The organism is Roseateles sp. P5_D6, assembly GCF_054049415.1.
Genome location: NZ_JBFUMK010000001.1, coordinates 227,301 through 341,410, shown reverse-complemented (window position 1 = coordinate 341,410; position 114,110 = coordinate 227,301). Strand labels below are relative to the sequence as shown.

The window sequence follows — 114,110 nt, the reverse complement described above, 5'->3', positions numbered from 1 at the left end:
GGCCCATGCACGCCAGGGAATGTTGGCGGGCGGGGCCAGCGCGGCCAGGGCCGGGGCAGCCGTGCTCATGCTCGCGTTGATGAGCAGCTCGGCCGTGTAGACGCGGCCCAACTCCTCGGCGCCGGCGTGGATGTGGATGAGCGCTTGAGCGGGCCTCGGCGCCTGCAGCAGCGTGTAGCCACCGGTCGTCATCTCGCCCAGGCGCGGGCCGATGGCGAGGATGAGGTCGGCCTCCTTCACGCGCGCGGCCAGCCTGGCATTGATGCCGATGCCCACGTCACCGGCATACAGCGGGTGGCGATTGTCGAACAGGTCCTGGAAGCGGAATGCGCAGCCCACCGGCAAGCCCCACGCCTCGGCAAAGGCCTGCAGCGCGGCGGTGGACTCAGGCGTCCAGCCGCCGCCGCCGGCGATAACGAAAGGCTTCCTGGCCGCTGCCAGGCGCTCGCACAGCTCGGCCAGGGCGGCCGGCGTCGGCGCGGCTTCAGCGGGGCGCACGGGCGGCAGTACGGGCGCCGTGATGGGTTGGGTGAGCATGTCCTCGGGCAACACCAGCACGACCGGGCCGGGGCGACCCTGCATGGCGGTGTGAAAGGCACGGGCCACGTACTCGGGCAGGCGCTCGGCGTCGTGCACCTCGCCCACCCACTTGGCCATGCCCAGGGTGCCGGGGCCGAACATCTGCCGGTAGTCGACCTCCTGGAAGGCCTCGCGGTCGCGCTGGTCGCTGGCGACCTGGCCGATGAAGAGGATCATCGGCGTCGAATCCTGGAAGGCCGTGTGCAGGCCGATGCTGGCGTTCGTCGCGCCCGGCCCGCGGGTCACGAAACAGATGCCGGGCCGGCCGGTCAACTTGCCCTGCGCCTCAGCCATGAAGGCCGCGCCGCCCTCCTGGCGGCAGGCGATGAAGCGGATCTTGTCGGCGTACTCGTGGAAGCCATCGAGCACGGCGAGGTAGGACTCGCCAGGAACGCCGAAGGCCGTGTCGACGCCCTGGGCAATCAGTGCCTCGACCAGCTTGTGGCCGGCCAGACGGGGGGTGGTAGCTTGTCTAGTCATGTTGAGACTTTAGCTGGCGGCTGCTCCACTTCAGCGGCTCCCGTTGACTGCCCGTTCTATGGCCCGCTCCCTCAGCGTGTCGTCACGCGTCAGGTCCAACGCCTTGTGAAGCGACGACGGTCCGCTGCTGGATTCGGCCGGCTTGCTGACCGGCGTGGCCGGCAGCACGTTGACGGGCGCTGCTGTCACGGCCAGCTCCTGGTGGCCGGGCGGGCACTCGACATTCGTATACGAAACCTGCTGGCCTTTGACACATTTGCGCAAGCCTGCCGGCCGGGACCTGGCCGACGTGGAGGTAGCGGCATCGGCCGCCGGGCGGGCGGCGACCAACGGCTCGCCGAGGCTCGGTGCCGATGTGCTTGACGCGCGCGCTGCCCCCAGCCATGCCTGAAGCTGTTCCTGCTTCTGCCAGACCAGGCCGAGTGCGGCAAGAAGAATCGTCGCAATCGCAAGGCTACGCAGTGACATGGCAGAACCGGGAAAACGTGGTGGCGACCACTTTACCGGCGAGGCGAACGTCACATCGGGCACGTCCTACCTGAGTTCCCCGCTGAAGGAGCCCGTCAGGGCGCCAGCGTGCGCACGAGACGCACCAGCTGCTTCTCGCGCTTGGGACTGCTGCGCACCGCGCCGCCAGGCTGCTCCACCACCCAACCCGTCTGAGGGGACAGCCGGTCGACCTGCCGCTCGGTCGTGCCGCGCTGCACGTTGGCGTAGCTGTAGGTGTTCACGGCTTCGCTCTCGATGCGCACGGTACTGGTCCAGTACCAGCCACTGGGCGCATCGGGCATGAGCACGGCGGCTTGCTGCTTGCCGCCGATGTGTTCGGGCAGGCGCTTGAACTCCTGCGCGCGGGGCACGCGCCAGAGCCGGCCTTCGGCCTCGCTGCGTGTGCGGGCCGACACCAGCGCCTCGGCATGGGTGAAGAGCTTGATCTCGCCGTCGCAGCGTCGACCATCCCAGTGCCTGCCCTCCACGCAGCGTGACCACGCCAGCCCGGCGGCAGCGTCGATCAGCTCTTGGCCATCGGCACTGGGCGTGAGCTTGGGAGCGGCGTCCTCCGCCATCACGGCGCAAGGCATGGCCAGAGCAAGAGCCAAGGCGGCAATCACGCAGGTTCGCATACGGTCTCCATCATCGTCCGGCCGCCTGCACCAGCGCGGCGGCCTCGGTCGGGCTCACGGCCCCCTCGCCCGCCAGCTCGACGACAACGAGATAGCCCGCCAGGTCATTGCGCGGGCTGGCGGCCGCATAGGTCTGCGCCAGCGTCAGCTGCCGGCTGGCAAGAAGGCGGCCGGTGGCGGGGTCCCAGTCTTCGTTGGAGATCATGCAGCCCTGCTGCGGCGTACCGGGAAAGTAGCTCGTGCCGGCGTAGTAGGCCGGATTGAGGGTCGTGCCGTGGATGAGCAGCTCGTCGCGCCCGGCGCGGCCGGCCAGCCAGGCTTCCTTGATGCCGGAATAGGCGCGCCAACTCGGCGGCAGGAAGCTCTCGTAGGCGGCCTCGCTCCATTCGATGGAGGGGTCAGCGTGCTCGAACTCGGCCACCGTCGCCTCGATGGGCAGCTTGCTGTGCAGATAGGGCGTGGGGCCGATGTTGGGGTTGGTGGCCGTGCCGGCGCCAACGAGGGTGAAGAGACCTTGCGGCGTGTTGCCATTCGTGATGGTGCCGGGCAGGCCGCTGCGCGAGAGCGCGAGCTGGGGCTGGGCGAAGAGCCGGCCGCTCGCATCACGCACGAAGCGGCCATCGGCAGCGCGCACCAGCACGAGGCCCATGTCGGCACGGCCACGGCGTTGCAGGCTGTAGATGACGGGCAGGCCCGGGCGCAGCGGCGCGGCGAGCAGGTCGGCCAGCGGCGGCTGGGCCATGCGCACCGGGGCCACGTCGTCCATCAACGCCACCAGGCGCGGGTCGTCGCGCCACTGCGGGAACTGGCGCGGCACGAGGTCGCGGATGAATTCCGCGTAGCCGGGGTTCATCGCTTTCAGCGTGTAGGCCGCGATGGCAAAAGGCTTGCTCGCCGTCAGCTGGGTCAGCAGCGGCTGCAACGCGGCCTGCACTGCAGCTTCGTTCGGGGCCGCGTACAGAGCACGCGCCGCGGTCAGCAGCGCACGCTGGTAGTCCACGTCCCGGCTGGCCAGAGTCGGCAGGGCCTGCAGCAGCAGCGGCCGGGCGGCGTCGATCTCCAGGTTGTACTGCGCCACCAGGTCAAACAGCTTGGGCAGCGCCGCGTCGCGCTCGGGGCCGGGCGGCAGGGCGATGCGGGCACGGATGTCGGCCAGGGCCGCCTCGCGCTGAGCACGTTCGCCCGCCGTCGACATGGCGGGCCAGCTGAAATCGGCCGGGCGCAACGCCAGCAGTTCTGCGGCGCTGTAGCGCTTCTCGGCGGTTGGCTGGGGCTTCAGGGGCGCACAGGCAGCAAGGGCGAGCGCGAGCAGGGTGAGGAGGAGACGGGCGATCATGTCGGCAAACCAATTTGCGGGCTGCTGTCGAAATCGCGCGGCCCGCTTCGTCATAGTGTCAGGCAAGCGCCTCTCACCACCCTTCACAGGAGATTCCCATGAACCGACTGACCCTGCTCCCCGTCTTGTTCGCCGCCACGCTGGCCCAGGCCGCGCCTGCCACCTATGTGGTCGACCCGGCGCACACCTACCCCAGCTTCGAGGCCGACCACATGGGTATGTCCTTCTGGCGCGGCAAGCTGACGAAGAACTCGGGCACCATCGTCTTCGACAAGGCCAATGGCAGCGGCAGCATCGACGTGCAGATGGACCTGGCCAGCATCGACTTCGGTCTGGAAGCCATGAACGGCTGGGCCAAGGGCAAGGATTTCTTCAACCTGGAGAAGAGCCCGGCCAGCGCCAGCTTCAAGGGCCGCTTCGAGGGCGCGACAGGCGGCGTGCCGACCCGGCTCGTTGGCGAGCTGACATTGAACGGCAAGACCAAGCCGATGACGCTGGCCATCCACCAGCTCAAGTGCATGCCCCACCCGATGTTCAAGCGGGACTGGTGTGGTGCCGACGCCTCGGGCTCGTTCAACCGCGAAGACTTCGGCCTCACCGCGGGCAAGGACTGGGGCTTCAAGATGGATGTGAACCTGCGCATCCAGGTCGAGGCCGTCGTCAAGGAGTGATGAAGCCCCTCGCCTGGTCTCGCCCCACTGAACGCGGGCGAGTCCAGTCGGTCCCCCGCGGGGACGCCGATGCTTGCGGCATTGAGCCGCAAGCACATCGCTTTACGCGGGCCGGCTAGGGAGCGGCCCGGCGCTCGGTCCGCATGAAAACGAAAAACCGGCCCCTGGAGGCCGGTTTGCATTGGACGCGCTGGCTTACTTCACACCCATCTCGTCGAGCAGCCGCGTCGTCTTGTCGACCGTGCTCATCTGCCACAGCATGTAGCGGGCATCCAGCGAGATGCTGCGGACCATCTTGGGGTCGAAGCTCCAGTCCGAGATCACCGCGTCCAGCGTGCCGTCGAACAGCAGGCCCACCAGCTCGGCGTTCTTGTTCAGCACCGGGCTGCCGGAGTTGCCACCGGTCGTGTCCAGCGTGGACAGGAAGTTCACGGGCACCGAGTCCAGGCCCTTCACGTAGTACTTGCCGAAGTTGCGCGCCTTGATGGCGGCGAGCTGCTCGGCGGGCGCGTTGAACTCGCCGCCGGCCTCGTCGGGGCCCTTGTGCTTGGCGACGATGCCGCGCAGTGTCGTGAACGGCGTCCAGGTGCTGCCGTCGGTGCCGGGGTTGCGGCCCTCGACCTTGCCGTAGCTGATGCGCAGCGTGCTGTTGGCATCGGCGTAGACGGCCTCGCCGCGGCTGGCGTGGTAGTCGATCATGGCCTGCTGCACGCCGGCATAGGCCTTCTGCAGCCTGCCGCCCAGCTCCTTGTCGCGGTTCTCGAGGCGGCGGTCATCGTCGTACAGCGCCACGGCGGCCTTGATGAAGGCGTCGTCGCTGGCCTTGAAGGCCGCCACGTCCTTGTCCAGCCAGGCCATGCGCACAGCGGTGTCGGAGAGCTTGCTGCCCGCGTAGAGCTTGTCCAGCTGGGCGCGGATGCTGGCTTCGTCCTGGCCGGCCTTGAGGCCGTATGCATCCACCCAGGCCGGGTTCAGCGTGTTGGCCGGCTGGGCCAGATACTGGGCCAGGAAGTGCGAGGCCAGGCGCTTGTCGGTCTGCTCGTCGTAGCGGCGGTCCAGCGTCTGCTGGGCGGCGCGCAGGCGCGGCAGATCGCGCTCTTGGTAGCCGGACTTGCGCTCGGCATCGGGCTTGGCGCGCTCCTGCGCCACGAGGTAGAGCTGGCGGGCCGAAGTCAGCAGGGCGGGCGTCATGAAATTGGCCAGCAGCTCGGCGCGCGTGATGGCCTCGCGCTCGGCCAGCAGGCTTTGCGCCGCGGCGACATCGGCGCCATAGCGGGCCTTGCGTTCTGGCGAGCCGTTGACCCAGGCCTTGAGCTTGTCGAACTCGGCCTTCTTGCGGGCCAGGATGTCGCTGCCGTCGTAGCTCTGCTGCTGGCCCTGCAGGTTCTTGTAGTAGTTCTGCAGGCCCTGCATGCGCGAGGCCATCTTGATCTCGCCATCACGGCGGCCGGCGGTCTCGGCCTTGATGAGGTCGATGGCCTCACCCATCACGCGGGTCTGCGTCGGCTGCTGCCAACCGAAGGCGAAGTCGACCTCGGTGGGCAGGCGGTGGCGGTCGGTGCGGCCCGGGTAGCCGGCCACCATGACGAAGTCGCCGGCGTTCAGGGGGCTGCTCGCCATCTTCAGGTGATGCTTGGGCAGATAGGGCTTGTTGTCCTTGCTGAACTCGGCCGGCTTGCCGTCCGGGCCGACATAGGCGCGGTAGAAGCTGTAGTCGCCGGTGTGGCGCGGCCAGACCCAGTTGTCGGCGTCACCGCCGAACAGGCCCACGCCGGTGGCCGGCGCGTGCACGAGCCGCACATCGCGGATCTCAAGCTGCTTGATCAGCTGGTACTGCAGGCCGCCGAAGAAGGCGTAGACGTTGCAGCGGTGGCCCTTGTCGGCCTCACAGGCGGCCACGAGGCTCTTCTCGGTCGCCTCGATGGCGTCGGTGCGGGCCTTGCCGGTCAGGGCGCGGGTCTTGTCGTTGAGGATCTCGGCGCTGACATCCTTCAGGTCCACGGTCACCCACATGCGGCTGCCGGGCGCGGCGGGCAGTTCATCGGCCAGCGTGGCGGCGTAGAAGCCGTTCTTCAGCAGGTCGCGGTCGGGCTTGGAGTTGTACTGGATGCTGCCGTAGGCGCAGTGGTGGTTGGTCACCGCCAGGCCCTGGGGCGACACGAAGCTGGCCGTGCAGCCACCCAGCGACACCACGGCACCCATCGGAAAGTCGGTCAGATCCTTGAGCTTGGCCGGGTCCATGGCCAAACCGCCAGCCTTCAGGCTCTTGGCGATCTGCGGCAGTTGCTTGGGCATCCACATGCCTTCGTCGGCATGGGCGGTGGCTGCGGCCAGGGCCGCGAGGGCCAGCAGCGAAAGGGAGTGACGTGTCATGGAGCGGTTCGGCAAAAAGACGAAACCGCGAGGGTAACTCGGGGGCGGCAAATCCCCGGGGTGAGGAAAGGCAGGCTTCGGCTGGCGGGAAGCCCCGCGATCAGGGGACGGTCAGCCCCTCAATGCGTCATACCGATCCATTCGCCGGCGGATTGATAAGCCTCGAACAGATCCAACGCCAGCTCGCGCAGGCCGGGGTGGTCGCTGGCGTGGCCGTCGGCCAGGCGCTCGTAGGCGTACTGGCGGTCGTAGAGCATGCGCGTCGGGTTGATGGCCAGGCCGGCATCGTTCATCAGCTGACCAAAGCGCAGCAGGTCGCGGCTGTTGACCGGACCGCTGGTGGCGCCCGCCACCGTCAGGCCGAGAGCGCGGATGTCGCCGAGATTGACGCCCTGCGCGATCTTCAGGCCGCTCCAGGCATGACCCGGGTCGCCCAGGCCGCGGGGTTCGTCGGCGGGGATGGGGATCAGGTGCAGCGGGATGAGCATGACGGGCCTCGGACAGCTTGGCTGTGATGGCTGCCATCGTGCCGGGGCCTCGGCAAAACAAAGACCGGATAAAGCCCGAAAAGACCGGGCTTGTCCGCGCTGATGCCGCTCAAGTGAACTGCAGGTCGAGATCGCCGTGCGCGTAGATGATGACGCCCGTGTCAGTCTCGGTGATGCGGTGGCCGGTGCCCGCGGGGGCCAGTTGGTAGTCGCCTTGCTGCAGCAGGACGTCATCGAGGAAGAGCTCGCCCTGCACCATCAGGCATTCCTCGTCATGGCCGTGGCTGTGCACGGGCACGCTGGCGCCGGGGTCGGCACGGTAGAGCAGCGCGGCCTGGCCGCCGCCCGCCCACAGCACGCGCCGGCGGATGCCGGGCGCGAACTCGGGCCAGCCGGCCTCGGCGTCGCGCACCAGCGTGCGCTCGCTGGCGTGGCCCTCGGCCTCGCGCACGAAGACATGGGCGCCATCGCGGGTGGCGAGCTGCGGCGTATTGCCGGCGGGCAGCAGCAGGAAGTCGCGCAGCCCCAGAAGCTCGCCATCCACATCGACGCTGCCGCGCACGACGAGGAATTCGCGTGCGCCGGCAGCGGCCAGGTCCAGGCGGGCGCCGGGCTGCAGCTCGATGACGCGGGCCGCACGCGGTTCGCCCGGGCGCAACGCCTGGCCCTCGGGGGCACGGTAGAGCCAGCGTTGATGGACGCCGTCGGCCAGCGCCTCGGGCTCGGTGCGGCGACGGCGCACGGTGACCATGCCGCGCTCGGCGTCGAGCGATTGCTGCAGGCGGCCGCTCAGGCGTTCACCGAGGCGGCCGGGCGACGCGGGGGCCGCCCAGGCGCTTGCAAAGGGTTCACTGAGCAACGGCGTCATGTCGTCACCCGCATCGGATTCGGGGCTGGATTCGGGGGCGGATTTGGAGGTAGGGGGCAGCGTCGTCATGGCGTCCTCCCTTCAGGCCGGCAGCGCATGCGCGCCAGTGTCGCCCAAGGCCTCGCGCAGTGTGATCAAGGCGCGGCGGATCTGGGATTTGACGGTACCCAGCGGCAGGCTGGTCTGGCTGGCGATCTCCTCATGCGACAGGCCATTGAAGAAGGCCAGCGCGACGAGCTGGCGCGGCTGGGGCTTGAGCAGCAGCAGGGCGCGATGCAGTTCGGCATGGCCCTGGGCCACGGACAGCAGCTCGTCGCCCGATTCGGCGGCCGGTGCTGACAAAGGGACGCTCTCTTCGTCCAGTTCCTCATGCTGGAAGCGCGCCTCGCGGCGGATGGCGTCAATGGCGCGCGAGCGAGCCATGCCCAACAGCCAGGTCAGCGGCCGGCCGCGCTCGGGGTCAAAACGCGGCGCCTGACGCCAGACCTGGAAAAACACCTCCTCGGCCACTTCTTCAGCCAGCTGGCTGCGGCGTACCAGCCGCAGCACCAGACCGTAGACGCGCGACAGCGTCGCTTCATACAGGGCCAGCAACGCGCGCTCGTCGTGGTCGACGATGCCCTCGATCCAGGCGGCAAGCTGGGCGTCGTCCAGCGAAGGGCAGCCGGGCTTGGCGGCGGCCGCCTCGGTGGCGCAGGGCTCGTCCAGCTCTGCGTCATGCAGCTCGACGTCGTCGAACAGCAGCGCAGGATTGGGTGGCTCGTCGACAGCTTCGGTGGAGTGTGGCAGGGTCATGTGATGTCCTCAAACCAACAGTTGGTCCGCATGCGGCTCGGCGCCGCGCAGAAAGATGGTGGCACCCGTCTCGGTGCTGATGCTGGCGTGCAGGCTGCCCGCGCGGGCCAGGTGGTAGCCCCCGGGGCCAACCTCGATCTGGCTGCCGACCTTGAGCGTGCCTTCCAGCACCAGGCATTCCTCATCCACCGGGTGGCGGTGGGCTTCGAGATGGGCGCCGGGCGCCAAGCGCAGCAGATAGCTCAGAATGCCCTCGTTCTCATGCAAGACCTTGATCTGCACGCCGTCGCCGAAAGGCTGCCAGCCGGCCGCGCCCGCGGGCACGGTCAGGTGGCTGTCGTCGGTGTCGGCCACGCGCTCCAGCAAGCGCCGGCGGATGGCGCGGGCCTGGGCTGGGGTGGCGGCGGTCGAGGTCATGTAAGGCTGATACGCAGCGGTAAGAATTCCGGATGCAGCGTAAACCTAGGCATCTACCCTGGGTAGCCTGGCGTATCCCCTTTGCATGCCTCAAGTCGCCTTTTTTGACCTCGTCAGCCACTGGCGCCTGGATGCGCCGGTCCCCCGTGTCTGGCAGGCCATCACCCAGACCGAGCACTGGCCGCTGTGGTGGCCGGGGGTCGTCGCCGTGAAACGCCTCGTCGACGGCGACGCCCAGGGCGTGGGCCGCCAGCAGCAGCTCACCTTCCGCACCGGCCTGGGCTACCGGCTGCACCTGGTGCTGGAGGTGACGGAAGTGCTGCGCGAAGAGCGCCTGCGCGCCCGGGCGGGCGGCACGCTGGCGGGGGAAGGCATCTGGCTGATGAAGCAAGCCCTGCCGGAGGCGGGCGGGCATACCGACGTCACCTTCGTCTGGCGCGTCACCCTGCCGCCAGGCATCCTGCGCTGGCTGGCGCCGGTGCTGGCGCCCTTGTTTCGCTGGAATCACAAGCGGGTGATGCGGGCGGGTCGGATCGGGTTGGTCCAATATCTGGCGGTGATAGGTGGGTGAGCCTTTGCGGGCCGAGTGCCGGGCCGCTCCCAAGCCGGCCCGCCTTGGCGATGTGCTTGTGGCTCAATGCCGCAAGCATCGCCGTCCCCTTGGGGGATCGGCTGGGTTCGCCCGCGTTCAGCGGCGCGAGACCGGACGAGGGGCTGTCAAGTTCATGCCTTGGGCAACGTCACCCCCACCTGCCCCTGGTACTTGCCGCCGCGGTCCTTGTAGCTGACCTCGCAGACCTCGTCGCTCTCGAAGAACAGCACCTGGGCGCAGCCCTCGCCAGCGTAGATCTTGGCCGGCAGCGGTGTGGTGTTGCTGAACTCCAGCGTCACATAGCCTTCCCACTCGGGCTCGAAGGGCGTCACGTTGACGATGATGCCGCAGCGGGCATAGGTGCTCTTGCCCAGGCACACCGTCAGCACATTGCGCGGGATGCGGAAGTACTCCATCGTGCGCGCCAGCGCGAAGCTGTTGGGCGGGATGATGCAGACGTCCTTGTTGATGTCGACGAAGCTGTTCTCGTCGAAGTTCTTCGGGTCCACCACCGTCGAGTGGATGTTGGTGAAGACCTTGAACTCGGGCGCGCAGCGGATGTCGTAGCCGTAGCTGCTGGTGCCGTAGCTGATGATCTTGCGGCCGTCCTGCTCGCGCACCTGGCCGGGCTCGAAGGGCTCGATCATGCCGTGCTCCTGGCACATGCGGCGGATCCATTTGTCGCTCTTGATGCTCATCTCTTTTCCTCTTATCGGGGGAGAACCCCGTCGAAATACATGCCGCCATCCAGATCCAGGATGAAGCCTTTGACCGCTGCGCGCTCGGGCACGGCCAAGCGCCCGTGGGCGATGGGTGTCCAGGGCAGCTCCGTCATCGCGATGCGCTGGGCCTTGGCGTAGATGGCCTTGCGGTCTTCCTGCTTCAACGCTTGCCTGGCTTCGGCCAGCAGCTTGTCGTAGGTCGGGTTGCACCAGAAGCTGCCGCTGGCCGAGCCGCAGGCGAGCTGGCCGGCCGTGTTGGCGGGCTCTGGGTCGCCATTCCAGCCGCTGAGCGCAGCGTCATGCTCGCCGGCATCGATGCGGCGCAGGTATTCGCCCCACTCATAGGTGACGATGCGTGCGTTGACGCCGACCTTGGCCCAGTCGGATTGGATCATCTGCGCCATGCGCTGGCCGTTGGGGTTGTAGGGGCGCACCACCGGCATGGCCCACAGCGTGATGTCCAGTGGCAGCACGCCGGCCTTCTGCAACATGGCACGGGCCTTGGCCGGGTCGTAGGGCACGGGCTTGAGCGTGGCGTCATGGGCCCAGTTGGCGGCCGGGATGACGCTGCTGGCCAGCACGCCGGCGTCGCCGTAGACGGTGCGGACGATGGCCGCCTTGTCGATGGCCATGTCCAGGGCCTGGCGCACCTCGACCTTGGACAGGGCCGGGCGCTTGGTGTTGTAGGCCAGGATGCCGATGTTCATGCCGGCCGCTGTCGCCAGTTTGATGGCGGGGTCCTTCTTCAACTCGTCCAGCTCGGCCGGGCCGACCGGGTAGGCAATGTCGCATTCGTCGCGCTTGAGGCGCTGGGCGCGCACGCTGGCATCGGTCGTGATCGCAAAGACGAGCTGGTCGGCGCGCGGCCTCTCGTCCTTGCGCCACCACGTCTGGTGCTTCACGTAGCGGATGACACTGTCGGCGCGAAAGCTCTTGAACTGGAAGGGGCCGGTGCCGACGGGCATCTGCGTGATGCGCTGCGGCGTGCCGGCCTTGAGCAGCTGGGCACCCAGCTCGGCCGACTGGATCATCGTGAAGGCGAAGCTCAGCGCCGACAGGAAGGACGCGTCGCGCTCGGCCAGCGTGATGCGCACCTGGTGGTCGCCCAGCTTCTCAACCTTGGCGATGAGCTTCTCCCAGCCGAAGGACGCCACATAGGGCGACACGCTCGGAAAGGCCTTGGCAAACGCGCTGTCACGGCTGAGCAGGCGGCCGAACGTGAAGATCACGTCGTCGGCATTGAACTCGCGCGTCGGCTTGAAGCCTTCGGCGGTATGCCAGGTCACGCCGCGGCGCAACTCGAAGGTGTAGGCCAGGCCATCGGGGCTGATGCTCCAGCTCGTTGCCAGGCCAGGAATCAATTGATCCGTGCCGCGCTTGACCTCGATGAGGTTGCTGAAGATGGGCATGTGGGCGACATGGTCGATGCCGCTGTCGGTCATCGCCGGGTCGAAGGTCTTGGGGCTGCCGGCGGCGCAGAAGCGCAGCGTCGTGTCGGCCTGTGCGATCAGCGGCAGGGCCAGCAGCAGTGCGGCCAATCGCTTCAATTCCGGCTTCACTTGATGATCTCCGCCGAGGGCACGAAGGGCAGGATGCCCATGGATTGGTAGAGGGCCGAGGGCGACAGCGCTTGCTCGCCCTTGATGACCAGCGCAATGCGCCGGATGGCGCGGATGTCGGCCACCGGGTCGCCGTCGATCAGCACGAGGTCGGCGCGCTTGCCGCGCTCGATGCTGCCAATCTCGCTCAGGCGGTCGCTGTATTTGGCACCGTTCCAGGTCGCGATCTTCAGCGCCTGCGCGGCGGGGATGCCGGCCTGCACGTAGAGCTCCAGCTCACGCTGCAGTGCAAAGCCGGGCGTCGCGTCGGTGCCTGCCACCAGCGGGATGCCGGCCGCGTGCATGCGGCGCAGCAGGTCCATCATGACCTTCCAGCTCGCGCCCCAGCGCCGGGCCTTGGTGTCGTCCATGTCGACTTCGGCCGACAGATAGCTGCGCTGCAGCACAGCCGGCCAGTTCGCGGACACCATCGCATAGCTGGGATTGGGCTGCCCCTGGCGCTGCGTGTACTGGGCCTCGAAGGCCGTCATCGTCGCATCGACGACCGTGCCCTTCTTCTTCAGCAGGGCCAGGAAGTCCTGCGTGCGGCGGTCATTGAGCTTGAGGTCGGCCGCCTTGTCGCCGGGCAGGTTGAAACGCAGCAGGGTGCGCGTGTCGTCGCCCTTGCTGACCAGGAAGTTCAGCGTGACCTGGTTGATGTGGTGCAGCTCGTCGTAGCCCGCCTCGACCGCCTGGCGCGCCGTCATGAAGGCCGGCACATGGCCGCCGGTGCGCAGGCCCAGCGAGCGCGCATGCGTCACCATGGGCTTGACCCACTCGGGGCGGATGGAGTTGTAGAGCTTGAGCTGGCGGTAGCCGTGGGCGGCGTACCAGTCGATGGCGGCCAGGGCCTCGTCCAGGTTGTCTGCCACGAAGTCGGACTGCGAAGAGAACGGGCTCTTGCCCTCGATGAAGCCATTGGCCGCGATGCGCGGGCCGAGCACCTCGCCGCGCTCGATGCGGCCTTTCAGTTCGGCCAGGTCGGCATTGCTGTTGCCGACATCGCGCACGGCCGTCACGCCCGCGGCCAGGTTCAGCAGCAGCGCACTGGCGTCCAGGTGGGCGTGCATGTCGATGAAGCCGGGCAGCAGCGTGCGGCCCTTGCCGCTGATGCGCTGGGCCGGCTCGGCGTTCTTCAGGCTGCCGGGCTTGGCTATTGCCGCGATGCGCCCCTCAAGCAGGTAGACATCGGACGGCCCGCGCAGCGCGGCGGCCTGCGAGTCGAACCAGCGCACGCCTTCGATGACGGTCAGGCCGGGCAGCGGCTTGGGCAGGGTCTTGGCCAGGCGCTCCAGCCGCGCCAGCTGCGCAGCCTTCTGCACGTCGGACAGCCGGTCCATCTCGGCCTCGAAGCCCTGCAGCAGCGTGCCGCCCCAGCCCGGCGAGACCTGGGCGAACAGCGCCTGGTTGTCCTCGCGCAGCCAGAGGTAGCTGGGATCGAGGTCCAGGCCGTCGATGGCGTACAGGCCAACCTCGAAGCTGGCACCGGCCGGCTTGAGCGTCTGCACGCGCTCGATGCTGATCTGGCCCACCGGCAACGCGGCCGCGCGGTGGTCGGAGCGCTGCAGCAGGGTGCGCGCCAGGCGGCCGGCCCAGGCCGGGCTGGCCTGCACGGGCAGATAGACGAGATCGCGGCCCACGCCGGGCTTGTCGCCGCGGTCCACGGGCGAGCGCCAGCTGGCACGGCCGTCCTTGAGCTCGAAGCTTTCGTCGATGCGCGCGCCGTAGGTTGAGACGCCCTCGGTGTGGTAGGCCGCCCAAGTGCCGTCTGCGGCCAGTTCCAGCACCTCCTTCTGGTCGGGCCCGCGGCCGTTGTTGCGGTAGCTGTAGTCGGTCTCGAGGCGGGTGGCCGTTTCGGTGACCTTGAGGTGACCGCAGGCGGTCTTGGCACACACCACGGTGTAGGTCTGGGCCTGGACAGCGCCGGCAACACACAGCGCGAACAGCAAGGGCAGCAGCTTCATGAGGCGGTTTCTGTCTTAGGTGGCGCGGACTTTACTGAGCGAGGCGACACCCTTGTTTGCGAGCATGTCCGCGCGCTCGTTGCCGGGGTCGCCCGCATGGCCCTTGACCCAGCGCCAGTCGACCGTGTGTAACTTGCGCAGCGCGTCCAGCCGCTGCCAGAGGTCGGCGTTCTTGACCGGCTTGCCGTCGGCCGTCTTCCAGCCACGGCGCTGCCAGTTGACGATCCATTCGGTGATGCCCTTGCGCACGTATTCGCTGTCCAGGTAGACGACGACGTCGCAGCTGCGCTTGAGCGAGGCCAGGGCCTCGATGGGCGCGGTCAGCTCCATGCGGTTGTTGGTCGTCTCGCGCTCGCCACCGAAGAGTTCCTTGTCGTGGCCGCCGCTGCTCAGCCAGGCACCCCAGCCGCCAGGGCCGGGGTTGCCCTTGCAGGCGCCGTCGGTGTAGATGGTGACCTGCGGGCGCTTGATAAGGGTGGTGGGCTTGGGGGTCGGTTCGGTCATTCTTTTTTGTGGTGGTTGTTCAGCGCAACGGCGGGCGCCTTTTTTGCCGCTGCACGCGAGTTCTTGGCCAGGCCGATCATGCGCATGCCGTGCACGCGCTTGACCGCCTGGATGAAATAGACCGCACCCAGCACCGGCCACCAGCGCGAGCCGATGCCGTCGACCCAGCGCCAGCGCTGCAGCCACGCCTCGGAGCGCAGCGGTGGCCGATAGATGCCGAAGCGCGCCGCCTCGACGTCAAAGCTGAGCAGCTTGAGCCAGTCGCGCAGCCGCCAGTAGCCGATGAAGTCGCCATCACGGGGCAGATAGGGCTCGCCGCGGCGCTTGAGGCGGCCGAGATTCTGGCGCAGCCCCCACAGGCTGGCCGGGTTCAAGCCGAATACGATGAGCCGCCCCTCGGGCCGCAGCACGCGCTCGACTTCGCGCAACAAGGCGTGGGCGTCTGGCGCCAGCTCCAGCGCGTGCGGCAGCAGCACGAGGTCGAGGCTGGCGCTTTCGAAAGGTAGCGCGTCAAAATCGCAAAGCAGGTCACGACCGGCCAGCCAGCGGTGGGGCATGCGGTTGGTCTGCAGACCGTTCAGTTCGGGCAGGCCGAGTTGTAAGGCGTGAAACCCGAACAAATCGGTCACGGCTGCGTCGACCTGGGCCTGCTCCCAGGCAAGCAGATGGTGCCCGGGCGGGGTTTGCAGCCAGGCTGTCAAATCTATACTCGGCGCTTTATCTGTCATGGGTTGGCGCCATTGACGCTCAGTTTGACGCTCACGCCGCTTCCTGCATTCGACGACAACTACCTCTGGCTGCTGGACAACGGCCGCGAGGCCCTCGTCGTCGACCCCGGCGACGCCGCGCCGGTGGCTGCGGCGCTGGATGCCCGGGGCCTGACGCTGGCGGGCATTCTATTGACCCACCACCATGGCGATCACGTCGGTGGCGTCGACGCACTGCGGCCGCGCCTGCAAGGCCCCATCTACGGCCCCGTCCACGAGGAGCTGCCTGAACCAGTACAGCGCCTGCATGGCGGCGATGCGGTCGAGTTGCTCGGCCTCAAGTTCGCCGTCATGGACGTGCCCGGCCACACCGCGGGTCACATCGCCTACTTTGCTGCTGACGTCCCTGGCAGCGACCCCCTGCTCTTCTGCGGCGACACCCTCTTCAGCGCCGGCTGTGGCCGCCTCTTCGAAGGCACGCCGGCGCAGATGCATGCCTCGCTGCAATCCCTGGCCGCGCTGCCGTCCGAGACCCAGGTCTGTTGCGCCCATGAATACACCCTGTCCAACCTGCGCTTTGCGCGCGAGGTGGACCCGGCCAACGCGGCGCTGGCGACCTATGCCGCCTGGTGCCAGGCCGAACGCACCGCCGGCCGGCCCACGCTGCCCGGCCGCATCGGCAACGAGGTGCGCATCAACCCTTTCCTGCGTTGTACCGAAGCCGCTCTGCGTGAGGCCGCTCGCCGCCACGCCCCCCTCAAACTCCCGGCCGCGCCCAGCCCGGTCGATGTGTTCGCCACCCTGCGCGAATGGAAGAACGGATTCCGATGACCCTGATTCACCGACTCTCTCCCAAGGCGCTCGCGCGCCTTTCTCCGATCCTTTTGGCTGCCCTGCTTGCCGCCTGCGCCACCACCGCTCCGGTCGATCCCGCCAGCCTCGACACCCCGCCTACCCCACTCCCCGTTGCCGCTGAACCTGCCCCCGCGCCGCTGACGCTCGCGGCACCCGCGCCGGTGCGCGCCATCGCGGCCGAGCTGCTCGAGGACAACCTGCGCCCCGGCGAGAAGGTCGACCTCGACGCGCCGGATGTGAACGCCGACCTCTGGGCCCGCGTGCGCAAGGGCTTCCAGCTGCAGGACCTGGACGACGACTGGGTGCGCAAGGCCGAGGCCTGGTACACCGCGCGCCCCGACTACGTCGAGCGCATGACGACGCGCGGCAGCCGCTACCTCTTCCACATCCTGGACGAAGTCGAGAAGCGCGGCATGCCTGCCGAGCTGGCCCTGCTGCCCTTCGTGGAGAGCGCCTTCGTCACGCACGCCGTGTCGACGGCCAAGGCTACCGGCATGTGGCAGTTCATGCCCGCCACCGGGCGCGACTTCGATCTCAAGCAGAACATCTTCCGCGACGACCGACGCGACGTGCTTGCGTCCACGCGCGCGGCGCTGGACTACCTCGGCCGCCTGCACAAGCAGTTCGGTGACTGGCATCTGGCGCTGGCCGCCTACAACTGGGGCCAGGGCAATGTGCAGAAGGCGGTGGCGCGCAATCAAAAGCTCGGCCTGCCGACCGACTACGCCAGCCTGAAGATGCCCGACGAGACGCGCTACTACGTGCCCAAGCTGCAGGCGGTGAAGAACATCGTCTTCGCACCCGATCGCTATGCGCTGACGCTGCCGGTGGTGGCCAACCACCCGTATTTCCTGAGCGTGAAGATCGAGCGCGACATCGACGTGGCCCTGGCCGCCCAGCTTGCCGGCATCACACTGGAAACCTTCCAGCAGTTCAACCCGCAGATGAACAAGCCGGTCATCCTGGCCGCCGCCACGCCCCAGGTGCTGCTGCCTTATGACCAGGCCAGTGCCTTCGCCGAGAACCTGGCCCGCCACAGCGGCCCGCTCGCGAGCTGGACGGCCTGGGTCGTGCCCAAGACCATGAGCCCGGGCGAGGCCGCCAAGCGTGCCGGCACCAGCGAAGCGCTGCTGCGCGACATCAACAAGATCCCGCCCAAGATGCTCGTGAAGGCCGGTTCCACGCTGCTGGTGCCGCGCGGCGAGCACATCGTCGCCGACGTGTCCGAGCGCCTGGCCGACACCGCCGCGCTCAACCTCGCGCCCGACGCGCCGCCGCTGCGCCGCGTGACGCACAAGGCCGGCAAGGCTGACACCGTGGCCACCATCGCCGCCCGCTACAAGGTGCGCAGCGAGCAGGTGGCGCAGTGGAACAAGCTGGTCGCCAACGGCCGCCTCAAGCCGGGCCAGGCCGTCGTCGTCTACACCGCCTATTCGCCGGCCAAGGCAGCCGTGGCCAAGGCCACGCCCGCCAAGGTCGTGAAGGTGGCCGCCAAGGCGCAGCCCAAGGGCAAGGGCGGCAAGGGCCGCACCGTCGTGGCCGCGGCCACGCCTTGAGCCTTATTTCAGCGAACGAGGAACAGTGCGACGCAGGCCGCCAGGCCTGCAGCCCACACCAGTGAGCGCAGCGAGGCGCGGTCCGCCACATAGACGCCAATGAAGGCCAGGCGCGCAGCGACGAATCCCACGGCCAGCGCATCCACGCTGCCCTGCGCGGCCTGGTGCTGATGGGCGACAAAGAGGCCGGCGACGAAGATGGGCAGGGCCTCCCAGCTGTTGGCTTGGGCCGCGTTGGCCCGCGCCTGCCAGCCGTCGAGCTTGGCCAGCCATTCGCGCGGCTGGTTGTTGTCGAAACCGCCATCACGCCTGCGCTTGCCGAAGCCCTTGGACTTGGCCAGGAATGTGCAGCCCAGGGGCAGCAGGCAGGCGACGAGCAGGCAGAGTTGGGCAATCGTCATCCGGGCTTCCTCAGCGTCGATCAGTCAAGGCATGAGCGATGGTGCCCAGGTCCACATATTCGAGCTCACTGCCCACCGGCACGCCGCGCGCAAGCCGCGTCGATTTGATGCTCCGCGCCCGCAGCGCTTCGGCCAGCACATGGGCCGTGGCCTCGCCCTCGGCGGTGAAGCTGGTGGCGAGGATGACTTCCTCGACACCTTCCTCGCTCGCCCGCGCCAGCAATTCGGCCGCGCCGATCTGGCGTGTGCCCACACCATCGAGCGGCGACAGCCGCCCCAGCAGCACGAAGTAGTAGCCGCGATAGGACGCGGTGCGCTCCAGCGCGGCCTGGTCGGCCGGCGTCTCGACGACGCACAGCAGCCGCGCGTCGCGGTCGGCGTCCGCGCAGACGCTGCAGATCGGCGTTTCGCTGAAGGTATGGCAGCGCTCGCAATGCTTGATGTGCTCGCCCGCCGCCGTCAGCGCATCAGCCAGACGCGGCATGGCCAGCCGGTCATGCTGCAGCAGGTGGTAGGCCATGCGCTGGGCCGACTTCTGGCCCACGCCAGGCAGGCGCTTGAGCGCCTCAACAAGCGTATCCAGTGCGTTCAAATCGAAGCCACGTTGTCAGTAAACGATCGCAGCCGCAGGCGCGATCTCATCAAGCGGCAGCCGTGGAACTGGCTTTGCCAGGCCACTGGCTGCGCCCCCTTGAGGGGGAGGCGCGAAGCGCCTCGGGGGTGGGCCATCAAAACGGGAACTTCATGCCGGGGGGCATCGGCATGCCTTGCGTCAGCTTGCCCATCTTCTCGGAGCTGGTCGCCTCGGCGCGGCGGGCTGCGTCGTTGAAGGCGGCGGCGACGAGGTCTTCCAGCATGTCCTTGTCATCGGCCAGCAGGCTGGGGTCGATGGTCACGCGGCGAACCTCGTGCTTGCAGGTCATCAGCACCTTCACGAGCCCGGCGCCACTCTGGCCCTCGACCTCGATGTTGGCGAGTTCGTCCTGCGCCTTCTTCAGGTTGTCTTGCATCGCCTGGGCTTGCTTCATCAAGCCGGCGAGTTGGCCTTTCATCATGATCGTGTCCTTGTCTATGGAGTGAGAGTCAGCGGCTGCACGGAGCCCGGCAGGATGCGCGCCGACGGGAATTGGGAAAGCAGTGTGCGCGTCATCGGATGCTGGGCAGCCAGATCCTCGGCCGCGCGCTGCTGGGCCTCGGCGCGGGCGACCGTGCGCAGGGCAATGGAGTCTTCGGCCACGCCGGCCTCGATGTCGAGCCTGGCCTCGAGGGCCGACTCGAGCTTGGCAATCAGGGCCGGCGCGCGCAGGGATTCACGCTCGACGCGCAGCGTCCAGACCTCGCGGCCATCGACACTCGCGCAGCCCAGCGCCTGAGCCTGGCGAGCCAGCTCGCCCGTCATGCCGACGAGGTTGAGGGCCGCGATGCGCTCGGCCCATTGCGCGCCTTCGGGTGTCTCGCGCAGTTCGGAGCGGCGCGGCGCCTCGGGCTCGCGGGCAGCGGCGGTCGACACGGGCGCGTCATCGGCTTCCATCCACGGCGGCGGCGCATCGTCGGGCGGCGGGCCATCCATGTCGTCATCGGCCTGCGCCTCGACTTCGACCGGGCGCGGGCGCAGTCGGTCGCTGAGCCTGGGGGCTGCCGGCTCGGCCACCACGGGCGCCGCGACCACCGGGACCGGCGCGACAACCTTGGGCACCGCCACCGGCGCCGGTGGCGCCACCTTGGGCAGCGGCACGGCGACAACCGCCTTGGCCACTGCCGCCGGCCTCACCAGGGCCGCGGCCTTGATGGGCTTGGGGCTCGTGCCGGCCGGCCGGAAGGCCAGCATGCGCAGCAGCACCATCAACAAACCCGCATATTCGTCTGGCGCCAGATGCAGCTCGGCGCGGCCATGCAGGGCCATGCTGTACATCAGCTGGATCTCGTCGGCCGGCAAGGCAGCAGCCAGGCGGCGGATCTCGGCGGTTTCGGTGTCGGCATCGTCCAGCGCCATCGGCGCGGCCTGGGCCAGGGCCATCTGCTGCAGCAGCGTGGCCAGGTCCTCCAGCGTGCCGGCGGCCGACAGGCCCGCGCCACGCAGCGCATCGGCCTGGGCCACGACGGCCTCACCGCTCGCCGCGGCCAGCGCATCCACGATGGCGACGACATGGCCGCGGTCGACGCTGCCCAGCATCTGGCGCACGCCGGCTTCAGTCAGCGACCCCGCGCCGAAAGCGATGGCCTGGTCGGTCAACGACAGCCCGTCGCGCATCGAGCCGCGAGCCGCACGCGACAGCAGGCGCAGCGCGCCCGGTTCGGCCGGTACGCTCTCCGCGCCCAGCACATTGCCCAGGTGCATCTGCACGTCCGCCGCCGCCATGGGCCGCAAGTTGAACTGCAGGCAGCGCGACAGCACGGTGACCGGCACCTTCTGCGGATCGGTCGTCGCCAGCACGAACTTCAAGTAGTCGGGCGGCTCCTCCAGCGTCTTCAGCATCGCGTTGAAGGCAGTGTTCGAGAGCATGTGCACTTCGTCGATCATGTAGACCTTGAAGCGCCCGACGACCGGCTTGTAGACGGCCTGGTCGAGCAGCTGCGAGATCTCCTCGACACCGCGGTTGGAGGCCGCGTCCAGCTCGACGTAGTCGACGAAGCGACCCGAATCGATATCCCGGCAGGCATGGCAGACGCCGCAGGGCTGGGCCGTGATGCCGCCTGTGCCGTCCGGCCCGGTGCAATTGAGGCTCTTGGCGAGGATGCGCGACACCGTCGTCTTGCCGACGCCGCGGGTGCCGGTGAACAGATAGGCGTGGTGCAGGCGCCCCTGCGTCAAGGCATTGGCGAGGGCCTGCACGACGTGCTCCTGCCCGACGAGCTGCTCGAAACTCTGCGGACGGTATTTGCGGGCCAGGACCTGATAACTCATGACGGTCATTCTATGAGTGGCCCTCCGTCGATAATTGCGGGATGACCTCCCCCGCAGCACCCCTCACCTACGACCAGGCCGGCGTCAACTACGACCTGATCGACCCGCTGAAGATCACAGCCCAGCGCGCCGCCGCCGCCACGGCCTCCCACCTGGCCGGCCATGGCTTCACCGAGGTCAAGGCCTCGCGTGGCGAGTCGGCCTATGTCGTCGACGTGGGGCCCTTCTATTTGGCCTCCATCGTCGAATGCCTGGGCACCAAGACCCTGGTGGCCGACGAGATGGCCAAGCTGACGGGCAAGAGTTTCTTCGCCGGCATCGCCCAGGACACCATCGCGATGGCCGTCAACGACCTGATCACCGTCGGCGCCACGCCGCTGGTCGTGCAGGCCTACTGGGCGGCCGGCGGCAGCGACTGGTTCGGCGACGCCCAGCGCGCCCAGGCCCTGGTGGCCGGCTGGAAGGCCGCCTGCGACACCTGCCAGGTCGCCTGGGGTGGCGGCGAGACGCCGGCCCTGGCCGGCATCGTCGAGGACGGCCGCATCGACCTGGCCGCCTCCTGCACCGGCCTCATCAACCCCAAGGAGCGCCTGTCGGTCGGCGACAAGCTGGGCGCCGGCGATGCCATCGTGCTGCTGGCCTCCAGCGGCATCCATGCCAATGGCCTGAGCCTGGCGCGCAAGCTGGCCGAGCGCCTGCCCCAGGGCTATCTGACCGAGATCGAGCCGGGCGTCAGCTACGGCGAGGCCCTGCTGGCGCCGACGGCCCTGTATTCGCCCGTCACCGAAGCGCTGTGGAAGGCCGGCATCGCGCCGCACTACTGCGCCAACATCACCGGCCACGGCTGGCGCAAGCTGCTGCGCCACCCGAGCCAGTTGACCTACCGCATCCACACCGTGCCGCCCAAGACGACGGTGCTGGACTTCATCCAGAAGCAGGCCGGGCAGGACGACCGCGAGGCCTATTCGACGCTGAACATGGGCGCGGGCTTCGCCATCTTCGTCAAGGCCGAGGACGCCGAGCGCACTGCGCAGGTGGCGCGCGACTGCGGCATTGAGGCCTGGGTGGCCGGCACGGTGGAAGCGGGCGAGAAGCAACTGCTGATCGAGCCGCTGGACATCCGCTTCAGCGAAGACGACCTACACCTGCGCTGATATGTGGTGTGACGCTCCACGGGCCGAGCGCTGGGCCGCTCCCGAGCCGGCCCGCCATGGCGATGTGCTTGCGGCTCGATGCCGCAAGCATCGCCGTCCCCTCGGGGGACCGACCGGGGTCGCCCGCGTTCAGCGCGGCGAGACCGGGCGAGGGGCTCCATGAGTTGGTATTACACGCAGATGATTCAGTGGCATGTGCTGCTGGCCTGGTGCAGCGTGGGCCTGTTCTTCGTGCGCGGCCTGCTGGTCCAGTTCGGCAACCCACAGCTGCAGGGTTTCGCCAAGGACGCCCGCCTGCTGGTGCTCGTCTTCGGCGTGAATGCCTGCCTCATCGTCACGGGCCTGAGCCTGTGGGGTTCCATCGGCTACCACCCCATCCGCGACTGGTGGCTGGGCGCGAAGCTCATCGCGCTCGTGGGCTACATGATCTGCGGCCACTGGGCCATGAGCCAGGCGCGCCTGCATCTGTTGGGCTATCTCACCGCACTGGCCCTGCTGACCCTCGCGATGGACCTTTCGATCAACCGGCAATTTCTCCCCGGTTAGAATCTCGCTCGACGGGCCTCCCCGCATGGAAGCGCGCCCAACCGGGTCAGGTGGGGAACCAAGCAGCCCTAAGCGTTGCAACCAGTGCCGGGGGTAAGGCTCGTCACCCTCCCCCAGTCTTCATTGCGTTCCGATCAACCCGGCGATCAACCCGGATTTTTTGGGGTTTCGACGGTCAGCGTCGTCATCTGGCCGCCGGCCTCCACGCTGCCCACAACCTGGCCTTCGCGCACGCGGCGTTCGCACATCTCGCGATCTTCCATCGTGGGCTGAGCCTGGCAGCGTTTGAGCGCATTCGCCGCCCACTGCTCAGGACGGTCGCCTGGCGAGATCAGCTTGCCCTGGCGCGCCTGGGCATAGGCCGCGCCGGCCTCGCGCAGGCAGACGTCACGCGGCTGGTTGGTCTGGCCGGTCATGCAGTTGGCCCGTTCGCGCTCGTACTGCAGGCGCTGAGGGTCGACGTTCTTGGCCCGGGGCGCTGCCTGGGCGATGCCGCCAATGGCCATGAGGCCGGCGGCCAGCCAGGCGGTGGCCAGGCGACATCGTGAGCTGTGGTACTGGGTCATCTCAATCTCCTGTGATGCGTGATGACAGCGATGTGGCGCAATGTGGCGATCAGCCACGCGCGCGGACCGGCTGGTTATCGTTAGAGATGTAAACCTCGACGCGGCGGTTCATTGCGCGGTCGGACGTGCTTGAGTTGCTGGCCACCGGGTAGGCCTCGCCATAGCCGCGGGTCGCGACACGGGTCGGGTCGACACCCTGGGCGCGCAGCGCTTCGGCCACGGCCTGCGAGCGGCGCTGCGACAGCGTCAGGTTGGCCGAGTCGCTGCCGACGCTGTCGGTGAAGCCCTCGATCAGCACGCGGCGGTCGGGATGCTGGGTCAGGTAGTGGGCCAGCTTGGCGATGGACGTCTGCGCGGCAGGCTTGATCTCGGCGCGACCGAATTCGAACAGCACGTCGCCCAGCGTGACCAGCATGCCGCGGTCGGTCTGGCGGGCCTGCAGATCGGCCAGCTCCTGCGCGAGTGCGGCAGCCTGGGCCTGGGCCTGGGCGGCGTCCACGTTGGCGGCGGCCGCCTGCTGGCGAGCGGCGTTGGCGTCGGCATTGGCATTGGCGGCTGCGATCTGAGCGTTGGCGGCCTGGTTCTGGGCAACGTTGGCGCGGTTGGCATTGGCGTCGGCGCGGGCGCGTTCGCGGTCGGCCTCGGCGGACTTGATGGCCTCTTCTTCCGTGGCAGCGCGGCCGATGGCCATCGCCGTGCGTGCCTGGGTCGATGCGACATAGGCCGCGGAGTCGATGTCAGCGGGCGACTCGCGCTTGGCACTCAGCTCTTCGGCTCGGCGCAGCGAATCAGCGGCCTTCTTGGCGTCCAGCGAGGCGTACTTCAGCACGGCCGGGTCAGCCTCGGCGCTGCGCACATTGGAGCGAGCCTGTTGCAGGGCGGGCGTGACGGTGGGGGCGCTGGCACAGCCCGCGAACAGGGCGGTTGCAGCGGCCAGGGCGGTCAGTGTCGAAACAAATCGGGTAGGGGAAGTCATGGCAATCCTTTCAATGAATCAGGAACGGTTCAGCTGCGCCCGCAACTGCTGGATGCTTTCGCGCACCTCTGCCAGCGCGCGGCTGGAGCGGGCGGTGCGGGCAGTCGCCTGGGCCAGGGCCGCATCGGCCGCGGCTTCATCGGCCAGATGGCGGGCCGCCACATAGTCCTTGCGGGCCATGGCGACGTTGGCACGGGCCAACTTGTCGCGGGCCGTGGACAGCTCCGCGGGTGCTTCGGCGGCATTGCCGCTGGCCTGGTCGACAGCGGAATTGGCCACCGCCATCTGCTCCTTCGGGGCGTCGCCCGTCGTGGCACATGCGGCCAGTGCGGCAGCGGCAAGCACCGCCAACACGACCCCTCGGCCATTCATCGAATGGTGATTCATACGAACTCCTGTTGTTTGACATACCCGGCGTTCGAGCATCGCCACCCGCCGGTTCGGGTTCTCTCAGGATGCCTAACGAGTATTCGCGACGGAGGGCCCGGCCCCAGTCGGAGGGCCGGTGCGGCACCGGTCAGCGTGGGGCCTCAAGCGGTGTGGGATTTGCCCTACAGCGGCGTTAGGGCCGCACGCGCCTCAGCCAGTGGCTTGGCGGAAGGCCATCACGGCCTGGTTGCGCAGGGTGCGCAGCAAGGAGAGTTCCTTCTCGCCCAGTTGCACGGCGCCGGCCAGAGCGTGGTCGGCGTAGATGAGCCCCAGGGGCGAACCCTTCAGCATGAGCGGCAGCAGCAGGAAGCTCTGCGCCTGCAATTCGCCACGGAACCAGCTCGGCAGCCGCGGGGCGATGTTGGCGGCACGCGCATCCTGGATCAGCGTGTCGGCGCCCTTCAGGCAGACGGCGGCGAACAGGTCCAGCGGCTGGGCCGTCAGGTCGATGCGCAGCAGCGGCGCAAGGCGCTCCACATCGGCTCCCACACCGAGCCGCCCGGTGAGGGCCTGGCCGCGCGCATCGCGCAGGCAGAACAGGACACGTCGAAAGCCCAGCGCGCGATAGATGGTCTCCAGGATCATGCGCAGCACGGCATTGAGCTGGAATTGCTCGACCATGGCGTCGGTGATGTCCTGCACGCCGGCGGCCAACAACTGCGTGGCCTGATCGGCGGGCGAAACCGCGCGCTGGTCCTGGGTGCGCTCCAGCACCTGGGTGGGCGCGAGTTCGTGCGCTGTCAGCGAGTCGTGCGCCGAGGGCGTCAACGGCGCGAGCAAGCGCTGCGCACGCGAGTCCTTGGGCAGGTGCAGCTCCAGCGCCTCGGTCATCTGCGCGAGGTGCTGGCGCGCCGTGTCCGCGGCCTTCTCGAAGGTTTCTGCGCTGAGCCCCAGGGCGCGCGAATGGCGCTGGGCCATGGCACGCAGCTTGGCGTGCGCCTGCTCGGGCGGCGTGTTCAGGATCAGGTCGGCCATGTCGTTGCTGGCGCGGGCCAGCCAGCGCTGGCGCTCGGTACCGTCTTCCAGCAGGCGCTGCGGCGCCTCGCCCACCGGGCGGCGCATGGCGCGCTGCAGGCTGTCGGGCAGGCCCCATTGCCGGGCCACGCCCAGGCCCAGGGCCTCGTAGCTCATGCCCAGCACCTGAGCCGACGCGGCGGCCTCGCTGATGGCGGGCTGGCCGTCCTCAGTCGGGCTGACAAGGCGGCGCACGGCGTCGGCCTCTTCGGGAAAATAGAACTCGGTCAGCGAGCGGCCGAGGTGATGGAACATCGCGCCGAGAAAGGCCTCCTCGGCCTCACGCGGGTTGGGGCAGAGTTCGCGCGCCAGCGACGCCGCCATCAGCGAGCGCAGATAGTCCTCGCGCAGCCGCTTGGCGTGGCCCTTGTTCTCCATGCGCTCCAGCAGCACCAGGCTCAGCGCCAGGTTGCGGATGCCGGCAAAGCCGATCAGGGCCACCGCGCGCGACACCGTGCTGATGCCGCCACCACCGGCGTGCCGGTACTGGGCCGTGTTGACCAGGCGCAGCAGCTTTTGCGTCAGCGCCACGTCCTTCAGGATCTCGTTGGACAGGCTGGCCAGGCTTTCGTTCTCGGACTGCGTCAGGCGCTGGATGCGTTGAATGGCGTCGGACAGCGCCGGGAAATCGCTCTTGTGGCGCATGCGGCGCAGCAGAAAGTCCAGCACCGGCGCGTCCTGGGCCTCGGCGTCGGGCTCGGCGACAGGGCGCAGCCAGGCGGCCAGTGCGTCGCGCAGCAGGGCCGCACTCGGCCAGCGCGCCGATGGCTCGCGCGCCAGGCCGCGCTGAACGATGGCGCGCAAGGCGTCATCCACGCTGCTGTCCAGGCCCGAGGGCAGCATGAGGTCGGTGGTCTGCACGCGCTGGATGGTGCGCCAGGGATCGGGGTCGTGGTTGAGGCGCTGGCCGCTCAGCATCTCGGCCAGCATGATGGCCGCAGCGAACACGTCCATCTGCGGATGCGGTGGCGCACCGCGCGCGGCCTCGGGTGAGATATAGCCCGGCGTACCGACGATGCGTGACGGTGCGTTGGTGTCGGTCGAAACCCGCGCCGCGATGCCGAAGTCCATCACGCGCGGCCGCCCGCGAGCGTCGAGCAGGATGTTGCTGGGCTTGAGGTCGCGGTGCACGAGGCCGGCGGCGTGCGCTGCGGTGAGGCCGTCCAGGATGCCCAGCATGAGGGTGACGGCCTCGGCCGCCGTCGGGCGGGGGCCGGCGCGCAGGCGCTGGCTGAGCGTGCCGCCGGACACGTATTCGAAGACGAGATAGGAACGCCCACCCTGGGCGTCGGCCTCGAAGACCGGCACGATGTTCGGGTGGGTCAGCCGGCTGACGGCGCGGGCCTCGTGCAGCCACTCGTCGAGGGTGCCGGGCTCGCTGGAATCGGCAAATTGGGCCTTCAGCAGCTTGACGGCGACCTCGCGGTCCAGCAACGGGTCGTGGGCCAGCCAGACCGTGGCCTGCGCGCCCTCGCCCAGGCGCTGCAGCAGACGGAAGCGACCGAGTTGGGGGGGCAGGTCGTCGTCGGCCATGAATCCAGCTCAGGAGCCGCCGCGGGCGGACAGACGTTCGCGCAGCGAGGACGACGGCGCGCCATCGTCGGCCGGCGCGGTCGCAGGCGGCTTGTGCGCGCCCGGGTTCAAGGCTTCCATGACCTCGCGCAGGCCGACACCCAGCGCCTTGGCATAGCGCCGCGTCGCGGCTTCCAGCGCCGGGCGGCGGCGCGCCTCGGGCAGGCCGAGGGCGTCGATCAGTTCGTTGGCAAAGCTGCAGGTCAGGCGGATGGCATCGGCATCGCTGCGCGCCGGATGCACGGCGCCGTCCAGCGGCTGGCGGCGGATCATCTGCAGCAACTCGTCACCCAGGCCCCAGTGCCGCGCCACCGCGGCGCCCATGGCGTCCAGGTCGCAGCCCAGCACGGCGTAGGCCGCCGCCTGCTCGCTCATCGCGGGCGGGTTGGGCTGCTCTTCGGTGGGCTCGGGCGGCACCATCAGCTGGCGGATCTGCTGGGCGTCATCCGGGAAGTGGTATTGCAGCAGCAGGCGGCCCAGGTTCTGCATGACCGTGATCAGGTGCACGACTTCACCGTCATAGCCCGCCGGGCGCAGCGCCTGCGCGACCTGGGCAGCCTTGGTGACGCGGGCCATCAGCTGGCGCAGCATCTCGGCAGCCATCGGCGCCAGCGGCCCCGGCCAGGGCTTGAGCGCGTTGGCCGCGAGCTGCACGCCGTCCAGGCCCAGCATCTGGATGGCGCGCTGCATGTTCAGCACCGTTTCGCCGTGGTGGCCGCTCTGCCTGAGCGCGTTGTTCACGCGGCGCACCAGCTCCAGGCTCAGGGCCATGTCCTTCAGCACGAATTCGGACAGCGCACTGGCATGCTGAGACTCCAGGCCTGAACCGCCCGTGAAGCGGTGCAAGCCGGTCATCGTCGTCGGCAGGTGGCCGATGCGCTGCAGCTTGTCCATCAGCAATGCGACGGGGCCGCCGCTGTCGTGCGCCGCCGACGTGCGCCAGCCGTCCAGTGCACGCCAGAAGCTGCGCGCAAGGTGGTAGCGCTGGCGCAACTGGCGCTCGGTCGCCCGGTTGCAGATGGCGCGCAGCGGGTCGGCGATAGGGTGAGGCGTCTCCCAGCCCAGGCGCACCATTTCACGCCCGAGGGGCTGCATCTGCTGCACGACGTGCTGCAGGTCGTTCTCCTCCAGCACGGGCTTGCCGCTGAGGATGCGGTTGAGCAGCAGACCGACACAGAGCACGTCCTCCTCGGCCGACTCGCGCACCGCACGGCGCGTCACGGCGTTGAAATCCACCGTGGCCGGGAAGACCTCCTGCGCGACTTCCAGGCCAATGAGGCGCACCTTGTCGCCGGCGTCGATGACGAGGCTGGCGGTCTGGATGTCGCGGTGGGCGTGGCCGGCCTCATGGGCGAAGGCCAGGCCTTCGAGCAACTGGGCAATCCAGCCGGCCGCGTCGATGGGCAGGGGCGCGTTCTGGCGCGCGAGGCGCTCGTCCAGCGTCTCGCCCAGGGCGCGGTCGTAGGCCACATAAGGCCAGTTCTCGATCTGGCCGATCTCGAACGGACGTGCCAGGTTGGGGTGCTGCACCCGCTCGGCACCTTGGGCCATGCGCAGCCAATGCTCCAGCGCGGCCGCGCTGTTGGGCTTGTCACGCGGCATGCAGAGCATCAGCTCCTGGCCGTGGCGGGGGTCGAAGACGCCCCAGATCAGGCTGCGGGCGCTCTTGGACAGCAACGCGCGCAGCTCAAAGCGGCCAAAGCTCTTCGGCGGTGGGGCGGCGGGGCTGGAACTGGAATCAGGCACGGCAGACGTGGGCGGGGTGTAACAGATGGTGTTCCTGCATTGGACTCCAGGCCAGGAGGGTCCAGCTTGCAGGCAAGCGTCGAAATGCGACGGAATTCCCTGGCAGTCCAGGTCTTGCGTGCATCAGCTCACATCTTGGCCCGGATCGTGTCCGTTTTACACCGGCATTGCGCCTGATGCGTAGGCCGTCGCCGCAATCCGGCTTCAGGCTGTGAGCTGACTCCAGACTTTGTGGCTGTGACATAACTTGCCTGCGGCAAGTGAGTCTGCGCCGCAAGGTTCGATCTCAGCCTGTCAGCTGAGACCAAACCTTGTCCAGCCTCTTCACGCTGACGGGTTGCGGTGTGCGCAGTTCCTGCGCGAACAGGCTCACCCGCAGTTCCTCCAGTTGCCAGCGGAAGTCGTCGAGCCTCGCGTCGCGAACACCCTTCAGCTCTGCCATGCGGCGCGTGTAGCGCTGCTCCAGCGGCTTGACCTCGCTCATCAGTTTGGCGTCGCGGTCCGGGTCGGCGCGCAGCTTGTCCAAGCGCGCGGTGATGGCCTTCAGGTAGCGCGGCAGGTGCTGCAGCTGGGCCCAGGGCGTGTCCAGCGCAAAGCGCTTGGGCACCAGGCGCTGCAACTGCGCAGTGATGTCATCGCCGACATCCTTGGCTGGCCGAGAGTCTTTCAGTTTGCGACTCGCATTGGCCAGCTCCTGCAGCACGGCATGCGCAGCGCGGGCCACTTCCTGCGCAATGAGATTCAGGCGGCTGCGGCCTTCTTCAATGCGCTTCTTGAAGCTGATCGGATCGGTCGGCAGAGGGTCGGCCAGGAAGGCGCGGTCCAGGGCCACGCCGATGATCTGGTCACGCAGGTCCTCGGCCGTACCCAGGCCCATGTAGAGCACGGACATGCGTTGCAGGTCGGGAATGTTCTTTTCCAGGAACTTCAAAGGTTCCTTGAGCTGCAGTGCGATCAGCCGGCGCAGGCCGGCGCGGTGCTTCGCGGCAGCGACCTCGGGTTCGTCGAAGACCTCGATCTCGACGTGGGCGCCCTTGTCGATCAGCGCCGGGAAGCCGATCAGCGTCTGGCCACCCTTGCGGACTTCAAGCAGCTCGGGCAGCTCGCCGAAAGTCCAGTCCGTATAGGCCTGAGCGGCATCGCGCACGGGTGCCGCGGGCTTGACGATCTCGGCGCGGATGCCGCGTTCGGGTTGCGGCTTCGGAGCAGGTTCCGCGGCGGGTAGCTTCAATGCCGCCAGCGCCTGGAAGGCCGACCTCGCCTGCCCGCCCAGCTCCGCCTTTAGCGCCGCCAGTTGGCGGCCCTGACCGAGCTGGCGGCCATGCTCGTCGACGACGCGGAAGTTCATGAACAGGTGGGGTGCCAATTGCTCCAGCTTGAAGTCGTTGCGCTGCACGGCGATCTGGCTGCGGTCCTTCACGGCCCTGAGCAGCGTGTCCACCAGTCCACCCTGGCAGAACGGCTGCAGCTCGATGAACTCGGCGACGAAATCCGGCAGCGGCGTCAGCCGCGCGCGCGGTTTCTGGTGCAGGCTCTTCAGCAGCGCCGTCACCTTTTGCGCCAGCATGCCCGGCACCAGCCATTCGGCGCGTTCCTCGCTGACCTGGTTGAGCGCAAAGATGGGCACGGTCACCGTCAGGCCATCGCGGGCGTCGCCGGGCTGGTGCAGATAGGTCGCCGCGCAGTCCACGCCGCCCAGGCGGATGACCTTGGGGAAGGCCTCGCTCGTGACACCCGCCGCCTCGTGGCGCATCAGCTCGTCCTGGCTGAGCTGCAGCAGCTTGTCGTCGCTCTTGCTGGCCTCGCGCCACCACTTCAGCAGCGTCGCGCCGGAGAACACGTTCGCCGGCAGCTTGTCGTCGTAGAAGGCGTAGATCAGCTCGTCGTCGACCAGCACGTCCTGGCGGCGCGACTTGTGCTCCAGCGCCTCGACCTTGGCAATCTGGCGTCGGTTGTGGGCCAGGAAGGGCAGCTGCCGCACGAGGTCATCCGGCAGGTCGTCATTGACCAGGCCCTCGCGGATGAAGATCTCGCGCGCCGCCTTCGGGTCCACGCGGCCGAAGTTCACGCGCTTGTTGCTGTACAGCACGATGCCGTAGAGCGTCGCGCGCTCGAGCGCCACGACCTCGGCAGCCTTCTTCTCCCAGTGCGGCTCCAGCAGCTGGGTCTTGATCAGATGGCCGGCGATGGGCGGCAGCCACTGTGGCTCGATGTTGGCGATGCCGCGGCCGTACAGGCGCGAGGTGTCGACCAGCTCGGCGGCCACGATCCAGCGGCCCGGCTTCTTGCTCAGGTGGGCGCCAGGGTGGCGGTAGAACTTGATGCCGCGCGCGCCGAGATACCAGTCCTCGTCGTCGCTTTTCTGGCCGATGTTGCCGAGCAGCCCGGCCAGCATGGACAGGTGCAGCTGCTCGTAGGTGGCGGGGCTCTGGTTCAGCCGCCAGCCGTGCTCGGCAATGACGGTGTGGAGCTGCGAGTAGACGTCGCGCCACTCGCGCACGCGGCGCGGCGAGATGAAGTTCTCGCGCAGCAGCTGCTCATGGCGGCGGTTGCTGAGCTTGTGCTCGGTGCCGCCACCCTTCGATTCCTCCAGCCACTTCCACAACTTCAGATAGCCACTGAACTCGCTCTTTTCGTCGTCGAACTTCTTGTGCTTTTCGTCCGCGGCCTGGGCGGCTTCCATCGGCCGGTCGCGCACGTCCTGGCCGCTGAGCGCCGACGCGATGACCAGCACCTCGGACAGCGCCTCGCGGTTCTTGGCCTCCAGGATCATGCGGCCCACGCGCGGGTCCAGCGGCAGGCGCGACAGTTCCTTGCCCAGCGGTGTCAGCTCGTTGTTGTCGTCGGTGGCGCCCAGCTCCGCCAGCAGCTGATAGCCGTCGGCAATCGCCTTAGGGCGCGGCGGCTCCAGGAAGGGGAAGCGCTCGACCTCGCCCAGGTGCAGCGCCTTCATGCGCAGAATGACGCCGGCCAGGCTGCTGCGCAGGATCTCGGGGTCGGTGAACTTGGGCCGCTCGTTGAATTCCTTCTCGCTGTACAGGCGAATGCAGATGCCGTTGGACACGCGGCCGCAGCGGCCCGCGCGCTGATTCGAAGCCGCCTGACTGACCGGCTCGATCAGCAACTGCTCGACCTTGTTGCGGTAGCTGTAGCGCTTCACCCGCGCCAGGCCAGGGTCGATGACGTAGCGGATGCCCGGCACTGTGAGCGAGGTTTCGGCCACATTGGTGGCCAGCACGATGCGGCGCTGGCCATGCGGCTCGAAGACCTTGTCCTGCTCGGCCTGCGACAGCCGCGCGAACAGCGGCAGCACCTCCACCCCCGGCGGGTGGTGCTTGCGCAGCGCCTCGGCCGCCTCGCGGATCTCGCGCTCGCCGGGCAGGAAGACCAGCACGTCGCCGCCGCCCTCGCGCCACAGTTCGTCCACCGCGTCGGTGATCGCGTTGTTCAGGTCGTACTCGCGGCTTTCCTCGAAGGGCCGGTAGCGCTGCTCGACCGGGAATAGTCGCCCCGACACCGTCAGCACCGGCGCGGGACCTTTGCTCGACTCGAAATGCCGCGCAAACCGGTCCGCGTCAATGGTGGCCGACGTGACGACGATCTTCAGGTCGGGCCGGCGCGGCAATAGCTCACGCAGATAGCCGAGCAGGAAGTCGATGTTGAGGCTGCGCTCGTGGGCCTCGTCGATGATGAGGGTGTCGTAGGCGCGCAGCAGCGGGTCGCTCTGCGTCTCGGCCAGCAGGATGCCGTCCGTCATCAGCTTGACCGATGCGGTCTTGGTGAGGCGGTCCTGGAAGCGGACCTTGTAGCCCACCACGTCGCCCAGCGGCGTCTTCAGCTCCTCGGCGATGCGCTTGGCGACGCTGCTGGCGGCAATGCGCCGCGGCTGGGTGTGGCCGATCAGGCCGCCGCCGTTGATGCGCCCACGCCCCATCGCCAGCGCGATCTTGGGCAGCTGGGTGGTCTTGCCGGAGCCGGTCTCGCCACAGACGATGACGACCTGGTGCTCGGCCATCGCCGCGGCGATCTCATCGCGCCGCGCGGAGACCGGCAGGGATTCAGGGAATGAAATGGAGAGAGCCGGCTTCACGGGCCGGCTCTCGGGATTCGGAGCTGTCATTGCGGCGGGATTGTCCCGCAAGCGCTTTATTCGCTGCGCGGGAAGTAGCTGATGACCTGGATCACGGCGCCCTGCGGGTCTTGCAACACGGCCATGCGGCCGATCGTCGGAATGTCGAAGGGGCCGGCGCAGACCGTACCGCCGAGGCTTTTGGCCTTCTCGACGGTCGCGTCGCAGGACTCGACCGTGACATAGGCACCCCACATGGCCGGGCCGGGTGCCGGCGGCGTCATGACGCCACCGACAGCGACGTCACCGACCTTGATGACGTGGTAATCGCCCTGGCCCATGTTCATCGTGTCAAAGGTCCAGCCAAACAGGCTGCCGTAGTACTCGCAGGCGGCCTTGGGGTTGGGCGTGCCCAACTCATTCCAGCTGAAGGCGCCGGGGGTCATGTAGACGTCTTGATAGTCCTTCATCGCGGTCTCCGGGTGGTGGGGCGGCCATCGTCGGAGCCGAACATGACAGCGTCAAGTGACCCGCGTCACGGGCGACAATTCGGCCCATGACCGGTCTTGTCTTTCCCCACACCTTCGTGCCCTGGTTCCGCGCCGTGGCGCCGTATATCCATGCCTACCGCGGCGAGACCTTCGTCGTCGGCATGCCGGGCGAGCTGATCGCGGCAGGCAAGCTCAATGCCTTCGTGCAGGACCTGGCCATCCTGCATGCCATGGGCATCAAGATCGTCCTGGTGCACGGCTTTCGGCCCCAGGTCAACGAGCAACTCGCTGCCAAGGGCCAGACGCCCCGCTTCAGCCATGGCCGCCGCATCACCGACGCCGTGGCCCTGGATTGCGCCCAGGAGGCCGCCGGCCAGCTGCGTTTCGAGATCGAGGCGGCCTTCAGCCAGGGCTTGCCCAACACGCCGATGGCCAATGCGACGGTGCGCGTCGTCTCCGGCAATTTCCTGACCGCCCGGCCGGTCGGCATCGTCGACGGCGTGGACTTCCAGCATTCAGGCCTGGTGCGCAAGGTCGACGCCGCAGCCATCCAGCGCGCCATGGACATTGGCGCCATCGTGCTGCTGTCGCCCTTCGGCTTCTCGCCCACGGGCGAGGCTTTCAATCTGTCGATGGAGGACGTGGCCACGTCCACAGCCATCGCGCTACAGGCCGACAAGCTGCTGTTCGTCTGCGAGGTCGACGGCGTGCCCGAGAACCCGGACGACCCGGACAGCCCCATCGATACCGAGCTGGCCGTGGCCGACGCCGACCGCATGCTGGCCAAGGCCGGCCCGGCGCCCCAGCCGACCGATGTCGCCTTCTACCTGCGCCATTGCGCCGAGGCCTGCCGTGCCGGCGTCGAGCGCTCGCACATCATCCCGTTCGCGGTGGATGGCGCGCTGCTGCAGGAGGTCTACACCCATGACGGCATCGGCACCATGGTCGTCGACGAGAAGCTGGAGAGCTTGCGCGAGGCCAGCGCCGACGACGTGGCCGGCATCATCCAGCTCATCGAGCCCTTCGAGCGCGACGGCACCCTCGTCAAGCGCAGCCGGACCGAGATCGAGCGCGACGCCGAGCTCTACACCGTCATCGAGCACGACGGCGTCATCTTCGGCTGCGCCGCCCTTTACCCCTATGTCGAGGCGCGCACCGCCGAGATGGCCGCACTGACCGTCTCCGCCGAAGTACAAGGTCAGGGCGACGGCGACCGCCTGTTGAAAAGAATCGAGCAGCGCGCCAAGGCCCAGGGCCTGGACAGCATCTTCGTGCTGACGACGCGCACCATGCATTGGTTCATCAAGCGCGGTTTCCAGCAGGTGGACCCGGAATGGCTGCCCGAAGAGCGCAAGCGCAAATACAACTGGGACCGGCGCTCGCTGGTGCTGGTCAAACGATTCAACTAAGCCCCGCCGGGTTCGCCCAAACGGCCGCCGCGCTAAAGTGCCGGCCGTTTCTCATTTCTCGTGTTTGTAGGAGTCCGCCATGCCCCGCACCGTTCAATGTGCCTATCTGAAGAAGGAAGCCGAAGGGCTGGACTTCCCGCCCTACCCGGCTCATACCGAACTCGGCAAGAAGGTGTGGGAAAGCGTCAGCAAGGAAGCTTGGGCGGCCTGGATGAAGCATCAGACCATGCTAGTCAATGAAAACCGCCTCAACCTCGCCGACCAGCGTGCCCGCCAATACCTGATGCGCCAAGCTGAACAGTTTTTCTTCGGCACAGGTGCCGAAGCGGTGGCGGGCTATGTACCGCCATCGGCCTGAGCGCAGCTCAGGTGAAAAACTGTGGGGGATGCTCATCTGCGCGCAGCGCAGGTGATGCAGCCACCAACAATTTCTTTGGTACCGGTGCGGAACAAGTGGCCGGCTACGTGCCGCCGGCCAACGAATAAGCGCAAATCACCGCATATGTGCAGGGCCGGGACGCAAGTCGCCGGCCTTTTCTCTTTCAGTTTTGCAAGGCTGCCGTCGCAGCAGAACGCCGGCCGGCCCCGCCAAATCGGCAAATAGCCCGAACCAGCAAGAAACTCGTCGCAACCGACCAACGAAAACTCTTGCATTTATGCTGCCCGTCGGGATTTAATTCGCCTACGGAGATACTCGCGGTCAATCGGCCCCAAGGCTCCGGGGCCGCGGCGGTCAATGTCGCGAGTCTCCCCGCTCAAATCGCAAGAGGAATAGCAGCATGTCCACTCTGAAAGAACTCCTGGCCCAGCGCGAGGCACTTGATCAACAGATCAGCCAAACCAAGGACCGCGAACGCAGCGAAGCGGTGGCCAAGGTGAAATCCCTGATGAGCGAATATGGCCTGACGGTGGCCGACCTCAGCACGCGCACGCCCAAGCCGGCCAAGGTGTCCAAGGTGGCCGCCAAGTATCGCAACCAGGCCACCGGTGAAACCTGGAGTGGCCGGGGCCTGCAGCCCAAATGGCTCAAGGCTGCCGTTGCAGGCGGTGCCAAGCTGACCGATTTCTCCGTCTGACCGGCAATTCCTGCAGGCCAATTGCCCGGCATACGCCGGCGATTTGACTGCGGGGTTTGAACAGATTCCCGCTGCCGGCGCCCGCTGGCGCGACCGACCAGGGCCATCCATCTACGGGATGGCCCTTTTCCTTTTTGGTGCAGGTCCCGCCTAAACTGCGCCATGCCTTTCGTCACGCTGCCAGCGACCCTGTGCCTGGGGTTTTCCCAGGGATCGTCGCGCTATGGCGGCGACGAGATTGCGGCGATGCCGGATTTTTGCCACCCATTCACCTGGCCAGCGCCCTGCGTGCGCGCGCTGACCCAGGTATCGGCCTGAGGCCCCGGCCATGGATCTGCATTCCGGCCACCCGGAATCCGACGAACACGCCCCAGACCTGAGCGTCCAGGCGCCGCCCTCCACGACCCTGCCACCTGGCCCGCGCCGCATCCATGACCGCCGCCGCGGCTGGCGCCGTCTGCGCCGCGTCGGCCTGGCCGCGCTGGCCGGCCTGGGGGGCGGCCTGGTTACCGCCTGGGGGCTCGCCGCCGATGCACTGCCGCCTCTGCTGCGCATTCCCCAGCCCGCTGCGGCCATGCCAGCGCAGGACCTGCTGGTGCCCATGCTGCTGGCGGCTCTGGGCCTGCTGACGCTATGGCGGCTGAGCGCCTGGGTGCTGCCGCTGGTCATGGCGGGCTTGCTGCTGGGCGCCGGGCTGCCCTTGCTGGCGCGCTCGCCCGCGGATCCGGCAGCAGCACTGGACCTGCTGATCTCGGCACCCGTGCTCACGGCGCTGGCCCTGCCCCTGCTCGCGATCGCTTTGAATCGCACGCTGATGCGCCGGCTGCGCCTGACGGGCCGGCTCACTGGTCGCCGCGAAGTCCTTCTTTTCGGCCTGCTGGGTGGACTGGCCGCACCGGTACTGGCTGGCCTGTTCGCACTGGCAGCCTCGATGGCCGCGGGACTGACCCGAAGCGGCGCGCTTGGTGGCGCGCTGGAACTCGCGGCCGCCTGGGGCTTTGGGCTGCTCTGCGCCGGTACCTGCCTGCAGGCCAGCACCCAACGCCCGCGCCGCGGCGGCCGCTGGGCCGCCCGCATGCTGGCCACAGCGGCCGTTCTTGCCCAGGCGGCCCTGATCTGGCTGCCGGAGGCCGGCGCCGCGCTGCTGTTGCCACATCTGCTCCTCTGTCTGCATGCCCTGCAAGCCTCGCCTCGCGCCAATGCCATGCTGGGTGCCGGCCTGCTGGGTCTGTGGGCACTCAGCGCGCCGCCGGCCCTGCTCTCCTATGCCTTGGGCGCTGGCTTCGCCTTGCTGCCACTGGTCCTTATCGCGCTGAGCCACCACCAGTTGCGCGACCGGGACGGCTGGCGCAGCGCCCTGGATGCCCAGGGCCTGGCCCTGGCCGAGTGGCGCCTGCCCGAGGGTCGCCGCCATGCGTCGGCGCGCTGGCAGGCCCTGACGACGCCCGTCGACGGCACCGCAGCCGGCACTGCGCCGCTGGACTGGGTACGCCTGGCTCACCCGCGCGACCGCGAACCGGTGCGCCGTGCGCTGCGCGAGCTGCTGGCCGACCCGCAGCTCAACCAACTGGGTGTGTCGCTGCGGCTGGCGGCCGACGGCGGCGACTGGCGCTGGCATGAGCTGCAGGCCCATGTCCCGCTGCGCGACCGCCAGGGCCGCGCGCGTGGTCTCATCGCAACGCTGGCGGATGTCAGCTGGCGCCACACGGCCGAGGAACGCGAGCGCATGTCGGCCACCCTCTTCCAGCAGGCCAGCGAGGGTCTGGCTGTCATCGACACGCAGTGGCGCGTCGTCGAGGTCAACTCAGCCTATTGCGACATCCTGCATGCACCGCGCGAGGCTCTCGTCGGCCGGCCGGCCACACCGCTGAGCATCGCCAATCTGCAGCGCAGTGGCCACGAGACCGCCGAGCTGCAGACAGCGCTGAATGATGGCCTGTCATGGAGCGGCCAGTTGCAGGCCGAGCTTGAGGACGGCGGCCGACACGTCTTCTCGGCCAAACTCAGCCCCGTGCCGGAGCCCGACGGCGTCAGCCCGAGGTGGCGGCTACTCAGCCTGACCGACCTCGGCGAGAGCCTGCGCCAGCAGGACCTGCTGCGCCGCAGCCTGCGCTTTGACGTCGCCACCGGCCTGCCCAACCGCGACGAGTTCATGCGGCGGCTGCAGCTGGCCCTGGTCGCGGCCAACCGCGACGGCTTCAGGCTCGTTGTCGGCCTCATCGACCTCGACGACTTCGCCCGCGTCAATGCGGAGCACGGCCAGCTTGTCGCGGATTCCGTGCTGCTTCAACTCAGCGGCCGATTGCAAGCCACATTGCGCGGCTCGCGTGGCGCCGCGCCAGATACCGCCGACCAGCTGGCCCGGCTGCATGGCGACGAGTTCGCCGTGCTGATGCGCGTGCAGACGCCCGAAGAGGCCCAGCGCGCCGCCGACCGCCTACTGGCGGTGCTGTCCACGCCGGTCGCCATCCGCGAGAACCGTGTCGGCAACGGCCTGGCCATTGAAATCGGCGCCAGCATGGGCGCCACCCTCTATCCCCAGGACGACGCCGACCCGGAAACGCTGCTGCGCCACGCCGGCCACGCCCTCTACCGCGCCAAGCATGCAGGCCGCGGCGGCATCCAGTTCCATGACCCGACGCTGGACCAGCGCGATGAGGCCGGCATGATTGCCGTCGCGCGACTCCAACGCGCCCTGGACAGCAATGAACTGCTGCTGCACTACCAGCCGCAGATCGATCTGCGCAGCGGCCAGGTCATGGGTGTGGAAGCCCTGCTGCGCTGGCAGCACCCCGAGCGCGGCCTGCTCGCACCGGCGCATTTCCTGCCGCTGGTCGAGGCGACCGGCCTGGCCGTGCAGATCGGCGACTGGGTCATCGAGCAGGCCCTGGCGCAGGCGATGGCCTGGCTGCGCGCCGGTGTCAACGATGGTAAGGGTCTGCCGGTCAGCGTCAACGTCGGCGCCCGGCAGCTGCGCCGCCACGACTTCCCGCAGCGCCTGCAGGAACTCATCCAGCGCCAGTCGCCTGAGGTCGCCCATCTGCTGCACCTGGACGTGCTGGAGTCCGACGCACTGGTCGAGACGGTCGCCACCCAAGCCCTCATCCAGCGCTGCCTGAGCCTGGGCATTGGCATCGCGCTGGACGACTTCGGCGCCGGCTACTCGCGGCTCAGTTCACTCAAGCGCCTGCCTGTGGACACCCTCAAACTCGACCGTAGCTATGTGCAGGGCATGCTGGGCGATGCCCAGGACCTGTCGCTCGTCGAGAGCGTCATCGGCCTGGCGCGCAATATCGGTTGTGCCGTGCTGGCCAAGGGTGTCGAGAGCCGCGCCCATGCGCGCGAGCTGTTGCGCCTGGGCTGCCGCCTCGGCCAGGGCAACGGCATTGCCGCAGCCATGCCCGCTTCGGCGCTGCCCGTCTGGATGCAAACTTTCGGCAACAGCGACTGGATTGCGCAGCTGCGCAGCCCGTCCCAGGCCAATCTCTAAAATCAACGGGTGATCCCGCCCGGCTTTATTCAGGACCTGCTCTCCCGCGTCGACATCGTCGACGTGGTGGGCCGCCATGTCGAGCTGAAAAAGGCTGGCATCAACCACAAGGGCCTGTGCCCCTTCCATGGGGAAAAGTCGCCGAGCTTCATCGTCAGCCCGAGCCGCCAGACCTACCACTGCTTCGGCTGCGGCGTGCACGGCAATGCCATCGGCTTCCTGATGGAACACACCGCCGCGACCTTTGTCGAAGCGGTGGAGGACCTGGCCCAGCAGGTCGGCATGCAGGTGCCGCAGGACGAACGCAGCCCCGAACAGCGCGAGCGCGCCAAAGCCGACAAAGCCAGGCAGCAGAGCCTGACCGATGTGCTGGCCCGCGCGGCGGAGTTCTACAAGGCCCAGTTGCGCCAGGCGCCCCGGGCCGTCCAGTACCTGAAGGGCCGCGGCCTGACCGGCCAGATCGCGGCCCGTTTCGGCCTTGGCTATGCGCCCGAAGGCTGGCGGTCGCTGGCCAGCGGCTTCCCCTCGTACGACGATCCGCAACTCGTCGAATCCGGCCTGGTGATTTCGCCCGACGTCGAGCCCGGCGAGGATGCCAAGCGCTACGACCGCTTCCGCGACCGCATCATGTTTCCCATCCGCAACGTGCAAGGCGAGGTCATCGGCTTCGGCGGCCGTGTGCTGGACAAGGGCGAGCCCAAATACCTGAACTCGCCCGAGACGCCCGTCTTCATCAAGGGCCGCGAACTCTACGGCCTCTACGAAGGCCGCCAGGCAATGCGCCAGCGCGGCCATGCCCTGGTCGTGGAAGGCTATATGGATGTCGTCGCCCTCGCTCAATACGGCATCGGCAATGCCGTTGCAACGCTGGGCACGGCTTGCACGGCCGAGCATGTGCACAAGCTCTTCCGGCATACGGACATGGTCGTTTTCAGCTTTGACGGCGACGCCGCTGGCCGCCGCGCTGCCGGCCGGGCGCTTGAAGCCGCCCTGCCCCACGCGACCGAAACCCACGCCGTCAAATTCCTGTTCCTGCCCACCGAGCACGACCCGGACTCCTATGTCCGCGAGCTGGGCGCGGAGGCTTTCGAACGCTGCATCGAGGGTGCCGTACCGCTGTCGCGCCAGCTCATCACGGTCGCCGCCGAGGGCTGCGACCTCGGCACACCCGAAGGCCGCGCCCGCATGTTGAACCAGGCCAAGCCCCTCTGGGCCTTGCTGCCGGAAGGCCTGTTGCGCCGCCAACTGCTCGGCGAACTCGCCCGCCAGGGGCAGCTGCCCGAGGCCGAGCTGCAAGCGCTGTGGCTGGGCGCACCCGCACCTGCCGCGGGTGCCACCAAGGAGACGGCGGCACCCGCCGAAAAGCCGCGTTGGCAGCCCAAAGGTGAATGGAAGCCGAAGGGGGAATGGAAAGGCAAAGGCGACTGGAAGTCGCGCCGCGATGCCGAGCCTCGCCCCGCCGGTCCGCGGGTTACGCCGGCGACCGCCGCCGACCACGCCACCCGACTCTTGCTGCAGCACAGCGAGCTCTGGGACAGCCTGCCCGACGAGGACCGCGTCCTGCTGCACGACCTGCCCGGCGGCCATGGCGAACTCGTCCATTGGCTGGAGCGCCACCTGACCCACCACGGCTCCAGTCCCTGGGCCGTCGTCCAGGCTGGCCTGGCGGCAGAGGGCCATGCCGAGGCCGTGCATCGCCTGGTGCGTAGCGTGCAGGAACTGGGCATCGAGGAGTCCGACCCGGCTGGCGACCTCGCCAGCGCGATCACCGCGCTGCGGTCCCGAGCCCCTGCCGCATTGCCCGGCGGCAGCGGCGCCACCGACGAGGAACGGCGCCTGGCGCTGGAGGCGTTGGCCCGGTTGCGCGAGCGCCATGGCGTGCAAAGCTAGGGTTTACCTGTCACAGTTTTGCAATTCAGCCGCAAATGGCTGATAATCTTGCGTTTTCCGCGCGCGTCAACAAGAGTGACGGCAGAGAGATGCCGGCCCCGGCCACCCAGCGACACTGGGTAACCCATCAGGGTTTTAATGGCCAAAACATCCGCCAGCTCTGCATACCAAACGATCACGCCAGCTTGTTCGCGCCACGCCAGGGTCCCTCGATCACTCGCTGATTGATACCTTGACGACGAAAGCCACCGCCCCCTGCCTCGCCGGCTTGACGCCGAGCCCGGGTTGGCCGCGGTGGCTGCCGCATTTCTGAATTGACCGCGCAAATACGAAGGACCTGCATGACCGCCAAGAAGACCGCGCCCAAGGCCAGCCCCGCTCCTGCCGAAGAACTCAAGAAGAAGACGGCCGTGAAGGCCGCAGCCGAGGCGCCCGCCAAAACCGCAAAGGCGGCTGCGGCGAAGCCGGCCGCGAAGACGGCCAAGGCCGCCGTGGCCGAAGAGGACAAGCCCAAGCGCGGCCGCAAGCCCAAGGCGGCCACCGAGACCAAGAAGGCCGGCGGCAAGAAGGAAGCCGAGGAAGAAGAGGACTTCTCCGACATCGATGCCGAGATCGAGGGCGAAGAGCCGGAAGCCGAAGAGACGGTCGCGGTCGAAGAGGAAACGGTCAAGGCCAAGCCCCTGCGCATGAAGGTCAGCCGCGCCAAGGAGCGCGCGCTGATGCGTGAATTCGGCCTGGAAGAGACCGCGCTGACGGAAGAAGAAGCCGTCAAGCGCCGCTCCGAGCTGAAGACCCTCATCAAGATGGGCAAGACGCGGGGTTTCCTGACGCACCAGGAAATCAACGATCACTTGCCCGAGAAGCTGGTCAGCGAGGAAATCCTCGAGGCCATCATCTCCATGCTCAACGACATGGGCATCGCGGTCTACGAGCAGGCGCCCGACGCCGCCACGCTGCTGATCCAGGGCAACACCACCGCCACCTCGACCGAAGAGGAAGCCGAAGAAGCCGCCGAAGCCGCGCTGTCGACGGTGGACTCCGAATTCGGCCGCACGACCGACCCGGTGCGCATGTACATGCGCGAGATGGGTACGGTCGAGCTGCTGACCCGTGAAGGCGAAATCGAGATCGCCAAGCGCATCGAAGGCGGCCTGCAGGCCATGATGCTGGCGATCTCGGCCTCGCCGACGACCATCGCCCACATCCTCGAGTTCGCCACCAAGATCCGCGCCGGCGAGATGCAGATCTCCGACGTCGTCGACGGCTTCGTGGCCGAAGACGAGGCCGACGACTACGTGGCCGAAGAAGACTTCGACGAGTTCGACGAGGAAGACGACGATGACGGCAACGGCGGCTCCAAGGCCCTGACCAAGAAGCTCGAAGAGCTGAAGAACGCCGCCCTGGTCAAGCTCGACTCGATGTCCGCTGCCTTCGACAAGATGCGCAAGGCGTTCGAGAAAGACGGCTACAAGTCGATCCCGTACAACAAGGCCCAGCAAGCCATCAGCCAGGAGCTGATGACCATCCGCTTCACGGTCAAGACGATCGAGAAGCTGTGCGACATCCTGCGCAGCCAGGTCGACGACGTGCGCCGCTATGAACGCGAGCTGCGCAAGATCGTGGTGGACAAGTGCGGCATGCCGCAAGAGCACTTCATCAAGACCTTCCCGCCCAACGCACTGAACCTGAAGTGGGCCGAGAAGGAAGTCGCCGCCGGCAAGCCGTACAGCATCATCCTGAGCCGCAACCTGCCGCCGGTGCAGGAGCTGCAGCAGAAGTTGACGGACATCCAGGCCAAGGCCGTGGTGCCGCTGGACGACCTCAAGGACATCAACAAGAAGATGAACGAGGGCGAGAAGGCTTCTCGTGACGCGAAGAAGGAAATGATCGAGGCCAATCTGCGCCTCGTGATCTCCATCGCCAAGAAGTACACCAACCGCGGCCTGCAGTTCCTGGACCTGATCCAGGAAGGCAATATCGGCCTGATGAAGGCGGTGGACAAGTTCGAATACCGCCGCGGCTACAAGTTCTCGACGTACGCGACGTGGTGGATCCGCCAGGCCATCACGCGCTCCATCGCCGACCAGGCCCGCACCATCCGCATCCCGGTTCACATGATCGAGACGATCAACAAGATGAACCGCATCTCGCGCCAGCACTTGCAGGAGTTCGGCTACGAGCCGGACGCCCCGACGCTGGCCGAGAAGATGGAGATCCCGGAAGACAAGATCCGCAAGATCATGAAGATCGCCAAGGAGCCGATCTCCATGGAAACGCCGATCGGCGACGACGACGACAGCCACCTGGGCGATTTCATCGAGGACACCAACAACACGGCGCCCATCGAAGCGGCCATGCAGGCCGGCCTGCGCGACGTGGTGAAGGACATCCTCGACTCGCTGACCCCGCGCGAAGCCAAGGTGCTGCGCATGCGCTTCGGCATCGAGATGCAGAGCGACCACACGCTGGAAGAAGTCGGCAAGCAGTTCGACGTCACGCGTGAGCGCATCCGCCAGATCGAGGCCAAGGCGATTCGCAAGCTGAAGCACCCAAGCCGCAGCGACAAGTTGCGTACCTACCTCGACAACCTCTAATCGCTGTATTCGCAACAAAGGCCGGCCTGTCCGGCCTTTCTTACGTCGATAAACTGCCCCCATGACCGCGATCCGCGAGCGCACCGTCCTTTTTGCCGACCTGCGCGGCAGCACCGGGCTGTACGAGGCCCTCGGGAATGCCGAAGCCAGTGGCATGGTCACCCAGACAGTCGGCCAGATCAGCGAAGCCGTGCTGGAAAGCGGCGGCCAGCTGATCAAGACCCTGGGCGATGGCCTGATGGCCGCCTTCGATACGCCGCGCGATGGCGTGCGTGCCGCCCAGCGCATGCAGGAAATGCTCGAACGCACCGTGCAACGCGCGCGCCGCCAGAGCAACCCGCCCATGCTGGCCATGCGGCTGCAAGTGGCGCTGGCGCGTGGCGAGGTCGTCGAGCTCAATGGCGACTGCTTCGGTGACGCCGTCAACGTCGCCGCCCGCCTCATCGACCATGCCGGCGACGGCGAGATCCTCATCACCGCCGAAGTGCTGACGGGCCTGCACCATGCGTCCAAGGGGCGCTTTCGCAGCCTGGACCGCATCTCGGTGCGCGGCCGCGTCGAGCCTGTACACGTCTACCGCATGGACGCCGCGCCCTTGGTCAGTGCCGACGACACCGCCACCCAGTTCGGCGAGCCGATGCGCTCGACCGAGCCGGACGGCATGCGCCTGATCTGGCAGGACCTGGACCGCGTCTTCGACATCGGCGCCATGCCCATCGTGCTGGGCCGCAGCGTGCAGGCCACCTATTGCATCACCGACGCCCGCGTGTCGCGCTCACATGCCCGTATCGACTGGCAGGGCAGCAGCTTTGAGCTGACCGACCTGTCCTATAACGGCACCTACGTGCGCTTCGGTGATTCGGGCGAGCTGCTGAGCCTCAAGCGCGGCAGCTGCACCCTGCACGGCAGCGGCGTCATCGGCCTGGGCGGCATGCCCACGGACGAGCAGTCGCCCATCGTGCGCTTCGAGGTGCTGCACTTCTACGACACCGAGCCCCAGCCCTTCGGCGGCCCTCGCTCCAGGCGCTGACTCATGGCCTTTCTTCCCGAACCGCCGCAGCGCCACGGCGTCGCGCCCGCTGGCCCGGATGTGGCCGTGCTGCTGTGCAATCTCGGCACACCCGACGCGCCCGATGCCCCTGCCCTGCGCCGCTACCTCGCCCAGTTCCTGGCCGACCCGCGCGTTGTCGAGATCCCCAGGCTGATCTGGCTGGCCATCCTGCACGGCATCATCCTGCGCGTGCGGCCGGCCAAGTCAGCCGCCAAGTACGCAACGGTATGGACGCCCGAGGGCTCGCCGCTCAAGGTCTGGACAACAAAGCAGGCCAAGCTGCTGCAAGGCGCATTGGGCGGCCGCGCGCGCGTCGCTTTCGCGATGCGTTATGGCCAGCCTGCCATTGCCGCCACGCTCGACGCCCTCAAGCGCGAAGGCGTGCGCCGCGTGTTGGTGCTGCCCGCCTACCCGCAGTACTCGGGCGCGACCACCGCCAGCGTCATCGACGACGTCGCCCGCTGGGCGCTGCGGACCCGTCACCTGCCCGAGCTGCGCTTCATCAACCGCTATCACGATGAGCTGGGCTACATCGCCGCCCTGGCCCAGACCGTGCGCGAGCACTGGCAGCGCGAGGGCCGTGGCGACAAGCTGGTCATGAGCTTTCACGGCATGCCTGAACGCACCCTGCACCTGGGCGATCCCTACCACTGCGAATGCCTGAAGACGGGTCGCCTGCTGGCTGAAGCCTTGAGCCTGAAAGACGGCGAATGGCAAGTCACGTTCCAGAGTCGCTTCGGCAAAGCCAAGTGGCTGGAGCCCTACACGGAGCCCACGCTTGTCAAGCTGGCCAAGGGCGGGCTCAAGGCGGTTGACGTCATCTGCCCCGGCTTTGCGGTCGACTGCCTGGAGACGCTGGAAGAGATAGCCCAGGAGGCACGCACCGCCTTCCTCGCCGCGGGCGGCCAGCGCTTTGCCTACATCCCCTGCCTGAACGACCATCCGGCCGGCATCAAGGCACTTGCCAAGGTGACCGAGCGTCATCTGCAGGGCTGGTTCACCGAAGCGCCGCATCCCGACACGCTCGCCCTGCAACGCCAACGAGCCCTGGCTGCCGGAGCCAAGCAGTGAGCGAGGCGCCCAGCTCGATGCGCCTGGACAAATGGCTCTGGGCCGCGCGTTTCTACAAGACCCGCGCCCTGGCCGTTGACGAGATCAACCTCGGCCGCGTGCGCGTGGGCGGCCAGCCGGTCAAGCCGGCGCGGGACGTCAAGGTTGGCGACCTGCTCAGCATCCGCATCGGCACGCTGAGCCGCGAGGTCGAAGTCCTCGGCCTGTCCAACCTGCGTGGCCCGGCGCCGCAAGCCCAGGCCCTGTACGCCGAAACCCAGGCCAGCATCACCGCCCGGGAGGCGGCCGCCGAGGCGCGCCGCCTGGCGCCGGAACCGGCCGACACGATCATGCAAGGTCGTCCGACAAAGCAGGACCGGCGCCGCTTGGCAGACTGGGACCGATGGTCCGTCTCGCTGGATGATGAAGATCCGGGTTGACCCGGATAATCCGTTTTGAATCTCCCCTCTTGAAACCAGGGCATCGCGCCCCATGTCGACGCGATCCCCTCCTTTTCTGCCATGACGACCGAAAACCCCCTGCCCGAAGACGCAGCCGGCGCCGCCGAGCCCACGGCCGCCGAGCTGAACCCCGAAATCAAAATTGCCGAGCTGGAAGGGCGCCTCGCCGAAATGAGCGACGCTTATCTGCGTGCCAAGGCCGAGACCGAGAACGCCCGCCGCCGCGCGGATGAGGATGTGGCCAAGGCCCGCAAGTTCGCCGTCGAAGCCTTCGCCGAGGCCATGCTGCCGGTGATGGACAGCCTGGAGGCGGCCATCGCCACGCCCAGCGCCAGCGTCGACACGGTGCTGGAAGGCGTGCACGCCACGCGACGCCAGCTGTCCAGCGCGCTGGAGCGCAACAAGGTCGTGGAGATCAACCCCGGCCAGGGCGCCAAGTTCGACCCCCACCAGCACCAGGCTATCTCCGTAGTGCCGGCACCGACCCAGGACGCCAACACGGTCGTCGCGGTGCTGCAGAAGGGCTTCCTGATCGCCGACCGCGTGCTGCGGCCGGCCTTGGTGACCGTGTCGGCGCCTCGCTAAGGACCTGGGGACAGACCTTGGCGCGAAGCGACATGCTCTGTCCCCACTAATTCACAGCCTGCCGCCCTTGAAGGACGGCGAGTTATCCACAAATCGAATACATCCAACAAATCTTCAGGAGTTCCAAATGGGAAAGATCATCGGCATTGACCTGGGCACCACGAATTCGTGCGTGGCCGTCATGGAAGGCAACACCACGCGCGTCATCGAGAACGCCGAAGGCGCCCGCACCACGCCGTCCATCATTGCCTACCAGGAAGACGGCGAGATCCTCGTCGGCGCCTCCGCCAAGCGTCAGTCGGTCACCAACCCGAAGAACACGCTGTATGCCGTCAAGCGCCTGATCGGCCGCAAGTTCGCCGAGAAGGAAGTGCAGAAGGACATCGACCTGATGCCCTACACCATCGCCGCCGCCGACAACGGCGACGCCTGGGTGGAAGTGCGCGGCAAGAAGTTCGCGCCTCCCCAGGTCTCGGCCGAAGTGCTGCGCAAGATGAAGAAGACGGCCGAGGACTACCTCGGCGAGGAAGTGACCGAAGCCGTCATCACGGTGCCGGCCTACTTCAATGACGCCCAGCGCCAAGCCACCAAGGACGCCGGCCGCATCGCCGGCCTGGACGTCAAGCGCATCATCAACGAGCCCACCGCCGCGGCCCTGGCCTTCGGCCTGGACAAGCACGGCAAGGGCGACCGCAAGATCGCCGTCTATGACCTCGGCGGCGGCACCTTCGACGTGTCCATCATCGAGATCGCCGACGTCGATGGCGAGATGCAGTTCGAAGTGCTGTCGACCAACGGCGACACCTTCCTGGGCGGCGAGGACTTCGACCAGCGCATCATCGATTTCATCGTCACCGAGTTCAAGAAGGAACAAGGCGTCGACCTGACCAAGGACGTGCTGGCCCTGCAGCGCCTGAAGGAAGCCGCCGAGAAGGCCAAGATCGAGCTGTCCAACTCGTCGCAGACCGACGTCAACCTGCCCTACATCACGGCAGATGCGACCGGTCCGAAGCACCTGAACGTCAAGCTGACCCGCGCCAAGCTGGAGTCGCTGGTGGACGAGCTGATCGAACGCACGATTGCGCCTTGCCGCACCGCGGTGAAGGACGCTGGCGTTGCGCTGACCGACATCGACGACGTCATCCTCGTCGGCGGCATGACCCGCATGCCCAAGGTGCAGGACAAGGTCAAGGAGTTCTTCGGCAAGGAACCGCGCCGTGACGTGAACCCCGACGAGGCCGTGGCCGTCGGTGCCGCCATCCAGGGCCAGGTCCTGGGCGGCGAGCGCAAGGACGTGCTGCTGCTGGACGTCACCCCGCTTAGCCTGGGCATCGAGACCCTGGGCGGCGTGATGACGAAGATGATCAAGAAGAACACGACCATCCCGACCAAGTTCGCGCAGACCTTCTCCACCGCCGACGACAACCAGCCAGCCGTGACCATCAAGGTCTACCAGGGCGAGCGTGAACTGGCGCAAGGCAACAAGAGCCTGGGCGAGTTCAACCTGGAAGGCATCCCGCCGTCGCCGCGCGGCACGCCGCAGATCGAGGTCAGCTTCGACATCGACGCCAACGGCATCCTGCACGTCGGCGCCAAGGACAAGGGCACCGGCAAGGAAAACAAGATCACCATCAAGGCGAACTCGGGCCTGAGCGAGGCCGAGATCGAGAAGATGGTGAAGGATGCCGAAGCCAACGCGGCCGAGGACAAGAAGAAGGTCGAACTCGTGCAGGCCCGCAACCAGGCCGACGGCATGGTGCACAGCGTGCGCAAGTCGGTCACCGAGCATGGCGACAAGCTCGAAGCGGCCGAGAAGGAAGCGATCGAAGCCGCGGCGAAGGACCTGGAAGAAGCCATCAAGGGCGACGACCAGGCCGACATCGAGGCCAAGACCGAGAAGCTGATGACGGCCAGCCAGAAGCTGGGCGAAAAGATCTACGCTGACCAACAAGGCGCGCAGGCCGCTGCGGCAGCGGCCACAGGCGCCGGTGGTGCTGAACAGCCCCAGGCCGCACCGCAAGGTGAAGCCAAGCGCCCGGCCGACGACAACGTCGTGGACGCCGAGTTCAAGGAAGTCAAGGACAGCAAGTAAGTCCCGCATGACCCCTGGCCCGGGACCGCGACAAGCGTGCCCGGGCCTTTGCCCTTGAAAGAAGACGATGGCGTCCAAGCGCGATTACTACGAAATCCTCGGCGTCGCCAAAAACGCGACCGAGGAAGACATCAAGAAGGCCTACCGCAAGCTGGCCATGAAGCACCACCCCGACCGCAACCAGGGCGACGGGGCGAAGAAGTCCGAGGAAAGCTTCAAGGAGGCCAAGGAGGCCTACGAGATGCTGTCCGACGCGCAAAAGCGCGCGGCCTATGACCAGTACGGCCATGCCGGCGTCGACCCCAACATGGGCGCCGGCCGCGGCGGCCCGGGCGCGGAAGGCTTTGGCGGCTTTGCCGAGGCCTTCGGCGACATCTTTGGCGACATCTTTGGCGGCCAAGGCGGCCAGCGCCGTGGTGCGGGCGGCGGCCAGCAGGTCTACCGCGGCAGTGACCTCAGCTACGCGATGGAGATCACGCTCGAGGAAGCCGCCCGCGGCAAGGAAACGCAGATCCGCATTCCCAGTTGGGAAGGCTGCGAGACCTGTGGCGGCACCGGCGCCAAGCCTGGCACCAGCGCCAAGACCTGCGGGTCATGTCAGGGCTCGGGCACGGTGCACATGCGCCAAGGCTTCTTCAGCATCCAGCAGACCTGCCCGCACTGCCACGGCAGCGGCAAGATCATTCCCGACCCCTGCACCACCTGCAACGGCCAGGGCAAGGTCAAGAAGCAGAAGACGCTGGAAGTGAAGATCCCAGCCGGCATCAACGAGGGCATGCGCATCCGCTCGGCGGGCAATGGCGAGCCGGGCGTGAATGGCGGCCCCAGCGGCGACCTCTACATCGAGATCCGCATCAAGCAGCACGAGATCTTCGAGCGCGATGGCGATGACCTGCATTGCACGATGCCGGTGTCCATGATCACCGCCGCCCTGGGCGGCAACATCGAAGTCCCCACGCTCGGCGGCAAGGCGGAGATCGAACTGCCCGAAGGCACCCAGCACGGCAAGACCTTCCGGCTGCGTGGCAAGGGTATCAAGGGCGTGCGTTCGAGCTATCCGGGCGACCTGTACTGCCACATCGCCATCGAGACGCCGGTCAAGCTGACCGAGCATCAGAAGAAGCTGCTCAAGGAGCTCGATGAGTCGCTGAAGAAAGGGGGCGAGCGCCACTCGCCCAACGCCAAGAGCTGGACGGATCGGGTCAAGGACCTGTTCAAGTAAGCGAGCACCAAACCGGTCAGAGCCGCGGCTTCCGCAAGGAGCCGCGGCTTTTTTACGCCTGTCACGCGCAGCCCGCCTGCGTCGTAAATCACGCCGCGCACCAAAAGAGCGAGTAAACGAGATCTCCCGACTTGACTCATAAACCCTAAAGTCCGTCGACTGTCACCCCAATGACTCATAAGTGACTTCTTCTGCGCGTCTCCCGATCAAAATCCACGGCCCGGCGCCGGGGCGGGAGGCCGCATGTTCCTGATGGACCAGACCATCCAGACGGCGTCGGCGTTGATCATCGACAGCAACGCCAACTCACGCAGCCTGATGTCGGCGCAGTTGCGCGACCTGGGTGTCGGCACCGTGCGCCAGACGCCACGCGTGAAGGATGCGCGGGTGATGCTGGAGCATCAGACGTTTGACATCGTGCTGTGCGACTACCACTTCGACAGCAGCGACACCTCGGGCCAGGACCTGCTCGACGAACTCCGTCGTGAAGGCCTGCTGCCCTATTCCACGGTCTTCGTCATGGTGACGAGCGAGGCCACGTACGCCAAGGTGGCCGAGGCCGCTGAAGCCGCGCTCGACGCCTACCTCATCAAGCCCTACACCAGCGCCAACCTCGCCGAGCGCCTGGCCAGTGCGCGCCACCGCAAGCGCGTGCTCAAGGGCATCTTCGAGGCCATCGAGAACCAGGACTTCGAGACCGCTGCCAACCTCTGCCTGGCGCGCTTCGATGCCAAGGACAAGTACTGGCTCTATGCCGCGCGCATCGGTGCCGAGTTGCTGCTGCGGCTGAAGCGCTTCGACGACGCGCGCACGCTGTACGAGGCCATCATCGCTGCCAAGACCGTGCCCTGGGCGCGACTGGGCGTGGCGCGTACCGAGGTGGCCAGCGGCAATTTGCAGGCCGCGCGCCGCACGCTGGAAAACCTCACCGGCGACCTGCCCGACTACGCCGACTCGCATGACCTGATGGGCCATGTGCAGATGGAACAGGGCGACCTCGCCCAGGCACTCAAGACCTATCAGACCGCCGCGACGCTGACGCCCGGCTGCCTGCTGCGCCTGCAGCGCTGCGGCTCACTGGGTTTTTACGCCGGCCAGCGCGCCGAGGCGCTGAAGATGCTGGAGCGCGCCATGTCCCAGGGCCTGCGCTCCAAGCTCTTCGACATGCTCAGCCTCGTGCTGATCGGCCTGATGCGCTTTGACGCGAAGGACCACAAGGGCTTCAAGTACACCCACGACGCGCTGGCCGCCGCGCTGGAACGCGCGCCGGGCTCCATCCGGCTGCAGCGCTTTGACCTGGTCTTGCGCGGCCTGGCCTTCCTGCTGGAGCGCCGTGTCGGCCAGGCCCTGGTCATGGCACGCGAGGTCACCGAGCATGCCCAGAGCGGCAACTTCGACCTCGAGGCGGCCTCGCTGCTGACGGCGCTGTGGATACGCTTGTCCAGCCAGGAGGTCGAGCTTGAAGAGATGATGCCCATTCTGCGCGGCCTGGGCACGCGCTACTGCTCGGCCAAGGCCAGCACCGAGATCCTCGTGTCCATGTCCGAAGGCCACCAGGGCGCGGCCGAGCAGTTCCGCGATTGTCACCAGCAGATCTTCAATGTCGCCGAGACGGCCATGCGCCACTCGCTGCGCGGCAGTGCCAAGGTGGCCGTCGAGCTGCTGATCCAGCAGGGCGAGGCCACGCGCAACGCCAAGCTCATCGACATGGCCGGCCTGGTGCTGAAACGCCATGCCGAGAAGATCGAAGGCGCTTCAAGCCTTGCCGAACAGATCGACGACCTGCACGGGCGCTATGTGAAGCCCATGGGCGGCGGGCCAGGCAAGGCGCGGGCCGCGGGCGGCGTCACGCTGCGCGCGGCGACGGCCGAAATCGCCGCTTGAGCTGACCCGGCGCTGTCGGCCACGTATCACCCGAGACGCCAGCCCGCGCGGGGCCGCGAGAATGCGTCGCCGCCTCTTTCCGCCTCTTTCCGCCTCCTGATGCCTTTGCTCAAGCGCCTGCTGGCCTGGTTCCAGCCCGACACCTCGCGTCCCCTCACCCAGGCCTGGCTGGCCGCCCTGTGGATGGGGTTGCTGGCCAATTGGCCGCTGTGGCAGCAACTGCACGGCATGGCCGATGTGCGCCCCTTCTTCATCCTTGCCTTTGCCGGCATGGTCACCGCCGCGACCGGCGCGCTGCTGAGCCTGCTGGCCTGGCCGCGCTTCATCAAGGGCCTGCTCGTCGTGCTGCTGCTGAGCGCCGGCGCGCTGGCCCACTTCATCGGCAGCTACGGCATCGTCTTCGACCCCACCATGGTCACGAACATGGTGCAGACCGACGTGCGCGAAACGCGCGACCTGCTGAGCTGGCGGCTGCTCGTCAGCATCGGACTGCTGGGCGCCCTGCCCGCCTGGTGGTTGCTGCGCCGGCCCACCGCGCCGCGGCAGGCCCTGCCAAAGCGCCTGGGCGGCAACGTCGTCGCCTTTGGCCTCGGCCTCGTCGCGATGGTGCTGCTGGCGTTGAGCGTGTTTGCCGATCTGTCATCGACGATGCGCAACTACAAGACCATCCGCTACATGGTCACGCCGCTGAACGCGGTCTATTCGATCAGCAGTGCCGCGCTGCGCCGCCAGGCCGCACCCAGCGGCCCGCCCGCCGTCATCGGCGTCGACGCCCGGCTGCTGCCGCGCGCGGAAGGGGCCAGGCCGCCGTTGCTGCTGTTCGTCGTCGGCGAGACGGCGCGCTCCATGAACTTCAGCCTGAACGGCTACGCACGGCAAACGAACCCGGAGCTGGCCAAGCTGCCAAGCTCAAATCTGATCAGCCTGCGCCAGGTCACCTCCTGTGGCACCGCCACGGCGGCCTCCCTGCCCTGCATGTTTTCGCCGCTGGGCCGCGAGGCTTTTGGCGACGTGAAGGGTACGCAGGAAAACCTGCTCGACGTGCTGCAACGCGCCGGCCTGGCCGTGCTGTGGCTGGACAACCAGAGCGGCTGCAAAGGCCTTTGCGACCGCGTGCCCAACAGCTCAACAGCCAAGCTGCCTGAAGGCGCGGCTCCGCTGCCGGCGGGCCTGTGCGATGGCGAAGAATGCTTCGACGAAGCTTTGCTGCATGAGTTGGACAAACGCATCGCGGCGCTGGATCCGGCGCGTGTGAAGCGTGGCCTCGTCCTCGTCATGCACCAGATGGGCAGTCACGGCCCGGCCTACTTCAAGCGCTCACCGCCCGACCTCAAGCCCTTCCAGCCCGAGTGCAAGAGCAACGCGCTGCAGCAGTGCCCGCGCGAGCAGGTCGTCAATGGCTATGACAACACCCTGGTGACGACCGACCGGCTGCTGGCGCGCAGCATCGCCTGGCTGCAGGCGCAACAAGCCTTCGATGTGGGCATGCTCTACGTCTCTGACCACGGCGAGTCGCTGGGCGAGAACGGCCTCTATCTGCACGGCATGCCCTATGCCATGGCGCCGGCCGAGCAAACGCATGTGCCCATGGTGCTGTGGGTGCCCGAGGGTGGAGGGCTGGCTGCGTCGCTGAAGCCCGGCTGCCTGCAAGGCCTGCGCGACAAGCCCGCCTCGCACGACAACCTCTTCCACACCGCGATGGGTTGGGTGGGCGCTCGGTCGGACGTCTACAAGGCCGATTGGGATTTGCTCGCCGGCTGCCGGCGCTAGAACAGGCTCCCCTGCGCTGACGGTTTGCGTGGCGGTGTGAACAGCGCCAGTTGCACCGGCCGCCGCTTGTTGCGCAGGCCCAGCTTGTGGACGGCCCGCTGGAAGCGCGCCTGCAGCAGCTGAGCCCACACGCCTTCGCCGGTAAAGCGCGTGCCGAAGCGAGCGTCGTTGTCTTTGCCGCCGCGCATGTCGCGGATGCGCGCCATGACACGCTCGGCGCGGTCGGGGAAGTGGCGCTGCAGCCAGTCCTGAAACAGCGGATTCACCTCCCAGGGCAGGCGCACCGGGATGCTGAACGCCGAACTCGCCCCGGCCGCAGCAGCGGCTTCGAGGATGCGTTCCAGCTCGGGCTCGTTGATGAAGGGAATGATGGGCGACACGCTGACGCCCACGGGCACGCCAGCCTCGGCCAGTGCCTGGATGGTGCGCAGCCGCCGCGCGGGTGCCGCAGCGCGTGGCTCGAGGATGCGGGCGAGGTCGTTGTCCAGCGTCGTCACCGACAGATAGACCGACACCAGGCCCTGGGCGGCCATCGGCGCGATCAGGTCCAGGTCGCGCTCGATGCCGCTGCTCTTGGTGACGACCGAGAACGGGTGGCTGCACTCCGCCAGCACCTCGACGATGCGGCGCGTGATGCCCAGCTTGCGTTCAACCGGTTGGTAAGCATCGGTGGCCGTGCCCAGCACCAGCGACTTGGGCACGTACTTGGCACCGGCCAGCGTTTCACGCAGACGCTCGGCCGCATTGACCTTGGCCACGATGCGGGTCTCGAAGTCCAGCCCCGGCGACAGATTCAGATAGCTGTGCGTGGGCCGCGCAAAGCAGTAGATGCAGCCGTGCTCGCAGCCTCGATACGGGTTGATGGAGTAGTCGAAGGAGATGTCGGGCGACTGGTTGCTGGTGACGATCTTCTTGGCGTGCTCTTCGATGATCTGCGTGGCCACCGGCACATGCTCTTCGCCGGCCTCCTGGTCCAGCGAACCCCAGCCGTCGTCGTACTGCTCACGCTCGCGCTGCTCGAAGCGATGGGGCATGGCGGTGGCCGTGCCACGGCCCTTGATGGAGTCGATCGGGACGAGGGCCGGCTGGGCGGCGGCAATGCGGGTGGGAGCAGGCGACATACTGTAAATATATACAGTATTTTGACGATATTCCAGGCAAACCCCGCGCCTCCTCGGGATGGTGGCGTGACACGCCTTGCGTAGAGTCCGCCCGATGCCCCATCCACTTGCGCGGCCCTGGCCGCTGTTGCTTCTTGCCCTGGCCGCGACCTGCGGCGCCGCCTCACCCCTGCCGACCCCGGGGCACTACCGCATCGATGGCGAAGCCACCATGCGCAGCGGCAGCGGCCCCCTGTTGGTCGAACGCGTCGAGCGCTGGGACGGCAGCAACGGCAACCGCTTCATCACCACGCGGGCCGACGGCCGCTCCCACCAACAGACCTATGCCGGCACCGAGCCGGTGACCTGGTGCGTGCCGGCTGCCTCGGTGCCGCCCAACCAGTTGCCCGACCGCTGCAAGACACGCTGGTGGCCGGCACAGGGCGGCACCCTGCTGCAGGCCGAGTGCCAGGCCGGCCGGCTGCAGGAGCAATGGAAGCAGCTCGACGCCAAGACCTGGGAGCGGCAGATGCGCCTCACGCTCGCGCCGGGAGGCGGTGGCAGCGACCCCGCGGCTGCTCTGGCCATGGTCGAGCGGGGCCTGTCGCCAGCCGAGGCCGCCAAAGCCCGCGCGGCGATCGCGGCCCTGCCCTCGGCCCAGGGCCGGGCCGCCGCGATGGCGCCGGTCTACGAAAAGATCGAGGCCACCATCCGCAACGGCAAGCCGGAGGAAGCAGCCGCCGCGCGCCAGCAACTGGCCGCCCTGCAAGCCGCCCAAGGCGGCAGTGGCGTGACGTGGACGACGACGCTGACCGAGCGCTGGACACTCACCGGCGATCACTGCAAGCCGGGCTCCTGAAACGCAGCCGCGACCGCGAGAACGCGGCCGAGATAATCCGCCCGCTTTCCCCTTGGCGACTTTTGCCCTTTTGGCAGGTGCCCTCGTCCGCCCAATGCCTCTCGAAGCGATTCCCGGCACCCCCGCCCGACTGCGCGATCAGCGCGACTACATGCGCCTGCTGGGGGCCCGCGTGACCGGCGGCGCAGCCAACCAGATGCTGATGGTGGCCCTGGGCTGGCAGATGTACGACCTCACCTCCAGCGCCTGGGACCTGGGCCTGGTCGGCCTCGCGCAATTCCTGCCTGCCCTGCTGCTCACCTTGCCGGCCGGCCATGTCGTGGATCAGCACGACCGGCGCCTGCTGCTGGCCGCCAGCCTGGGCCTGCAACTCGTTGCCGCGGCCTGCCTGGCGCTGTCCAGCGCCAGTGGCTGGGTGGGGCCGAACATGATCCTGATGCTGTCCGTGCTGCTGGGCTGCGCCCGCGCACTGCAGATGCCATCGCAGCAGGCCCTGATGCCGACGCTTGTGCCCCCCATGCTGCTGCCCCGTGCCGTGGCGGCGGCCAGCTCGTCGATGCAGGTGGCCATCATTGCGGGCCCGGCCCTGGGCGGCGTGCTCTATGCGCTCGGGCCCTGGGCGACGGGTGCTGCCGCGCGCGGCGATGCGGCGCATTGGGGCGCGGCCATCGTCTACGGCGTCTCGCTGCTGTTGCTCGCCGCGGCGATAGCCAGCGTGTTGACGATCCGCCATCGCGCTGCGCCGTTGCGCCGTGCGGCCCCCGACCTGGCGCAGCTGACGGCCGGCATCCGTTTCATCTGGCAGAGGCCCGTCTTGCTCGGTGCAATCTCGCTGGACCTGTTCGCCGTGCTGCTCGGCGGTGCCACGGCCCTGCTGCCCATCTTCGCGCGCGACATCCTGCACACCGGCCCCGAGGGGCTGGGCCTGCTGCGCTCGGCCCCGGCCCTGGGCGCCGTCGTCGTCGGCGTCTGGCTGGCCCGCCACCCCATCGCACACCGCGCCGGCCACTGGCTGCTCGGCGCCGTGGCGGTGTTCGGCTTGACGATGATCGCGTTTGCGCTGACGACCTCCTTCCTGGTCGCCTTCGCCGTGCTGGCCGTCAGCGGTGCGGCCGACATGTTCAGCGTCGTCATCCGCCAGTCCCTGGTGCAGCTCGAGACGCCGGACGAGATGCGCGGCCGCGTCGGCGCCGTGAATTCGGTCTTCATCGGCGCGAGCAACCAGTTGGGCGAGTTCGAGTCCGGCGCAACGGCGGCCCTGCTTGGCCCGGTCGGCTCAGTGCTGCTCGGCGGCATCGGCACGGTGGCCATCGTCGCGCTTTGGTTCAAGGTCTTCCCGGCGCTGGCACGGCGAGACAGCCTGCAACCCGAGTCGCGCGAAACGTTGGTGCGTTGATCGCGCCGACTACGCGTAGGCCACGACCTACATCTCCACGCGGCCTCGGCGAGATGGCTGGCCCACGCGCCGGCGACTAGATTTGAACGGTCGGAAGCCAGGAGCTGTAGCCTCAACAGGCCGCTCAACAGGCCAACGGCGGAACGCTCGACGCCTCGCGTCGAGCGTTCTCTTTTTGCCCAACGCTTCGGAACGCCGCCAGGCACACGGCTTGCCCATCGCCCATCACATGAGCAGCGTCCGCATCCAACCCTTCAATCCCGACAAGATGAGGAGGTGAACATGGACGTCTCGGGGCTTTTCGCCATCCACGTGTCGCCACTGGAGCTGATGCTGCGGGGCACGCTGATGTACTGGTTCCTGCTGCTGATCTTTCGCTTCGTGCTGCGGCGCGACCCCGGCTCCTTCGGCGTCGCCGACGTCCTGATGGTGGTCGTGATCGCAGATGCCTCGCAGAACGCCATGTCGGGCAGCTACGACACAGTGGCCGAGGGCTGGATCCTGGTCGCTACGCTGGTGTTCTGGAACTATGCGCTGGACTGGGCCAGTTGCCGCTGGCCCCTCGTGCACAAGCTCACCGAGCCTGCGCCACTGCAGCTCGTCAAGGCGGGGCGCGTGCTGGGCCGCAATCTGCGCAAGGAGTTCCTGACGCGCGAGGATCTGGAGGCCCAATTGCGCCAGGCTGGCGTCGAGGACGTCGGCGCGGTGCGGGCGGCCTACCTGGAGGGCGACGGCAAGTTGTCGGTACTGCGATACGACGAGAAGAAGCCTGCCCGCCGGGACAAGGACGAAGGGCCGCCCGGCACATGACGTCGGACGAGACACGGGCACACTGCCTGCCCCTGGACCGCCCTCAACACGGAAGGACGAACTTGAAAGTCGATGACGAAGGCCTGCAGCGCAGCGAGGAGCGTTTTCGCCTGCTGGTGGACAGCGTGCGCGACTATGCGATCTTCATGCTGGATCCCGCCGGCCATGTGCTGACCTGGAACGCCGGCGCCGAACGCTTCAAGGGATACAAGGCGGACGAGATCATCGGCAGCCATTTCTCGCGGTTCTACCCGCCGGAGGCGCTGGCCCGGCAGCTGCCTGCTCATGAACTCGAGATGGCCGCGCGCGAAGGCGCCTTCGAGGACGAGGGTTGGCGCGTGCGCAAGGACGGCTCGCTGTTCTGGGCCAATGTCGTCATCACGGCGATGCGCGACCCGACGGGACGGTTGGTGGGTTTCGCCAAGGTCACGCGTGACCTGACGCAAAGGCGCAACCACGAGGAGGCGCTCAAGCGCAGCGAGGAGCGTTTCCGGCTGTTGGTCGAGGGCGTGGCCGACTACGCCATCTTCATGCTGGACGTGAATGGCCGCGTGGCGTCCTGGAACGAAGGCGCGCAGCGCATCAAGGGCTATGCCGCCGAGGACATCCTGGGCGAGCATTTCTCCATCTTCTACCCGCCCGAAGTGCGCGCAAGCGGTTGGCCCGAATACGAGCTGCAGCAGGCCCAGGAGATCGGGCGTTTCGTCGACACGGGCTGGCGGCTTCGCAAGGACGGCACGAGCTTCTGGGCCCAGGTGAGCATCACGGCGCTGCGGGACGAGACCGGGCAGTTGATCGGCTACGCCAAGCTGACGCGCGACCTGACGGCCAGCATGCGCATCGAGGCCATGGAAATCGCCAACCGCGAACACGAGGAAATCCTGGACGCCGAGCGCAATGCGCGCATTGCCGCCCAGCGCGCCACGCGCATCAAGGACGAGTTCCTCGCCACGCTGTCGCACGAACTGCGCACGCCGCTGACGGCCATCCTCGGCTGGACCCAGGTGCTGCTGCGGGCCAAGCCGGGCGATGAGCGCGTCAATCTGCAGCGCGCCATCGAGGTCATCGATCGCAATGCGCGTGCCCAGGTGCAGCTCATCGACGACCTGCTGGACCTGAACCGCATCATGACCGGCAAGCTGAGGCTGGACCTGCAGCAACTGAGCATGGCCAACGTCATCCAGGCGGCCGTCGAAACCGTCACTCCGTCAGCATCGGCCAAGGGGGTGGAGCTGCAATCCCTGCTGGATACCGGCCCGGCCATGGTCAACGGTGACAGCGGACGGTTGCAGCAGGTGGTGTGGAACCTGCTGAACAACGCCATCAAGTTCACGCCCGCGGGCGGCCGGGTGCAGGTGCTGCTGCAGCGCGTCAACTCCCAGGTGGAATTCAGTGTCAGCGACACCGGCATCGGCATCCCGGCCGCCTTCCTGCCTCAGGTGTTCGATCGCTTCACACAACAGGACGGTTCCACCTCGCGGGCCCACGGCGGCCTGGGCCTGGGCCTGGCGATCTGCAAGCAGCTCATCGAACTGCACGGGGGCAACATCCGCGCCGAGAGCGCCGGCGAGGGCCGGGGCGCGAGCTTCTTCGTCAGGCTGCCGCTGTCCGCCCTTCAGGCGGCCGGAGAGCGTGACGAGGATCCCGCCTCTGCCGATGCACGGGCCAGCGAGAACCTCGCCCTCCCCAAGCTGGACGGCGTGCACATCTTCGTGCTGGACGACGAGCAGGACACACGCAGCCTGCTGTGCCGCATCCTGGAGGACCAGGGGGCCCGGGTGGTGGCCTTTGCCTCGGCGCAGGAGTTGCTCAAGGCCGTCCAGCTGTCACGGCCGACCGTCATCGTCAGCGATGTGGGCATGCCCGGCGTGGACGGCTATCAGATGATCCGTACCTTGCGGGCGACCGAGACGCGGAACTCCCGCATCCCCGCCTTGGCCCTCACGGCCTTCGCCCGGGCCGAGGACCGCAAGCGCTCGCTGCTGGCCGGCTTCCAGGCCCATCTGGCCAAGCCGTTCGACGTGGCCGAGCTCATCCTGCTGGTGGCCAATCTGGCCGAGAAATAGCGCGCGCCTCAGTACTCGTCACGCTCCACACCCACATACCCAGGTGCGAGGTTCTCAAACTTGGTGTGCATCCGCTGGAACATCAGCTTGACTGTCCCGACCGGGCCGTTACGCTGTTTCGCAATGATGATCTCGGCGACACCCGGCTCCTTGCACTCGTCCTTGGTGTAGTACTCGTCGCGGTAGATGAACATGATGATGTCAGCGTCCTGCTCGATGGCGCCGGACTCACGCAGGTCGGACATCATCGGCCGCTTGTCGGGCCGCTGCTCCACCGAGCGGTTCAGCTGCGACAGGGCGATGACGGGGCACTTCAGCTCCTTGGCCAGGGCCTTCAGGCCGCGCGAGATCTCGCCCAGCACCGTCGCGCGGTTTTCCTCGCTGCCGCCGCCGTTGCCGCTCATCAGCTGCAGGTAGTCGATGACGATCAGGCCGAGCTGGCCGCAGATGCGCGCCTGGCGGCGTGCACGGGCGCGCACCTCACTGGGCGACAGGCCGGGGCTCTCGTCGATGAAGATGCTGGCCTTGCCGAGCTTGTCGACGGCCTCCGACAGGCGCCCCCATTCGTCGTCCTTCAGCTGGCCGGTGCGCAGATGGCTCTGGTCGATGCGGCCGATCGAACCGACCATACGCAACGCGAGCTGTGCGGCACCCATTTCCATCGAGTAGATGACGACGGGCAGGCCTTCGTTGATGGCGACGTTCTCGGCGATGTTGACCGCGAACGCGGTCTTGCCCATGGACGGGCGCGCGGCGAGCACGATGAGGTCGCCGCCCTGCAGGCCGGCGGTCTGGCGGTCCAGGTCGTAGAAGCCGGTGCGCACGCCGGTCACGTCCTGGGCGCCGCTCTCTGCCAGCTCGTTGACGCGGTCGATCAGCTGCACGACGAGCTGATCCATGCTCTGGAAACCCTGGCGGCTGCGCGAGCCCTCCTCGCCGATGCGGAAGATCTTGCCTTCGGCTTCGTCGAGGATCTGCGTGACGGCACGGCCCTGCGGATTCATCGCGGCGGTCGCGATCTCGTCGCTGGTGGCCACCAATTTGCGCAGGATGGCCCGCTCGCGAACGATCTCAGCATAACGGCGCAGGTTGGCGGCACTTGGCACGCTCTGAGCCAGCGCGTTCAAATAGGCCAGGCCGCCGCATTCCTCGGCGCGCCCCACCGAGGTCAGTTCGTCAAAGACGGTGACGACGTCGGCCGGCTTGCCCGCGTTGATCAGCTTGCCGACCGCTGCGTATACATGCTTGTGCTCGAAGCGATAGAAGTCGGTCTCGGTCAGCAGGTCGGCCGCCTTGTCCCAGGCCGAGTTGTCGATCAGCAGGCCACCGAGCACGCTCTGCTCGGCCTCGACCGAATGCGGTGGCACGCGCAGGCGTGCGACCTCGTCGTCATACGGCGCGGCGGAAGAAGAAGCAGGAAAGATCGCGGACATGCCTGTGGATAAAGCTGTGAACGAACTGGGAGCAGACGGTGGACGAAGCGGGAAAACTCGTCCCAGAAAAACCAAAGGCCGAAACCCTGTGGGGCCTCGGCCTTCTTCAATGTTGCGGCGTCAGACGCCGCAGCGCAAGGGCGCTTACTCCGACGTTACTCGGCTTCAGCAACCACCTGGACGGTGATCTCGACCACGACGTCGGTGTGAGCCGCGACCTGGACCGGGAACTCGCCGACGGTCTTCAGCGGACCGTTGGGCAGGCGCACCTGCGACTTGGCGATGGCGCTGCCAGACTTGGTCAGCGCTTCGGCCACGTCGGCGTTGGTCACCGAGCCGAACAGGCGGCCGTCAACGCCCGCCTTCTGGGCGATGCGCACGGTCTTGCCGGCGATGGCTTCACCCAGTTTCTGGGCTTCGGCCAGCTTGGCGGCGGCGGCCTTTTCGAGTTCCGCACGGCGGACTTCGAATTCCTTGATCGCGGACTCGGTGGCGCGGCGCGCCTGCTTGGTCGGGATCAGGAAGTTGCGGGCATAACCATCCTTGACCTTGACGACGTCGCCGAGGTTGCCGAGGTTGGACACTTTTTCGAGCAGGATCACTTGCATGTCGTCAGCTCCTTAGACCTTGTGCTGGTCGCTGTACGGCAGCAGGGCCAGGAAGCGCGCGCGCTTGATGGACACCGTCAGCTGACGCTGGAAGAAGGCGCGCGTACCGGTCAGGCGAGCGGGCGTGATCTTGCCGTTTTCGGAGATGAAATCGCGCAGCGTGTCGATGTCCTTGTAGTCGATCTGCTCGACACCGGCGACGGTGAAGCGGCAGAAACGCTTGCGACGGAACAGCAACGATTGTTGGTTGCGCTTGGGCTTCTTGTCTTTGGAGAAGCGACCTTTACCACGTGGCGGGGGCATAGAGGACCTCTGTTAAATCTATCCGGATTCAATCAATTCCGGGTTCTAGGAAGCAGCGGGTTCGATCTCGGTGACGTGGGCGATAAAGCCCCGGCCGTTGCGCTGGTGGGTCAGGAAACCGCGGAAGACCGCGATGCCACCGACTCCCAGCGCCTGCAACTGCTTGGCCACCTCGCCCACCGCAACCGCTTTGATCTCCAGCGAGATCTTGCGCGGCTTGCCGGCTTCGATGACTTCGGACTCGGCCTTGAGGCTTGCGTCCAGGGCCATCAGCCCGGCGGGTGTGTAGCGAACTTGTCCGAGTTGCTGGATCTGCGCCTGGAGGTGAAGCTGGTTCACGCCAGGGGCACGCTGCTCGAAAAACCTGGTTCTTTAGCGATGACCTGTGCTCAGGCCGCTTCTTGCGGTTGCGGCGCCTTGCGGGCTTCTTCGCGCTCGACGGCCTTCATCATGACCGAGGGGGTCGCGATGGCCTTGTCCTGAACCACGGTGAGGTGGCGCAACACGGCGTCGTTGAAGCGGAAGCCAGTCTCGAGCTCAGCCAGGACTTCCTTGCTGCACTCGATGTTCAGGCACAAGTAATGGGCCTTGGCGAGCTTCTGGATCAGGTAAGCCATCTGGCGACGGCCCCAGTCCTCAACTCGGTGCACGACACCACCACCGGTGGTGATCAGGCCCTTGTAGCGCTCCAGCATGGCCGGAACTTGTTCGCTTTGATCCGGATGGATCAGCAGAACGATTTCGTAGTGACGCATATTTACTCCTTGTGGATTCCAGCCCGACAGGGTTGCCGGTCTGAGGAAGCCGCGCCACGGCGTCTACACGCGGTACGGCAAGGGGGAACCAAGGATTCTAGCCCGGAAGGGGTGAATGACCAAATCGCCGCCCCTTCACTCTCGTTGATCAGGCCACCGGCCGACTGCGCAGCTTGTCGACGAAATCACGATCGCGCTGGCTGGGCGCGGCTGTCAGCAGGCTGACGAGGGCCAGGACCAGCGCACCGGCGGGCACGCCGAAGAGGCCGGCCGAGGCCGGCTGGATGCCCCAGATCAATGTCGCCGGGCCGGGCAGGCCGATCAGAGCCCGCGCGCCGGGGTGGGCGATGACGAGATAGATCAGGCAGACGACGAGGCCGGTCAACATGCCCACCAGGGCGCCAGCGCGGTTGGCGCGACGCCAGAACACGCCGGCGACCAGGGCCGGGAAAAAGGTCGAGCCGGCGATGGAGAAAGCGGCCGTGACGACGGCCAGGATGTCCGCCGGCCGGCTGGATGCCACCGCCGCCGCCGCCAGCGCCGCCGCCAGCAGCAGCGCCTTGGACAAGGTGACCCGCCGTGTGCGCGAGGCCTCTGGGTTGATGGCCTTGTAGTAAAGGTCGTGGGACAGCGCGCTGGAGATGGCCAGCAGCAGGCCGTCTGCGGTGGATAGCGCCGCCGCCAGCCCACCGGCTGCCACCATGCCCGAGATGACATAGGGCAGGCCGCCCAGCTCGGGCATGACCAGCATGACGAGATCGGGGTGCAGGCGCAGTTCGCCCAGCTGCAGGCGGCCGTCACCGTTCAGGTCCACGGCCGACAGCAGGGTAGGGTCGACGCGCTGCCATTGGCGTATCCAGGCAGGCAGCTGGTCGAAGGACGTACCCACCAGGCTGTTGAAGACCTCGGTCTTGACCATGACGGCCAGGGCCGGCGCCGTCAGATAGAGCAGGCAGATGAAGACCAGGGACCAGGCCACCGACTGGCGCGCCGTCGCGACGGAGCTGGTCGTGTAGTAGCGCGTCAGCAGATGCGGCAGGCCGGCCGTACCGACCATCAGGCAAAAGGCCAGGGCGATGAAGTTGCGGCGTGCCGCGCTGGCCTGCTCGCGCTCGGGCGGGCTGCCGTCGGGGTTGCCTGCAAAGGGCTGCATATGGGGCACGAGGCCGGACAGCGGCTGGGCGAGCTGAGCCTCCCCCGCCTGCTCGCGCCGCCAGCGCTCCTCGGCCTCGGGGGCTGTGCGCGGCAGCGCGGCGCGCTGCTTCTCGGCGGCCTGGATGCGGGCCAGCGGCGCGCCCTCGGCCTTTAGCGCGGCGACCTGAGCGGCCGCCCTGCCCTGCTCGTCGGCCAGCGCCTGGGGCACGTCGGCCAGGCGCGCGGCGGCTGCATCGGCACGCCGCTGGTGGATGGCGCGTACCTGCAGCTCGCCCGGATCGCGCATCAGCTCACGCTCGCGCTCGGCCAGTTGATGCAGCTGCTGGCCGTAGACGAGCTGCGGCAGGGGCCAGCCGGTCTGCTTGACGCTGAGCCAGATGACCGGCACCAGGTAGGCCAGGATCATGATCAGGTACTGGGCCACCTGGGTCCAGGTGACGGCACGCATGCCGCCCAGGAAGGAGCAGACCAGCACGCCGCCCAGGCCGACGAAGACGCCGACCTCGAAGCCCAGGCCGGTGAGCCGCGTCGTGATGAGGCCGACGCCGTAGATCTGTGCGACCAGGTAGACGAAGGACACCAGGATGGCGGCACCGGCTCCCACCAGCCGCAAGGCGCGGCTGTCGAAGCGTTCGGCGAGGAAGTCCGCCAGCGTGAATTGCCCGAAGCGACGCAGATAGGGCGCGATGCACAGCGCCACGAGAACGAAGCCACCCGTCCAGCCCAACACATAGGCCAGGCCCGCGTAGCCGCTGGCGTAGAGCGTGCCGGCCAGGCCGATGAAGGTGGCCGCGCTCATCCAGTCCGCACCGGCGGCCATGCCGTTGTACAGCGGCGGCACGCGCCGGCCGGCGACGAAGTATTCGGCCGGGTCGGTGGTGCGGCAAAGGATGCCGATGACGGCGTAGACGGCGACAGTCGCGCCGAGGAAGGTGTAGCCGATCCAGACCTTGGGCAGGCCGCGCTGCTCGCCCAGGCCCAGGCCGACCACCAGGGCGATGAAGCTCAGTGCGAACAGGAAATAGCGGCGGTGCAGGGGGCTGGCGGACACGGCCGCGATCATGGCAATAAAAAGCCCGGATTCCCCTTACGGAGAACCCGGGCTGGTCGTCAATCGCGAAGACTTGCTTGGCGCTTTACTTGGCGGCCAGGCGCTGCCAGGTCTCGATCACCGTGTCCGGGTTCAGCGAGATCGACACGATGCCCTCCTCGGCCAGCCAGTCGGCGAAGTCCGGGTGATCGCTGGGACCTTGGCCGCAGATGCCGATGTATTTGCCGGTGGCGCGGCAGGCGCGGATGGCGCGCGAGATCATGGCCTTGACGGCCGGGTCGCGCTCGTCGAAATCGCCGGCCAGCTGCTCCAGGCCCGAGTCACGGTCCAGACCGAGTGTGAGCTGCGTCAGGTCGTTGGAGCCGATGGACATGCCGTCGAAATGCTCCAGGAACTGCTCGGCCAGGATGGCGTTGCTCGGCACTTCGCACATCATGATGATGCGCAGGCCGTCCGTGCCACGCTTCAGGCCGCGCTCCGCGAGCATCGCAACGACCTTTTCGGCCTGCTTCACGGTGCGCACGAAGGGCACCATGATCTCGATGTTGTTCAGGCCCATTTCCTTGCGCACGCGCTTGAGGGCCTCGCACTCCATCGCGAAGGCGTCCTGGAAATCGCCGCTGATGTAGCGCGAGGCGCCGCGGAAACCCAGCATGGGGTTCTCTTCGTCCGGCTCATAGCGGCTGCCGCCGATGAGCTTGCGGTACTCGTTGCTCTTGAAGTCAGAGAGGCGAACGATGACCGGGCGCGGGAAGAAGGCGGCGGCAATCGTCGCGATGCCTTCGGCCAGCTTATCCACATAGAAGGCGCGCGGCGAGGCGTGGCCGCGGGCGACGGACTCGACGGCCTTCTTCAGGTCGGCATCGATGTTCGGATAGTCCAGGATGGCCTTGGGGTGGACACCGATGTTGTTGTTGATGATGAACTCAAGCCGCGCCAGGCCCACGCCGCCAGAGGGCATTTGCGCGAAGTTGAAGGCCAGCTGCGGGTTGCCGACGTTCATCATGATCTTGATGGGGCAGTACGGCAGCTCGCCGCGGTGCACCTCGCTGATCTCGGTCTCGAGCAGCCCGTCGTAGATATAGCCGGTGTCGCCCTCGGAGCAGGCCACCGTGACGAGCTGGCCGTCCTTGAGCTTCTCGGTCGCGTCGCCGCAGCCGACCACGGCCGGGATGCCCAGCTCGCGCGCAATGATGGCCGCGTGGCAGGTGCGGCCGCCGCGGTTGGTGACGATGGCGCTGGCGCGCTTCATGACCGGCTCCCAGTTCGGGTCGGTCATGTCGGTGACGAGCACGTCGCCGGGCTGCACGCGCTCCATCTCGGCCACGCTATCAACCAGGCGGACCGGGCCGGTGCCGATCTTCTGGCCGATGGCGCGGCCTTCCGCCAGCACGGCGCTGTGGGCCTTGAGCTTGTAGTGGTGCTCGACCTGGCCTGCAGCTTGGCTCTTCACCGTCTCCGGGCGGGCCTGCAGGATGTAGATCTTGCCGTCGACGCCGTCACGGCCCCACTCGATGTCCATTGCGCGGCCGTAGTGCTGCTCGATGATGAGGGCGTACTTCGCCAGCTCGGTCACCTCGGTGTCGTTCAGCGAGTAGCGGTTGCGTTGCTCGGGCACCGTGTCGACGGTCTTGACGAGCTTGCCGGCAGCGGCCTTTTCCTCGGGCGACGCGAACTCCATGCGAATCAGCTTGGAGCCGAGGTTGCGGCGGATGATGGCCAGCTTGCCGGCCTTCAGCGCCGGCTTGTGCACGTAGAACTCGTCCGGGTTCACCGCGCCCTGCACCACCGTCTCGCCCAGGCCGTAGCTGGACGTGATGAAGACGACTTCCTGGAAGCCGCTCTCGGTGTCGATGGTGAACATGACACCGGCCGAGCCGAGGTCGCTGCGCACCATGCGCTGGACGCCAGCGGACAGTGCCACGTCGTTGTGGGCAAAGCCTTTGTGCACGCGGTAGCTGATGGCGCGGTCGTTGTAGAGCGACGCGAACACCTCGCGCATCTTGTGCAGCACCTCGTCGATGCCGACGACGTTCAGGAAGGTTTCCTGCTGGCCGGCAAACGACGCGTCGGGCAAGTCTTCGGCCGTGGCGGACGAACGCACGGCGAAGGAGACGCCTGGGTTGTCGGCGGTCAGCTGCGCGAAGGACGAGCGCACGCCGGCTTCCAGGTCGGCCGGGAAGGGTTGGTTCTCGATCCAGCCGCGGATCTCGGCGCCGGCCTCGGCCAGCGCGCGGACATCGTCGGTGTTGAGCGTGGCCAGGCGCGCCGCGATGCGCGCGTCCAGCCCCTCGTGCTTGAGGAACTGCCGGAAGGCGTGCGCCGTGGTGGCGAACCCTCCGGGGACGCGCACGCCGCTGGCGGCGAGCTGCGAGATCATTTCGCCGAGGCTGGCGTTCTTGCCGCCAACTGCCTCGACATCGCTCATCCTCAGGTTCTCAAACGGTACGACCAGGGCGGTCGCCTCGAACAGGGTGGACATGGGGAAACTCCGGGAGGTTGAAAAACCGGTGTCGTCGCGTCGTCCACGCCCAGTGCCGAGCCAAGATGCTCAAGGCAGGCGCAGCTCCGTCCATTTCTGGATTCTTTGAGGAGGAGGGAGGCGCGCATGGGCTGATCGCGATGAATTGCCGCGGATTCTAGGCCTCGGGTTTCATCCAGGTACGGCGGGGGGATGTGCAATAAGTCCCTTCTCGGCGCCGTGTCCCCTCTTTCGGGGTGGCATGAAAACGTTGACGGCCGACTGATGCGGGTCAGGCCAAGGGAGCCCTGGCTGTGCACGATGCCCGCGTGAGCAGCGACGAAGCCACCGCACAGGAGATCAATCGCACGACCTGGAAGATGTGATCCATGTGTCCGAGGTTGCAGGGCGAAAGCAGGGTGCTGGCTATCATGGCCGCGCCGTAACTCGATGGAATGCCGCCATGACCGCCAGAACCGTTTACTTCGTCTCTGACGGCACCGGCATCACCGCTGAGACCTTCGGCAATTCCATCCTCGCCCAGTTCTCGATCAAGGCCCGCCATGTACGCCGGCCGTTCGTCGACTCGGCCGAGAAGGCGCACGCCGTCGTCGCTGAGATCAATGAAGTCGCCGTGCGCGAGGCCCAGCGGCCCATCGTCTTCGCGACGCTGGTGGACCGCGACGTGCTCAAGATCGTGCGCGAGCATTGCCAGGGCCGCGTCATGGACATGTTCGGCACCTTCATCGAGCCGCTGGAAGACGAGTTCGGCATCAAGAGCAACCACCGCGTGGGTCGCTTCTCAGACGTGGCCGAAAGCAAGGAATACCACGACCGCATCGAGGCCATCAACTTCTCGCTGGCCCACGACGACGGCCAGTCGGCGCGCAACCTCGACGTGGCCGACGTCATCCTCGTCGGCGTGTCGCGCTCGGGCAAGACGCCGACTTCGCTGTACCTGGCCATGCAGCATGGCATCAAGGCCGCCAACTACCCGCTGATCCCCGAGGACTTCGAGCGCCGCAAGCTGCCCGCACCGCTGCTGCCGCACAAGCGCAAGTGCTTCGGCCTGACCATCGACCCCGAGCGCCTCTCGTCCATCCGCAACGAGCGCCGTCCCGGCAGCAAATATGCCGACGTACTGAACTGCCGCTACGAGGTCAACGAGGCCGAGGCCATGATGAAACGCGACGGCATCTCCTGGCTGTCGTCCACGCACAAGTCCATCGAAGAGATCGCGACGACCATCCTGCGCGACATCCGCCCGGACAGGCTGATGTACTGATGCCGCTCCACGCGCTCGCACTGGTCCTCACCGCCGCCCTTCTCCACGCTGTCTGGAACCTCGCCGCCAAGAAGTGGGGCGGGGGCACGCATTTCGTCTTCAGCTGTGCGCTCGGTGTGGTGGTGCTGTGGCTGCCTGCTGTGCTCTGGGTCGGCCTGGATGAGCTGCCGCACTGGTCACTGCTGGCCTGGGGTTTTGTCGCCGCCAGCGCCGTGGTCCACCTGGGCTACTTCAACTGCCTCATCGCTGGCTACCGGGCCAGCGACCTGACCGTCGTCTACCCGGTCGCACGCGGCAGCGGCCCTTTCCTGTCGGCGCTTGCGGCCGTCGTGTTGCTGGGTGAGCACCTGGGCGTCCATGGCGCGCTGGGCCTGGCCGGCGTCGTCGGCGGCATCCTGCTGATCACCATGGGGCCGCGCCTGATCGGCCGCGGTGTGGACCACGATGCCGAGGCAGCCATGCGCCGCCGCCGCGGCGTCTATTGGGGCGCCGCCACCGGCACGCTGATCGCCGGCTACACGGTGCTGGACGGTTATGCCGTCAAGGTGCTGGCCGTGTCGCCGCTGATGCTGGACTACTTCGGCAATGTGCTGCGCGTGCCGCTGCAACTGCCGACGCTGCTGCGCAACCCGCAGAGCTTCTGGCCGGAGCTGCGCCGCTCATGGCGCGGCGTGCTTGCCGTCGCAGGCCTGGGGCCGCTGGCCTACATCCTGGTGCTGATGGCCATGCGCGAGGCGCCGCTGTCACGCGTGGCGCCAGCGCGCGAGGTGTCTATGCTGTTTGCGGCACTGCTGGGCGGGCAGTTGTTGGGCGAAGGCGAACGAGGCTGGCGTATCGCCGGCGCCGCGCTGATTGGGGTTGGAGTCATCGCGCTGGCCATTTGACGGTAGGAATGGCTGCATCGTGACACGCCGCGCCATGGCACCTCGCGACCACGTCAAACCTCTGCCAGTTGAGGCGCGCAAGGATAGGACGGGTGCGCCTCGACCTCGGGCCTGAAAGCGTCGTCAGGCGGAAGCGGGCGCCAGATGTTCAGAAAGGCCAGGTTGAGCATCGTCGTCAGCCCGACGTATGTAAAAACTGGATCGAAGCCTTCGGGACCCAGTGATTTGGCGCATTGCCAGGACCAGGCCTTCCAAACGGCCTTCCCTGCAGTTTTGGCAGGCAAACGAATACCGCGCACTTTCAGGTAGGCCATCCAATCCATATGCACGCCACCGGAAAGCGCTCTCTCACGCTCACGCTCATACAACAAGCGTTCGAAGCCCGCTCCGTACGACGCATTGACGCCTCGCTCGATGAGGGCGAGGCGCACAAAGTAGTGATCGTTCTTGGGCGTGAACCGCGAGGCCGGATGCAGGTGATCCACCTGCAGGTTGTGCGGGATGCCGTCATCGCCGATTCCGCCCCACTCGGACAGGAAAAGCCGGAAGGCCTTTCGATACCCGCGATATCGCGATCGCACCCACAACTCCGGTTGCATATTGGGCTTCCGAATCACGACGCAAGATGTCGGCTTGATGCCTGGAAGATGTGCAGCCGTCCAGCCATAGGACTCACAGTGCTCAAGCAGCCGTGTCCTCGTCGTGGCGATCAAGCAGGTGACGCTCCCGTCCCTGAAATCACCGGTCATTGAGTCGAGTTGGTGCCCGAGAAACAGGGACAGGCCTCGCATGAAGTCGCTTGTCTGTGCGCAGTCCAGTTTCACATCAACGACCCAGCACACCGCGATACACATCCGCATACCGTTGCGCGGCGGCGTTCCAGTCAAAGTGCTGTCGCATCGCCGCCAAGCGCACGCGACCCCAGCACTCTTGCCGGCTCCACAACGCAAAGGCACGGCGCAGCGCGCGACGGTAGGCGTCGGCCGTGAAGGCGTTGAAGACAAAGCCCGTGGCGGCGCCGGCATCGAGGTCTTCCAGCGTGCAGTCGACCACCGTGTCGGCCAGCCCACCGACGCGGTGCACCAACGGCAGCGTGCCATAGCTCAGGCCGTAGAGCTGGGTGAGACCACAAGGTTCGAAGCGGCTGGGCACCAGCATCACATCGCTGCCGGCATAGATGCGGTGTGCCAGCCCTTCATCCATGCCGATGCGGCGGGCGATTTGGCCCGGGTGCCTGGCGGCGGCTTCGCCAAACGCTGCTTCAAGGCGGGCGTCGCCGCTGCCAAGAATGACAAGCTGCCCACCCGCGTCGATCAGGTCGTTCAGCGCCTCGATCACCAGAGGCAGACCCTTCTGCTCGGTCAGGCGGCTGACTACGCCGAACAACGGCGCCTGCGCCTTCACATCCAGCCCACATTCGCGCTGCAGCGCGGCCTTGCAGACGGCCTTGTCTTCGGCGCTGTCGACGTCATAGGCTCGTGCGATGCTGCGGTCGTGGGCGGGCGACCACACGCCGTAGTCGACGCCATTCAGGATGCCGTGCAACACCTCGGCGCGATGGCGCAGCAGGCCGTCCAGACCACAGCCCTGCTCGGGCGTCTGGATCTCGCGTGCATAGCTCGGGCTGACCGTGGTGATCGCGTCCGCGAAATGCAGGCCGGCCTTCATGAAGCTGACTTGGCCATAGAACTCCACGCCCTCGACCGCGTAGTGTTGGGGTGGCAAGCCGAGATCGCAGAAATGGTCGGCCGGGAACAGGCCCTGGTAGGCCAGGTTGTGCACGGTAAAGACCGTCCGCGCCTCGGTGCGGCGGCGCGAGCGGCTGGCGGCGATGTGGGCGCAGGCAAGGCCCGCGTGCCAGTCATGGGCGTGCACGATCTGCGGACGCCAGGCGGCATCCACGCCCTCGGCAAGACGGGCAGCCGCCAGGCCCAGCAGCGCGAAGCGACGGTGGTTGTCCGCGTATGCGACGCCGCTCTCATCCGCGTAAGGGTTGCCGGGCCGGTCGAAAAGACCAGGAGCGTCCAGTACATAGACGGGCATGTCGAAGCCCGGCAGCCGCCCGCGCAGCAGCGCTGCCCTGCCCTCGCTCCACGGTAGTGCGACGGGAACGACGGCGCATTCCAGGGTCAACGAATCGCGGATGGCCGGGAAACCCGGCACCAGCAGGCGCGGCTCCGCGCCTGCAGCGGCCAACGCCGCAGGCAGCGCACCAGCCACGTCGGCCAGGCCGCCCGTCTTCAGCAGCGGGAAGAGTTCCGCGCTGACCTGCAGAACTCTGGTCACAGCCTGGCCAGCATCTGCTTGGTGATCAGCACGACGCCGTTTTCCGTGCGCTCGAAGCGTTCGGCGTCCAGCACCGCGTCCTCGCCGACGACGAGGCCATCGGGGATCTCGCAACCGCGATCGACGATGACCTTGGTCAGCCGGCAATGCCGCCCGATCTCGACGCCGGGCAGCAGCACGCACTGGTGGATGTTGCAGAAGGAGCGGATGCGCACGTTGTTGAACAGCACCGACTGCACGACATGCGAGCCCGACACGATGCAGCCCGCGCTGACGATGGTGTTGACCGTCATGCCGTGCATGCCGTTGTGGTCGGGAATGAACTTGGCCGGAGGCAGCTGGCGCTGGTAGGTCCAGATCGGCCAATCGGTGTCGTAGATGTCGAGCTCGGGGCTGATGGAGGCCAGGTCGAGGTTGGCGGCCCAGAAGGCGTCCAGCGTGCCGACGTCGCGCCAGTAGGGCGTGGCACCGTTGGGATTCATGATGCAGCTCATGCCGAAGGGGTGAGCCACGGCGCGGTTCTCGGCAACGACCTTGGGGATCACGTCCTTGCCAAAGTCATGGCTGGAGGTGGGGTCGGCCAGGTCTTCGGCCAGAAGCCGGTACAGGTAGTCGGCGTTGAAGATGTAGATGCCCATGCTGGCCAGGCAGACGCCATCGCGGCCCGGGATGCAGGGCGGGTCGGCGGGCTTTTCCTTGAAGGCCGTGATGCGACGCTCGTCGTCCACGGCCATCACGCCGAAGGCACTCGCCTCGCCCTTGGGCACCTCGATGCAGCCAACGGTGCAACCCGCCCCTGTGGCGACATGGTCCACCAGCATGCTGGAGTAGTCCATCTTGTAGATGTGGTCGCCAGCCAGCACGACGATGTAGTCCGCGCCGGTGCTCTGCACGATGTCCAGATTCTGGAATACCGCATCGGCCGTGCCGCGGTACCAGCTCTCATCGTCGGTGCGCTGCTGGGCCGGCATCAGGTCGACCGTCTCGTTGAGCTCGGCGCGCAGGAAGCTCCAGCCACGCTGGATGTGGCGCAGCAGCGAATGGCTTTTGTACTGCGTGACGACGCCGATGCGACGGATGCCGCTGTTGACACAGTTGCTCAGCGCGAAATCGATGATGCGGAACTTGCCGCCGAAGTAGACGGCCGGCTTGGCGCGCGAATCAGTCAACTGCTTGAGCCGCGAGCCGCGGCCACCGGCCAGGACGAGGGCGATGGCGCGGCGCGCGAGCTGGTGGGGCGAGGCGACGGGGGGCATTGACAGTCTCCGGCTGCAAACAATTGCAGTTTGCGGCAGGCAGTTTGCCCGCCCGCTGGGGGCTTCCCCTCAGACCGCCGTATTTGCCCCTTCTTCGGCCGCCGCCAGGGCCAGCGCGCGCTCAAACGCGCTGCGGCTGGGCGTCTCGACGAAGACGCAACGCTTGCCGTGCCGCTTGCAATGGTCCTTCACGCGCCAATAGGCGTCATGGCTGATGCAACCCGTCTGGCAGATGACGAGATCGGCCGCGGCGAGCTGGGGCTCCAGCTGGGCTGGCTTGTGCTCGCTGCCGCCGTCATGGTGCAGGAACTGCGCGCCACAGCCTTCCACGGCCTGACGGTACTGGGGCACGCTGCCGCTGCGGCCACCGACGCAGAGCACGACCCGGTGCTCCAGCTTCACGGTCTCAACGCGGACCTCTTGTTCGACCCATGCGGCGGCGGGTTCGGCGGCATCCGCCACCGCCGGTGTGCGCGACGCGAGTCGGTTGACCTCGCGTTGCAGCGCCAGGTTGCGCTCCAACTGTTCGGCCAGGCGCTCGCGCAGGGCCTCGCGTTCGGGCAGATCGGGGCGCGCGGCCTGCCAATGCTGCAGCTGCTCCTGCGCCTGGGCGAGTTGGGTCTGCAGGCCGATCTGCGTGGCGCGGAACTGCATGCGCTCCTGCTCCCAGGCCTGCTGCTCGCGGGCGCGCTCCAGGCTCCAACCAGTCACGCGCTGCTGCACCTCGGCGTAATCGCGCGCCAGCGCCTGACGTTCGGCAGACAGCTCACGGTGGGCAGCCAAGTCCATGCGCTGCGCGGCGCCGACCTGGTGCTGCAGCATGTGCACCTGGCCCAGCACGCGCATCTCCAGCCATTCGTCGCACCGTGCGTGCGTCAGCGTGGCCCACAGCGCGCCGGCAATTTCGCCCTGGACGGCGCGGTTGCGCCACCAGCTCATCAGGCTTTCGCGGCATTTGGCCTGGGCGGCGTTGCGCACGTCGAGCGCGAAGCGCTGCTCCAGATCCTTTTGCAACGACTCGGACACCGCGTTGCGGCGCGCGGCTGCAGTGACGAGGCTGCAATGCAGCGTGTAGTCGTCCTCGTCGCCCTGCAGCACCAGTAGCTTCCTGGCCAGGATGCGCACGCGTTCCAGCGGCATGCAGACGCCGATGACGGGGCAGTGGGCATGGCTGCCCAGCTCCCACAGGCGGCGCCGGCGCGAGCCGGTGAGGGAGGGGAGCGCGGCATGCACAGCGCAGCAGGTGTCGGCCATTCGGAAGTCTCCAGGGGAGAAGCGCGGGCGGGCGACGGCTGGCTGGCGCGATATGACGAGCGAGGGCTATTTGGTCAGGATCAACTTGCCCTGGGACGTGATGCGCAGGCGGTAGACCTGCTGTTGATGCACGATGAAGACTTCGCCCTTGGGGCCGAGCAACGTGGCGCTGTCGATCTGGCGGGCCTGGCCTCTGCCCAGGATCACAGCCCCCGGCTGTGCCGCAGGCTTTGGCGGATAGGATTCAGTGAGCATCAAGTCACTGTAATGAGAATCATTCTCGATTGCAAGCGGCAATCAAGGGGTCAGCCCAGTGGCTCCCGGCACAACGCAAAGCTTCCGCGCGTTCTCAGCCCTTCTGCCGTTCGCTCTCGTACAAGCAGATCGCCGCCGCCGCCGCCACATTGAGCGACTCCTCGCCGCCTGGCTGCGGGATGCCCACGGTCAGCGCGCAGCGGGCCATCAGCTCGGGCGACACGCCCTGGCCTTCGTGGCCCATGACCCAAGCACAAGGCGAGGGCAAGGCGACGCGATGCAGCACATGCTCGGTGTGCGAACTGGTCGCGATCATGGGCACATGCAGCGCCGCGAGGTCATCGGCCGCCAGGCCTTCAACGAGGCGCAGGCCGAAATGGGCGCCCTGCCCTGCGCGCACGACCTTGGGCGACCACAGCGCCGCAGTGCCTTTGAGGGCCAGCACCTGGCGCACGCCAAAGGCCGCCGCACTGCGCAGGATGGCGCCGACGTTGCCGGCGTCCTGCAGGCGGTCAAGCACGACGCTGGCGGCGTTGGCATCGATCTCCGGTGAAGCCGGCAGTGTCAACTCGGCACCGATTTGCGCTGGTGACTCCAGGCCGCTCAGGCCCTTGAACAGCGCCATCGGCACGACGAGAGTGCGCGGTGCCGATTCGGCCAGCGCGCTCAAGGCCGTGTCCTGCATCGCGCCTTCGGTCAGCACGACGAGCGCCGGTTTCCACCCGCGTTGCAAGGCTGCACGCAGCAGATGGTCACCTTCGATCCAGACGCTGCCGATCTTGCGGTAGCCGCCGGCGTCCGCCGTCAGCTTGCGCAGCCGCACCAGCGCCGGGTTGTCGCGCGAAGTGACGTGGTCGATCTTCATGCCAGCGGATTGATCGTCACGTCAATGCAGACCTCGCGGACCGGCGCGAAGCTGCGACGGTGCCAGGGGCTGGCGCCATGCTGCTTCAGCGCGGCGAGGTGCTCCGGCGTGCCATAGCCCTTGTGCGCGGCAAAGCCGTATTGCGGATGGCTTGCGTGCATCTGCTCGCAAAAGAGGTCCCGCGCCACCTTGGCGAGGATGCTTGCAGCGGAGATGGCCTGCACGGTGGCGTCGCCCTGCACGATGGCCTCTGCCGGCACGGCCAGCACCGGCAGCCGATTGCCGTCGATGCGAACGAGCGCTGGCTTGAGCCGCAGGCCCGTCACCGCGCGCTGCATCGCCAGCATCGTGGCCTGCAGGATGTTGATGCGGTCGATCTCTTCGTGCGTCGCATGCGCGATGCAGCAGCACAGCGCCTTGGCACGGATCTCGTCGTACAGCCGCGCGCGCTTGGCCGGTGTCAGCACCTTGGAGTCGGCCAGGCCCTTGATGGGCTGCAGGTCGTCGAGGATGACGGCCGCCGCGAACACCGGGCCCGCGAGCGGCCCGCGTCCGGCCTCGTCCACGCCGGCGACGAGGCCGGGCGGTGTCCAGTCGAGGGACACCTGTTCAGGCTTGGATGAGCGTCGCGATGGCATCGCTGGCACGCTGCGCGGTGTCTTGCCGCAGCAGCTCGTGAAGTTGGACAAAGCGCTCGTGCAGGGCAGCACGGCGCGCTGCATCGGCAAGCAGGCCTTCCGCCTCCCGCGCCAGGTTGTCGGGCGTGCAGGCGTCCTGGATCAGCTCGGGTACCAGGAACTCGCGCGCCAGGATGTTGGGCAGGCCTACCCAGGGCTGCAGGCCGCGGCCCTTCATGCGCCACCAGTTCAGCGCGTTCATGCGGTAGCCGATGACCATGGGGCGCTTGAACAGGGCCGCCTCCAGCGTGGCGGTGCCGCTGGCCAGCAGCGTCAGGTCGCAGGCCGCCAGCGCCGCGTGGGACTGGCCGTCGACAAGCAGGATGTCGGCGCCCTGGATCAGCGGCTCGACCAGGCTGCGCAGCCCCGGCACGATGGGCATGACAAAGCGGCGGCCCGGCCGGGCCAGCAGCTTCGCCGCATCGATCAGCGCTGGCGCGATGTAGTTGATTTCGCTCTTGCGGCTGCCGGGCAGCAGCGCAATGACGGTGTCGGCGGCGGCCAGGCCCAGTGCCTCACGCGCTGCGGCGCGCGGGGGCTCCATCGGAATCGCATCCGCCAAAGGATGGCCCACGTAGGTGGCACCGATGCCCGCCTTGTGCAGGATCTCTGGCTCAAACGGGAAAAGGCACAGCACATGATCGGCCGCGGCCTTGATCTTCACGACCCGTTCGGGCCGCCAGGCCCAGATGGACGGGCAGACGAAATGGACGGTCTTGATGCCCGCCTCGCGCAGCCGCGTCTCGAGGCCGAAATTGAAGTCGGGCGCGTCCACGCCGATGAAGACATCGGGCCGGTTCGAGATGAGGCGCGTGCCGAGCTGCTTGCGGATGGACAGCAGCTCGTGGATGTTCAGCAGCGCGTCGACATAGCCAAAGATGGACAACTTGCTGTGCGGCCACCAGGTCTCGAAGCCCTGGGCGATCATCTTCGGGCCGCCAATGCCCTGCGCTGTCAGCGCCGGCCAGCGGGCACGCAGGCCCTGCAGCAGCAGGCCGGCCAGCAGATCACCGCTGGCCTCGCCGGCCACCATGCCGAGGCGGGGCGCGGTCTGCATTGGGCTACCGAACAATGCCGCGCGTGGAGGCGGCGAGGAAGTTCAGCATCAGGTCGATGTCACCATCTGCCGCGCCGGCTTCCGTGCCACGCAGCGCTGCAATGCCGGCCTTGGCCTCATCCAGCGTGTGGCCGCTGCGGTAGAGCAGCTTGTAGATCTGGCGGATGACGCCGATGCGCTCGCTGCTGAAGTCGCGCCGCTTCAGGCCGACGATGTTGACCGCACGCGCCGCGAGCGGGTTGCCGTCCACCGTCATGAAGGGCGGCACGTCTTGGGCCACATGGGCCTGGAAGCCGATCATGGCGTGGTCGCCGATGCGCATGCGCTGCAGCACGCCGGTCAGGCCGCCAATGGTGACCCAGTCGCCCACCTGTACATGGCCCGCAAGCGTGGCGTTATTGGCCAGCACGCACTCGTCGCCGATGACAACGTCATGGGCCAGGTGGCAGTAGGCCATGATCCAGTTGTCGTTGCCGACCGTCGTCTCGCCGCGGTCCTGCACGGTGCCGATGTTCAGCGTGCAGAATTCGCGCACCGTGTTGCGGTCGCCGATGACCAGCTTCGTCGGCTCGCCCGCGTACTTCTTGTCCTGGTTGGCAGCACCGATGGAGCTGAACTGGAAGAAGGTGTTGTCGCGGCCGATGGTCGTGTGGCCTTCGATGACGACATGCGGGCCGACCTTGGTGCCGGCGCCGATCTTCACGTGCGGGCCGATCAGCGTGTAGGCGCCGACCTCGACCGACGAGTCCAACTCGGCGGCCGGGTCGACGATGGCGGTCGGGTGGATGCTCATCAGTCTTGGATACGACGCATCGTGCACATCAGCTCGGCCTCGGCGGCCAGCTGCCCGCCCACCAGAGCACGGGCATTGAACTTGTAGATGCCGGCCTTGGCGCGGCCCAGCGTCACTTCCAGCACCAGTTGGTCGCCTGGCTCCACCGGGCGCTTGAAGCGGGCGCCGTCGATACCGGCGAAGTAGACGACCGACTTCTCGTCCAGCACGATGCCCACGGTCTCGATGGCCAGCAGCGTCGCGGCCTGGGCCAGCGCTTCCAGCACCAACACGCCCGGCATGACCGGGCGGTGCGGGAAGTGTCCGAGGAAGAAGGGCTCGTTGATCGAGACGTTCTTGATGGCGCGGATGCGCTCGCCCTTGATCAGCTCGACGACGCGGTCCACCAGCAGGATGGGGTAGCGGTGCGGTAGGCGCTTGAGGATTTCGTGGATGTCCATCGTCGTCGGGACGATGGCCTGAGTCTGGGTCGAGGTCTGGGTCGGTTCGTTCATTTATTTCTTCTCCAGCGCGCGCACGCGCTCGCGCAGGGTGCTGAGCTGTCGCAAGGTGGCCGCGTTCTTCTGCCAGCTCGAATTCTCTTCGAAGGGATAGGGGCCGCTGTAGACGCCCGGCTCGGTGATGCTGCGGGTGACGGTGGTGGCGGCGGAGATGTGCACGCCGTCGACGATGGTCAGGTGGCCGATGATGTTGGCCGCACCGCCGATGGTGCAGTTGGCACCGATCTTTGTCGAGCCGGCAACGGCCGAACAGCCGGCCATGGCCGTGTTGCGACCGATGTGCACGTTGTGGGCGATCTGGATCAGGTTGTCGAGCTTGACGCCGTCTTCGATGACGGTGTCGGCCAGCGCGCCGCGGTCGATGCAGGTGTTGGCGCCGATCTCGACGTCATCGCCGATGGCGACATTGCCGAGCTGCTCGATCTTCACGTAGCCGCTCTTGCTGGGCGCGAAGCCGAAACCGTCGGCGCCGATGACCACGCCGCCGTGCACGAGGCCACGCACGCCGATCCGGCAGCCATAGCCCAGCACGACGCGCGGCGCCATCCGTGTGTGCGCGCCCACGACCGCCTCGCGCTCGACGACGCAGTGAGCGCCGATGCGGGCGTGGTCGCCGATGACCGCACCAGCCTCGATGACGGCCAGCGGACCGATCTCGACGCCCTGCCCCAGCTTTGCATCGGGTGACACCACGGCGCTGGCGTGCACGCCGGCCTTCGGGGCCGGGCGCGTGCGCGCTGCCCACCACTGCGTCAGCCGCGCAAAGTACTGATAGGGATCGGGCGTAACGATGGCCGCGCCACGCGCTGACGCCACCTCGGCAAAAGCCGGCGCAACGATGACGCAGGCGGCCGCCGTGGTGGCCAGCTGGGCCTGGTAACGCGGGTTGGCGAGGAAGCTGATGCTCGTGTCGTCAGCCTCGTCAAGCGGCGCGATACGCGTGATGCGCATGTCGGGCCCACCAAGCAAATCGCCGCCCAAGGCGGCGATCAACTCGGAGAGCGCGACGGTCGTCGAGCTCATGGAACTGGCGACTTACTTCTGCGCGTTCAGCGCGTCGATCACCTTCTTGGTGATGTCGACACGCGCGCTGAAGTGGATCGCGTCCTGCAGGATGAGGTCGTACTTCTCGGCATCGAAGATCTGCTTGATGACCTTGTTGGCGCGCTCGACCACGGCCGACAGCTCCTCGTTCTTGCGTTGGGTCAGGTCTTCCTGCCACTCGCGGCGCTTGCGCTGCAAGTCACGCTCCTGCTCGACGATGTCGCGCTGGCGGCGGTTGCGCTCAGCTTCGGACAGCGTGGGCGCGTCCTTTTCCAGCTTCTCGGCAGCGCCGCGCAGCTTGGTCTCCAGATCGCGCAGGTCTTTCTCGCGCTTGCCAAACTCAGTCTCCAGCTTGACCTGGGCTGCCTTGGCCAAGTTGGCCTCGCGCAGCACGCGCTCGCTGTTGACGTAGCCGATCTTCAGTTCCTGGGCTTGCACCACCGTGGTGGCCACCATCATCGATGCGGCCAGGGCCATCGATTGCAAGAGCTTGCTCATCATCAGAATGCAGTCCCGATCTGGAATTGGAATTTTTCGATTCTATCCGTCCGCGCCTTGCGAACGGGCTTGCCGTAACTCAGCCGCAGCGGGCCCATCGGCGAAATCCAGGACAGGCCGATACCGGCGGACATGCGCAGCATGTCGCGGCCCTCATTGTCCTTGCCGTTGGTCAGCGTGTTCCAGTTGAGCTTGGCGTCCGGCCCCCAGACACCACCGAGGTCGGCGAAGCCGAAGATGCGGAAGCTCTTGTCGTTGCCGCTGCCGGGCACCGGCAGGTAGAGCTCGGCATTGGTGTTGAAGCGCCGGTTGCCGCCGATGTAGGAGCCGGTCGGGTCCACAGGGCCCAGCGAGCCGGCCTCGAAGACGCGCACGGAGCCCAGGCCACCGCCGTAGAAGTTCTTGAAGATGGGATAGGGCTTGCCGCCCAGGCCCACGCCCCAACCCAGTTCGCTGTTGATGCCCAGCGTGATCTTGTTCGTGACCTCGAAATACTGCTGGTACTGCAGGTTGATACGCGCGAACCGGGCGTCGCCGATGGCGCTGGTCTCGACGTTGACGCGCTGGTACTTGCCCTTGAGCGGAGAGATGACGCTGTCGCGGCTGTCACGCTGCCAGCCGATGGTGAATGGGATGGAATTGCTGCGCTGGCCGAACTGGTTGACGAACAGCAGATAGCTGTTGGGCAGGCCCTTGGACGTCGTGATGTCGGTCTGCTCGTAGCCAAGGCCAAAGAAGACGGTGTCGATTTCCGAGAAGGGCACGCCAAAGCGGATGGCACCGCCCTTGGTGACGTACTGGTATTCCTCGCCCAGCGTGTTGATCGGGCGCGTGGTCCGATAGAACACATCGAGCGAGCGCGACACACCGTCGACCGTGAAGTAGGGGTCGACCGTGCTGACCTGCACCTGGCGGCCCGTGCGGGCGGTGGCCAAGTCGATGCCGAGGTAGTTGCCCGATCCGAACACGTTGTCCTGGCGGATGGAGCCGGTGAAGGACAGCTTGGTCTGGCTGGAGTAGCCCGCACCGACCGTGATGGCGCCGGTGGGGCGCTCGACGACGGTCAGGATGACATCGACCTGATCCTGGGCGCCCGGCACCTCCTGGGTGTCGATGCTGACTTCCTTGTCCTTGAAGTAACCCAGGCGCTCGACGCGGTCACGCGAGGACTTGATCTTCTGGCCGTCGTACCAGGCTGCTTCGAACTGGCGGAACTCGCGGCGGATGACTTCGTCACGGGTGCGCGAGTTGCCGGAGATGATGACCTTGCGCACGTAGACGCGACGCTGCGGCTCGGCGACGAAGGTGACGACGACCTGGCCGGTCTCGCGGTTGATGTCGGGGCGGCTGTCGACGCGGGCGAAGGCATAGCCATAGGTGCCGAACAGGTCGCTGAAGGCGCGCGTGGTGTTGGCCACCGCTTCGCCCTGGTAGGCCTGGCCGGGCTTGAGGAAGACGAGGTGCTTGAAGTCCTCCTCGCGGCCCAGGTAATCACCCTCGAGCTTGACGCCCGTGACGGTGTAGGGCTGGCCTTCGCTGACCGTGATGGCGATGCTGATGCTCTGCTTGTCCGGCGAGATCGTCACCTGCGTGGAGGTGACGGCGAACTCCAGGTAGCCGCGGTTCAGGTAATAGCTGCGGATGGTTTCCAGGTCCGCGTTCAGCTTGGCCCGCGAATAGCGGTCGGTCTTGGTGTACCAGGTCAGCCAGCCGGTAGTGGTCTGCTCGAGCAGGCCCATCAACGTGCTTTCGGAGAACACCTTGGAGCCCAGAATCCGGATCTCGGCGATCTTGGCCGGCTCGCCCTCCGTCACATTGAAGCTGACGTTGACGCGGTTGCGCTCGATGGGCGTGATCGTCGTCGTGACCTCGGCACCGTAGAGGCTGCGCGTGAGGTACTGGCGCTTGAGCTCCTGCTCGGCACGGTCGGCCAAGGCCTTGTCGAAGGGCTTGCCTTCGCCGATGCCGACGTCCTTCAGCGACTTGGTCAGCGCCTCGGTATCGAACTCCTTCAGGCCGACGAAGTTGACGTTGGCGATGATGGGGCGCTCGTCGATGATGACGACGACGGCATTGCCGTCGATGCTGATGCGCACGTCTTTGAACAGGCCCGTGGCGAACAGGGCACGCAGCGCGGCAGCGCCTTTTTCATCGTTGTAGGTGTCGCCGATGCGAAAGGGCAGCGACGCGAACACGGTGCCCGGGTCGGTCCGTTGCAGGCCTTCGACGCGGATGTCCTTCAGCACGAAGGGATCTGCCGCCCAGGCTAGCCCCGACTGGAACATCCCCGTGACAGCCAAAGCCAGCAAGCCGAGGCGGAAGGGGCGACGCTTCGCTCCCGAACTGAAAGGAAAGGACATGGGAACCGGGGAGTGTCAGTGCCAGCCCGCGAGGCGGGCGACGTCGTTGGAAAGGGCCAAGGCCATCATCAGCATCAGGATCAGCGCGCCAGCGCGCTGCAGTTGCCGTTGCCACCATTCGGAGACGGGGCGGCCACTCAAACCCTCGAAAAGATGATACATGAGGTGCCCGCCGTCGAGCATCGGCAGCGGCAGCAGGTTCAGAATCGCCAGGCCGAGCGAGATCTGCGCAAGCCGTTCCAGGTAGTAACTGGGCCCGGCCTTGGCGGCATCGCCGATCGCCTCGGCCATGGTGAGCGGCCCGCTGAGCAGCTTCAACGAGGCCTGGCCGGTCAGCATGCGGCCCAGCATCCGGACGGTGGTGACCGCCATGTCCCAGCTCTGCGTCACGCCCTGCCACAGGCCGTCGACCAACCCGTAGCTGATGCTCACGCGCTCCAGCGACGACCCCACGCCAATGCCCAGCCGCGCCACGCGCTGGCCCGCCTCCTGCACCAGGCGCGGCGTCGTTGCCAATTCCAGCACCTGGCCGGCTCGCTCGATCCGCCATTGCATGGTGCGCGGCGTGTCGCCATCGCGCGCCAGGCGGATGGCATCGCGCAGGAAGGCAGCGTCGGGCACGGCACGGCCATCGATGGTCAGCACACGATCGCCTGCCATCAGGCCGTCCGCCGCCCCCGCGCCGCCGTCAGCCACGCGGCTGATCACCGGCTGCGAAAACGGCGTCAGGCCGATGTCCGCAATCAGCTGCGCATCCGGCGCGCGGCCCACCAGGCGCTCGGTCTCGAGGCGCACGCTGCGCGGCGAACGGCCATGGGCGTCACTGACCGACAGGTGCAGGCTTTCGCCCAGCACCTGGGCGCGCAGCATCGCCGCCTGCAGGTCGGGCAGTGACCGGACGGGCTGCCACTCTCCTTCCGTGTCGGAGGCAGCCAGCACGGTGTCACCCGCACGCAGACCAGCTCGCTCCGCCAAGGAGCCGCTGGTCGGGGTACCGAGCAAGGCCTTGGGCTGGTCGATGCCCATCCAGGCCACCACGGCGAACAGCACGATCGCCAGCAGCCAGTTGGTCAACGGCCCGGCCGCAATGATGGCGGCGCGCTGGCGCAGCGGGCGCTGATTGAAGGCCTGCTCGCGCTCGTGCGGCGCTACGGGCGCGTTGCGCTCGTCCAGCATCAGCACATACCCGCCCAGCGGGATGGCGCTGAGCGCGAACTCGGTGCCGCCGCGGCCGATACGACGCCAAAGCACCGGGCCGAAACCGATCGAGAAACGCAGCACCTTGACCCCACACGCCCGGGCCACGCGGTAGTGGCCCCATTCATGGATGGGGATCAGCACCGCCAGCGCCAGCAGGATGCCCAACGTCATCGTCACAGCAGGCTCCTGGCATGCTCTCGGGTGCGGGCGTCCAGCGCCAGCAGCGCTTCGATGCTGGCGCAATCGCCCGGCTGGATGTCGGCCAGACACTGCGAGTTGATCGCGTGGATCCGGTCAAAGCGCAGAAGGCCGTTCAGGAAGGCATCCACCGCCACTTCATTGGCCGCATTCAGCACCGTGGTGCTGCCTTCCGGCGCGCGCAGGGCCTGCCAGGACAGGTGCAAGCCGGGGAAGCGCACGGCGTCGGCCTCCTCGAAGGTGAGGTTGGGCGTCGTCAGCAAGTCCAGGCGGCTGGCACCAGACGTGATGCGCTCGGGGAAGGACAGGCCGTAGGCGATGGGCACGCGCATGTCGGGCGTGCCGAGCTGGGCCAGCACCGACTGGTCACGGCAGACCACCATCGAATGGATGATGCTCTGCGGGTGGATCAGCACCTTGATCTGTTCGGGCACGAGGTTGAACAACCAACGCGCCTCGATGACCTCCAGCGCCTTGTTCATCATCGTCGCCGAGTCGACCGAGATCTTGCGGCCCATGACCCAGTTCGGGTGGGCGCAGGCTTGGTTCGGCGTCACGTCGGCCAATGTGGCCGGGTCGCGGCTGCGGAAGGGGCCGCCGGAGGCCGTAAGCACGATGTGGTCGATGCGTTCATGCCAGGCCGCACGGTCCTCGGGCAGGCATTGGAAGATGGCCGAGTGCTCACTGTCGATGGGCAGCAGCGTGGCTCCGCCCTCTTCCACCGCCTGCATGAAGAGGGCCCCGCCGACGACGATGGCCTCCTTGTTGGCCAGCAGCAGGCGCTTGCCGGCGCGCGCCGCGGCGATGGCCGGTGCCAGGCCGGCGGCGCCGACGATGGCAGCCATGACGGTATCAACTTCGGGATGGGCGGCAATGTCGGCCAGCGCCTGAGCGCCGTCCAGCACCTCGGTACGGCTGCCGGCTTCACGCAGCCGCTCGCGCAGGCGGCCAGCAGCGTCCCGCTCGGGCATGACGGCGAAACGCGGCTTCCACACCAGGCATTGGGCGAGCAACTCGTCAACTCGGCTCATCGCGCTCAACGCAACGACTTCATAGCGCTCTGGGTGGCGTGAGAGGACATCCAGCGTGTTGACGCCGATGGAGCCGGTCGAGCCGAGGACGCAGACGCGTTGGCGACGGTTCATAAGCTGATCAAGGCAAGCGCCAAGGGAAACACGGGCAGCAGCGCGTCGATGCGATCCAGCACGCCGCCGTGACCGGGCAGCAGGTTGCTGCTGTCCTTTGCGCCAGTGGCGCGCTTGACGAGCGATTCGAACAGATCGCCGACGACACTCATCGCGCCGAGGAAGACCAGAGCCAGCAACGACACCCAGCCATGGCGCTGGACCAGCAGCGTGTAGAGACTGGGCGAATCCACGGCCAGTTTCACGTCGATGACATGCACCCAGATGAAGCCGAGCAGGATGACGCCGGCCAGGCCACTCCAGACGCCCTCCCAGCTCTTGCCCGGGCTGATGCTGGGCGCCAGCTTGCGCTTGCCGAAGGTGCGGCCACCGAAATAGGCGGCGATGTCGGCCATCCAGACGAGGCAGAACACCGACAGGATGAAATTGACGCCATGCACCTTGGCCTGCACGATGGCCAGCCAGGCACCCCACAGCAGCACGGCGCCCAGGGCCAGCCGCGCGCCGCGCGCGATGCGCGGCCAGCCGCTCGGGCCGGCGCGCAAGGCATAGGCGCCGCCCAGCACCCACAGGAGGCTGGCCAGCGACCAGATCCAGGCCGGCGGCGCGTTCAGGCCACCGAGCAGCAGCGTCCATACGCAGGCCAGCGCCAGCGCCACACCGCCCGCGATCGCACCGGTGCCGGGCAGGCCGTTGAGCCGCGTCCATTCCCAGCCGGCCGCGCCCATCATGACGACCGTGACCCAGGCAAAGGGCCAGGGCGAAGCCTGGAAGAGCACCGGCAGCAGGACGGCCAGCAGCACGACGGCGGTGATGACGCGGGTCTTAAGCATTACGCCTCCTTCAAGGCATTGCCGAGGCGACTGCCGTGGATCCGGCTTTGCTGGGCCACTGGCAGTGCCCCCTTGAGGGGGCCGGCGAAGCCGGTACGGGGTGGGCTCATACCACCTCTTTGACACCGCCGAAGCGGCGATCGCGTTCGTGGAAGGCCGCAATGGCCGCGTCCAGCTCACGCTCGCCGAACTCGGGCCACAGGCAGTCCGAGAACACGAATTCGGTATACGCCGCCTGCCAGAGCAGGAAGTTGCTGATGCGCACCTCACCGCCGGTGCGGATGAAGAGGTCGGGGTCGGGCGCATAGCTCATGGCCATGAACTCCGACAGCTTGGCTTCGGTCAGCTCGTCAGGCTTCACACCCGCCTTGATCGCGGCCTTGCAGGCCTGCACGATGTCCCAGCGGCCGCCGTAATTGAAGGCGACATTGAGCGTCAGCTTGGTGTTGTGCAGGGTGCTGGTCTCGGCCTCGTTCCAGGCGTTGCGCAGCTTGTCAGACACGGCGTCACGGTCGCCGACGATGCGGATGCGCACGCCCATCGCACCCATCTTGGCCAGGTAGCGGCTCACCGCAGCCAGCACCAGGCCCATCAGGCCCGAGACCTCGTCGCTCGGACGCTTCCAGTTCTCGCTGGAGAAGGCGAAGACGGTGACGTATTCGATATCGCGGTCGATGCAGGCCTGGACGACCTTGACGAGGCTGTCCACGCCGGCCTTGTGGCCGAAGAAGCGCGGCAGGAAGCGCTTCTTGGCCCAGCGGCCATTGCCATCCATGACGATGGCCACATGGCGCGGCGGCGCCGGGCGGTCTTGCGCCATGAGCACGGCGCTCAAACCGCCAGGATCTCGGCTTCCTTGCCCGAGATCAGCTTGTCGATCTCCGAAATCACCCGGTCGGTGAGCTTTTGCACTTCATCGAGGCTGCGACGCTCGTCGTCCTCGCCGATTTCCTTGTCCTTGAGCATCTTCTTGGCATGCTCATTGGCGTCACGGCGCAGATTGCGAACGGCCACCTTGGCGTCCTCGCCGGCGTTGCGCACGACCTTGGTGAGGTCACGGCGGCGCTCTTCGGTCAGCGGCGGCATCGGCACGCGGATCAGGTCGCCCTGGGACGCCGGGTTCAGGCCCAGATCGCTCTCGCGGATGGCCTTCTCGATCTTGGCGCCCATGCCCTTTTCCCAGGGTTGGACGGAAATGGTGCGCGCGTCCAGCAACGTCACGTTGGCCACCTGCGAGATCGGCACCATGGCGCCGTAGTAGTCGACGCTGACCTGGTCGAGGATGCCGGGGTGGGCACGGCCAGTGCGGATCTTGTGCAGGTCGTTCTTCAGGGATTCGACCGACTTGGCCATCTTGGCCTCGGCGTTCTTCTTGATGTCGGCAATGCTCATGATCGATACCTATGAATTTGCGGGACAGACCGCCCGAGCGTCAGACAGTAGCTCTGCCCCCAACTGACTAAGGTTTTAGACGTGCACCAACGTGCCTTCGTCCTCGCCTTGCACCACGCGACGCAGTGCGCCGGGCTTGAAGATGCTGAAAACCTTGATCGGCAGCTTCTGGTCGCGGCACAGCGCAAAGGCGGCGCCGTCCATGACCTGCAGATTGCGCGTGATGACCTCGTCGAAGCTGATGCGCGCATAGCGCGTGGCGGTCGGGTCCTTCTTCGGGTCGGCCGAGTAGACGCCGTCGACCTTGGTGGCCTTCAGCACGATCTCGGCGCCGATTTCGGCGCCACGCAGCGCCGCAGCCGTGTCGGTTGTGAAGAAGGGGTTGCCGGTACCGGCAGCGAAGACGACGATCTTGCCCTCTTCGAGGTATTGCAGCGCCTTCGGGCGCACATAGGGCTCGACGACCTGCTCAATGGCGATGGCCGACATCACGCGGGCAGTCATGCCCTCCTGGCGCATCGTGTCGGCCAGGGCCAGCGAGTTCATGACCGTGGCGAGCATGCCCATGTAGTCGGCGGTGGCGCGGTCCATGCCGACCGAGCCGCCAGCCACGCCGCGGAAGATGTTGCCGCCGCCGATGACGACGGCCACCTCGATGCCCATCTGCGTCACTTCGCGGATCTCTTGCACCATGCGAACGATGGTCGCGCGATTAATGCCATAGGCGTCGTCGCCCATCAGGGCTTCGCCGGAGAGTTTGAGCAGAATGCGCTTGTACGCGGGCATGGTGTCCTCAGGTTTGGGGGGCCTATGGTGGGCCGCAAGTTTAAAGGGCGCCAACTTGGCGCCCCTTCATTTCGTACGATTTCGCAAGCGTCTTTACTGACCCTTAGCAGCTGCCACCTGGGCAGCCACTTCGGCCGCGAAGTCGTCGACCTTCTTCTCGATGCCTTCGCCAACGACGTAGAGCGTGAAGCCCTTGACCGTGGTGTTGGCCGACTTCAGGTAGGCCGCCACGGTCTGCTTGCCGTCGGCAGCCTTCACAAAGACCTGGTCCAGCAGGCTGACTTCCTTCAGGAACTTCTGCACCGAGCCTTCGACCATCTTGGCGACGATGTCGGCCGGCTTGCCGGATTCGGCAGCCTTCTCCGTGGCAATGCGGCGCTCCTTATCGACCAGGTCTGCCGAGACTTCGGCGCTGGACAGCGCTGCCGGCTTCATGGCGGCCACGTGCATGGCAACGTCCTTGGCGGCGACGTCGTCACCCTCGAACTCGACCATCACGCCAATGCGGGTGCCGTGCAGGTAGGACGCCAGCTTGGTGCCGCTGTAGCGCCGGAAACGGCGGATCGACATGTTCTCGCCGATCTTGCCGATCAGGCCCTTGCGCACGTCTTCCACCGTCGGGCCGAAACCTTCCTGGGACAGCGGCAGCGCCGACAGCGCAGCCACATCAGCCGGGTTGGCTTCAGCAACCAGGCCGGCCAGCGCGTTCACGAAGGCCAGGAAAGCGTCGTTCTTCGAGACAAAGTCGGTCTCGCAGTTGACTTCGATCAGGGCACCATTGCCGCCGACCACGGCCGAGGCGACGATGCCTTCGGCGGTGATGCGCGAGGCAGCCTTGCCGGCCTTGTTGCCGAGCTTGACGCGCAGGATCTCTTCAGCGCGGGCCAGGTCGCCTTCGGCTTCAGTCAGCGCCTTCTTGCACTCCATCATCGGGGCGTCGGTGCGGGCACGCAGTTCGCCCACCATGCTTGCGGTGATAGCAGCCATTTCTCTTCTCCAGATTTCGGTTGGCAAAAGGGGCCTCGCGGCCCCTTTCAAATGCAGGGCGGAAGGGCTTTAAGCCTCTTCGGAGACCTCGACGAACTCGTCGCCGGCGGGAGCAACCGCAGCCAGCACTTCGTTCGTGGCGTTGGCCTTGCCTTCGAGCACGGCGTCAGCAACGGCGCGGGCGTACAGCGCCACAGCCTTGGCCGAGTCGTCGTTGCCGGGGATGACGTAGTCGATGCCGATGGGCGAGTGGTTGGTGTCCACCACGCCGATGACGGGAATGCCGAGCTTCTTGGCTTCGGCAACGGCAATCTTGTGATAGCCGACGTCGATGACGAAGATGGCATCGGGCAGTGCGGTCATGTCCTGGATGCCGCCGATGTTCTTCTCGAGCTTGGCGATGTCGCGCTGGAACATCAGCGCTTCCTTCTTGATCGCGGGCTGGGTGCCGGCGTCAATCTGGGCCTGCATGTCCTTCAGGTTCTTCAGCGAGGTCTTGACCGTCTTGAAGTTGGTCATCATGCCGCCGAGCCAACGCGAGTCGACGTAGGGCATGCCGGCGCGCTGGGCTTCCAGGGCGACGACTTCACGGGCCTGGCGCTTGGTGCCGACCATCAGGATGGTGCCGCGCTTGGCAGCCAGCGAGCGGACGAACTTCATCGCGTCGTTGAACGCAGGCAGCGTCTTCTCGAGGTTGATGATGTGAATCTTGTTGCGATGGCCGTAGATATACGGGGCCATCTTGGGATTCCAGAAGCGGGTTTGGTGGCCGAAATGGACGCCGGCTTCCAGCATCTCGCGCATCGTGACAGACATGGGTCTTACTCCGAAGGTTGTGTCTAAAATCCGGCCCGAATTGCGTTGCAGCATCTGGAAACGCTTGTTTCTCAAGCGAAATCCAGGCCGCAAACTACAACACCTTTGAGTGGCCGGTTTGCGATTTGTTGCGACGGTGGCGACCGAGAAGTTCAGCCACAACACCCTCACAACCGTTCTGCCGAGTCTTGCAACGCCTAAAACAGCGCAGCACCCCCGGCAAAACCCGCAGAGTATACACAAACCCATGGCCTTTCCCAGCCGACGCCGCTTTGCAGCGGCCGCAAGCTTGCCCGTCAGGGCGTCCCTCCGGGTGTGCGCTTGACCCGCCGCGTCGCGGTGGTTGGTGCCGGCCTGGCCGGTGTGACGACGGCCTACGAACTGGCCGCCTTGGGGCTCCAGGTGCAGGTCTTCGAGCGCGGCGGCAGCGTCGCCGAGCAGGCCAGCTTCGCCAGCAACGCCCTGCTCTCGCCCTTTACACCCAACTTGGCAGACACCACGTCACCGGCACCTCTGGCCTTTCGACTTCGTCGTTGGCGCGCGGGGCGCAGCACGGGTGACGCAGCAGGCCAACTTGTTGCGCTGAGCCAGTTGGGTCTGGCCCGTGCCGTTGACCTGCGCCGCGCACTGGGCTTGGACGATGAAGCGACCGATGGCCTTCTCGTCGCGCTGACTGACGCCAAGCGCGTCGCAACCGCCCAGGCCCGACTGGCGGGTTGGAAGGCCCTGGGCCTGCAGGTCGAGCTCATCGAGGCGGGCGAGGCTCGGCTGCGCGAACCCGGCCTGAACGCTGACGCCCCGCTGGCCGCGGCGCTGGCCTTCGCCCGCGGCGGTGCCGGCAATCCGCGCCTCTTCGCCCAGCAACTGCGCCTGCAAGCCCAGCGCCTGGGCGCAGGGTTTCGCTTCCACACCACCGTGCGCGCCATCGCCATCGCCGCCGACGGCACCGGCCTGATGCTGCGCCACGAGTACACACCGCCGCTGGAGGCGCCGATCCGCGGCACCGAGCGCGACGCCGGAGACACCCTGCCGCAGCTGCCCGGCGCTCAGGACGAACGCTTCGACGCTGTGGTGTTGTGCAACGGCCTGGACGCCGCCACGTTGTCGGGCCAACGCCTGCCCCTGGCGGCGCAGCACGAAGCCTCGGTCACGGCACCGCTGCGGCTGCTCGAAGCCCATCCCGACCTGGGCCCCAAGGCTGGCTGGATCGACCCGACGCTGGGCCTGGCCATTGCCCGCACCGGCCAGCGCGTACGCGTGACCGGCGGCCTCACCGTCGCCGGCGCCCGAACCCGAGTGACCCCGGACTTCGAAGCCCTGCACCGCGGCCTGCAACACTGGTTCCCTGGCTCGGTGCTGCACAGCCAAGTGCAGCAGAGCCAGAGCCGCCGCGCGCTGCCGGCCGATGGCCTGCCCGTGCTTGGCAGCGGCGGTCGCGCGGGCTTGTGGCTCAACATCTCGCCAGGCGGACTGGGCTGGGGCCTGGCCTGTGGCAGCGCCCAGATCCTGGCCCAGCAGATCGCCGGGCTGGCACCCGCGCTGGACATCGCCGCACTCGGGCCGCAACGACTGCTCTAAGCTCATGGGCATGCATCCGGTGCTGCCCACGACCTCCACGCTGCCGCTGTTCGATGTAGCGGCCAGCAGGCGCATTGAGGCGCGCGCGCTCGCCCACTCGCCCGACCTGATGGAACGCGCAGGACTGGCCGTCGCCAAGCTCGCCCTGGCGCTGCGCCGGGGCGCAGGCCCGGTATGGGTGGTCTGCGGCCCCGGCAACAACGGCGGCGACGGCCATGTTGCCGCGCGACGGTTGGCCGAGGTCGGTGTTCCGACCCACGTGAGCCACGACGCGCCGCAGTGCCCTTCTCTCGTCATCGACGCGCTGCTTGGCCTGGGCCTGAATCGCGCGCCCTCACCCGAGCTGCTGGCACCCATCGTCGCAATGGGCAATTGCGGCGCACCCGTCCTCGCCGTTGATCTGCCCAGCGGCCTGCTCGCCGACACCGGCCAGCTCGCAGGCGAACGCGCCGTGCGCGCCGATCACACACTGACACTGCTGACGCTCAAGCCCGGCCTCTTCACCGGCGAGGGACGCGCGCACGCAGGACGGATCTGGTTCGACGAGTTGGGCATTGCACCCGACGAGTCGCCCACGGCCGACCTGCTCGGCCCGGGCGCTGCCCTGCATCGCAGCCCGACCAGCCACAAGGGCAGCCACGGCCAGGTGCTGGTCGTGGGCGGAGCACCGGGTATGCAGGGCGCCGCCCGGCTGGCCGCCCGCGCGGCCCTGGCCTGTGGCGCGGGACGGGTCTATCTGGACCTGCTGGGGCTCGGCCCCGCCGAGGTCGCTGACTCCGGCTGGCTCGAGTTGATGCGCGGCCGGCTCACGGAGCTGCCCCAGGCAGTGGGCGTCATCGGCTGTGGCGCTGGCGACGCCATCACACCCCATTTGCCCTCACTGCTGCAAACGCTGCCGCGCCTCGTCATCGATGCCGACGCGCTGAACGCCATCGCTGCCGACACAACTCTGCAGTCCCTTGTGCGCACAAGGCCAGCAGGCTCCACGCTGCTGACGCCACATCCGCTCGAAGCCGCCCGCCTGCTAAATCGCGGCACAACCGCCATTCAGGCCGACCGCCTCGCCGCTGCGCAGGAACTGGCCTTGCAATTGGGCTGCACCGTCGTCCTCAAGGGCTCGGGCAGCGTGATCACCTCACCGGCCGAGCGGCCGGCGCTCTGCGCCAGCGGCGGCCCGGCCCTGGCTACAGCCGGCAGCGGCGACGTGCTGGCCGGCTGGCTGGGCGGGCTGTGGGCTCAGCAACCATCCGCCACGGCTCACGCCATCGCCTGCACCGGCGTGGACGCGCACGGCCGCGCCGGCGAGTACGGCGGCGTGCTGCGCGCCGGCGAGCTCATCGAGCGCCTGGCGGCGCTGCGCTGACGCTCAGCGGCGCTTGCGCGGCGCGGCCTTGGCAGCCGTTTTCTTGGCGGCGCGCTTGGCGGCCTGCTGTGCGGCCTTGACCGGATGCAGGGACGCGACGACTTCCTTGCGGCTCTTCTTCACGTCGCGATCCTGCTGGCGCACATCGTCCAGCGTCTCGACGGCCGTCTTGGGCGCGCGCTTGCGGGTTGGTGTCTTGCCCGGGACTTTGCCCGTGGGTTTGGATGCCCCGCCGCGCCCGGATGAGCGCGCGTCTTCGGCGTCGCGCACCAGGCGGAAGTCGATGCGCCGGCCGTCCAGGTCAACACGGCTGACCTGCACCTGCACGCGGGCGCCGGTCGCGTAGCGAATGCCGGTGCGCTCGCCACGCAGTTCCTGGCGCACCTCGTCGAAGCGGTAGTACTCGCCGCCCAGCTCGGTGATGTGCACCAAGCCCTCGACGTAGAGCGCATCCAGTTGCACGAAGAGGCCGAAGGACGTGACCGCACTGACGGTGCCGGCGAACTCCTCGCCGAGGCGGTCGCGCATGTAGCGGCACTTCAGCCAAGCCTCGACATCGCGGCTGGCCTCGTCGGCACGACGCTCGTTGGCGCTGCAATGCGCGCCCACGACCTCCCAGCGCTCGGCCTCGTTGCGGGCGTCTGCCGGGTTGGGCGGCGCTGGCCGGCCGGGGCGCTTGGGCGCCTGCGGCACGTTCATCTTGCTGGCGTCCAGCGTGTAGCGCTTGCTCGCCAGCAGGCATTTGATGACGCGGTGGACCAGCAGGTCGGGATAGCGCCGGATCGGGCTGGTGAAGTGGGTGTAGGCCGGGTAGGCCAGGCCGAAATGGCCGGAATTGGTGCCGGTGTAGATGGCCTGCTGCATGGAGCGCAGCAGCATGGTGTGGATCTGCTGCGCGTCGGGCCTGTCTTTGGTCGCCTGGGCGATCGCCTGGAATTCACGCGGCGTCGGGTCGTCGGACACACCCATGCCAATGCCCAGCGAGCGCAGATAGTTCTGCAGCGTCGTGCGCTTCTCGGGCGTCGGACCTTCGTGCACGCGGTAGAGCGAGTGGTGCTTGGACGACTGGATGAAATCGGCCGAGCAGGTGTTCGCGGCCAGCATCGCCTCCTCGATCAGCCGGTGCGCGTCGTTGCGCGTGCGCGGGATGATCTTCTCGATACGGCCGTTGTCGTCGCAGACGATCTGCGTCTCGGTGGTCTCGAAGTCGATGGCGCCACGGCGGCCCCGCTCTGCCAGCAGCGCGCGGTAGACCTCGTGCAGATGCAGCAGATGCGGCACCAGCTCGCGGCGCTTGGCGGCCTCGGGGCCATGGGTGTTGGCCAGGACGGCCGCGACCTCGGTGTAGGTGAAGCGGGCGTGCGAGCAGATCACCGCCGGATAGAACTGGTAGGCCGCGACAGTGCCGTCCGTGGACACAAGCATGTCGCAGACCATGCTGAGGCGGTCTTCGTAGGGGTTCAGCGAACACAGCCCGTTGGACAGCTTCTCGGGCAGCATCGGGATGACACGGCGTGGGAAGTAGACCGACGTCGCCCGTTCGTAGGCATCGGCGTCCAGCGGCTCGCCGGGCTTCACGTAGTGCGACACGTCGGCAATGGCCACCAGCAGGCGCCAGCCCTCGACGGCCTTCTTGCCACGCCCCTGCTTGAAGGGTTCGCAGTAGACGGCGTCGTCGAAGTCGCGCGCATCCTCGCCATCGATGGTGACCAGCGGCACGTCGCGCAGGTCGATGCGGTGCTTGAGATCGGCGGCGCGCAGCTTCTCAGGCAGCTTGGCGCTCTGCGTCAACGTTTCGGGGCTGAAGCGATGCGGCACGTCGTACTTGCGCACCGCGATCTCGATCTCCATGCCGGGATCGTCGATCTCGCCGAGCACTTCGACGACACGACCGACCGGTTGCGAGTACAGCGACGGCGGCTCAGTCAACTCGACAGCAACAACCTGCCCTGCGGTCGCGTTGGCAATGCCGTTTTTGGGGATCAGGATGTCCTGGCCCATGCGCCGGTCCTCAGGCGCAACCAGCCAGATACCGGACTCGAGCAACAGGCGGCCGATCAGCGGCCGCTTCTTGCGCTCGAGGATCTCGAGCACCTTGCCCTCCGGACGACCGCGCTTGTCGAAGCGCACGACGCGCACGCGCAGCCGGTCGCCGTGCATGACGGCATGCGTTTCCTGCGACGACAGATAGACGTCGGCGGCACCGTCGTCGGGGATCAGGAAACCATGACCATCGCGATGACCCTGCAACGTGCCTTCGACTTCGCCGAGCAGGCCGGCGCCTTCGCCCTTAGTCGACGGGTTTGAGTTCTTCAAGTTTTTAATGATATGATCCTTGCTTTCCTGAAACGGCCCAGGCACTTCGTTTGAAGTCTTGAGCAACTAGCCCAGGTGGCGGAATTGGTAGACGCACTAGTTTCAGGTACTAGCGGGTAACTCCGTGGAGGTTCGAGTCCTCTCCTGGGCACCAAAACAAAAGACAAAAGGCCAGCACGCAAGTGCTGGCCTTTTGTCTTTTGGCGCCCAGGAGAGGACTCGAAGGGCACGTCACCGAGGACCGAGGGCAAGCCCCGCGGCTTGCCCGACGCCTCGATGAAGGCTTCGCGCTTGCAAGCGCGAAGCCGCCTGCCGGGGTCGCCGGAGGTGACCGAGTCCCCGCCGATGCGCCCTCGATGGGCGCTTCGGCGAGTGGTGGCACAAACCGAGTTCTGTCGTGCCACGCCCTCGTTCCCCTCAAACAGCGAACTTCTTCGCCAGCAGCTCCGGCCCCATGCCGTCGTACTCCTCGAACGGCTGATGGATCCACGGCGAGGTTTCCAGCATCTCGCAGTAGTAGTCCGGCATGTAGGCAGAAACCTTTTTGGTCCAGATGACCGCCGAGCGCAACTCGGTGATGGACGGCATGCCGCGCAGGCGCTCCACCACGGCCTTCAGCGTGACGCCCGAATCGGCCAAGTCATCCACCAGCAGCACGCGGCCGGCCAGTTCGCCCTTGGGCATGGTGATGTACTTGGCCATGTCCAGGCGACCCTGGATGGTGCCGGCCTCGGCGCGGTAGGAGCTGGTCGACATGATGCCCAGGGGCTTGTCGAAGACGCGCGACAGCACGTCGCCCGGGCGCATGCCACCGCGGGCCAGGCAGAGGATCTGGTCGAACTGCCAGCCCGAAGCGTGCACCTTGAGGGCCAGGCGCTCGGTCAGCAGGTGGTACTCGTCCCAGGACACGTAGAGGTGTTTGCCGTCGTCGGTCAGCATGATGGCGGGGTCTCCGTCGAATAGGTTTGAAGTGTCGGGCGAATTTCAGGACGAATAGGGGTGGCGCAGCACGATGGTGTGCTCGCGGTCGGGGCCGGTCGAGACCATGTCGATGGGCGCGCCGATGACTTCTTCCACGCGCTTCAGATAGCTGCGCGCATTGGCCGGCAACTTGTCCCAGGCAGTGACGCCGAAGGTCGTCTCGGGCCAGCCCGGAAAGGTCTCGAACACGGGCTCGCAGGCCTCGATCTCGTCGGCGTCCAGCGGCAGGATGTCGAGCAGCTTGCCATCGAGCTGGTAGCCCACGCACATCTTGATCTCGGTCAGGCCGTCCAGCACGTCCAGCTTGGTCAGGCACAGGCCGGTGATGCCATTGATGATGATGGAGCGCTTCAGCGCAGCGGCGTCCAGCCAGCCGCAGCGGCGCGCGCGGCCGGTCACGGTGCCGCGCTCCTGGCCGACGGTGGACAGGTGGTAGCCCACGGTCCCGGGCGTTTCCCAGTCCAGCTCGGTCGGGAAGGGCCCGGAGCCCACGCGCGTCGTGTAGGCCTTGGTGATGCCCAACATGTAGTGCAGCATCTGCGGGCCGACGCCAGCGCCGGCGGCGGCATTGCCGGCCACGCAATTGCTGGACGTCACGTAGGGATAGGTGCCGTGGTCGATGTCCAGCAGCGTGCCCTGGGCGCCTTCGAACAGGATGTTGGCGCCAGCCTTGCTCGCTTTGTGGATCATGTAGCCGACGTCGGCCAGCATGGGCTTGATGGCTTCGGCCATCTTCATCGCCTGCTCGAAGATGGGCTCGAAGGCCAGCGGCTCGCCCTTCAGATAGCCCGACAGCGCGAAGTTGTGCAGGTCCAGCAGCTCGCGCAGCTTCTTGGCGAAGCGCTCAGGGTGCTTCAGGTCCTGGGCGCGCAGCGCGCGGCGGGCGACCTTGTCCTCGTAGGCCGGGCCGATGCCCTTGCCGGTGGTGCCGATCTTGCCGCTGCCGCTGGTCTCGCGCAGCTGTTCGCGCGCCCTGTCCACGGCGACGTGGAAGGGCAGGATCAGCGGGCAGGACTCGCTGATGAACAGGCGCGAACGCACCTCGACGCCGGCCGCTTCCAGGCGCTCGATCTCGGTCAGCAGATGGGTGGGGTCCACCACGACGCCATTGCCGATGTAGCAGGCCACGCCGTCGCGCATGATGCCGCTGGGGATCAACTGCAGCGCGGTCTTCACGCCCTTGATGACCAGCGTGTGGCCTGCGTTGTGGCCGCCCTGGAAGCGCACCACGCCCTGGGCGTGATCCGTCATCCAGTCCACGACCTTGCCCTTGCCCTCGTCACCCCATTGGGTGCCGACGACGACCACATTGCGTCCACGCGCGGTTTGGCTCTGCATCTTGTTTGCCTGCTAGCTTTGGATTGGGAAGGGCCGCCGGCGCTCAAAGCGCGCGGACGATCCAGTCAGTGTGCTCGCGAACCAGTTCGCGGTCACAGTCGAATTCATCGGCCTCGTGCTCATGGCCCGGCAGCACGCAGACCACGGTCTCGCCCTGCTCACGCAAGGCCCGTACAGCCTGGCGCAGTGAAGCATCCTCGCCCCACGGCGCGCGCACGGCGGCGCGCAAAGGCGTGGCCGGCACCAGGGCCACCAGCGTCTTCAGGTCCAGACTGAAGCCGACGGCCGGGCGGCGGCGGCCGAAAGCGGCACCGACCTCGTCATAGCGCCCGCCGCGCAGCACGGCGTCGGAGCAGCCCGAGGCATAGGCGGCGAAGCGGATGCCGGTGTAGTAGGCATAGCCCTGCAGATCGGCCAGGTCAAAGCCCAGCGCCACCTCGGGGTGGGCAGCGGCAAGATGGCCGGCCAGCCAGTCCAGGTCGGCCAGGGCGGCCTGGACCAGAGGGTGACCGGGCAGCCGGCGCGCGGCATCGGCCAGCACTTCCCGGCCACCGAACAGACTGGGTAGCGCCAGCAAAGCATCGCGTGTGACGGCCGGCATGCCCGCGCTCAGCGCGGCCAGTGCGGAGAGGTCCTTGGCGGCCAGCGCCGCCGTCAGCGCTTCCAGCGTCTCGGGAGCCAGCTTGATGCCTTCCAGCACGCCTTGCAGCAGGCGTGCATCGCCAAGGTCCAGCATCACGTCGCTCAAGCCGGCTCGGCGCAGCGCGTCCAAGGCCAATTCATGCACCTCAAGGTCGGCTTCCAGGCCGGCATGGCCATAGATCTCGACACCGAACTGCAAGGGCTCGCGGCTGGTGTTGAGGCCATCCGGCCGCGTGTGCGCGATGGGCCCGCAGTAGCACAGGCGAGTCACGCCCTGGCGGTTCAGCAGGTGGGCGTCGATGCGAGCGACCTGGGGCGTCGTATCGGCACGCAGGCCAAGCGACCGGCCCGAGAGCTGGTCAACCAGCTTGAAGAGCTTGATTTCGGAGCCACTGCCCGTGCCGGAAAGCAGCGAGTCGAGATGCTCCAGCAGCGGCGGAATGACGAGCTCGCAGCCGTAGCTGCGGGCCATGTCGAGCAGTTCTCTACGCAGCTCTTCGATGTGGCGCGCCTGCGAAGGCAGAACATCGGCGATGTGCTCGGGCAGCAGCCAAGCAGAGGACATGGGCGAAGGCAGGCGGTTAAAAACGGCATTCTACCGGTGCCTCCCGGGCCCAGCCTTCAGATCAGCGCAACCAGAGCAGTCCGAACACACCCATCAGGATGCTGGCCAGGCCGATGAAACGAATCTGCCCATCGCTCATCGCCAGGATGCGGCTGAAGACCTCGCGCCAGCGCGCCGGGCTGAGCAGGGGCATCAGCCCCTCGATGACCATCACCAGCGCAAGCGCGGTGAGGAGTTCGTTCACTTGCGCGCCGGTGCGGCGGCGGCCGCGGCGCCGGAGCCCCGCATGGCCTTGAAGAAGTCGCTGGATGGATCGACCACCATCACGTCGCTCTTCCTGCTGAAGCTGGCGCGGTAGGCCTCCAGCGAGCGGTAGAACTGGGCGAACTGGGGATCACGGCCAAAGGCTTCGGCGTACAGGGCAGAGGCCTTGGCGTCGCCCTCGCCTTTGATGAGCTGGGCATCACGGAAGGCCTCGGCAACGATGATTTCGCGCTGGCGATCGGCATCGGCCTTGATCTGCTCGCCCTCGGCGGAGCCGGTGGACCTGGCCTCGGCGGCCACGCGCTTGCGTTCCGAATCCATGCGGCGGTAGACCGACTCGGTGATGCTGGCCGCGAAGTCCACACGCTTGATGCGCACGTCAACGACCTCGATGCCGAACTGCTTGGCCTCGTCGGCCAGGCGTTTGCGCACGTCCTGCATGATCTTCTCGCGCTCGGTGGCCAGCACGGCGATGACGGTGCGCTTGGTCACTTCATCGTTGAAGGCGGCCTGCACGACGGGCACCAGGCGGTTCTCGACGTTGCGCATGTCAGCGCCGCTGTTGCGAATGAACTGGCGCGGCTCGGCGACGCGCCACTTGATGAGCCAGTCGATGACCAGGCTCTTCTTTTCAGCCGTGAAGACGGGCCGCGACTCGGTGCTGTCAAGCGTCTGCACGCGGCGGTCCAGCAGCACGACGTTTTGCAGCGGCGGCGGCAGCTTGAACTTCAGGCCCGGCTCGGTAACGACTTCCTTGATCTCGCCGAGCGCATAGATGACGGCGAACTGGCGCTGGTCGACGATGAAGAGCATCGACGACAGCAGCATCAGGACGACGATGGCGCCGGCGACGATGGCGGCAATACGGTTCATTCGGATGGTCCTCGATCAGCGGCCGTCGCGGCTGCGCTGGTTGTCACGGCTGCGCAGGTCGTTGGCACTGGGCAGCGTCTGCGGCTCGGGCACGGTGGTCGGCTGCGGTGCCGACACGGTCACGGTGCCGCTGCTGCCTTGCTGCAGCAGCTTGTCCAGCGGCAGGTAGAGCAGGTTGGAGCCGCTCTTGCTGTCCACCATCACCTTGCTGACGTTGGTGTAGACCTGCTGCATCGCGTCGATGTAGAGGCGGTCGCGCGTGACCTGGGGCGCCTTCTGGTACTCGGTCAGCACGCTCTTGAAGCGCGCCGCATCGCCCTCGGCCGTTGCGATGACACGGGCCTTGTAGCCCTCGGCCTGCTCGCGCAGCCGGGCGGCATCGCCTCGCGCACTCGGGATCTTGTCGTTCGCATACGCCTGGGCCTCGTTCTTCAACTGCTCGCGGTTGGCGTTGGCCTTCTGCACGTCGTCAAACGCCGCCTGCACCTGCTCGGGCGGCTGCACGCTCTGCACATTGACGTTGACGACCTGGATACCGGCCTTGAGGCGATCCAGCTGGACCTGAATGGACTTGACCAGGTCAGCGGCGATGGCGTCGCGCTGCTCATAGAGCACCGAATCCATCGTGCTCTTGCCGACGATCTCGCGCACCGCCGACTCTGCGGCCAGCAGCACGGCCTGCTCGGGGTCACGGTTCTCGAACAGGAAGTCGCGCAGGTCACGGATGGTGAACTGCACCGTGAAGCGGATATCGACGATGTTCTCGTCCTGCGTCAGCATGGACGAGTCGCGCAGGCCGGTGGCGGCGACGACCGAACTGCGCCCAACCTCGACCTGGCGCAGCTGCGAGACCGGCTGGATCTCATGCGCCTGGAAGGGATAGGGCAGGCGCCACTGGAAACCAGCTTCGACCGTCTTGCTGTACTTGCCGAAGGAAGTGATGACGCCCTGCTGGCCTTCCTGCACGATGAAGAAGCCGCTGGCCAGCCAGCCCAAAACGACAACGCCGGCGATGAGGCTCAGGCCAATACCGGCGCCCTTCATGTCGGGCGAGCCACCGGAGCCGCTGGGGCCGGATGGCCCGCTGGACTTGCCACCGAACATGCCCGAGAGCTTGCGATTGAATTCGCGCCAGAGCTCGTCGAGATCGGGCGGGCCGTCGTTGCGGCCGTTGTTCAGCAACCGGCTCGCGGCACGGGCGACCGGCGTCATCAGACGCTGGGCCCAGGTGCTGCGGGGCGTGGTGTGAGGAGTGCTACTCATGCCTGGGAGGGGTCTGAGGAAGAAGTTTCGGGATCCGACGAATCAGTGTCGAAACGTGGGTCCCGTTCGTCGGGAATCAAGGGCTGGACCTGCATGGCGGTCGCAATCAGCTGGCGCAACTCGGCAAGGCCGCTGCCATCCAGGGCGCTGACGAAGACTCGCGGCGTCGGCTCGGTACTGCCATTGGCGCGCAGCACGGCGTCGACGATCTCGCGCGGGCGCTGATCGCCGGGCAGCAGATCCTGCTTGTTGTAAACCAGGATCTGCGGCACGTCGGCCGCACCGATCTCTGCCAGCACGCGCTCGACCTCCGCCATCTGTTCCTCCAGCACCGGGCTGGCGGCATCAACGACATGCAGCAGCAGGTCGGCGTCGGCCGCCTCCTGCAGCGTGGCGCGAAAGGCCTCGACGAGCTTGTGCGGCAGATCGCGGATGAAGCCCACGGTGTCAGACAGCGAGACGCTGGCCGCGGCCTGCTCCAGGTAGAGGGAGCGCGTCGTCGTGTCCAGCGTCGCGAACAGCTGGTTGGCCGCATAGGCGCGCGCCTTGGTCAGCGCGTTGAACAGCGTGCTCTTGCCGGCGTTCGTGTAGCCGACCAGCGAAACCTTGAAGACGCCATTGCGCGAGCGCGCCTTGCGCTGCGTGCCGCGCTGGCGCTGCACCTGTTTCAGGCGTTCCTTGGTCTTCTTGATACGCTCGTCGATCATGCGGCGGTCCAGCTCGATCTGAGCCTCGCCGGGGCCGCCGCGCATGCCGATGCCACCACTCTGGCGCTCCAGGTGGCTCCAGCGCCGTACCAGGCGCGTGGCCAGGTATTGCAGGCGCGCGAGTTCGACCTGCAGCTTGCCCTCGTGGCTTTGCGCACGGGCGGCAAAGATCTCGAGAATCAGCGCGGTGCGGTCGGCGACGGGCACGCCGAGCACGCGCTCCAGGTTGCGCTGCTGGGCCGGCGAAATGGCCTGATCGAACAGCACCGTGTGGGCCTGGTGGGCCAGCACGAGCAGCTTGATCTCGTCGGCCTTGCCGGAGCCGACGAACAGGGCGGCGTCAGGCGCCGGGCGGCGGGCGATGACCTTGGCGACGGGCGTGTCACCGGCGGATTCCGCCAGCAGGGCCAGTTCATCCAGGCTCTCGTCAAAACCCTGGGCGTTGCGGTGACGACCGAAATCGACACCCACAAGAATGGCGCGCGCCGCCTCGGAGGGCGGCGTCGCGTCGTGGGCAGAGGTCGAGGACAAGGGGTGGGGATCAGGCGTCCGCGGGAGCGTCGCCGGCGTGGAAGTTGACCGCACGGCCCGGCACGACAGTCGAGATCGCGTGCTTGTAGACCATCTGCGTCACAGTGTTGCGCAGCAGGACGACGTACTGGTCAAACGATTCGATGTGGCCTTGGAGCTTGATGCCGTTCACGAGGTAGATCGAAACGGGCACATGCTCTTTGCGGAGCAGGTTCAAAAAGGGGTCCTGCAAAAGTTGGCCTTTGTTGCTCATCGGTATGCTCCGAGTTATTCGGGGGGATGGGGGACTACGGGTAAGACCTTAACACAGCGTCTCAGGCCCTCCAGAGGTCAGCCTAGGTCTTTTCGTCGAAGGGATTCTTCGAAGAACGCAGCTCGATCTTCAGCGGCGTTCCGACCAGCTTGTAGTGTGCGCGGATGCGGCCTTCCAGATAGCGCTTGTAGACCTCGGTGACACCGTCCAGCGCATTGCCGTGGATGACGACGATGGGCGGGTTCTGGCCGCCTTGGTGGGCATAGCGCATCTTGGGGCGCGAAACCCCCGAGCGCTTGGGCTGCTGATGCTCCGTGGCTTCCTGGATGAGGCGGGTCAGCACCGGCGTCGTCATCTTGCGGTAGGCCGAGGCATAGGCGTCGGCCAGCGAATTCCAGACCGCCGACAGGCCCTGGCGCTTCAGCGCCGAGATGTTGTGCATCGGCGCGAACTTCAGGAAGGTCAGACGCTGCTCGATCTGGCGCTGCAGCGTCTCGCGCTGGTAGCTGTCGACGGCGTCCCACTTGTTGAGCGCAAGCACCACCGCACGGCCACTGTCGAGGATGTAGCCGGCGATGTGGGCGTCCTGGTCGGTCACGCCCTGCGTCGCGTCCAGCAGCAGCAGCACGACGTGCGCGTCGGCAATCGCCTGCAGCGTCTTGACGACCGAGAACTTCTCGATGGCCTCGAAGACCTTGCCCTTGCGGCGCAGGCCAGCCGTGTCGATGAGCTTGAATTTCTGGCCGTTGCGCTCGAAATCGACCGAGATCGCGTCGCGGGTCGTGCCCGGCATGTCGAAGGCGACGAGGCGCTCCTCGCCCAGCCAGGTGTTGATCAGCGTGCTCTTGCCGACGTTGGGGCGGCCCGCGACGGCCAGGCGGATAACGCCGTCCTGCTGCGGGCCGGCACCGAACTCTTCGGTGGCGTCCTCGAAGGGCTCCAGCACCGCGTCCAGCAGGCTGCGGATGCCTTGGCCATGGGCCGACGAGATCGGATGCGGCTCACCCATGCCGAGCTCATGGAACTCGGCCAGCAGCGGCGATTCGCTCATGCCCTCGGCCTTGTTGACGGCCAGATGCACGCGCTTGTTGACGCTGCGCAGATAGCGCGCAATGTCGCTGTCGTGCGCCGACAAACCCAGGCGGATATCGACGACGAAGATGACCGCATCGGCCTCGGCCACGGCCTGCTTGGTCTGCTTGGCCATCTCCTTGACGATGCCGGTGCTGCTGTCGGGCTCGAAGCCGCCGGTGTCGATGCAGATGAACTCGCGGTCGCCCATGCGGCCGTCGCCGTAGTGGCGGTCGCGCGTCAGGCCGGCGAAGTCGGCCACGATGGCGTCGCGCGACTTGGTCAGGCGGTTGAACAGCGTCGACTTGCCCACATTGGGGCGGCCGACCAGGGCAATGACAGGTTTCATTCGGCGGTGATCGCGAACAGGCCGCCGCTCTTGGTCGCAACGAGGGCCGTGTCGCCCTGCAGCGCGATCGTGACGACCGGCGAGCCGTCGGTGGCCAGGCGTGAGCGCGTCTTGCCGGTGTCGCGGTCGATCAGATGGACCTGGCCCTCGAAGTCGCCGATCAGCACCTGCTTGGCCGTCACAACGGGTTCGGACAGCTTGCGGCGCTGGAACTGGTCCGCCGACCAGGCGAGGTCGCCGTTGGCCAGCTTCCAGGCCGACAGGCGGTCGGAGGCGTCGCCGGCGACGACGACCTGGGCGTCAGCGCCGATGCCGTTGGTGCCACCGACGACGCGGTTCCACAGCGCGCTGCCGCGCTCGGCGTTCACGCAACCCACCGAGGACTGGAAAGCGCGCGCGCAGATCACCTCGCCCTGGCGCACAGCCGGGCCAACCAGATCGGCCAGGCGCTCGACCTCATTGGTGCCGCGTGGCGTGGCCACGCTGGCTTCCCAGCGCAACTGGCCCTTGACCGGGTCGACACCGGCCAGGCGCGGGCCCTGGCCGACCACCAGCGTGTCCTTGTAGGCCAGCAGCACGCCGGCCTTGGCCAGCGTCAGCGGCTCGCCGGGGCGCTTCAGTTCCCAGATCTTGCGGCCATCCAGCGCGTCGAAGGCCAGCACTTGGCGGTCCAGCGTCAGCGTGAAGACACGCTCGCCAGCCACCAAGGGCGCAGCGACGACGGGCGTCGGCAGGGCCTTCTTCCAGGCCACCTTGCCGTTGTCCAGCACGACCAGTTCGTTGTCGCGGTTGACGACAGCGGCAAAGCGGCCATCGCTGCCGATCCCGGCCGACAGCTTGGCGCCCACATCGCCGCGCCAAAGCTCGCGGCCATCGGCGGCGGCCAGCGCGCGCACGCTGCCATCGCTGCTGGCGACGACGAAGCGGTCACCAGGCGTCGCGATGCTGAGCGGGAAGCCGATGTTGTCGCCCTTGGCGCTCCAGACGATGCGGCCGCTCGCCGGGCCGGACAGGGTCTCCAGCGCAGCCGGCTTGTCCTTCTCGCTGCCGAACCAGGAGGTCCACGTCGAGCTGATCGTGGAACAGCCGGTCAGCGAAGCCGCCAGCAGCGAGATCAGGGCAACCCGCCTCATTGCGCGGCTCCGGCGGCTTCGACGGCGGTCGGCACACCCAGCGTCGCCAGCTTGGCCTCGACGATGCGGCGGTAGTCCTGGGTCTTCTCCAGGCCAGCCAGGGCCTTCTGGTACTCGGCCTTGGCGGCGTCGCGCTTGTCCTGCAACAGCAGCAGGTCGCCACGGCGGTCAGCCACCAGGGCGGCGAATTCGGTCGTCTTGATCGCGTCCAGCGTCTTGCCGGCTTCGTCATAGGCCTTGGCGTCGAGCTGCAGGCCGGCCAGACGCAGGCGGGCCACGTCGCGGTAGGGGCCGCCCTCGGCGCCCTGCTCGGCCACCCAGGTCAGGCTCTGTTTGGCGTCGTCGGCCTTGCCCTTGTCCAGCTGCAGCTTGGCAACCTGCAACCCGGCCTGGGCCGCATAACCTGTGCCGCCGTAACGGGCTTTCAGGTCGCCCGCGGCGATGGCGGCCTTGTCGACGTCCTGGGCGGCCAGGGCGCGGTCGAATTCGTCGTACATCGCGGCGGCCTTGGCAGCTTGGTCGCGCTGATACCAGTTCCAGCCTTGCCAGGCGGCAAAGGCGGCCAGGACGGCGGTCAGCACCCAGGTGATGAGGTTGCCCCAGCGCTTCCAGAACGCTTTGAGTTGTTCGAGTTGTTCTTGTTCTTCGAGGTCGAGATGGGCAGCCATGGGAAAACTTCAGGAAAGGGTCTCGGGAGGCCCGGGATTATGCGGGGAGGAGATCGGCGGCCCAGGAGGCCACGTCGGCGATCGGCCGGCTGAGCTGTTCGCCACCGTCGCGCAGCGGCTTGACGCTCACCTCGCCACGGGCCAGTTCGTCGGCGCCGAAGACGAGGGCAAAGCGCGCGCCGGAGGCGTCGGCCTTCTTGAACTGCGATTTGAACGAGCCGCCGCCGGCATGCATCTGCACACTGACACCGGCCTCGCGCAGCGCCTCCACTACGCCAAAAGCCTGGGGCAGGGCCGCGGCGTCGGGCACGATGGCGTAGGCCTGGGGCGCCGACGACGGCACGGGCAGGCCGAGTTCGTCGATCAGCAGCAGCAGGCGCTCGATGCCCAGGCCGAAGCCGACGGCAGGCGTCGGCTTGCCGCCGAGCTGTTCGAACAGGCCGTCATAGCGGCCACCACCGCAGACCGTGCCCTGGGAGCCGAGTTGGTCGGTCACCCATTCGAAGACGGTCAGGTTGTAGTAGTCCATGCCGCGCACCAGGCGCGTGTTGACGCGGTACTCCAGACCCGCCGCGTCGAGGATCGCGCGCACGGCGTTGAAGTGGGCGAGCGTCTCTTCGCCGAGGAAGTCCATCAGCTTGGGCGCCGCCTCGATGACGGGCTGCATGGCCGGGTTCTTGCTGTCCAGGATGCGCAGCGGATTGCTGTGCAGGCGCTTCCTGCCGTCTTCGTCCAGCAGCTCGGCATGGGCCTCGAAGTGGGCGATCAGCGCGGTGCGGTGGGCGTTGCGCTCGGCCGGCTGGCCCAGCGAGTTCAGCTCCAGGCGCACATGCTGGCCCACGCTCAGGCCCAGGGCCTGCCAGAGGCGGCGCACCATCAGAATGATTTCAGCGTCCACATCAGGCCCGGCAAAGCCCAGGGCCTCGACGTCGAGCTGGTTGAACTGGCGGTAGCGCCCTTTTTGCGGGCGCTCATGGCGGAACATCGGGCCCATCGTCCACAGCCTGAGGGGCCCGTTGTAGAGGGCGTTGTGCTCGACCATGGCGCGCACGATGCCGGCCGTGGCCTCGGGGCGCAGCGTCAGCTGGTCGCCGTTCATGCCGTCGGTGAAGGAATACATCTCCTTCTCGACGATGTCGGTCACCTCACCCAGGCCGCGCACGAACAGCGCCGTCGGCTCGACGACGGGCGTCAGCATGTACTGGTAGCCGTAGCTGCCGAGCACCTTGCGCAGCGTGGTCTCGAACCAGCTCCACAGTTCGCTGCTGGGCAGCTTGTCCTTGCGGGTGACGCTGGTCGGGAGGATGTCGTTCATCCCCTTGACCGCCTGAATCGCCTTGCTCATGCAGTTGCTGTGGCGCCGAAGCGCTTCTCGATGTAGTTTTCGACCAGCGCGTGGAACTCGGCCGCAATGTTGTCGCCGCGCAGGGTCAGCGCCTTCTCGCCGTCGATGAAGACCGGCGCCGCCGGGGCCTCGCCGGTGCCGGGCAGGCTGATGCCGATGTCGGCATGCTTGCTCTCGCCGGGGCCGTTGACGATGCAGCCCATGACGGCCACCTTCATCTCCTCGACGCCGGGGTATTTGCCGCGCCAGACCGGCATCTGCAGGCGCAGGAAGTCGTCGATCTGCTTGGCCAGTTCCTGGAAGGTCGTGCTGGTCGTGCGGCCGCAGCCCGGGCAGGCGGTGACGCTCGGGTTGAAGTGGCGCAGGCCCAGGGCCTGCAGGATCTCGAGCGCCACGACCACTTCCTGGGTGCGCGACTCGCCCGGCTGGGGCGTGAGGCTGACGCGGATGGTGTCGCCGATGCCTTCCTGGGCCAGGATGCCCAGCGCGACCGAGGAAGCGACCGTGCCCTTGGTGCCCATGCCGGCTTCGGTCAGGCCCAGGTGCAGCGCGTAGTCGCAGCGGCGGGCCAGCTCGCGGTAGACCGAGATCAGGTCCTGCACGCCGCTGACCTTGCAGCTGATGATGATGTTGTCGGGGTTCAGACCCAGCTGGGCGGCATAGGCGGCCGACGTCAGCGCCGATTCGACGAGAGCCTGGTACATGACCGGCTTGGCATCCCAGGGCTGGGCACGCTTGGCGTTCTCGTCCATGAACTGCGCGAGCAGCTCCTGGTCCAGGCTGCCCCAGTTGACGCCGATGCGCACGACCTTGTCGTACTTGGCAGCGGCCTCGACCATCATGGCGAACTGGCGGTCCTTCTTGTCGCCCTTGCCCACATTGCCGGGGTTGATGCGGTACTTGGACAGGGCCTGGGCCATGGCCGGATGCTCGGTCAGCAGGCGGTGGCCGTTGTAGTGGAAGTCGCCCACCAGCGGCACGTCGATGCCCATGCGATCGAGCTGCTCGCGGATGTAGGGCACCTGCTCCGCCGCCTCGGGCGTGTTGACGGTGATGCGCACCATCTCCGAGCCGGCGATGGCCAGCTCCTTGACCTGAATGGCCGTGCCGATCGCGTCCACCGTGTCGGTGTTGGTCATGGACTGCACGCGCACCGGTGCGTCGCCGCCGACCGTGACGACACGGCTGCCCCAGACCACGCGGGCCTGGCGGCTCCTGCGCGGCGCAGGTGCGGCCTCGGGGATGATCCATTCGCTCATCATTTCAACTCCAGTCGAGCGATGTTGTCCTTGGCTAGCGGCGCCAGGTCGACGGCGGCACCGCGCCATTCGACCTGGGTGCCGCGCACATTGCCAATGCGCAGCTTGTAGGGCGCGGCGCCCGTGAACTCCTGCTGTTCGCCCGCACGCAGCACCCGCGACAGCAGCGGCTGGCCCTTGGCGTCGGCAACCTCGATCCACGTATCGGCCGTCGCCGTCACGCGCAGCGCGCTGCCGGGCGAAGCGGTGACCGTCGCCTTCACCGGCGGCGCAGAGGCGGGCATGGCGGCGGGCGGCGGTGCAACATCACGCACCTGCAGCGGCGCAGATGCCACGGGTTCTGGCAACGTCGTTACTGGTTCGGAGGCGGAGGGTGCGGGCACGAATTCGACGACCGGCGCGCTCGCCGTGACAACGGTGCCGGACGCCGCTGGAGCCACCACACTGGCGCCGCGTTCGGGCAACCAGCCCGCTGGGATCCAGTAGATGGCTGCCGCGGCGACCAGCAGCAGCACCGGTCCCCAGATGACGGGCCTCGTCGCCAGGCCCAGCACGCCGCCATCAATGGGGCCGGCACCGCGCTCACGGAAGGGCTGGTTGAGCCCGGGGCGCACGTCGAACTCGCGATCGCGCGTGCGCGGCAGCATCACCAGCACCGGTGCCGGGTCCACCTTGAGCGCCCGGCACATGGCCGTGGCCAGCGCGCGGGCAAAGGTAGCGTCGGGCAGCTCGTCGAAACGGTCGGCCTCCAGGGCCTCGAGCTTGGCCTGCGGCACCTTGAGCATGACCGCAAGGGCGGCGATGTGCAGGCCGCGCTGCTGGCGCGCGTTCCTGAGCCAGGCGCCCGCGGTGGCGGCCTGGCTGGCGAGTCCCTCGGTGGTGGGTTCCATCGTCTCGTTCTTGCTGTGCGCCGCAGTCACGGCTTATTCGTCGTAACGGCCGGCGTCCAGGGACTGGGTCTCCGGGGCCTGGGGGTATTTGCGGCGCATTTGCATGGCCAGATCGTCCACCGTGCCGCTGTTGCCGAGCTTGCGCTCGATGCGCAACTGCAGCCACAGGCTCTGGGCATTGACTTGCTCGGGCTGACTGTTGACACGCTTCACATAGAAACGGGCACGCTCCAGCTCGCGGTTGCGAAACAGCACATCGGACAGATTCATGGCGACAGCCGGGCTGCCGGGGTCCAGCTCGAAGGCGCGCGCCAGCGTCTTCTCGGCGACCAGCATGCGGCCCGAACGGGCCTCGCAGACGCCCTTGGCGAGCAGGGTGCGGGCCGGCGCGCGATAAGTGGACTGGGCCAGGGCCTGGTCGAACAGTGAGTCCGCCGTCGGCCAGCGCTGCTGCTGGCACATGAACCAGCCGTAGTTGTGCAGCGTGTCGGGATCGTTGGGATAGACGACCAGGGCGCGGCGGAAGGCCTCCTCAGCAAGCTGATGCTCGCCCATGGCGGCGTAGATGAGGCCGCGCAGGTTGACGGCTTCACGCATGTCGGGCTTGAGCTGCAGCGCCATCTTGAGCTCGTCCAGGGCCGTGTTGAACTGGCCGCGCGAGAAATAGCCCTGGGCCAGTTCGAGCCGGATCGCGGCGCGGCGGTCGCCGTCGGTCTGGTCCGAGTCGGTCTTGATCTCGCGGTCGGCGCCGGGCGCGGTGGTACCGGCGCAGGCAGCAAGGAGGGCGGTGGCCAGAACGATCAACAGTCGCTTCATCAAATCCTCGAAGGTGGCACCAGGGGGCATCAGGTGGATTTGGCCACCGTGACGGGTGCCCTGACCATGCGGATATGCGCGCGGGTGCGGTCCTGCACCTCGCCGGCCAGCTGGCCGCAGGCGGCGTCGATGTCGTCGCCGCGCGTCTTGCGCACCGTCGTCACGATACCTGCCTGGATCAGCACCTCGGCAAAGGCCTGCACGCGCGCATTCGTGCTGCGCGTGAGGCCCGAGGCCGGGAAGGGGTTGAAGGGGATCAGGTTGATCTTGCAGTTGACCTTGTTCCTCAGCAGCCTGACCAGCTCATGGGCCTGCTCGGGCGAATCGTTCACCTCCTGCAACATGCAGTACTCGAAGGTGATGAAGTCGCGCGGCGCCTTCTCGAGGTAACGGTTGCAGGCGTCCAGCAACTCGGCGATGGGGTATTTCTTGTTCAGCGGCACGAGCTGGTCGCGCAGCGGATCGGTCGGCGCGTGCAGGCTGACGGCCATGGCCACCGGGCAGTCCTCGCGCAACCGGTCGATCATGGGCACGACGCCCGAAGTCGACACGGTGACGCGGCGGCGGCTCAGGCCATAGCCATGGTCGTCCAGCATGGTCTTGAGCGCCGGCACGAGCTGGTCATAGTTCTGCAGCGGCTCGCCCATGCCCATCATGACGACGTTGGAGATCACCCGCTCCGTCGTGTTGAGGCGTTTGCGCAGGTTGTGCTCGGCAAACCAGAGCTGGGCCGTGATCTCGGCGGTCGTCAGGTTGCGGCTGAAGCCCTGATGGCCCGTCGAGCAGAAGCGGCAGCCGACCGCGCAGCCGGCCTGGCTGGAGATGCACAGCGTGCCGCGATCATCCTCAGGGATGAAGACGGCCTCGACGGCATTGCCGGCACCGACGTCGAACAGCCATTTGATCGTGCCATCCGTCGAGACATGTTCGGAAATGACAGGCAGCGCCGCGATGTGGGCACGGCCCTTGAGCTTCTCGCGCAGGGACTTGGCGAGATCGGACATCTGGTCGAAGTCCGACGCGCCCTTCTGGTGGACCCAGCGGAACAGCTGGGTCGCACGGAATTTCTTTTCGCCCAGTTGCTCGCAGTAGGCGGCCAGGCCTGGGAGATCGAATCCGAGCAGGTTGACCGTATCCATTGCAAACCTCCAAGCGCCCCACCGTCGCCGGCTAGTGTCTTACTTAGCGACTGCAGCGGAACTGGCTTTGCCAGGCCGCTAGCAGTGCCCCTTGAGGGGCCGGCGTCAGCCGGTAGGGGTGGGCTTGATCAGCGACCGGCGTAGACGTTCATGCCGGGGAAGAAGAAGGCCACTTCGACAGCGGCCGTTTCGGCGGCGTCGGAGCCGTGCACGGCGTTGGCGTCGATGCTGTCGGCGAAGTCGGCGCGGATGGTGCCCTTCTCGGCCTTCTTGGGGTCGGTGGCGCCCATCAGGTCACGGTTCTTCAGGATGGCGCCTTCGCCTTGCAGGGCCTGGATCATGACCGGGCCGGAGATCATGAAGCTGACCAGGTCGTTGAAGAAGGGGCGGGCCTTGTGGACGGCGTAGAACTGTTCAGCTTCGACGCGCGACAGGTGCACCATCTTGGCGGCCACGACCTTCAGGCCGGCGGCCTCGAAGCGGGCGTAGATCTGGCCGATGACGTTCTTTGCCACGGCATCGGGCTTGATGATGGACAGGGTGGTTTCGATCGCCATGGGGTTCTCCTGATGGGGCGTATTGGACAAAGCCTGTGATTGTAGCGGGCAGGGATGACCCTAGTTGTATCCCCCGCCCGGTTTCAGCGGCGGCCGCCGTAGCCGCCGCCGGAGCGACCACCACCACCACCACCACCACCGCCGCCCTTGCCGCCGCGGCCACCACCTCCGCCACCACCGCCGCGGCGCAGGAAGGCGTCGCCGCCGATATAGCCCACCGAGGTCTGCATCGGATCGGGTTCACGCGGGCCATTGCCCTTGTTGCCACCGCCCTTGCCTTGCCTGTTGTCCTGCTGGCTGCCACCGGCGCCAAAGCCCTGAGGCAGGCCGCGCTTGCCGCTCGTCGCATGGCGGCGGTCGAAGGTCTGCTCCAGCGGGTTGACGTGATGCGGAATGAAGCCGTCATCCTCCTCATCGTCACGGCGCGGGGCGCGCTCCTCGCGCGGCGGACGGGCCTGCTGAGGCTGCGGCGCCTCGGGCGGGCGGCTCGGGCGCGGGCCGCCACTGCCGCTGTGGCGCTCGTCGTTGCGGCGCTTGTTGCGATCGTTCTTGTTGCCTTGGCCCTGCTGCTGTTGCGGCTGGCTCTTGCCCTGCCCTTGCCCGAAGTTCTGGCCCTGGCCACTGTTGGAGGTATGACCGGCCAGGCGGCGGATGACGCGCACGTCGTCGTCGCCTAGTTCCACCCAGACGCCGCGCTTCAAGCCGCGCGGCAGCACGACGGTGCCGTAGCGGATGCGGATCAGGCGGCTGACGACCATGCCGACAGCCTCGAAGAGCTTGCGCACTTCGCGGTTGCGGCCCTCGGTGATGACGACGCGGTACCAGCGGTTGGCGCCTTCGCCGCCACCGTCCTCGATGCTCTTGAAGGAGGCCACTTGACCTTCGACGTTGACGCCTTCGAGCAGCTTGGCGCGCTGCTCGTCGCTCAGCGCCCCCAGCACGCGGGCCGCGTACTCACGCTCCACGCCGAAGCGCGGATGCATCAGTTGGTTGGCCAGTTCGCCGGAATTGGTGAACAGCAGCAGGCCTTCGGTGTTGATGTCCAGGCGGCCGACGGACTGCCATTTCTGGCCCTGCACGCGCGGCAGCGAGCGGAACACCGTCGGGCGGCCTTCCGGATCGTTGAAGGTGGACACCTCGCCGGTGGGCTTGTGATAGGCCAGGATGCGCGGGTTCGGCGGCGAGATGCGCACGCGCACCTCCTTGCCATTGACGCGCACCCGGTCGCCGAAGGAGATGCGCTGGCCGACGTGGGCGACCTCGCCATTCACCTCGATCTTGCCCTCGGCAATCCATTCCTCGATGTCGCGGCGCGAGCCGATGCCGGCCTGGGCCAGCACCTTTTGCAGCTTGGGGGCATCGGCATCCGGCGCCAGCACGCGCTTGGCTTCACCCTCAGCACCCTCCTCCACCGCTTCGTCGGCCTCGGGCCGCAGCTGTGGTGGCTCGCCCGCCGGCCCTTCGGATTCGGCATCCAGATTGCCCGACAGCACATCGGCGAAGCGCGCCCCCGCGGCCTCGACGAGTTCCGGCGCCACGACCGCGCCGGGCAGTTCATCCCCGCCCGCGACCGGGGCGTCCTGACGCTCCGCACGGTCCTTGCGGTTGCGGCGACGGTTGCGGCCTCGGCCGCCACGCTCGCCGTCTTCACCCGCCTCGCCGTCATTCCCTTCGTCATCCGCCTCACCACTCACCGAGGCGGGGGGGGCCGGCGCGTCTTCCGCCAACGTGAAGATGGGCACTGCGGCAGGCGCGGGCGCCTCTGCGGA

101 protein-coding genes, 1 tRNA gene and 1 other RNA gene (2 of these 103 cut by a window edge) are annotated in these 114,110 nt (G+C 67.3%); 30 read left to right on the top strand and 73 right to left on the bottom strand.

Annotated features, from left to right (window positions below; all coding sequences use genetic code 11):
- From ACXJKM_RS01495 to ACXJKM_RS01480, 4 genes are all read right to left on the bottom strand, one after another.
- Positions 1–1,059, bottom strand: partial view of a thiamine pyrophosphate-binding protein gene (locus ACXJKM_RS01495; protein WP_457349783.1) — the 5' portion only. 657 nt of this gene lie to the left of the window's left edge; only the first 1,059 of its 1,716 coding nucleotides appear in the window; the start codon lies at positions 1,057–1,059; the stop codon falls past the left edge of the window.
- A 30-nt stretch (positions 1,060–1,089) separates the two neighbouring features.
- Positions 1,090–1,527: a hypothetical protein gene (locus ACXJKM_RS01490; protein ID WP_056197990.1), complete on the bottom strand. Its 438-nt coding sequence runs from the start codon at positions 1,525–1,527 to the stop codon at positions 1,090–1,092.
- Positions 1,528–1,622: 95 nt separating this feature from the next.
- Entirely contained in the window at positions 1,623–2,183 is a 561-nt protein-coding gene (locus ACXJKM_RS01485; RefSeq protein ID WP_457349781.1) for an Lcl domain-containing protein, read from the bottom strand.
- Between the two features lie 10 nt (positions 2,184–2,193).
- Entirely contained in the window at positions 2,194–3,519 is a 1,326-nt protein-coding gene (locus ACXJKM_RS01480; protein ID WP_457349779.1) for a hypothetical protein, read from the bottom strand.
- Positions 3,520–3,617: 98 nt separating this feature from the next.
- On the opposite strand from ACXJKM_RS01480, the gene ACXJKM_RS01475 reads away from it, so the two are divergent.
- Positions 3,618–4,190, top strand: coding sequence for a YceI family protein (locus ACXJKM_RS01475; protein WP_457349777.1), 573 nt, complete (start codon positions 3,618–3,620; stop codon positions 4,188–4,190).
- 195 nt (positions 4,191–4,385) lie between these two features.
- Here the strand turns inward: ACXJKM_RS01475 and ACXJKM_RS01470 are convergent, their stop codons facing one another.
- The 5 genes from ACXJKM_RS01470 to ACXJKM_RS01450 all read right to left on the bottom strand — a co-directional run bounded on the left by ACXJKM_RS01470 (position 4,386) and on the right by ACXJKM_RS01450 (position 9,131).
- Positions 4,386–6,563: a S46 family peptidase gene (locus ACXJKM_RS01470; RefSeq protein ID WP_457349775.1), complete on the bottom strand. Its 2,178-nt coding sequence runs from the start codon at positions 6,561–6,563 to the stop codon at positions 4,386–4,388.
- Positions 6,564–6,682: 119 nt separating this feature from the next.
- Entirely contained in the window at positions 6,683–7,051 is a 369-nt protein-coding gene (locus ACXJKM_RS01465) for a hypothetical protein (protein WP_056198000.1), read from the bottom strand.
- Positions 7,052–7,160: 109 nt separating this feature from the next.
- Entirely contained in the window at positions 7,161–7,988 is an 828-nt protein-coding gene (locus ACXJKM_RS01460; RefSeq protein WP_056198002.1) for a cupin domain-containing protein, read from the bottom strand.
- A 12-nt stretch (positions 7,989–8,000) separates the two neighbouring features.
- On the bottom strand, positions 8,001–8,714 hold the full coding sequence (locus ACXJKM_RS01455; RefSeq protein ID WP_457349773.1) for a sigma-70 family RNA polymerase sigma factor: 714 nt from the start codon (positions 8,712–8,714) through the stop codon (positions 8,001–8,003).
- A 9-nt stretch (positions 8,715–8,723) separates the two neighbouring features.
- Positions 8,724–9,131, bottom strand: coding sequence for a cupin domain-containing protein (locus tag ACXJKM_RS01450; RefSeq protein ID WP_457349772.1), 408 nt, complete (start codon positions 9,129–9,131; stop codon positions 8,724–8,726).
- 85 nt (positions 9,132–9,216) lie between these two features.
- Here ACXJKM_RS01450 and ACXJKM_RS01445 point away from each other — a divergent pair, with 85 nt between their 5' ends.
- The gene (locus tag ACXJKM_RS01445; protein WP_056198007.1) at positions 9,217–9,702 is read left to right on the top strand and encodes an SRPBCC family protein; all 486 of its coding nucleotides are present in this window, start codon (positions 9,217–9,219) and stop codon (positions 9,700–9,702) included.
- A gap of 152 nt (positions 9,703–9,854) precedes the next feature.
- Here ACXJKM_RS01445 and dcd read toward each other — a convergent pair whose 3' ends face one another.
- Genes dcd through ACXJKM_RS01420 form a run of 5 tightly spaced genes read right to left on the bottom strand, consistent with a single transcriptional unit; the run spans position 9,855 to position 15,212 of the window.
- Complete coding sequence (gene dcd / locus ACXJKM_RS01440) at positions 9,855–10,421, bottom strand: dCTP deaminase (RefSeq protein WP_056198009.1); 567 nt, start codon at positions 10,419–10,421, stop codon at positions 9,855–9,857.
- An 11-nt stretch (positions 10,422–10,432) separates the two neighbouring features.
- Positions 10,433–11,992, bottom strand: a complete 1,560-nt coding sequence (locus ACXJKM_RS01435) for an ABC transporter substrate-binding protein (RefSeq protein WP_457349770.1) — start codon at positions 11,990–11,992, stop codon at positions 10,433–10,435.
- Between the two features lie 8 nt (positions 11,993–12,000).
- A complete protein-coding gene (locus ACXJKM_RS01430) occupies positions 12,001–14,007 on the bottom strand; it encodes an amidohydrolase family protein (protein ID WP_457349768.1) in 2,007 nt (668 codons plus the stop codon).
- A 15-nt stretch (positions 14,008–14,022) separates the two neighbouring features.
- Positions 14,023–14,511 carry a ribonuclease HI gene (rnhA, locus tag ACXJKM_RS01425; RefSeq protein WP_457349766.1) on the bottom strand — a complete coding sequence of 163 codons (489 nt, stop codon included), beginning with the start codon at positions 14,509–14,511 and terminating at the stop codon, positions 14,023–14,025.
- Positions 14,508–15,212: a class I SAM-dependent methyltransferase gene (locus ACXJKM_RS01420; RefSeq protein ID WP_394326323.1), complete on the bottom strand. Its 705-nt coding sequence runs from the start codon at positions 15,210–15,212 to the stop codon at positions 14,508–14,510. The genes rnhA and ACXJKM_RS01420 overlap by 4 nt, the downstream gene beginning before the upstream one ends.
- 51 nt (positions 15,213–15,263) lie before the next feature.
- On the opposite strand from ACXJKM_RS01420, the gene gloB reads away from it, so the two are divergent.
- Both gloB and ACXJKM_RS01410 read left to right on the top strand, forming a co-directional pair.
- Positions 15,264–16,049 carry a hydroxyacylglutathione hydrolase gene (gene gloB / locus ACXJKM_RS01415; RefSeq protein WP_457349764.1) on the top strand — a complete coding sequence of 262 codons (786 nt, stop codon included), beginning with the start codon at positions 15,264–15,266 and terminating at the stop codon, positions 16,047–16,049.
- On the top strand, positions 16,046–17,629 hold the full coding sequence (locus ACXJKM_RS01410) for a transglycosylase SLT domain-containing protein (protein WP_457349762.1): 1,584 nt from the start codon (positions 16,046–16,048) through the stop codon (positions 17,627–17,629). Before gloB ends, ACXJKM_RS01410 begins: the two co-directional genes overlap by 4 nt.
- Before the next feature lie 8 nt (positions 17,630–17,637).
- Here the strand turns inward: ACXJKM_RS01410 and ACXJKM_RS01405 are convergent, their stop codons facing one another.
- The 4 genes from ACXJKM_RS01405 to dnaX all read right to left on the bottom strand — a co-directional run bounded on the left by ACXJKM_RS01405 (position 17,638) and on the right by dnaX (position 20,935).
- Positions 17,638–18,030 carry an MAPEG family protein gene (locus ACXJKM_RS01405; RefSeq protein WP_457349760.1) on the bottom strand — a complete coding sequence of 131 codons (393 nt, stop codon included), beginning with the start codon at positions 18,028–18,030 and terminating at the stop codon, positions 17,638–17,640.
- A 10-nt stretch (positions 18,031–18,040) separates the two neighbouring features.
- Complete coding sequence (gene recR / locus ACXJKM_RS01400) at positions 18,041–18,622, bottom strand: recombination mediator RecR (RefSeq protein WP_457349758.1); 582 nt, start codon at positions 18,620–18,622, stop codon at positions 18,041–18,043.
- Positions 18,623–18,758: 136 nt separating this feature from the next.
- Positions 18,759–19,085 (bottom strand): YbaB/EbfC family nucleoid-associated protein, encoded by a 327-nt coding sequence (locus tag ACXJKM_RS01395; protein ID WP_056198033.1) that lies wholly within the window; start codon positions 19,083–19,085, stop codon positions 18,759–18,761.
- A 14-nt stretch (positions 19,086–19,099) separates the two neighbouring features.
- The gene (dnaX, locus tag ACXJKM_RS01390; protein WP_457349756.1) at positions 19,100–20,935 is read right to left on the bottom strand and encodes a DNA polymerase III subunit gamma/tau; all 1,836 of its coding nucleotides are present in this window, start codon (positions 20,933–20,935) and stop codon (positions 19,100–19,102) included.
- 41 nt (positions 20,936–20,976) lie between these two features.
- On the opposite strand from dnaX, the gene ACXJKM_RS01385 reads away from it, so the two are divergent.
- The 3 genes from ACXJKM_RS01385 (at position 20,977) to ffs (ending at position 22,743) form a co-directional block, all read left to right on the top strand.
- On the top strand, positions 20,977–22,089 hold the full coding sequence (locus tag ACXJKM_RS01385) for an AIR synthase-related protein (RefSeq protein WP_457349754.1): 1,113 nt from the start codon (positions 20,977–20,979) through the stop codon (positions 22,087–22,089).
- A 159-nt stretch (positions 22,090–22,248) separates the two neighbouring features.
- Positions 22,249–22,635 (top strand): SirB2 family protein, encoded by a 387-nt coding sequence (locus ACXJKM_RS01380; protein ID WP_457349752.1) that lies wholly within the window; start codon positions 22,249–22,251, stop codon positions 22,633–22,635.
- Between the two features lie 10 nt (positions 22,636–22,645).
- An RNA gene (ffs, locus tag ACXJKM_RS01375) (signal recognition particle sRNA small type) lies at positions 22,646–22,743 on the top strand.
- Positions 22,744–22,781: 38 nt separating this feature from the next.
- Here the strand turns inward: ffs and ACXJKM_RS01370 are convergent.
- From ACXJKM_RS01370 to ACXJKM_RS01340, 7 genes are all read right to left on the bottom strand, one after another.
- Positions 22,782–23,201: a hypothetical protein gene (locus ACXJKM_RS01370; RefSeq protein ID WP_457349750.1), complete on the bottom strand. Its 420-nt coding sequence runs from the start codon at positions 23,199–23,201 to the stop codon at positions 22,782–22,784.
- Between the two features lie 49 nt (positions 23,202–23,250).
- Positions 23,251–24,177 (bottom strand): OmpA family protein, encoded by a 927-nt coding sequence (locus tag ACXJKM_RS01365; protein WP_056198040.1) that lies wholly within the window; start codon positions 24,175–24,177, stop codon positions 23,251–23,253.
- Positions 24,178–24,195: 18 nt separating this feature from the next.
- Entirely contained in the window at positions 24,196–24,564 is a 369-nt protein-coding gene (locus ACXJKM_RS01360) for a DUF4398 domain-containing protein (RefSeq protein WP_457349748.1), read from the bottom strand.
- A 192-nt stretch (positions 24,565–24,756) separates the two neighbouring features.
- Positions 24,757–27,153, bottom strand: a complete 2,397-nt coding sequence (locus ACXJKM_RS01355; protein WP_056198045.1) for a serine/threonine protein kinase — start codon at positions 27,151–27,153, stop codon at positions 24,757–24,759.
- 9 nt (positions 27,154–27,162) lie between these two features.
- Positions 27,163–28,938 (bottom strand): HDOD domain-containing protein, encoded by a 1,776-nt coding sequence (locus ACXJKM_RS01350; RefSeq protein WP_457349746.1) that lies wholly within the window; start codon positions 28,936–28,938, stop codon positions 27,163–27,165.
- Between the two features lie 286 nt (positions 28,939–29,224).
- Positions 29,225–33,058, bottom strand: a complete 3,834-nt coding sequence (hrpA, locus tag ACXJKM_RS01345) for an ATP-dependent RNA helicase HrpA (protein ID WP_457349744.1) — start codon at positions 33,056–33,058, stop codon at positions 29,225–29,227.
- Between the two features lie 26 nt (positions 33,059–33,084).
- Positions 33,085–33,477, bottom strand: coding sequence for a VOC family protein (locus ACXJKM_RS01340; protein WP_056198050.1), 393 nt, complete (start codon positions 33,475–33,477; stop codon positions 33,085–33,087).
- Positions 33,478–33,563: 86 nt separating this feature from the next.
- Between ACXJKM_RS01340 and argA the strand changes: the two genes are divergently transcribed.
- From argA to ACXJKM_RS01270, 14 genes are all read left to right on the top strand, one after another.
- On the top strand, positions 33,564–34,907 hold the full coding sequence (gene argA, locus ACXJKM_RS01335) for an amino-acid N-acetyltransferase (RefSeq protein WP_056198052.1): 1,344 nt from the start codon (positions 33,564–33,566) through the stop codon (positions 34,905–34,907).
- 79 nt (positions 34,908–34,986) lie between these two features.
- The gene (locus tag ACXJKM_RS01330; RefSeq protein WP_056198054.1) at positions 34,987–35,265 is read left to right on the top strand and encodes an oxidative damage protection protein; all 279 of its coding nucleotides are present in this window, start codon (positions 34,987–34,989) and stop codon (positions 35,263–35,265) included.
- A 421-nt stretch (positions 35,266–35,686) separates the two neighbouring features.
- Positions 35,687–35,983: an H-NS histone family protein gene (locus tag ACXJKM_RS01325; RefSeq protein WP_056198055.1), complete on the top strand. Its 297-nt coding sequence runs from the start codon at positions 35,687–35,689 to the stop codon at positions 35,981–35,983.
- 328 nt (positions 35,984–36,311) lie between these two features.
- Positions 36,312–39,473 carry an EAL domain-containing protein gene (locus ACXJKM_RS01320; protein WP_457349741.1) on the top strand — a complete coding sequence of 1,054 codons (3,162 nt, stop codon included), beginning with the start codon at positions 36,312–36,314 and terminating at the stop codon, positions 39,471–39,473.
- A 9-nt stretch (positions 39,474–39,482) separates the two neighbouring features.
- Positions 39,483–41,363: a DNA primase gene (gene dnaG, locus ACXJKM_RS01315; RefSeq protein WP_457349739.1), complete on the top strand. Its 1,881-nt coding sequence runs from the start codon at positions 39,483–39,485 to the stop codon at positions 41,361–41,363.
- Positions 41,364–41,704: 341 nt separating this feature from the next.
- Positions 41,705–43,957: an RNA polymerase sigma factor RpoD gene (gene rpoD / locus ACXJKM_RS01310; protein WP_457325951.1), complete on the top strand. Its 2,253-nt coding sequence runs from the start codon at positions 41,705–41,707 to the stop codon at positions 43,955–43,957.
- Positions 43,958–44,018: 61 nt separating this feature from the next.
- On the top strand, positions 44,019–44,987 hold the full coding sequence (locus ACXJKM_RS01305; protein WP_056198063.1) for an adenylate/guanylate cyclase domain-containing protein: 969 nt from the start codon (positions 44,019–44,021) through the stop codon (positions 44,985–44,987).
- Between the two features lie 3 nt (positions 44,988–44,990).
- Positions 44,991–46,079 (top strand): ferrochelatase, encoded by a 1,089-nt coding sequence (gene hemH / locus ACXJKM_RS01300; protein WP_457349737.1) that lies wholly within the window; start codon positions 44,991–44,993, stop codon positions 46,077–46,079.
- A gap of 17 nt (positions 46,080–46,096) precedes the next feature.
- Positions 46,097–46,498 (top strand): RNA-binding S4 domain-containing protein, encoded by a 402-nt coding sequence (locus ACXJKM_RS01295; protein WP_056198069.1) that lies wholly within the window; start codon positions 46,097–46,099, stop codon positions 46,496–46,498.
- A gap of 81 nt (positions 46,499–46,579) precedes the next feature.
- Complete coding sequence (grpE, locus tag ACXJKM_RS01290) at positions 46,580–47,104, top strand: nucleotide exchange factor GrpE (RefSeq protein ID WP_056198072.1); 525 nt, start codon at positions 46,580–46,582, stop codon at positions 47,102–47,104.
- Between the two features lie 127 nt (positions 47,105–47,231).
- Positions 47,232–49,196, top strand: a complete 1,965-nt coding sequence (gene dnaK / locus ACXJKM_RS01285; RefSeq protein WP_056198074.1) for a molecular chaperone DnaK — start codon at positions 47,232–47,234, stop codon at positions 49,194–49,196.
- A gap of 67 nt (positions 49,197–49,263) precedes the next feature.
- Positions 49,264–50,418: a molecular chaperone DnaJ gene (gene dnaJ, locus ACXJKM_RS01280; protein ID WP_056198076.1), complete on the top strand. Its 1,155-nt coding sequence runs from the start codon at positions 49,264–49,266 to the stop codon at positions 50,416–50,418.
- Positions 50,419–50,661: 243 nt separating this feature from the next.
- On the top strand, positions 50,662–52,302 hold the full coding sequence (locus ACXJKM_RS01275) for a response regulator (protein WP_082532698.1): 1,641 nt from the start codon (positions 50,662–50,664) through the stop codon (positions 52,300–52,302).
- 99 nt (positions 52,303–52,401) lie between these two features.
- Entirely contained in the window at positions 52,402–54,072 is a 1,671-nt protein-coding gene (locus ACXJKM_RS01270) for a phosphoethanolamine transferase (RefSeq protein WP_056198077.1), read from the top strand.
- On the opposite strand, the gene ACXJKM_RS01265 is transcribed toward ACXJKM_RS01270, so the two are convergent.
- Positions 54,069–55,193, bottom strand: coding sequence for a PA0069 family radical SAM protein (locus tag ACXJKM_RS01265; RefSeq protein WP_056198078.1), 1,125 nt, complete (start codon positions 55,191–55,193; stop codon positions 54,069–54,071). The two genes, ACXJKM_RS01270 and ACXJKM_RS01265, sit on opposite strands and share 4 nt — an antisense overlap.
- Before the next feature lie 94 nt (positions 55,194–55,287).
- On the opposite strand from ACXJKM_RS01265, the gene ACXJKM_RS01260 reads away from it, so the two are divergent.
- The 4 genes from ACXJKM_RS01260 to ACXJKM_RS01245 all read left to right on the top strand — a co-directional run bounded on the left by ACXJKM_RS01260 (position 55,288) and on the right by ACXJKM_RS01245 (position 60,303).
- A complete protein-coding gene (locus ACXJKM_RS01260) occupies positions 55,288–56,031 on the top strand; it encodes a hypothetical protein (RefSeq protein WP_056198080.1) in 744 nt (247 codons plus the stop codon).
- A gap of 94 nt (positions 56,032–56,125) precedes the next feature.
- Positions 56,126–57,427, top strand: a complete 1,302-nt coding sequence (locus tag ACXJKM_RS01255; protein ID WP_235531991.1) for an MFS transporter — start codon at positions 56,126–56,128, stop codon at positions 57,425–57,427.
- Between the two features lie 282 nt (positions 57,428–57,709).
- Positions 57,710–58,237, top strand: coding sequence for a DUF421 domain-containing protein (locus ACXJKM_RS01250; RefSeq protein WP_056198082.1), 528 nt, complete (start codon positions 57,710–57,712; stop codon positions 58,235–58,237).
- A 62-nt stretch (positions 58,238–58,299) separates the two neighbouring features.
- Positions 58,300–60,303, top strand: coding sequence for a PAS domain-containing hybrid sensor histidine kinase/response regulator (locus ACXJKM_RS01245; protein WP_056198084.1), 2,004 nt, complete (start codon positions 58,300–58,302; stop codon positions 60,301–60,303).
- A gap of 8 nt (positions 60,304–60,311) precedes the next feature.
- Here ACXJKM_RS01245 and dnaB read toward each other — a convergent pair whose 3' ends face one another.
- The 7 genes from dnaB to ppsA form a co-directional block, all read right to left on the bottom strand.
- Positions 60,312–61,736, bottom strand: a complete 1,425-nt coding sequence (gene dnaB / locus ACXJKM_RS01240; protein ID WP_457349733.1) for a replicative DNA helicase — start codon at positions 61,734–61,736, stop codon at positions 60,312–60,314.
- 155 nt (positions 61,737–61,891) lie between these two features.
- Positions 61,892–62,344: a 50S ribosomal protein L9 gene (rplI, locus tag ACXJKM_RS01235; protein WP_457349731.1), complete on the bottom strand. Its 453-nt coding sequence runs from the start codon at positions 62,342–62,344 to the stop codon at positions 61,892–61,894.
- A gap of 12 nt (positions 62,345–62,356) precedes the next feature.
- Positions 62,357–62,647 (bottom strand): 30S ribosomal protein S18, encoded by a 291-nt coding sequence (rpsR, locus tag ACXJKM_RS01230; RefSeq protein ID WP_056198092.1) that lies wholly within the window; start codon positions 62,645–62,647, stop codon positions 62,357–62,359.
- Between the two features lie 45 nt (positions 62,648–62,692).
- On the bottom strand, positions 62,693–62,986 hold the full coding sequence (gene priB, locus ACXJKM_RS01225; RefSeq protein ID WP_457349729.1) for a primosomal replication protein N: 294 nt from the start codon (positions 62,984–62,986) through the stop codon (positions 62,693–62,695).
- Positions 62,987–63,036: 50 nt separating this feature from the next.
- Positions 63,037–63,402 (bottom strand): 30S ribosomal protein S6, encoded by a 366-nt coding sequence (gene rpsF, locus ACXJKM_RS01220; RefSeq protein WP_056198096.1) that lies wholly within the window; start codon positions 63,400–63,402, stop codon positions 63,037–63,039.
- Between the two features lie 148 nt (positions 63,403–63,550).
- Positions 63,551–65,608: a sodium:solute symporter family protein gene (locus tag ACXJKM_RS01215; protein ID WP_457349727.1), complete on the bottom strand. Its 2,058-nt coding sequence runs from the start codon at positions 65,606–65,608 to the stop codon at positions 63,551–63,553.
- Positions 65,609–65,693: 85 nt separating this feature from the next.
- The gene (gene ppsA, locus ACXJKM_RS01210; RefSeq protein ID WP_457349725.1) at positions 65,694–68,090 is read right to left on the bottom strand and encodes a phosphoenolpyruvate synthase; all 2,397 of its coding nucleotides are present in this window, start codon (positions 68,088–68,090) and stop codon (positions 65,694–65,696) included.
- A 442-nt stretch (positions 68,091–68,532) separates the two neighbouring features.
- Here ppsA and ppsR point away from each other — a divergent pair, with 442 nt between their 5' ends.
- Together ppsR and ACXJKM_RS01200 are read left to right on the top strand one after the other, a co-directional pair.
- Positions 68,533–69,354 (top strand): posphoenolpyruvate synthetase regulatory kinase/phosphorylase PpsR, encoded by an 822-nt coding sequence (ppsR, locus tag ACXJKM_RS01205; RefSeq protein ID WP_457349723.1) that lies wholly within the window; start codon positions 68,533–68,535, stop codon positions 69,352–69,354.
- Complete coding sequence (locus ACXJKM_RS01200) at positions 69,354–70,238, top strand: EamA family transporter (protein WP_457349721.1); 885 nt, start codon at positions 69,354–69,356, stop codon at positions 70,236–70,238. The genes ppsR and ACXJKM_RS01200 overlap by 1 nt, the downstream gene beginning before the upstream one ends.
- Before the next feature lie 53 nt (positions 70,239–70,291).
- Here ACXJKM_RS01200 and ACXJKM_RS01195 read toward each other — a convergent pair whose 3' ends face one another.
- The 21 genes from ACXJKM_RS01195 to rpsB form a co-directional block, all read right to left on the bottom strand.
- On the bottom strand, positions 70,292–71,029 hold the full coding sequence (locus ACXJKM_RS01195) for a hypothetical protein (RefSeq protein ID WP_157281644.1): 738 nt from the start codon (positions 71,027–71,029) through the stop codon (positions 70,292–70,294).
- A gap of 34 nt (positions 71,030–71,063) precedes the next feature.
- Entirely contained in the window at positions 71,064–72,524 is a 1,461-nt protein-coding gene (gene glgA, locus ACXJKM_RS01190) for a glycogen synthase GlgA (protein ID WP_457349719.1), read from the bottom strand.
- On the bottom strand, positions 72,521–73,780 hold the full coding sequence (gene glgC / locus ACXJKM_RS01185; protein WP_457325761.1) for a glucose-1-phosphate adenylyltransferase: 1,260 nt from the start codon (positions 73,778–73,780) through the stop codon (positions 72,521–72,523). The genes glgA and glgC overlap by 4 nt, the downstream gene beginning before the upstream one ends.
- A 69-nt stretch (positions 73,781–73,849) precedes the next feature.
- Positions 73,850–75,034, bottom strand: coding sequence for a DUF2325 domain-containing protein (locus ACXJKM_RS01180; protein ID WP_457349717.1), 1,185 nt, complete (start codon positions 75,032–75,034; stop codon positions 73,850–73,852).
- Positions 75,035–75,100: 66 nt separating this feature from the next.
- Positions 75,101–75,241 carry a hemin uptake protein HemP gene (gene hemP, locus ACXJKM_RS01175; RefSeq protein ID WP_457349715.1) on the bottom strand — a complete coding sequence of 47 codons (141 nt, stop codon included), beginning with the start codon at positions 75,239–75,241 and terminating at the stop codon, positions 75,101–75,103.
- A 142-nt stretch (positions 75,242–75,383) separates the two neighbouring features.
- Positions 75,384–76,154 carry a TrmH family RNA methyltransferase gene (locus ACXJKM_RS01170; protein WP_457349713.1) on the bottom strand — a complete coding sequence of 257 codons (771 nt, stop codon included), beginning with the start codon at positions 76,152–76,154 and terminating at the stop codon, positions 75,384–75,386.
- On the bottom strand, positions 76,151–76,792 hold the full coding sequence (rnhB, locus tag ACXJKM_RS01165) for a ribonuclease HII (RefSeq protein WP_457349712.1): 642 nt from the start codon (positions 76,790–76,792) through the stop codon (positions 76,151–76,153). Before rnhB ends, ACXJKM_RS01170 begins: the two co-directional genes overlap by 4 nt.
- A complete protein-coding gene (lpxB, locus tag ACXJKM_RS01160; protein WP_457349710.1) occupies positions 76,764–77,888 on the bottom strand; it encodes a lipid-A-disaccharide synthase in 1,125 nt (374 codons plus the stop codon). Before lpxB ends, rnhB begins: the two co-directional genes overlap by 29 nt.
- Before the next feature lie 4 nt (positions 77,889–77,892).
- Complete coding sequence (lpxA, locus tag ACXJKM_RS01155; protein ID WP_457349708.1) at positions 77,893–78,681, bottom strand: acyl-ACP--UDP-N-acetylglucosamine O-acyltransferase; 789 nt, start codon at positions 78,679–78,681, stop codon at positions 77,893–77,895.
- Positions 78,681–79,175 (bottom strand): 3-hydroxyacyl-ACP dehydratase FabZ, encoded by a 495-nt coding sequence (gene fabZ / locus ACXJKM_RS01150; RefSeq protein WP_457349706.1) that lies wholly within the window; start codon positions 79,173–79,175, stop codon positions 78,681–78,683. The genes lpxA and fabZ overlap by 1 nt, the downstream gene beginning before the upstream one ends.
- Positions 79,176–80,204, bottom strand: a complete 1,029-nt coding sequence (lpxD, locus tag ACXJKM_RS01145) for a UDP-3-O-(3-hydroxymyristoyl)glucosamine N-acyltransferase (protein ID WP_457349704.1) — start codon at positions 80,202–80,204, stop codon at positions 79,176–79,178. It lies immediately after the preceding gene.
- 12 nt (positions 80,205–80,216) lie between these two features.
- The gene (locus ACXJKM_RS01140) at positions 80,217–80,723 is read right to left on the bottom strand and encodes an OmpH family outer membrane protein (RefSeq protein ID WP_394326333.1); all 507 of its coding nucleotides are present in this window, start codon (positions 80,721–80,723) and stop codon (positions 80,217–80,219) included.
- Between the two features lie 2 nt (positions 80,724–80,725).
- Positions 80,726–83,083 carry an outer membrane protein assembly factor BamA gene (gene bamA, locus ACXJKM_RS01135; RefSeq protein WP_056198129.1) on the bottom strand — a complete coding sequence of 786 codons (2,358 nt, stop codon included), beginning with the start codon at positions 83,081–83,083 and terminating at the stop codon, positions 80,726–80,728.
- A gap of 15 nt (positions 83,084–83,098) precedes the next feature.
- Positions 83,099–84,454 carry an RIP metalloprotease RseP gene (gene rseP / locus ACXJKM_RS01130; RefSeq protein ID WP_457322945.1) on the bottom strand — a complete coding sequence of 452 codons (1,356 nt, stop codon included), beginning with the start codon at positions 84,452–84,454 and terminating at the stop codon, positions 83,099–83,101.
- A 2-nt stretch (positions 84,455–84,456) separates the two neighbouring features.
- The gene (ispC, locus tag ACXJKM_RS01125; protein ID WP_457349702.1) at positions 84,457–85,626 is read right to left on the bottom strand and encodes a 1-deoxy-D-xylulose-5-phosphate reductoisomerase; all 1,170 of its coding nucleotides are present in this window, start codon (positions 85,624–85,626) and stop codon (positions 84,457–84,459) included.
- Complete coding sequence (locus ACXJKM_RS01120; RefSeq protein ID WP_056198136.1) at positions 85,623–86,459, bottom strand: phosphatidate cytidylyltransferase; 837 nt, start codon at positions 86,457–86,459, stop codon at positions 85,623–85,625. The genes ispC and ACXJKM_RS01120 overlap by 4 nt, the downstream gene beginning before the upstream one ends.
- A 106-nt stretch (positions 86,460–86,565) precedes the next feature.
- Entirely contained in the window at positions 86,566–87,279 is a 714-nt protein-coding gene (gene uppS / locus ACXJKM_RS01115; RefSeq protein WP_056198138.1) for a polyprenyl diphosphate synthase, read from the bottom strand.
- Between the two features lie 11 nt (positions 87,280–87,290).
- Positions 87,291–87,851, bottom strand: coding sequence for a ribosome recycling factor (frr, locus tag ACXJKM_RS01110; protein WP_056198140.1), 561 nt, complete (start codon positions 87,849–87,851; stop codon positions 87,291–87,293).
- 75 nt (positions 87,852–87,926) lie between these two features.
- The gene (gene pyrH, locus ACXJKM_RS01105; protein ID WP_056198141.1) at positions 87,927–88,637 is read right to left on the bottom strand and encodes a UMP kinase; all 711 of its coding nucleotides are present in this window, start codon (positions 88,635–88,637) and stop codon (positions 87,927–87,929) included.
- Between the two features lie 93 nt (positions 88,638–88,730).
- Positions 88,731–89,624, bottom strand: coding sequence for a translation elongation factor Ts (gene tsf, locus ACXJKM_RS01100; RefSeq protein ID WP_056198143.1), 894 nt, complete (start codon positions 89,622–89,624; stop codon positions 88,731–88,733).
- Positions 89,625–89,693: 69 nt separating this feature from the next.
- On the bottom strand, positions 89,694–90,440 hold the full coding sequence (gene rpsB, locus ACXJKM_RS01095; protein WP_056198145.1) for a 30S ribosomal protein S2: 747 nt from the start codon (positions 90,438–90,440) through the stop codon (positions 89,694–89,696).
- A 321-nt stretch (positions 90,441–90,761) separates the two neighbouring features.
- Between rpsB and ACXJKM_RS01090 the strand changes: the two genes are divergently transcribed.
- Entirely contained in the window at positions 90,762–92,018 is a 1,257-nt protein-coding gene (locus ACXJKM_RS01090) for an NAD(P)/FAD-dependent oxidoreductase (RefSeq protein ID WP_457349700.1), read from the top strand.
- Between the two features lie 4 nt (positions 92,019–92,022).
- Positions 92,023–93,381, top strand: a complete 1,359-nt coding sequence (locus tag ACXJKM_RS01085) for an NAD(P)H-hydrate dehydratase (RefSeq protein ID WP_457349698.1) — start codon at positions 92,023–92,025, stop codon at positions 93,379–93,381.
- Positions 93,382–93,384: 3 nt separating this feature from the next.
- On the opposite strand, the gene rnr is transcribed toward ACXJKM_RS01085, so the two are convergent.
- A complete protein-coding gene (gene rnr, locus ACXJKM_RS01080) occupies positions 93,385–95,697 on the bottom strand; it encodes a ribonuclease R (protein WP_457349696.1) in 2,313 nt (770 codons plus the stop codon).
- Between the two features lie 69 nt (positions 95,698–95,766).
- Between rnr and ACXJKM_RS01075 the strand changes: the two genes are divergently transcribed.
- Positions 95,767–95,851: transfer RNA gene (locus tag ACXJKM_RS01075), tRNA-Leu, on the top strand.
- Positions 95,852–96,114: 263 nt separating this feature from the next.
- Here ACXJKM_RS01075 and ACXJKM_RS01070 read toward each other — a convergent pair.
- From ACXJKM_RS01070 to ACXJKM_RS00985, 18 genes are all read right to left on the bottom strand, one after another.
- Entirely contained in the window at positions 96,115–96,636 is a 522-nt protein-coding gene (locus ACXJKM_RS01070) for a phosphoribosyltransferase (RefSeq protein ID WP_056198151.1), read from the bottom strand.
- Between the two features lie 45 nt (positions 96,637–96,681).
- Complete coding sequence (locus ACXJKM_RS01065; protein ID WP_457349694.1) at positions 96,682–98,016, bottom strand: adenylosuccinate synthase; 1,335 nt, start codon at positions 98,014–98,016, stop codon at positions 96,682–96,684.
- 43 nt (positions 98,017–98,059) lie between these two features.
- Complete coding sequence (locus ACXJKM_RS01060; protein WP_457349692.1) at positions 98,060–99,223, bottom strand: ATP phosphoribosyltransferase regulatory subunit; 1,164 nt, start codon at positions 99,221–99,223, stop codon at positions 98,060–98,062.
- A 61-nt stretch (positions 99,224–99,284) separates the two neighbouring features.
- Positions 99,285–99,467, bottom strand: a complete 183-nt coding sequence (locus tag ACXJKM_RS01055; RefSeq protein ID WP_056198157.1) for a DUF2065 domain-containing protein — start codon at positions 99,465–99,467, stop codon at positions 99,285–99,287.
- Positions 99,464–100,360 (bottom strand): protease modulator HflC, encoded by an 897-nt coding sequence (hflC, locus tag ACXJKM_RS01050; protein WP_056198161.1) that lies wholly within the window; start codon positions 100,358–100,360, stop codon positions 99,464–99,466. The genes ACXJKM_RS01055 and hflC overlap by 4 nt, the downstream gene beginning before the upstream one ends.
- A gap of 15 nt (positions 100,361–100,375) precedes the next feature.
- A complete protein-coding gene (gene hflK, locus ACXJKM_RS01045; RefSeq protein ID WP_157281646.1) occupies positions 100,376–101,623 on the bottom strand; it encodes an FtsH protease activity modulator HflK in 1,248 nt (415 codons plus the stop codon).
- Positions 101,620–102,861, bottom strand: coding sequence for a GTPase HflX (gene hflX / locus ACXJKM_RS01040; protein WP_235531995.1), 1,242 nt, complete (start codon positions 102,859–102,861; stop codon positions 101,620–101,622). Before hflX ends, hflK begins: the two co-directional genes overlap by 4 nt.
- A 10-nt stretch (positions 102,862–102,871) precedes the next feature.
- Complete coding sequence (hfq, locus tag ACXJKM_RS01035; protein ID WP_056198163.1) at positions 102,872–103,114, bottom strand: RNA chaperone Hfq; 243 nt, start codon at positions 103,112–103,114, stop codon at positions 102,872–102,874.
- Positions 103,115–103,196: 82 nt separating this feature from the next.
- Positions 103,197–104,534: a ribosome biogenesis GTPase Der gene (gene der, locus ACXJKM_RS01030; protein ID WP_056198165.1), complete on the bottom strand. Its 1,338-nt coding sequence runs from the start codon at positions 104,532–104,534 to the stop codon at positions 103,197–103,199.
- Complete coding sequence (gene bamB / locus ACXJKM_RS01025) at positions 104,531–105,667, bottom strand: outer membrane protein assembly factor BamB (RefSeq protein WP_457349689.1); 1,137 nt, start codon at positions 105,665–105,667, stop codon at positions 104,531–104,533. The genes der and bamB overlap by 4 nt, the downstream gene beginning before the upstream one ends.
- Positions 105,664–106,335, bottom strand: a complete 672-nt coding sequence (locus ACXJKM_RS01020; protein WP_457349687.1) for a YfgM family protein — start codon at positions 106,333–106,335, stop codon at positions 105,664–105,666. The genes bamB and ACXJKM_RS01020 overlap by 4 nt, the downstream gene beginning before the upstream one ends.
- A gap of 37 nt (positions 106,336–106,372) precedes the next feature.
- Positions 106,373–107,680, bottom strand: coding sequence for a histidine--tRNA ligase (gene hisS / locus ACXJKM_RS01015; protein WP_457349685.1), 1,308 nt, complete (start codon positions 107,678–107,680; stop codon positions 106,373–106,375).
- Complete coding sequence (gene ispG / locus ACXJKM_RS01010; protein WP_457349683.1) at positions 107,677–108,939, bottom strand: flavodoxin-dependent (E)-4-hydroxy-3-methylbut-2-enyl-diphosphate synthase; 1,263 nt, start codon at positions 108,937–108,939, stop codon at positions 107,677–107,679. The genes hisS and ispG overlap by 4 nt, the downstream gene beginning before the upstream one ends.
- Positions 108,939–109,829 carry a helix-turn-helix domain-containing protein gene (locus ACXJKM_RS01005; RefSeq protein ID WP_457349681.1) on the bottom strand — a complete coding sequence of 297 codons (891 nt, stop codon included), beginning with the start codon at positions 109,827–109,829 and terminating at the stop codon, positions 108,939–108,941. The genes ispG and ACXJKM_RS01005 overlap by 1 nt, the downstream gene beginning before the upstream one ends.
- Positions 109,830–109,862: 33 nt before the next feature.
- On the bottom strand, positions 109,863–110,645 hold the full coding sequence (gene pilW / locus ACXJKM_RS01000) for a type IV pilus biogenesis/stability protein PilW (RefSeq protein ID WP_457349679.1): 783 nt from the start codon (positions 110,643–110,645) through the stop codon (positions 109,863–109,865).
- A gap of 29 nt (positions 110,646–110,674) precedes the next feature.
- Complete coding sequence (gene rlmN, locus ACXJKM_RS00995; RefSeq protein ID WP_457349677.1) at positions 110,675–111,784, bottom strand: 23S rRNA (adenine(2503)-C(2))-methyltransferase RlmN; 1,110 nt, start codon at positions 111,782–111,784, stop codon at positions 110,675–110,677.
- 128 nt (positions 111,785–111,912) lie between these two features.
- A complete protein-coding gene (gene ndk / locus ACXJKM_RS00990; RefSeq protein WP_457324717.1) occupies positions 111,913–112,341 on the bottom strand; it encodes a nucleoside-diphosphate kinase in 429 nt (142 codons plus the stop codon).
- 83 nt (positions 112,342–112,424) lie between these two features.
- Positions 112,425–114,110 carry the 3' portion of a pseudouridine synthase gene (locus tag ACXJKM_RS00985; RefSeq protein ID WP_457349675.1) on the bottom strand. The gene runs 285 nt beyond the window's last position, so the window shows 1,686 of its 1,971 coding nt (coding positions 286–1,971); its start codon lies off the right edge, out of view; its stop codon occupies positions 112,425–112,427.

Excerpts from the sequence above, each read along its gene's own strand:
- ACXJKM_RS01490 (WP_056197990.1), bottom strand. The coding sequence starts at position 1,527 with ATGTCACTGCGTAGCCTTGCGATTGCGACGATTCTTCTTGCCGCACTC.
- ACXJKM_RS01485 (WP_457349781.1), bottom strand. The coding sequence starts at position 2,183 with ATGCGAACCTGCGTGATTGCCGCCTTGGCTCTTGCTCTGGCCATGCCT.
- ACXJKM_RS01480 (WP_457349779.1), bottom strand. The coding sequence starts at position 3,519 with ATGATCGCCCGTCTCCTCCTCACCCTGCTCGCGCTCGCCCTTGCTGCC.
- ACXJKM_RS01475 (WP_457349777.1), top strand. The coding sequence starts at position 3,618 with ATGAACCGACTGACCCTGCTCCCCGTCTTGTTCGCCGCCACGCTGGCC.
- ACXJKM_RS01470 (WP_457349775.1), bottom strand. The coding sequence starts at position 6,563 with ATGACACGTCACTCCCTTTCGCTGCTGGCCCTCGCGGCCCTGGCCGCA.
- ACXJKM_RS01465 (WP_056198000.1), bottom strand. The coding sequence starts at position 7,051 with ATGCTCATCCCGCTGCACCTGATCCCCATCCCCGCCGACGAACCCCGC.
- ACXJKM_RS01460 (WP_056198002.1), bottom strand. The coding sequence starts at position 7,988 with ATGACGACGCTGCCCCCTACCTCCAAATCCGCCCCCGAATCCAGCCCC.
- ACXJKM_RS01455 (WP_457349773.1), bottom strand. The coding sequence starts at position 8,714 with ATGACCCTGCCACACTCCACCGAAGCTGTCGACGAGCCACCCAATCCT.
- ACXJKM_RS01450 (WP_457349772.1), bottom strand. The coding sequence starts at position 9,131 with ATGACCTCGACCGCCGCCACCCCAGCCCAGGCCCGCGCCATCCGCCGG.
- ACXJKM_RS01445 (WP_056198007.1), top strand. The coding sequence starts at position 9,217 with ATGCCTCAAGTCGCCTTTTTTGACCTCGTCAGCCACTGGCGCCTGGAT.
- dcd (WP_056198009.1), bottom strand. The coding sequence starts at position 10,421 with ATGAGCATCAAGAGCGACAAATGGATCCGCCGCATGTGCCAGGAGCAC.
- ACXJKM_RS01430 (WP_457349768.1), bottom strand. The coding sequence starts at position 14,007 with ATGAAGCTGCTGCCCTTGCTGTTCGCGCTGTGTGTTGCCGGCGCTGTC.
- rnhA (WP_457349766.1), bottom strand. The coding sequence starts at position 14,511 with ATGACCGAACCGACCCCCAAGCCCACCACCCTTATCAAGCGCCCGCAG.
- ACXJKM_RS01410 (WP_457349762.1), top strand. The coding sequence starts at position 16,046 with ATGACCCTGATTCACCGACTCTCTCCCAAGGCGCTCGCGCGCCTTTCT.
- ACXJKM_RS01405 (WP_457349760.1), bottom strand. The coding sequence starts at position 18,030 with ATGACGATTGCCCAACTCTGCCTGCTCGTCGCCTGCCTGCTGCCCCTG.
- ACXJKM_RS01395 (WP_056198033.1), bottom strand. The coding sequence starts at position 19,085 with ATGATGAAAGGCCAACTCGCCGGCTTGATGAAGCAAGCCCAGGCGATG.
- dnaX (WP_457349756.1), bottom strand. The coding sequence starts at position 20,935 with ATGAGTTATCAGGTCCTGGCCCGCAAATACCGTCCGCAGAGTTTCGAG.
- ACXJKM_RS01385 (WP_457349754.1), top strand. The coding sequence starts at position 20,977 with ATGACCTCCCCCGCAGCACCCCTCACCTACGACCAGGCCGGCGTCAAC.
- ACXJKM_RS01380 (WP_457349752.1), top strand. The coding sequence starts at position 22,249 with ATGAGTTGGTATTACACGCAGATGATTCAGTGGCATGTGCTGCTGGCC.
- ACXJKM_RS01370 (WP_457349750.1), bottom strand. The coding sequence starts at position 23,201 with ATGACCCAGTACCACAGCTCACGATGTCGCCTGGCCACCGCCTGGCTG.
- ACXJKM_RS01365 (WP_056198040.1), bottom strand. The coding sequence starts at position 24,177 with ATGACTTCCCCTACCCGATTTGTTTCGACACTGACCGCCCTGGCCGCT.
- ACXJKM_RS01360 (WP_457349748.1), bottom strand. The coding sequence starts at position 24,564 with ATGAATCACCATTCGATGAATGGCCGAGGGGTCGTGTTGGCGGTGCTT.
- ACXJKM_RS01355 (WP_056198045.1), bottom strand. The coding sequence starts at position 27,153 with ATGGCCGACGACGACCTGCCCCCCCAACTCGGTCGCTTCCGTCTGCTG.
- hrpA (WP_457349744.1), bottom strand. The coding sequence starts at position 33,058 with ATGACAGCTCCGAATCCCGAGAGCCGGCCCGTGAAGCCGGCTCTCTCC.
- ACXJKM_RS01340 (WP_056198050.1), bottom strand. The coding sequence starts at position 33,477 with ATGAAGGACTATCAAGACGTCTACATGACCCCCGGCGCCTTCAGCTGG.
- argA (WP_056198052.1), top strand. The coding sequence starts at position 33,564 with ATGACCGGTCTTGTCTTTCCCCACACCTTCGTGCCCTGGTTCCGCGCC.
- ACXJKM_RS01330 (WP_056198054.1), top strand. The coding sequence starts at position 34,987 with ATGCCCCGCACCGTTCAATGTGCCTATCTGAAGAAGGAAGCCGAAGGG.
- ACXJKM_RS01325 (WP_056198055.1), top strand. The coding sequence starts at position 35,687 with ATGTCCACTCTGAAAGAACTCCTGGCCCAGCGCGAGGCACTTGATCAA.
- ACXJKM_RS01320 (WP_457349741.1), top strand. The coding sequence starts at position 36,312 with ATGGATCTGCATTCCGGCCACCCGGAATCCGACGAACACGCCCCAGAC.
- rpoD (WP_457325951.1), top strand. The coding sequence starts at position 41,705 with ATGACCGCCAAGAAGACCGCGCCCAAGGCCAGCCCCGCTCCTGCCGAA.
- ACXJKM_RS01305 (WP_056198063.1), top strand. The coding sequence starts at position 44,019 with ATGACCGCGATCCGCGAGCGCACCGTCCTTTTTGCCGACCTGCGCGGC.
- hemH (WP_457349737.1), top strand. The coding sequence starts at position 44,991 with ATGGCCTTTCTTCCCGAACCGCCGCAGCGCCACGGCGTCGCGCCCGCT.
- ACXJKM_RS01295 (WP_056198069.1), top strand. The coding sequence starts at position 46,097 with ATGCGCCTGGACAAATGGCTCTGGGCCGCGCGTTTCTACAAGACCCGC.
- grpE (WP_056198072.1), top strand. The coding sequence starts at position 46,580 with ATGACGACCGAAAACCCCCTGCCCGAAGACGCAGCCGGCGCCGCCGAG.
- dnaK (WP_056198074.1), top strand. The coding sequence starts at position 47,232 with ATGGGAAAGATCATCGGCATTGACCTGGGCACCACGAATTCGTGCGTG.
- dnaJ (WP_056198076.1), top strand. The coding sequence starts at position 49,264 with ATGGCGTCCAAGCGCGATTACTACGAAATCCTCGGCGTCGCCAAAAAC.
- ACXJKM_RS01275 (WP_082532698.1), top strand. The coding sequence starts at position 50,662 with ATGTTCCTGATGGACCAGACCATCCAGACGGCGTCGGCGTTGATCATC.
- ACXJKM_RS01270 (WP_056198077.1), top strand. The coding sequence starts at position 52,402 with ATGCCTTTGCTCAAGCGCCTGCTGGCCTGGTTCCAGCCCGACACCTCG.
- ACXJKM_RS01265 (WP_056198078.1), bottom strand. The coding sequence starts at position 55,193 with ATGTCGCCTGCTCCCACCCGCATTGCCGCCGCCCAGCCGGCCCTCGTC.
- ACXJKM_RS01260 (WP_056198080.1), top strand. The coding sequence starts at position 55,288 with ATGCCCCATCCACTTGCGCGGCCCTGGCCGCTGTTGCTTCTTGCCCTG.
- ACXJKM_RS01255 (WP_235531991.1), top strand. The coding sequence starts at position 56,126 with ATGCCTCTCGAAGCGATTCCCGGCACCCCCGCCCGACTGCGCGATCAG.
- ACXJKM_RS01250 (WP_056198082.1), top strand. The coding sequence starts at position 57,710 with ATGGACGTCTCGGGGCTTTTCGCCATCCACGTGTCGCCACTGGAGCTG.
- dnaB (WP_457349733.1), bottom strand. The coding sequence starts at position 61,736 with ATGTCCGCGATCTTTCCTGCTTCTTCTTCCGCCGCGCCGTATGACGAC.
- rplI (WP_457349731.1), bottom strand. The coding sequence starts at position 62,344 with ATGCAAGTGATCCTGCTCGAAAAAGTGTCCAACCTCGGCAACCTCGGC.
- rpsR (WP_056198092.1), bottom strand. The coding sequence starts at position 62,647 with ATGCCCCCGCCACGTGGTAAAGGTCGCTTCTCCAAAGACAAGAAGCCC.
- rpsF (WP_056198096.1), bottom strand. The coding sequence starts at position 63,402 with ATGCGTCACTACGAAATCGTTCTGCTGATCCATCCGGATCAAAGCGAA.
- ppsA (WP_457349725.1), bottom strand. The coding sequence starts at position 68,090 with ATGTCCACCCTGTTCGAGGCGACCGCCCTGGTCGTACCGTTTGAGAAC.
- ppsR (WP_457349723.1), top strand. The coding sequence starts at position 68,533 with ATGACCGCCAGAACCGTTTACTTCGTCTCTGACGGCACCGGCATCACC.
- ACXJKM_RS01200 (WP_457349721.1), top strand. The coding sequence starts at position 69,354 with ATGCCGCTCCACGCGCTCGCACTGGTCCTCACCGCCGCCCTTCTCCAC.
- ACXJKM_RS01195 (WP_157281644.1), bottom strand. The coding sequence starts at position 71,029 with ATGCGAGGCCTGTCCCTGTTTCTCGGGCACCAACTCGACTCAATGACC.
- glgC (WP_457325761.1), bottom strand. The coding sequence starts at position 73,780 with ATGCCCCCCGTCGCCTCGCCCCACCAGCTCGCGCGCCGCGCCATCGCC.
- ACXJKM_RS01180 (WP_457349717.1), bottom strand. The coding sequence starts at position 75,034 with ATGGCCGACACCTGCTGCGCTGTGCATGCCGCGCTCCCCTCCCTCACC.
- ACXJKM_RS01170 (WP_457349713.1), bottom strand. The coding sequence starts at position 76,154 with ATGAAGATCGACCACGTCACTTCGCGCGACAACCCGGCGCTGGTGCGG.
- rnhB (WP_457349712.1), bottom strand. The coding sequence starts at position 76,792 with ATGCCATCGCGACGCTCATCCAAGCCTGAACAGGTGTCCCTCGACTGG.
- lpxB (WP_457349710.1), bottom strand. The coding sequence starts at position 77,888 with ATGCAGACCGCGCCCCGCCTCGGCATGGTGGCCGGCGAGGCCAGCGGT.
- lpxA (WP_457349708.1), bottom strand. The coding sequence starts at position 78,681 with ATGAGCATCCACCCGACCGCCATCGTCGACCCGGCCGCCGAGTTGGAC.
- fabZ (WP_457349706.1), bottom strand. The coding sequence starts at position 79,175 with ATGAACGAACCGACCCAGACCTCGACCCAGACTCAGGCCATCGTCCCG.
- lpxD (WP_457349704.1), bottom strand. The coding sequence starts at position 80,204 with ATGAGCTCGACGACCGTCGCGCTCTCCGAGTTGATCGCCGCCTTGGGC.
- ACXJKM_RS01140 (WP_394326333.1), bottom strand. The coding sequence starts at position 80,723 with ATGAGCAAGCTCTTGCAATCGATGGCCCTGGCCGCATCGATGATGGTG.
- bamA (WP_056198129.1), bottom strand. The coding sequence starts at position 83,083 with ATGTCCTTTCCTTTCAGTTCGGGAGCGAAGCGTCGCCCCTTCCGCCTC.
- rseP (WP_457322945.1), bottom strand. The coding sequence starts at position 84,454 with ATGACGTTGGGCATCCTGCTGGCGCTGGCGGTGCTGATCCCCATCCAT.
- ispC (WP_457349702.1), bottom strand. The coding sequence starts at position 85,626 with ATGAACCGTCGCCAACGCGTCTGCGTCCTCGGCTCGACCGGCTCCATC.
- ACXJKM_RS01120 (WP_056198136.1), bottom strand. The coding sequence starts at position 86,459 with ATGCTTAAGACCCGCGTCATCACCGCCGTCGTGCTGCTGGCCGTCCTG.
- uppS (WP_056198138.1), bottom strand. The coding sequence starts at position 87,279 with ATGGCGCAAGACCGCCCGGCGCCGCCGCGCCATGTGGCCATCGTCATG.
- frr (WP_056198140.1), bottom strand. The coding sequence starts at position 87,851 with ATGAGCATTGCCGACATCAAGAAGAACGCCGAGGCCAAGATGGCCAAG.
- pyrH (WP_056198141.1), bottom strand. The coding sequence starts at position 88,637 with ATGCCCGCGTACAAGCGCATTCTGCTCAAACTCTCCGGCGAAGCCCTG.
- tsf (WP_056198143.1), bottom strand. The coding sequence starts at position 89,624 with ATGGCTGCTATCACCGCAAGCATGGTGGGCGAACTGCGTGCCCGCACC.
- rpsB (WP_056198145.1), bottom strand. The coding sequence starts at position 90,440 with ATGTCTGTCACGATGCGCGAGATGCTGGAAGCCGGCGTCCATTTCGGC.
- ACXJKM_RS01085 (WP_457349698.1), top strand. The coding sequence starts at position 92,023 with ATGGGCATGCATCCGGTGCTGCCCACGACCTCCACGCTGCCGCTGTTC.
- ACXJKM_RS01070 (WP_056198151.1), bottom strand. The coding sequence starts at position 96,636 with ATGCTGACCGACGACGGCAAACACCTCTACGTGTCCTGGGACGAGTAC.
- ACXJKM_RS01065 (WP_457349694.1), bottom strand. The coding sequence starts at position 98,016 with ATGCAGAGCCAAACCGCGCGTGGACGCAATGTGGTCGTCGTCGGCACC.
- ACXJKM_RS01060 (WP_457349692.1), bottom strand. The coding sequence starts at position 99,223 with ATGTCCTCTGCTTGGCTGCTGCCCGAGCACATCGCCGATGTTCTGCCT.
- hflC (WP_056198161.1), bottom strand. The coding sequence starts at position 100,360 with ATGAACCGTATTGCCGCCATCGTCGCCGGCGCCATCGTCGTCCTGATG.
- hflK (WP_157281646.1), bottom strand. The coding sequence starts at position 101,623 with ATGAGTAGCACTCCTCACACCACGCCCCGCAGCACCTGGGCCCAGCGT.
- hfq (WP_056198163.1), bottom strand. The coding sequence starts at position 103,114 with ATGAGCAACAAAGGCCAACTTTTGCAGGACCCCTTTTTGAACCTGCTC.
- der (WP_056198165.1), bottom strand. The coding sequence starts at position 104,534 with ATGAAACCTGTCATTGCCCTGGTCGGCCGCCCCAATGTGGGCAAGTCG.
- bamB (WP_457349689.1), bottom strand. The coding sequence starts at position 105,667 with ATGAGGCGGGTTGCCCTGATCTCGCTGCTGGCGGCTTCGCTGACCGGC.
- ACXJKM_RS01020 (WP_457349687.1), bottom strand. The coding sequence starts at position 106,335 with ATGGCTGCCCATCTCGACCTCGAAGAACAAGAACAACTCGAACAACTC.
- hisS (WP_457349685.1), bottom strand. The coding sequence starts at position 107,680 with ATGAGCAAGGCGATTCAGGCGGTCAAGGGGATGAACGACATCCTCCCG.
- ispG (WP_457349683.1), bottom strand. The coding sequence starts at position 108,939 with ATGAGCGAATGGATCATCCCCGAGGCCGCACCTGCGCCGCGCAGGAGC.
- ACXJKM_RS01005 (WP_457349681.1), bottom strand. The coding sequence starts at position 109,829 with ATGGAACCCACCACCGAGGGACTCGCCAGCCAGGCCGCCACCGCGGGC.
- pilW (WP_457349679.1), bottom strand. The coding sequence starts at position 110,645 with ATGAAGCGACTGTTGATCGTTCTGGCCACCGCCCTCCTTGCTGCCTGC.
- rlmN (WP_457349677.1), bottom strand. The coding sequence starts at position 111,784 with ATGGATACGGTCAACCTGCTCGGATTCGATCTCCCAGGCCTGGCCGCC.
- ndk (WP_457324717.1), bottom strand. The coding sequence starts at position 112,341 with ATGGCGATCGAAACCACCCTGTCCATCATCAAGCCCGATGCCGTGGCA.